Origin of the sequence: Rathayibacter sp. KR2-224 (genome assembly GCF_049446075.1) — a bacterium.
Taxonomy (GTDB): domain Bacteria; phylum Actinomycetota; class Actinomycetes; order Actinomycetales; family Microbacteriaceae; genus Humibacter.
In genome coordinates, this window is record NZ_JBMSEB010000001.1 from 683,456 (window position 1) to 798,798 (window position 115,343).

The window sequence follows — 115,343 nt, forward strand, 5'->3', positions numbered from 1 at the left end:
CGAGTTCGGCGATGCGCGGAACGACGATGAGCGGCTTTGCGGAACCCGCCGCGTAGACGCAGCGCACCAGGCCGAACGGGTCCGTGCGTTCCAGCAGCAACGGTCCGACCTCGAAGACGCCGCGGCCACTGGTGGCGACGGTGTAGCGAACCGTGGCACTGTCGGAGCGGTCGCGACTGGAACGGCTGTGCTCCTCGAGCTGCGGAAGCGGGGCGAGGCCGGATGCCGTGAGCCTGGGCGGGCAGGCATCCCGCCATCGCAGGCTCGGCGTACGGCGGCTCGCTTCGTTGCGCACGGTCACGGCGACGCGTGCCGACTCACCCGCCGTGACGACGTCGGATTCGAAGACCCGGTTGACGCTGATCCATGGTCGGTCGACGGTGACGGCGATCGCGGCCGCGAGAGGGAGAAGCAGGAGAACCAACCCGAGCACGAGGAGATCGACCCTGCCGTACAGGGCGGCTCCCGTCAAAGCGAGCGCGCCGGCCGCAGCCAGGCCGGCACCTCGCCAGGTCGGTCGAGGCCGCTGCGCTGCTGGCCTGCCACGTGTGGCCGTCATGCGGCACAGGCTACTTCGGTTGCCCCGTTGGCACGGGGGTGGCCGCCACGATGCGGGCGACCACGTCGGCCAGCACTGCGGCGCGTTCGTGGTGTTGTCCCATCGCCCGGCTCGTCGGCAACAGCCTGTGCGCCAGAACCGGCACCGCGAGCGCGTCGACGTCGTCGGGAAGCACGAAGTCCCTGCCCTCCAGAGCCGCTCGAGCCTTGGCCGCCCTCACGAGCTGGAGCGTGGCCCGGGGGCTTGCGCCGAGGCGGAGGTCGGCGTCGTCGCGCGTGCCGTGCGCGATCGCAACGGCGTACTGCTTCAAGGCGTCGGAGGCGAAGACGCGTCTGGCCAGCGCCATCATCTCGCGCAGCCGTTCGCTCGTGACGACCGCACCGATGAGCGATAGCGGACTCGAGGTGTCACGGCCGGTCAGCATCTCGATCTCGGCCTGTTCGTCTGGGTACCCCATGGCGATGCGCGCCATGAAGCGGTCGCGCTGCGCCTCTGGCAGTTCGTACGTTCCCTCCATCTCCACCGGGTTCTGCGTCGCGATGACGATGAATGGATCCGGAAGGGGGTAGGTGGAACCGTCGACTGTGACGTGCCGCTCTTCCATGCATTCCAGCAGCGCGGACTGCGTCTTCGGGCTGGCTCGGTTGATCTCGTCGCCGATGACGATGTTGGCGAACACCGCACCCGGCTTGAACTCGAACCGGCGTTCCGGCTGGTTGTAGACGGACACGCCAGTGACGTCGGAGGGAAGGAGGTCGGGCGTGAACTGGATGCGGCTGACGCTGCAGTCCACCGACTTCGCCAGCGCCTTCGCGAGCATCGTCTTGCCGACACCAGGCACGTCCTCGATGAGCAGGTGTCCCTCGGCCAGCAGCACGGTCAGCGCGACCTGCACCGCCTCGTGCTTTCCGTCGATGACCGCTTCGACGTTCGCCGCAATCCGCTCGGCAGCCTCGCGTAGCTCGTCGGGTGTGATGCCTGGCTCCGCTTCGGATGCCTCGGCCGAGGCATCCGTCGGTTGTTTAGTGGGCAGACTGTTCATATCTCCTGCAGGTAGTCGTATACCGCACGGGGCACGTACGGGCTGACGTCGCCGCCCAGCGCGGCGACCTGACGCACCAGCGAACTCGACACATGAGCGTTCGCCGGGTTGGGCAGCATGAAGACGGTCTCGACACCGGCCAGATCGCGGTTCACGATGGCCATCGGCGTCTCATACGCGACATCTACCTGCGAACGGATGCCCTTCACGAGCGCGTGGGCACCCACATCCGTGCAGTAGTCCACGAGCAGGCCGACGCTCCACGCTGCGACCACGATGTTGCCTGGGAGGCGCTCGTCTGCAATGGACCGCTCGAGCAGCGCCACCCGCTGCGCGATCGGAAGCATCGCGCTCTTGTCGGGGTTGTGCACCACCAGCACGTGGATCTCGTCGAACAGGCGCGCCGAACGCGCGATCACATCGAGGTGACCCAATGTGACCGGGTCGAACGAACCAGGGACAACGGCGATCCTGCTCATAGGGCTCCAGAATAGCCGTGCGGGTTTACCTGATCGTTATCGTTCAGCGGATGCTCGGCGTGCCTTCCGGATGCCGTCATGCGCGCGCCAGGAAGTCCCGCGATCGGTCGGTCAACCGGTCGGCGATGGCGGACGCAAGTGCGCGGTGACCCGTGAGCCGCGGGTCGTGCTCGAGCACAGCCGAGGCATCCGCTCGTGCCCTCTCGATGACATCGCCGTCGCGAGCCACGCGTAGGAGGCGCAGTGATGAACGCCCGCCCGACTGGTCGCTGCCCAGCACATCGCCCTCGCGCCGTAGGTCGAGGTCGGCCTCGGCCAGCGCGAATCCGTCGAGGGTCGCAGCCACGGCGTCCACACGCTCGCGGGCGAGGGTGCCGTTCTCGGCCGCTGTCACGAACAGGCAGAGCCCTGGGACGCTGCCGCGACCGACGCGGCCGCGCAGCTGGTGCAGTTGCGAAACGCCGAACCTGTCGGCGTCGAGCACGATCATGGCAGAGGCGTTGGGCACATCCACCCCGACCTCGATCACCGTGGTCGCCACAATGAGGTCGATCGCGCCGGCCGCGAAGGCGCGCATGACGGCATCCTTCTCGTCCGCAGGCATCCGTCCGTGCAGTTCCGCCACCCTGGCTCCGGCCAGCAGCGGGTTGGCGCGAACGTCGGCAATCGTCTGCTCGACGGAGGCGACCGTGTCTGTGCGCGCATCGCCGTCGACGTCCTCTGGTACGGCCAGCTCGGCGTCTTCGACCTCCTTCTGGCTGATGGCCGGACACACCACGAACACCTGATGCCCGGCAGTGATCTCCTCGGATGCCCGTTCCCAGATGCGCTGCTCCCAGCGCGGATGCTCGGCCAACGGTACGACGAAGCTCTCGATCTTCTGCCGACCGGCAGGCAACTGGGCGATGGTGGAGACGTCGAGGTCGCCGAACACCGTCATCGCGACGGTACGCGGGATGGGCGTGGCCGTGAGCACGAGCTGGTGCGGCGGCGACGACGCCTTGCCGCGGAGCGCGTCGCGCTGCTCCACTCCGAATCGGTGCTGCTCGTCGACGACCACGAGACCGAGATCGTAGAACGACACGTTCTCGTTCAGCAGCGCGTGCGTTCCCACCACGATCTGCGCCTGCCCGCTCACGGCGCGCAGCAGAGCCTTCTTGCGCTCGGCCGCCGTGAGGCGCCCTGTCACCAGGGTGGGCATGAGTTCGGCCGAGAGATCGGGCCCGAGCGCGGAGACGATGGAACGCAGGTGTTGTGAGGCGAGAACCTCCGTCGGAGCGAGGAACGCTGACTGCCCGCCGTTGTCGGCCACCTGCAGCATGGCCCGCAGCGCGACCACGGTCTTGCCGCTTCCGACCTCGCCCTGCACGAGGCGGTTCATCGGGACGGGCTCCGCCAGGTCGTGCGCGATCTGCTCGCCGACGGTGCGCTGGTCGTCGGTGAGCTCGAACCGAAGCTGCGCGTCGAAGCGGGCGGCGTATCCGTTCGCCACGGGCATCCGCGCCATTGCTGCGGTCTCGCGGAGCCTGGCGCGTTCCTGCAGCAGGGCCGCCTGCAGCACGAACGCCTCCTGGTAACGAAGGGTGTCTCGCGCGCTGCGCCAGTCCGCGTCGTCCTTCGGCAAGTGGATGCCGCGCAGGGCATCCCCGAACGCCCTCAGTCCGTGGGCGGCGGCGATCTCAGGGGGCACGGGATCGTCGACCTCGGCAAGCACCGGAAGCACGGTCTCCCTGATCACCCGAGCGATTTTCCAGCTGGCGAGCGTGGACGTGGCCGGGTAGATCGGGATCGGGCGCAGCTGCCACGCCTCGGCGACGGCATCGGTGCCCTCGTCGAAGAGCTCGTAGTCGGGATGAGTGAGCTGCGGCGCGCCCTTGTACCTGTTCACCTTGCCCGCGAAGATGCCTCGCCGCCCCGGCACGAGCTCGTTCGCTCGCCATGCCTGGTTGAAGAACGTCAACGACATGCTGCCCGTGCCGTCGGAGATGATGACTTCGAGGATGGACCCGCGTCTCTGCCGCATTGGTCGCGACGTGCAGCGTTGCACCTCGGCGACGATGGTCACGTCTTCGTCGGTCGGAAGATCGGCGAGTTTCGTGAGCTCCCCGCGGTGCGCATACCGGCGCGGGTAGTGCATGAGCAGGTCGCCCACCGTTCGGTGTCCGAAAGCGCGAGCGAACATCGCAGCCTGACGCTGGCCGAGTGCCGCGGCGAGCGACGTGTGCAGGTCGACGGGTCCGCGGTGAGCCGGCTCGACGGGCGGGAGCGCATCGTTCAAGGCCGCGACGGTCTCGTTCGAGGGCTCCGATCGCGACCGCGGCATGTCACAAGGCTAGAACAGGCGCCCGACCAGCCGAGCGACGCCTCGACCGGCAGGGCCGAAAGCCGAAGACTGCGACACCCAATACCCTCGAAGGCATGACGCGCATCGTCTCCGGGTTCGCCGGCTCGTTGAACCTCGCGGTGCCTCGCTCAGGCACGAGACCGACCAGCGATCGGGTGCGAGAGGCGATCTTCTCGTCATTGGAGGCGATGGATGCCATCCGCGGCATGAACGTGCTCGACCTGTATGCCGGTTCTGGCGCGCTCGCGCTCGAAGCGGTCAGCCGGGGAGCGGCGTCCGCCGTGCTGGTCGAGCAGAACTCGCAGGCGGCGGGCGTGTGCCGGGCCAACACCGCTGCGGTGCTGAAGGCGGCCGACCGCGCGCGTGCGGGCATCCGCATACGCGTTGACGTGCGGCAGAGCTCGGTGCGCGCCTTCCTGAGCCAATCGGCTGCCGGTCGATTCGACCTCGTCTTCCTCGACCCCCCTTACGACGTCTCCGACGGAGAGCTTGCGGCCGTGTTGTCTGTACTCGTGCCGCACCTCAGCGAGGATGCCGTGGTCGTGGTCGAGCGCAGCACGCGCTCGCCCGAGCCCGAATGGCCGCACCCGCTCGAACCGCTGCGCTCGAAATCGTACGGAGAGACGGCCGTGTGGTTCGCTCAGCCGGAGGCGCCGTCCCATCCCGAGTAGGGGTCCCAGCCGCTCCCGCGCTGGTACGGCTGGCCGTCCACGCTCACCCGTGAGCCCTCTTCCTCCCTGTCAGGCGAGGCCGGGAGCACGGCGCCGATTGCGCGGAAGTGCTCAGGCAGCAGGGCCTCCGGTGGAAAGCAGGCCAGAAGCGCGTGGTCCTCTCCCCCTGCCAGCGCCCATTCCGGCTCGGACCCGAGGTCGCGCGAGTGCACGTCGATGACCACGCCGGATGCCTCCGCCACCCGCCCGGCATCGAGCGCGAGTCCGTCGCTCACGTCGAGCATCGCGGTCGCTCCCGCCAGCGCCGCTGCCACGCCCGCCGCTATGGGTGGGTTGGGCCGACGCTGAACGGCCACCTCGGGAACGCGAACGGCGACGTCGGCTGCGCGGGCCGCGTCTGGCACGCCGTCGGCGTCCACCGCCTTGGCGAACAAGGCGTTGAGACCCTTCGCCGCAAGCCCCAGGGTGCCTGCCACCGCGACGACATCACCGGGGCGGGCACCGGATCGCAGCACGGGTTCACGGCCCTGCAGGTCGCCGAAAGCCGTCACGGCGACGGTGAAGACGTCAGAGACGGAGAGGTCGCCGCCCACCACACCGCATCCGGGCGCCAGCGCTTCGCAGCCCTGCCGCAGTCCGTCGGCCACCTGCTCGAGCACCGTCACGGGCGTGCCGGGGGGTGCGGCGATCGCAACGACCAAAGCGGTCGGCACCGCGCCCATGGCCGCCACGTCTGCAAGGTTGGTCGCTGCCGCCTTCCACCCGATGTCCGCGGGGCTCGACCAGGCCCAGCGAAAATCGGGTCCCGCGATCATCATGTCCGTCGTTACGACGTACCGGCCGTCGGGTGCCGCCAGCACGGCGGCGTCGTCCCCCGGGCCGATGATCGCGACCGAAGACTGCGGCAGCCGGGGGAAGATGCGGCGCAGGGTGGCGAGCTCGCCTTCGGAGGCCAGAGTTGCGGCATCCGTTGCGCGCCCAGAATCCACCATGCCTCTCACGCTATCGCGGCCGCCGGATCGGCTCGGCCACGGTCCGACTGTCAGGGTCGCTCACGACAAGGCCCGATATCGTGATCGGGATGCCTGCCCGTGCCCGCCGTGTCGCCTCCGTCCTAGCGGTGTGCGCCTGCGCCCTGCTGCTCACGGCGTGCGCCCCGGCCGTCGCGCTGAAGCCCGCTCCTGACGCCAACGATCCACGCTGCGCCGACGTTACCGTGCACCTGCCGGACACCATCGCCGGCAAGGCCAAGCGCGAGACGAACGCGCAGGCGACCGGCGCGTGGGGCAACCCCGCCGCGGTACTGCTGCGGTGCGGCGTCTCCCCCATCGGCCCGACCACCAAGCCGTGCATCACCGTGAACGGCATCGACTGGGTGCTCGAGAACGACCCGGCCGCCTCTGCCCTGCGGTACATCACGTTCGGCCGCGTGCCCGCGACAGAGGTGGTGATCGGGCACGGCAAGAACGGTGTGCCCGACGCCTCGGTGCTTCCTGCCCTCGCGGATGCCATCGGCCAGATCCCGCAGCAGAAGCAGGAGAAGTGCCGCAGCACCTCCGACATCACCTCGCCTTCGGGTACGCCGACGACGACGCCCGAGCCGAGCTCGACCGCCACCCCGGCGGGCTGAACCAGACCGTTACGGTGTAGGCCTACCGCTCGAGCGCCAGCTCGATCAGCTCGTCTACCAGCTTGGGATAGCTGAACCCCGAGGCCTGCCACACCTTCGGGAACATCGAGATGGGTGTGAACCCCGGCATGGTGTTCACCTCGTTGATCACCCACCCGTCATCGGTGAGGAAGAAGTCGACGCGGGCCAGGCCTGCACAGTCGATGGCCCGGAACGCCTGCACCGCGAGCCTCTGCATCTCAGCCAATTGCTCGGCGGTGAGGTCTGCCGGGCAGACGAGGTCGATTCCGGGGGCATCCAGATACTTCGCCTCGAAGTCGTAGAACCCTCGGCCGGTCACCACGATCTCGCCGGCGACGGATGCCCGTGGCGGCTCTCCCGCACGCCCGCCGAGCACGCCGATCTCCACCTCGCGTCCGACGACGGCGGATTCCACGATGGCCTTGTCGTCTTCGGCGAAGGCCACGTCGAGTGCATCCGAGAGACCTTCGGCCGACGCGATCTTGGTCACGCCGACGCTGGACCCCGCACGCGCGGGCTTCACGAACAGGGGCGAGCCGAGCCCACGCACTCGCTCGGCGACGGCATCCTGCGCGCGCTCCCATTCGTTCCTGGTGACCGTGACCCATGGTGCGACGCCGATGCCTTCGGCCTGCAGCACGACCTTCGTGAAGTGCTTGTCCATGCCGAGCGCGCTGCCGAGAACGCCAGACCCGGCGTAGGGGATGCCCGTCAGCTCCAGGAGACCCTGAATGGTGCCGTCCTCGCCCCACAGCCCGTGCAGGATGGGCAGCACGACGTCGACCTCGCCGAGCGAGGTGACGATTCCGTCGCGCTCGACGGTCAGCTCCCTCGACCGGGTAGAGTCCGGCCAACGCACCCGGCTGCCGTCGTCGCGAACGCTGGGCAGGGCATCCGGGTCGAGCGCGAATGCTGCTGGGTCGTCGCGCTCCAAGACGAACGCGCCGTCGCGCGTGATACCGACCGGAATGACGTCGTAACGGTCGCGGTCAAGCGCCCCGAGCACCCCGCCCGCCGTGGCGCAACTGATCGAATGCTCGCTCGAACGCCCGCCGAAAAGAAGCACGAGGACGCGCTTGTGAGTCATCCGTAGTCCTTTCACCCCGCGGGGTGTCGTCGGTGGTGAGGTGGGGGGCCAGATCCTTGGGTTCGAGCGTACCGGCTAGCACCTGACCCACTTGCTCGACGATCGGCATCTCGACCCCCTTCGCCCTAGCCAGAGCCAGGATCGGAGCGACGGATGCCAGTCCCTCCGCGGTCTGATTCATCTGCTTAACGACCTCGGCGAACGCGTACCCCTGGCCGAGCAGGCGGCCGGCCGTGTTGTTGCGCGAGAGCGGCGATTGGCAGGTCGCGATAAGGTCGCCGAGGCCGGCCAGTCCCGCCAGCGTCTCGCGCTCTGCGCCGTGCGCGACGGCGAAGTCCGTCATCTCGACGAGGCCTCGCGTGATGATGGAGGCCTTCGTGTTCTCGCCGTATCCAACGCCGTCGACGATGCCGATCGCCACGGCGATGAGGTTCTTCAGAACGCCGCCGAACTCCGTACCGACGACATCCGTGTTGACGAACGAACGGAAGTAGGGGTTGCGGGCAGCGAGCGCGACCTCGTGCGCCGTCTCCATGCTCGCCGACGACACGACCGCAGCTGTCGGCTGCTTCTTCGCGATCTCCAGCGCCAGGTTCGGGCCGGATGCCACGGCGATGCGCTCCGGCTCGATGCCGAGCACCTCGGCGATGACCTCGCTCATGCGCAGGCCGCTGCCCTTCTCGACGCCCTTCATCAGGCTGACGACAGGGATGTCTGCGGGCAACAGCGGCTCGATGGCCAGCAGGTTCTCGCGAAGGCTCTGGCTTGGCACCGAGACGAACAGCTGGTCAGGCCTGGCCAGCGCCTCGGAGAGGTCGGAGGTCGCCGTGACGTTGCGCGGCAGGTTGATGCCTGGCAGGTACTGGCTGTTGCGTCTCGCCTCGCGAATCTCGCGTGCCGCCTCGGGACGCCGTGCCCACAGGGTCACGTCTGATCCTCCGTCGGCCAGCACCTTGGCGAAGGTGGTTCCCCAGCTGCCGGCGCCAAGCACGGTGACGCGCCTCGCCGGCGCGGGCTTAGCCCTCAAAACGCCCCGTCTCGCTCTGCGCGTGGTCCGCGGGATCCCATCTCGTCGCAGGCGCCTTCTCGCCGCGCAGCTTCTCCAGCTCGTGACTGATCGCCTGCATGATCTTCTCGGTCGCGGCCGTCAGCACACTCGCGGTGCGGGGCGCGTCTCGGAACTCGGAGAGGTCGACTGGGGTTCCGATCGAGAACGTGATGGTCTTGCGCGGGAACAGGCTGACCTTCTTCGAGTACCTGCCCATGAGCTCCTGCGTTCCCCAGTGCGCGACGGGGATCACAGGGATGCCGTAGTCGAGCGCGAGCCGAGCGGCCCCCGTCTTGCCGCGCATGGGCCACAGGTCCGGGTCACGCGTGAGCGTGCCCTCCGGGTAGACGATGACGACGTTGCCGTCGTCGACGATGTGCTGCGCCTGCGCGATCGGAGCACCACGGCCGCCATGGCTGCGACTCACCGGAACCTGGCCGGAGCGCTTCAGGAACCAGCCGACGACCGGGACCGAGAAGAGGCTCTCCTTGGCAAGGAAGTGCGGAGCGCGCCCCGCCCGCCAGATCATCGAGCCGACCACCAGTGGGTCGATCTCGCTGTAGTGGTTCGGCGCGATCACGTACGCACCGGCGAGCGGAAGGTTCTCGCGGCCGTGCACCTTGAAGCGGGCCACCGTGCCGATCAGCGGAACGACAACGCCTGCCATGGCCCAGAAGACGCTGGGACGCATCGTCTCTTTGCGAATGCGGTGCGGCTTCTGCACCTCTGTGGAAGCTTGGGCGTTCCCGCCGAGCACGGGTGAGGCATCCGGTTCTTCGGGTGATGTCGGCACCCGCCCATTATCCGCCATCGCGTATTCCGGGCCACGCCACCGGTTCCCGCAGTGCTTCGTCACTCGAACGCACCCCAACGAGACTTGGCGCACGCGACGAGGCTCGGCGCACAGGCACACGCCTCGTCGTGTACACCAAGCCTCGCTCGGCCGGCGGCCCAGGCCGCCGGCGGCTTACGCCTCGAAGACGAAGTCGGCGCCCAGCTGCTCGAGCTTGCCGATGAAGTTCTCGTACCCGCGGCTGATGATGCCCACGTTGCTCACCGTCGATGTTCCGTTGGCCGTGAGCGCGGCGATCAGGTGGCTGAATCCGCCACGCAGGTCGGGCACCTCGATGTCCGCACCGTGCAGCTCGGTCGGCCCAGAGATCACGGCGGAGTGGTTGAAGTTGCGCTGACCGAAACGGCAAGGATGCCCGCCGAGGCACTCCTTGTGGATCTCGATCGTTGCGCCCATCTCCACCAGGGCGTCCACGAAGCCGAAGCGCTGCTCGTACACCGTCTCGTGCACGATCGAGACGCCCTTCGCCTTGGTGAGCGCGACCACGAGCGGCTGCTGCCAGTCCGTCATGAAGCCGGGGTGGACATCCGTCTCGATGATGACCGGCTTGAGCGGTGCACCCGTGTGGTAGAACCGGATGCCGTCGTCGTGGATGTCGAACGCACCGCCCACCTTGCGAAACACGTTGAGGAACGTGAGCATCTCCGGCTGGCGTGCGCCGCCGACGAAGATGTCACCCTCGGTCGCCAGCGCTGCCGCCGCCCAGCTCGCGGCCTCGTTGCGATCGAACAGGGCTGTGTGGCTGTATCCGGTGAGGCGCGAGACGCCCTCGATGCGGATGACGCGGTCGGTGTCGACCGTGATGATCGCGCCCATCTTCTGCAGGATGTTGACGAGATCCATGATCTCGGGCTCGATCGCCGCTCCGCGCAACTCGGTGATGCCGTCCGCCTTGACAGCCGTGAGCAGCACCTGCTCGGTGGCGCCCACGCTGGGGTACGGCAGCTCGACCTTCGCCCCGTGCAGGCCGTTGGGCGCGGTCATGCGAATGCCGCTCGGCAGCTTCTCGACGACCGCACCGAATCGGCGCAGCACCTCCAGGTGATAGTCGATGGGCCGGTCTCCGATGCGGCACCCGCCGAGGTCGGGGATGAACGCCTCGCCGAGTGCGTGCAGCAGAGGCCCGCAGAACAGGATCGGGATGCGGCTCGACCCGGCATGCGCGTCGATGTCCGCCATGTGCGCACTTTCGACGCCCGTCGGATCGAGAAGCAGCACGCCCTCTTCCGGCCCGTCTGTGACCTTCACTCCATGGATGTCGAGCAGACCACGCACGACGCGTACGTCGCTGATGTCGGGCACGTCCCGCAGTTCGCTCGGACCGTCGGCGAGAAGGGCGGCGACCATCGCCTTCGTGACGAGGTTCTTCGCCCCCTTCAGCTGGATGCGTCCCCTGAGCGGTCGTCCACCGTTGATGGTGATCTTTTCTGCAGCCAATCCCATTCGGGCACCCGCCGCCTGCGCATCCTGAAGAAGTGAGTTCACTAGATTTTCACCGGCAATGTCTTGGGCCGCCACGACTCGCGGCGCGCTTCGAATTCTGTGATCTGCGCCTCATCACGCAAGGTGAGGCCGATGTCGTCCAGCCCCTCGAGCAACCGCCACCTAGTGTAATCGTCGATATCGAAATCGACGGTCAGGCCCGCGATGCTCGCCTTTCGCTCAACCAGGTCGACCGTCGCCTCTATTCCCGGGTTGGCGTCGATGGCGGCCCAGATCTTCTCCAGGTCGTCTTCGCTGATGGTTCCGGTCAGCAGCCCCTGCTTGCCCGAGTTGCCTCGGAAGATGTCGCCGAACCTCGGGCTCAACACGGCCGTGAAACCGTAGTCGCGCAGCGCCCACACGGCGTGTTCCCGGGAGGACCCGGTGCCGAAATCGGGGCCGGCGATCAGGATGCCGCCGTTCCGATATGGCTCCTGGTTGAGCACGAAGTCGGGGTCCTGCCGCCATGCGTAGAACAGGGCATCCTCGAAGCCGGTCTTGGTGACCCGCTTCAGAAACACCGCTGGGATGATCTGGTCGGTGTCGACGTTGGACCGCTTCAGCGGCACCGCGACGCCTGTCAGCGTTGAGATCTTGTCCATGTCAGCGCACCTCCGCCTGAGCCCCGGGTTGAGAAGTAGCCGACGGGTCCGCCTGCGGATCGAGGTCCCACGGGCTGGAGAGCGTGCCGCGGATGGCTGTGGCCGCGGCGACGACGGGCGACACCAGGTGGGTGCGCCCGCCTTTCCCCTGCCTGCCTTCGAAGTTGCGGTTGCTCGTCGACGCGCACCTCTCGCCCGGCGCCAGCTGGTCTGGGTTCATGCCGAGGCACATGGAGCATCCCGCGAAGCGCCATTCGGCGCCGAACTCCTCGACGATCTTGTCGATGCCCTCCGCCTCGGCCTCCAGCCGCACGCGTGCCGAGCCAGGCACGACCATGACGCGCACGCCGTCGGCCTTCTTCTTGCCCTTGATGACGGAAGCGAATGCGCGGAGGTCTTCGATGCGCGAGTTGGTGCACGAGCCCATGAAGACGGCATCTACCTTGATGTCCTTGAGCGGGGTGCCCGCCTTCAGGTCCATGTACTCGAGCGCGCGTTGCGCCGCTGTGCGGGCATTCGGGTCATCGAAGCTCTCCGGAGACGGAATGACGTCGCTCAGCGAGACGCCCTGCCCGGGGTTCGTGCCCCACGTGACGAACGGCTCGAGCGTGTCGGCGTCGATGAAGACCTCGGCGTCGAACACCGCGTCGTCGTCGGTGGTGAGCGTCTTCCAGTACTCGACCGCGGCGTCCCAGTCCTCCCCCTGCGGCGCGTGCGGACGCCCCTTCAGGTAGGCGAACGTGGTCTCGTCCGGTGCCACCATGCCTGCCCGTGCGCCTGCCTCGATGGACATGTTGCAGATGGTCATTCGGCCTTCCATCGACAGTGCCCGGATGGCGCTGCCGCGGTACTCCAGCACGTAGCCCTGCCCGCCGCCCGTGCCGATCTTGGCGATCACGGCCAGGATGATGTCCTTGGCCGTGACGCCGGGACGCAGCGCGCCCTCGACGTTGACGGCCATCGTCTTGAACGGCTTCAGCGGCAGAGTCTGCGTGGCCAGAACGTGCTCGACCTCGCTCGTGCCGATGCCGAACGCCATGGCCCCGAACGCACCATGCGTCGAGGTGTGCGAGTCGCCGCACACGACGGTGATGCCGGGCATCGTCAGTCCCAGCTGCGGTCCGACGACGTGCACGATGCCCTGCTCGACATCGCCAAGCGAGTGCAGTCGGATGCCGAATTCCTCGGCATTCCTGCGCAGCGTCTCGATTTGCGTGCGGCTCGTCAGGTCGGCGATGGGCTTGTCGATGGCGAGCGTCGGAGTGTTGTGGTCTTCCGTGGCGATCGTCAGATCGGGCCTGCGCACGGGGCGGCCCGCCATCCGCAGCCCGTCGAACGCCTGCGGGCTCGTGACCTCGTGCACCAGGTGCAGGTCGATGTAGATGAGGTCGGGACTGCCGTTCTCGCCCTTGACGACGAGGTGGTCGTCCCAGACCTTCTCGGCCAAGGTACGGGCGCGTGCCGTGGGTGGCTCGACGTCGGCTGCTGCCTCGTCAGAGCGCACGGCATCGGATGCTGTGCTCATGCTGTCGAATTCTCCTTGCGTGTTTTCCGGACGAGCGCCCGGGGTTTCAGCCACGAAAGATCTCCGCGACGAGGGAGGCCTGAAAGGAACTAGGACTCGTCGCGGCGGCTAAGGAGGAGGGAGACGACCAGCACGTCTTCAGGTTAGCATCCATGCCGGCCGCGTTCCTGAGTAGCGAGGTGCGTTCACGCCATGATGACCTGCACGCGGTAGCTGCCGAGCAGAAGCGTGCTGCCCGCCGCGAGCTCCGTCGCAGCGCCTGGGACGAGCGGGGTCGCCGCGCCTGAGACATCGAGCACGCTGACGCCGTTCGTGGAGTGCAGGTCGGTGGCGCGGATGCCGTCGCCTGCCACCTCGATCGCGGCGTGCGTCTTCGAGACGCTCCTGGCCGGGTCGTCCACCGGGAGCAGATCTGCGGTGTTCCACGGCTCGAATCGCACGGGGTTGCGCCCGACGAGCAGCGCTCCGTTCACCGGGACCCGTGCGCCGGTGGGAAGCACCACGAGCCACGCCGGTGCGGCGTTCGCCTGCGCATCGCCGGAAGCGGGCCCGGGCGGGTTGAACGCGGGAAGAGACGGACCGGGGCGAGGCATCCGCTCGGTGCGGGTGTCGGTGTCGTGCCTGGGCGGAACAAGCCCGGGCGGCGGCGTGATGAAACCCGGCGTGTCCACGGGCGTCACTATACCGGCGCGCCCGATTTCGACATCGTCGAACGAGGCGACACCCGGGCCCGGGTCCGTCGTCTGGCGAAACGGTACGAGGCGAGACGACGGCGCAGCCATCCTGCGGACTCGGAGACCGTGTTCAGCGTGGCATCCACCTTTTGCCAGAGCCGTGCGCTGCGCTCCTCCGACACGTCCGATCCGTCGAACACCGCGGCATCCGCTTCGGCCGCGAGGTCCGTCAGGCTGCCTGCCTCGACGGGGATGCCCTGCTCGGCCGACTGCGCCTGCAGCGAGGCCGCGGTCTGCTGCCTGGTCGCCACCTCGGGCACGGCGTACCCGAGCTCGCCGAAGCCGTCGACGAGTTCGTCCCATGCTCCTGCCGCGCGCAGATCCCCTGGACCTCGTGCGCGCCGCAGCCTTCGACGCCGCTTGCGGATGGCGACGACGAGCATCGGCAGGAAGAGGGCCAGCGCGACCAGCACGATCGCGCCGAGCACGTAGTACGCCCACACCGGGAGCGCGAAAGCGTGCTGCTCCTTGGGCGGCTTGTTGTCCTTCGTCTTGACGGGCGTCAGCAGATCATCTGCCTTCGGCGGCGAATCCGGCGGCTGCCGCACCTGCGGTTGCGGTTGCAGCTTCGGCTTGACGGTCTGGTCTTTCGGCGCGTCCGTCTTCGTCGGGGTCGGGAAGAACGGCACCCAGCCGACCCCCTGGAATGCGACCTCGTCCCACGCCGTCACGTCGTTGCCGGTGAACGTCACGGTGCCCGTGCCCGTGCCGTGCGCCTTGAAGCCCATCACGATACGAACCGGGTAGCCCAGATGCCTTGCCATGAGTGCGAACGCCGAGGTGTACTGCTCCTGGTCGCCGACCATGGGCGTCTTCTGCAGCAGGTCGTTCATGCGGTCGGCACCCTCGCCCGCCCGCGACGGCACCGGGTCGGATGCGCGACCGTGGCTCAGGTATCCGAGCTTCTTCAGTGACCGCTCGATGTTGCGCAGCTTCTGGATGGCGCTGGCGGAGCCGCCCGCGTACTGCTCGGCCTTCGTTGCGATCACGTCTGGCACGTTGGTCACGCTCGGCATCGCCGTCATGGCGACCGGCACGTTCTTGAGCGCCTTGTCGTTGGGGATCTTCTGTGCTGTGGCCTGCACCGTGTAGGCCATGCCGCGGGAGACGCCGCTGGTGACCGCCGTCGTTCCGGTCGCCGTGTTCACCCGGACCGTGTCGCGCGGGTCGGCGTCGCCGGGATGGGAGCCGAACCGGAGGGCATCCATGTAGCCGAGCGTGGGCAGCCACACGTTGTCGTACCCGAGCACGCTGAACTTCGAGGTGGTCTTCGATCCGGGCGTGAAGAGCGGTGGTGCAGGAATGCTGCTGCCGAGGAGTTCGAAGCTGCCGGATGCCGCGGTCTGCTCCCCCGGGCCGGTCACGCTCCACACGACGCCGTCGTAGCTGTCCATCGTGGCGAGTCGCACGAGCGCACCGTTCGGCAGGTCGCTCGCCGAGAACAGCTTGGTCGTGCGCATGTCGTTCGTGTACTTGCGGAACCCTGCCAAGGGCGCCGGGTAGTCCAGCGGGTTGAACGGGGGCTGCACGGCCTCGCGCACGACGAAGCGCGAGGACGACGAGGGCGACGCGACAGCTCCGAGCACACCACCGGCGACCACGGCGACGAGCACCACAACGGCCGATCCGGCGATCGCACGACGCGTGAGCCCAGGGTCGACGGCGATCGAGCGCTTCGAGGTGCGGATGCGCCAGCCCAGCCAACCGAGCGCGATGGCGACGAACGCGACGCCTCGCACACCCGCGAAGTAGGCATCCTGCGTGCCGAGGAGGATCGCGGTGAGGAACAGCAGCGTGGGCCCGGCGACGAGAAGCGCGGCGCGCAACGTCGCGTGCCTGCCTGCTGAGGGCATCCGCATGGCGAGGGTGACGCAGGCAAGCGAGACGGCGAGGGTTGCGGCATATGGGACGACGGCCAGGTACGGCGGCGCCTCGAGCGGGGCGCGCAGCGTGACGGCATCCGTCCACCCGAAGACGGCGCCCGTCGCGAGGTCGCCGAGCGAGGTGAGCGTGGGCACGACCGCGAGGACTCCCTCGCCGGGCAGCGCCAATGCCGTGCCGAAGACGAAGTACGCGGCGATGCCGACGAGCACGGTCGTCACGACCGGCAGCCGGAAGGCGACGCCGGCAATGGCCACGGCGGAGCCGACCACGAGTCCGCCCACACCTGCGACCAGGTAACCCAGTCGGCCGAACGCCGGTGCGAAGCCGAGCAGAGCGATGATCGCGAGCGTCCCGTACACCGCCACGTCGGCCCACACGGATGCCCGCACGCGCGTCAGCGTCGCGATCCAGCGTTCCGCGGTCGCTTGCTTCTGCGTTCGCCGTCCGGGGATCGGGGGCGCGGCTGCGGTCATCGCCCTGCCCTCTGCAACAGGCCGGCGAGTTCCGGCAGCTTCGTGATCGTCGCGACCATGGCGTTGCCCACTCTGCGCAGGCCCGGGTCGCCGTCGACGGCGGCGCGCACGATGATCACCGGAGTGTCGGCAGGGTAGAGCGTGGAGAGCCCGTGCAGTTCACGGAGCTCGACGTTGCTGCCGACCACTGCGATCACAAGGCTCGGCTCAGGTAAGCGCGCGCCGACCGTGCGGGCGAACTCGCGCAGCGTGGAGTAACGGCTGGCGATCTGCTCTATGCGGCAGGTGTCATCGAGCAGCGTCATGGGCGTTCGCTCGCGCAGTCGCGCGTTCTCCCAGAGCACGTCGAGCTGCGACTCCTCGGAGATGACCTCGACACCGACCGACGCCAGCGCCGAGACCGCGAGCTCGAATTCGTCGTCGGAGGAGTAGAGCCTGCTGTCCGCGCTCATCAGGAGCAGCAGCTGCGACCGTCTGGTCTCCTGGTACTGCCGCACCATCAACTGTCCCGTGCGTGCGGAGCTGCGCCAGTGCACGTTTCGGATGTCGTCGCCCGGCTCGTACGACCGCAGCGCGTGGAAAGCGAGGTCGCTGTCGGTGATGGCCTTCGTGGTCTGGCCCTCGAGGTCTTTCACCAGGCCACGGGCGGTCGCGGCGATGCGGGTGACCTTGGGGTGAACGAACAACTCCACCTGGTCGGTCCACCTGGTCGTGCGCCTCAGCAGACCCAGCTGGTCGCCGCGCACGCTGATAGCCGGGCCCGCCACGATCAGCGCTCGGCGCTCGGTGGGGATCGCGAACAGGCTCTCGTCGTCGGCGCCTGGGGCCAGCCGCGGCACCACGAACTCCGCGAGGCCCTCCCCCACAGGCAGCTCCATACGGGTCGGGAGCGCCGGCCTGCCTCCTGTGTTGATGACCTCCATGCGGCCCATGGCTCGGTCGCCGGCCGTGACGCGACGCGGATTGAGCTCGATGGCGACCCGGTACGTGCCGCGACCGAACAGGTAGCCGCAGGCGGCGAGCATCCCACCGGCGAGGGCGAAGCCGATGTAGCCGAACTCGGTCCACCCGAGCACGAATGCGAGCAGGAACGAGACGACGGCGGCGCACACGACGATCCAGCCGAGCGGAGTCACCGTCCGACCGCCGCGCGCGACCGCCGACAGCGGCGTCTCGATCACGAGCAGCAGGCGACGCCAAAGCGCCGACGATCCGTCACGCAGGGCACGTAAAAGCCCTCGCAGGGCGAAGGATGCCTGCGAGCGCGTTTGCCGCTCTGCCGTCGTCACCGTCTGATCACGCCGCCCGGTACACGGGCGGGTTCACGGTCGCCACCGCGCGGTCGACGATGTCCTCGGCCTTGACCCCGGCGAACTCCGCCTCCGGGTCGACGATCACGCGGTGTGCAAGCACCGGAACGGCGAGCTCACGCACGTCGTCGGGAGTCACGTAGGTGCGGCCCGAGGCGATGGCCCACGTCTTCGCGGCGCGAGCGAGCGCGAGGGCACCGCGGATGCTCACGCCGAGCGCGGCATCCTTGTCGCTGCGGGTAGCGCTCACGAGCTCGCTCAGGTAGCCCATGACAGCACCGTCGGTGTGCACGTCTGCGGCCAACTGTGACATCGTCGTGACCGACTCGGAGGCGATGATCGCCGAGACGGATGCCGCACGCGCCCGATTCGACGACTCCATGAGCAGCTGCACCGTCGTCTCGTGGTCGGGGTAGCCGAGCGACGTCTTGATCAAGAATCGGTCGAGCTGTGCCTCCGGCAGCGTGTACGTTCCGGCCTGCTCGATGGGGTTCTGCGTGGCGATCACCATGAACGGCGTGCCGACGGGATGGCTCACGCCGTCGACCGTGACGATGCCTTCCTCCATCACCTCGAGCAGCGCGGACTGCGTCTTCGGTGATGCACGGTTGATCTCGTCGGCGAGCACAACGGAGGCGAAGATCGGGCCCGGGTGGAACTCGAAGTGCCCGCTGGACTGGTCGTAGATCGTGACGCCGGTCACATCCGAGGGCAGCAGGTCGGGCGTGAACTGGATGCGCGACTGGGTGCCCTGGATGGTGTTCGCGAGTGCTTTGGCCAACACGGTCTTACCCGTGCCCGGCACGTCTTCGAGCAGCACGTGACCGCCGGAGAGCATGGCAGCGACGACCAGCTTGATGGCGTGCTCCTTGCCCAGGATCGCCTTGTCGACGTTGGCCACCAGCTGCCCGAAGGCGCCCGCGAACCAGGTCGCCTGTTCTTGCGTTACTGCCATGGGTGTCTCCTGATCAGTTGCCGAAATCCACGGATGGACTCGAAGTGCCGTTGACGTCGGCGCGAGCGCTGAACCCGCAATACGTCTTGTACTGGGTGTTCTGAGTGTTGATGTGGAGCGATCCGCTTGCGTCGGTCGTGTAATCGTGATGGTTCAGTTCGTTCGGGCAGTACAGCGTCAACGTCACGGTCGTATTGGCCGGGAAGTGCGCTGCATCGACGATGTAGTAATAGCAATTGCCTGAACCGCAGGTGGACGTCGCGCCCGGAATGCGGGCGCCGCGGGACAGTGAAACGGACTTCGCCGGCGGCGGCGGGTTGGGAACGTTGACCGTACTGCTCGGCGCAGACCAGTCGCTCCACTTGCTGCCCAGATTCTCGACGCGTACCTGCACGTAGTAGTTCCCAGTGCTGAGTCCGTTGACCGAATCACTTGTCGACTGCGTCTGGCCGGTCTGCCCATTGCTGAGCTTCCATTCGTAGGTCTTCAAGCCACCCTTGGTGTCCGGCTGGCTCCAGCTGAAACTGACCTTCCCATTGGGGTCGTTGCCGCTCTCTGAGATCGACGGTCTTGCTGGCGTCGCAGGCGTCCCGTACGTCGTCACCGAATTGCTTGCAGGTGAGGACTGACTCGGCCCGTCGTCGTTCTCGGCCACGACCGTGAACGTGTAAGCCTTTCCGTTCGTAACGGGGATGGCATAGGTGCCGAGGCTCATCTCGGTCGCTACCTTGCTGCCGTTCGCGTAGATGACGTAGTCGTTGATCGGCTTGCCGTTATTCGTCGGCTCCCTGCTCAGGGTGACCTTGATGGATCCGTCACCGTTTTCTGCCGCCGTCGGCGCCGAGGGCTGGGCGGGCACGTCGTGGATCGCGACCTGGAGTCGGCCGATCGTGGCATTCGTGCGCGCCGGGTCTTTCGTGGCATCCTCGACGGTGTACTGGACATTCACCGTCCCGATGTCTGCGCCGCTTGCAGCGCTCACGGTGATCGAGTTGTCGGTGAAGGTAATTGTGGCCCCCTTGGGTCCGCTCACCTGCTTGGCACTCCTGATCGTCAACGGGTGCCCAGGGAACGGATTGACCCAGTACGTATCGCTGGTCGCACTGGCGAGGGTCTTGGACTGCCCGCGCTTCATGTCCATGGTCTGCGGAGCGCTTTTCTGCTGCGCAAGCGGCCGCGTCGAGCTCACGACCTTGACGTTGACCGATCCGTCGATCGACGTCGTCGGCGAGTTCACCTTGAAGCGGATGGTCGCCGTCGTGCCGGGCTGCACACCGAACGCCGCCGACACCGCCAGTGTCGAACCGCTCGGGTTCGCGATGATTCCGCCTGATGCACCGGAGAAGTCCGTGTAGGTGAGCTTGTTCAGGATCTCGGGATTCGGGTGGTAGCTCGACGCACGAAGGTCGACGTTCGTGGCGTTCTCGCCCGCCTCGATGGTGATGTTCGGCGGCGTGAAGGTGGGAGGAACATCCGACTGGTCAGGGTTTCCAACCGTGATCGGCAGAACGAGCGAGGTCACGCGGTCACTGGAGGCGCCCGGTTCGCGCCCGTCGTCCACTTTGAAGGTGATCGCCGCCGGACCGCGATAGTCCTTCTGGGCAGTGAACGTCAGCGTCTGATCGTCGACGAATCCGGCCGAGCTCGAGTGCGTGACCGTGACGCCGCCCCGTCCCGTGATCTTGGCCGGGCGGCCGGACGGCACGTCGATGACGTCGGACAGCTTCCAGGTCTTCGTGGCGTTCATCGCCACGATCTGCTGCGGCACCTTGACGGTGGGCGGCGGCGTTCCGTCCGATGCCGGCGGCACGATGATGAAAGCCTCGCCCGCCAGGCCAGTGGCGGGGTCGGTCAGCGTGTAAGCGACGGCCACGCGCTCGTGCTGCGGCTTGACGACCACGTCGCCGTCCGAGCCGACCGAACCGTACTTCGCGTTCGGGCCCGTCAGCCCGATCTTCAGCTTCTCCACGAGGTCGGAGGGGTTCACTGCGCCGTCGAGCACGTTCACCTTCACCGAGCTCTTGCCCACTGCCTGCGCCGGCTCCACGACCTGGTCGATCGCCGTGGGGTACACGGGCTTCGCGTTATCGGTGACGATCACCTGAACGTAAGCGCTGTCCTGGCCGCCCTGGCCGTTGGTGATCGTGTACCTCGCGACGTAGACACCCTCTTTGTCGGGCGCCTGCACGAGCACGATCTTGCCGTGCACGGATGCCTTCAGCGCGGCATCGACGTCCGACAGCTTCTTCTGCACCGAGATGGTGTAACCGTTCGGGTCGGAGTCGTTGGCGAGCACGGGAACGGATGCCGTCTTGCCCGGCTTGACCTCGACGGTGTCGTTCACGGCCACCGGCGGCTGCAGGCTGCTCGGCCGAGGCACCACGCCGACGCGCACGGTTCCGGTTGCGCTCTTGCCGTACGTGTCGGTCACCTTGTACGTGAACGTGTCAGTGCCCCCCGAACCCGGGTACGCCTCATAGGTGAACGAGTCGGATGTCGAGCTGGCGATGCGTCCCAGGCTCGGCTGGCTCACGATGCCGTCGAGGGTGACCGAGTCGCCGTCCGGATCGATTCCGTCGAGCGGAACCGTCACGGGGATACTCGACCCTGCGAAGGCGCGCGCCGTGAGCGTCGACGGAGCGGGCTGCTGGTCCTTGCCGTCTTTGCCGGTCACGATGAACGTCACCGTGGCGACTGCCGCCTGTTGCCACTTGTCGCTGATGCTGTACGTGACGGAGTACTGTCCGGGCTCGGTCGGCGCCTGGTAGCGCACGGTCTTGCCGCTCACGAAGGCCGTAGCGCCCGCTCCCTCGTTGGAGGCATCCTTCAGCTTGGCATCGAGGTTGAACGGCTCGTTGTCTGGCGAGTAGTCGTTGTCGAGCACGTTCACAGTCGTGACATCGCCCACCCGAACGGTGGCCGTGTCGTCAACGGCGACGGGCGGCTGGTGAACGACGAGCGGCGGGATCGGGACGACCGTGATGGTCGAGGTCGCCTCCTTCACGCCGTCGGAGACCACGTAGTTGAGCTGCACCTGCTGTGGCAGCACCGACGGCGACGTGATCTTGACCACCTGGTTGTCGAGCAGCTCGACGTTCAGGTCGGCGGAGGCATCCGTCTTCTGCACGGTGCGCACGGCGAGCACGCGGCCCGACGGCGAGGTGTCGTTCGCGAGCGGATTGACGGTCGTGGTCTCTCCTGGCCGCACGTAGGCGTCGTCTGCCACAGCGATCGGGCCCGCGTCGCCTCCGCCGTCCTCGACATCCACGCGGATGAGTCCGCTCGTCGTCTTGGCCCCGGCGCCCAGCGTGTACTTCAGGTAGAACTCACCGGCCGTCGAGGCGGTGACGGTAACGGTCCCCTTCTGCGGGTCCGTCACGACGGACGGCTCTGAGGGGCCGCTGTCGTTGTTCGCGCCCACCAGAGTGAGTTCATCGCCGGAAGGAGACAGGTCATTCCCGAGCGGGTCGACCTTGATGCCTTCGCCGATCACTCCGGAGGCGAAGTCCGGCGTTGCAACCGGATCGAGCGAGCCCTGCGGCTTCACGGTGACCATCAGCGACCCGGTCGCGGTGGCATGCCCGTCGGTCACTGTGTAGCGAACCTCTTTGACACCCGTCTGGCCGTTCTTGCTCAGGAACGTGATCTTGCCGTCCGGCTGGAACTGCACCTGGTCGTCCGTTGTCGACTGAGCCGACGACAGCGAGATGTCGTCGCCGTCGGGGTCGCTCCAATCGTTCAGCACGTCGTACGTGACGGCCTGACCCACCTCGACGGATGCGTCGCTCTCGCGCTTGGACGCCGGCGCCGCGTTCTGCGTGGCCGGATGCACCGTCGCATTCACTTGGGCGGTGGCAGTGCCGCCCCTGCCGTCGTCGATCGTGTATCTGAACGAGACGCTGCCTGTGACGTCCGGTGGAACCGTCAGTTGCACGGCCCTGCCGCCTTGGATGATGTCGAGGCCCCCCTCCGCAGCAGGAACAGGCGTCACCTGCGTCACGGTCAGCACATCGCCGTCTTGATCCGTGTCGTTGTCGAGCACCGGCAACACGGTGGACCGGCCCGCGCGCACTCCGAAGCCGTCATCCACAGCGGTCGGCGGGTGGTTCACCTGGGTGCGATGGGCGAGCGTGTCCTGGAACGACTGCAGCACGGGCTTCTCCTGCCCGGTGTCGCCATTCACCTGCGAATCGTTGGGCTTCAACGTCGCCCAGTTCTGCACGAGGCGCATATGGTTGGAGACCACCCAGGCGTCGCCGTTGCGCAGGTTGTTGAGCGCGATCACGCTGTGGTTCACCCGGAACTCGAGATCATCGCCACTGACCTGCTGCGCGATGTCGATGCCGACGGATGCCTTGCCATCGCACGCATAGAGGTAACGGCCCGCGCCCGCCCACGCTCCGTACGAGCATCCGTTCAACCAGACGGGTGCCGAGACCTGATCTGCCCTGACGACGGCGTGCCTGATGCCCGCACCCACGACATCGACGTGACCGCCTCCGAGCGGAACCTTCATGAGCGCGCTGCCTGAAGCCAGCAGGACGTAGCCGTTGGCGGCGCCGGGCTGCTGCAGCTGAACAGCCTTGGACGGCAGGTTCACACTCGTACCCGTGCCGATCAGCACCCTGTTGGTCTTCGTGTCGAGCACGACTGGCTGGTCGCCGACCGACGAGAGCTGGAATGCGGACGAGACCGTGAGGTTCGACGACTGCGCTTCGGCACCAGGGTGATCGAACCGCACAAGGACGTGCTTGGCCGGCGAGACGCTGTACGCGATGCCGGTCTTCGTCACGACGGTCTGCGTGCCCGCCCCGAGCTTGGCCGACGGCTTCGTCTTCGACGGATCGAACGCCAGGCGGGAGGATGCGTCGAGCACCCAGACCTTGCCGTCGGGCGACGTGATCGAGACGGTGCTGCCGCCGTACGAGACCTTCGATCCTGCGGGAATGCTCACCCTGTCCACGAGCGAGACGAAGGCGGGGTCGATGCGTTCGAGGGTGCCGTTCTTGGAGTCGGTGAGGAAGTATGCCGAGCCGTCCTGCAGAACGTCGAGGCTGCTCGACGCTGCCGTGACGGCGGCATCGAGCTCGTCGATCTGATGATTGAGTCGGCCGCCCATGAGCTTGTCGCCGTTGGTGACCCAGACGTCCCTGGCGTCCAGGTTCACATCGTCTGTCGGGAAGCCCTTGTGCAGAACGGCGAAGGTGACCGGAACGGAGGCCACGAGCGCTATGGCGATGGCCGACGCGATGGTCTTGTGCGAGCGGATCCAGGTAGCGAGAGACCTGAGCACGATGACGTCGTTCTCCCGGTTCCGTCCTGGCGTTCACGAAGCCCGGGACGCACCGCTCCCCCAAGCCGCGTACAAGCTAGCACACCCCTGTTTACGGGGAGAAACTACTGCTGCAGCGGCTCGGATGCCTGGTCGCGCTCGAGCAGCGAAAGGTCCTCCTGCCCCACCAGATGCGTCGCCACCGCGTACTCCACGAGCCGCGTGCGCCTGCTGGTCGCCAACTTGCCGGCCCCGCCGCGGAGCCCCGCGACACCGAGCTTGTCGAGCTTGTCGCACACGTTGTCGAGCTTGCGGTTGAAGGTGGTGAGCGACCAGCCGAGGCGAGCGGCGGCATCCGCAGAGGTGGGCACCTCGGCTCTGCCCGGGATCTGCTGCCGCAGCACGCCCTCGGCGAGAGCGACGATGAGCTGTCGTTGGCTCGTGGTCAGCGTGACGGGCAGGATGGTCGTCGAGCCGCCCGACTCCTGCAGGACGCGGGAGGTGGTGAAGACGTCGTCCGCGTTGCGCACGGTGAAGTCGTAGGTGGTCGGACCGGCGCTGAACATGACATGCATGGTCTCGAACACGATGGGCAAGCGCGCACCGGGAGAGAGCCACGCCTGCACGGCCCCCGTGCCGTCGGTGACGGTGGCCGTGAGCAACGTTCCGACGTTCGCGAGCCACCACATGCCGTGCTCGTCGAACACACGGAGAAAACGGCGATGAAGGTACGGGTTGTCGTCGAGGGACAGATCCGACTCGCGTCCGATGGAGAAGTCTCCCGGGCTCTCGACGCGGTACTCCTCCCCGCAGAAGTCGATGGTCAGCGGCTTCACGGCGAACACGCCTTCAACGGGTTGGGCGACGTGCGCCCGCCGCGAACGATGGCGACGTCGATGCACACGCTCGAACCCGGAGTGAGACCCGCGACGACCGCTTTCGGCTGATCCGATTGCGTCGGTCCCTGCGTGGTTCCCTCCTGCTGCCACTGGTAGGAGTCGCCCGTCTTAGGCTTGGGGTTCTTCCAGGTGAAGGTCACGGTCGTCCCGTCCGTGCTCCGCACTGCCGACGCTTCCGTGGGATCGGGAACCGAGGAGACGGCGATCTGTCCGTCATCGCTGCCCGGAGCATCCGTCGTCGATGGGGACGCGCCACCGTGCGGGATCAGGAGCGCCGCTGCCGTAATTCCGCCTGCGAGCACGAGCACGCAGGCAGCAGCGACGCCGGCGGCGATGACGCCGCGCCGTCGCGACGCACTGCTCCGCTCGTGGTCGTCGGCCACCTCTCCCGAGTGTCCTCTTACCGCCCGCTGGGCCTCCGGCCGCTCGGCGTCGGCGACAGCGTGCGACTCAGGGGTCTGGTCCTCCGGGCCGGCGGGCGCTTGCCGTATGGGCGCACGACGGATCACGGTGCGATCCCGGCCGAGGATGCTCGCGCTCTCGTCGTCGTGCTTCTCGCCGACTTCGTCGCGCGCGGCCACCCGCTGCGCCTCCACGGCGGGTATGTCGCGCAGGCGCGTGGCGTCTGCGTTCACCGCCGCTGCTTCGGCCTCGGCCTGCGCCGGCTGCTGCCCGGTCGAGGGCGGTGCGGCGTGGGGGCGAGCATCCGGCGGTTGCGCAACGATCGTTGCGACCTGACGCACCCGTGTCTCGTCCTCCGAATCGGCGCCGGGTGCAGAAGCTTGCCGCGAGGATGCGATGGCGAGGTTGGGCACCTCGATGCCGGTGGGGGTGTACCCCAGCTCGAGCTCCACGCGCTGCAGCGCCCGAGCGAAGTCGACGGCCGAGTCGAAGCGGTCTTCGCGACGCGATGCCATTCCCTTGGCGAGCACCGCGACCAGCGTGCGCGGGGCATCCGGCCTGTTCAGCGGGGCAATCGCTCCCCGCTCGATGCGGCCGATGAGATCGAGCGTCCCATTGGGCCTGCCAGGGATCTCGAAGGGCGTGTGCCCGGCCAGGAGCGTGTAGATGGTCGCCGCGAGCGAGAAGACATCGCTGCGCACGTCAGGTTTGGGGTCGTCTTCGAACATCTCGGGCGGCGACCACGGAACCGAGAGCCCGACCGACTGCTTGCTGGTCGTGTCGGCGCTGCCCGCGGAGGGCAGTCTCGACAGCGTGGTCGTCGTGTGAATCGGCAGCTCGTCTTCGAGGGTCGACGAGATGCCGAAGTCGGTCAACGCAGGCCAGCCGAAATCGTTGGTAAGCACGTTCCCGGGCTTGATATCGCGGTGCAGGATGCCTGCTGCGTGCGCCGTTGCGACGGCGCTCGCCACTCGCACGCCGATGCGCAGGGCGTCCGCCACCTCGAAGCGCTCGCGCTTGTACCGTTCGGAGAGCGACGGCCCCGAGCAGTACTCCATGACGAAGTAAGGCCGGTCGTCGGCCGAGACGTCGGCGTGGTAGATCGTGACGATGTACGGATGGGCCGACAACTGCGCCATCACGTTCGCCTCCGACACGAAGTGCGTGCGCGACTGCTGGTCGAGCTGGTCGGTCAGCAGGACCTTCACCGCGACCTTGCGCCGCGGAAGCTTCTGCTCGTAGAGGAACACATCCGAGAAGCCGCCAGAGCCGAGCAGGCGCTCGAACGCGTACCCGGGCAGCTCGGGTGCCTCAGACGGGGCGCGCCTCGTCATGCCTGCGCGACGCCCAGAGTGACTCCGCTGCCGAGGTCGATGACGGTTCCGGCGATCACGGAGGTCGGTTCACCCGCTCGCAGCTTCTGCGGTGACTTTCCGGGAAGCGCGATGAGGGTGCCGTTGCGGGAGTGCAGATCGGTCACCACGACCGTGCCGCCCTCGACGGTCAGCTGCACGTGATTGCGCGAGATGTCGTGCTCGAGGCTGTCGACGGTGACGAGGCGCGGGATGCGCCCTCCTCCCATCTTGCTGACGCTCGGGGCCCGGCCTACGACGACCATGCCGTCGATCGGCTCGGAACGACCGTCCGGGAGCTGCAACGTGAAGCCGGGTTCTTCGTCCGCGCCCACGACGTGTTCTGAGGCTCCAGGGACGTTCTCGACGTTCTCGGATGCCGTCGACTCGCGCAACGCGCGCAGGTCGCCGCTCAGCACGGTGAGTCCATCGTGATCGCCAAGCGACTGCGGGCCGGCGAGCGGCGCTGGCGGGATCGCGATGCCCGCTGACTGGTCTGCCTCGGCGTCCTCCTGCACGGGCCGCGCAGCCGCCTCTTCGACGGGACGCATGAGCGTTGCGCCGAACAAGTGGTCGTAGCCCGTGGTCTCGTGCGGCACGTCCAGATCAGGATCACGGGTAGCGCGGTCGTAGCTGCCCGCTGCGGCTTCTGCCGCTATCGAAGGTGCGTCGTCGGGGGCAAGGCCACCAATGGTGCCCTCAAGGTCGGCGATCGTACGGTCGAAATCGTCGACGATGGGAGCGGCGACCTCGTTCGGCAGGCTGGTGAAGTCACCGGCGGAGGAGCCGAACGAGAGCGCCTCCACCCAGGCGCAGCCTGCAACGAGAGGCAGAGCGGTTCCCCGCGTGCCCGGCCGGCACTCGATGCGGAATCCGAGAACGCCCCCGACCGGACGCTCCACCCAGGTCGACACGCCTCGGGCGGAGAGGTCTTCGCGGCCCGCCTCCGAGTCGATGGCGATGCCCGCCTCGCCGCGGACGATGAATCTGGCGTCGGATGAGCGGCCCTCTGCGTCCCATTCGACAAGCACGAACGCCGGAGTGGCGGCCAGGCCCTTTCCGGCGAGTTGATCGAGCACGCCGCGCAGACCGTCGTCTCCAGCCAGCGCGCCCCACAGCCGGGACGCGAACGCGGCATCCTGCTGAGGCTGTTGTACAACCGCGAGACGCCCGGGGATCACGGCGGCGAGCCAGCCGCCGGGGGCCGTGAGTTCGGCTGTCAGCACGTTGCGCATCCTTCGGTCAGGTTCTGTGACGGGACGTGTGGTCGGGCCCCGAAGTCATACCCGCGGGCGGGTGTCCTCGAGGTATTGCCGGTGTTCGAGTCGATCAACGGTATCCTGCTCGGCTTCCTGCGCCGCGGGCCAGGATGAGACGATCAGGGCAGTCACGTTGTCTCGACCGCCGGCGGCGATGGCCGCGTCCGCGAGCACGTCGGCGAGGCGCTCGTCGTTGGGGTGCTCGCGCAGGATGGCCGCGATCTGGTCATCAGCGAGTTCCTTGCTGAGCCCGTCTGAGCAGATCAGGAAGGTCTGCTCTCCCCCGGCAGGGAGCATCCACACGTCGACATCGACGTCGTCGGATGCCCCGAGCGCGCGGGTGATGACGTTTCGCTCCGGGTGCAGTCCGGCCTCGGCCGGGCTGATGGCCCCGGCGTCGAGAAGCTCCTGAACCGCGGAGTGGTCGACGCTGAGCTGGGTCAGTCTCGCGCCATCCCAGCTGTACACGCGAGAGTCTCCGATGTTGACGATCATCCAGTAGCGAGCGCCGCCTCCGCTCCCCTTCACGGCGACGACACCCGCGAGCGTCGTCCCGGCGACGGACACACCGGAGTCCTCCGCACTGGACAGCGCCCGGACCGCCTCGTTCGCTGCGGCGATCGCGTCGAGCACGTCGCTCGGCGTGACCTCGGCGCCGGCGGGGATGCGCTCGGCCATCACACGCACAGCCGACGTGCTGGCGAGGTCGCCCCGAGCGTGGCCGCCCATGCCGTCGGCCACCACGAACAGTGGGTCTCGCGCGAGCACGGCATCCTCGTTGACCGCGCGCACCGCACCGGCGTCAGTGCGGGCGCTCACCGCCAGCGTCAGCTTCACCGATCGGGTTCTCCTGCCCAGTTCTCCTGTTGACCGTCGCGGCATCGTCTCCGTCCGCGACGACGGGGTAGCTCGTGTCGGACGTCACGCGTGCGCCCGACCGATCTTCTGGGGAAGTCACAAGGGGCACGGGCGCGTCGGCTAGGCGTCCGCTTCTGTGGTCCACCCACATTCTGATCAGACTTGCCATGGTAGCGACAACCATCGCGAGTGCGATGAATGCCAGGGACGTCCACGTGCCGATCTCCGGTGCCCACTCCACGTGGTGGCCTCCGTTGATGAACGGCACCTCGTTCTCGTGCAGGGCGTGCAGCACGAGCTTGACGCCGATGAAGACGAGGATGGCCGCGATTCCGTACTTGAGGTACACGAGCCGTTCGACGAGGTGACCGAGCAGGAAATAGAGCTGGCGCAGGCCCATCAGAGCAAAGATGTTCGCAGCGAACACCAGGAACGGGCTCGTCGTGATGCCGAAGATCGCGGGAATGGAATCGAGGGCGAACAGCAGGTCCGTCGTGCCCAGGGCCAGGAACACGAGGATCATGGGCGTGAACATCCGCTTGCCGCGCACCGTCGTGCGCACCTTGGCACCGTCGAACGCGTCGTGAACGCGCAGGTGCTTGCGCGCGAACCGCACGAAGCGGGTATCGGTTCCGTCCTCTTGTTCGGGGTGCCCGAATGCCTGGGTGTACGCGGTGTAGAGCAGGAACGCACCGAAGAGGTAGAAGATCCAGCTGAAGCTGTCGATGAGACCGGCGCCGACCAGGATGAAGACGCCGCGCAGAACCAGGGCGATCAGGATGCCCACCATCAGCGCTTCCTGCTGGTAGCGCTGAGGGACGGCGAACCGACCCATGATCACGATGAACACGAAGAGGTTGTCGATGCTCAGGCTGTACTCCGTGAGCCAGCCCGCCAGGAACTGGCCGCCGTGCTCGGCGTCGCCCATCCAGAACAGCAGCAGGGCGAACAGCACAGCGAGCATCGAGTAGAAGGCGATCCAGATGCCCGCCTCGGCGGGCTTGGGAACGTGTGGCCGCTTCACGGCGAGCAGAAGGTCGGCGGCGAGGATCAGGCAGAGCACGACTATGGACGTGATCTCGAACCAGGTCGGAAGAGCGGTCATGAATCGCTTTCGGAGGTCTCGTCACGAAGCGGGTACGCCTCGCGACGAGAGTCTCTCCCGCGCATGTTGCGCTGCACGACCGGAGCCTTCGATGATGCTGGATGCTCGTGATGACGACCGTGCGCACGACCGCTCGGCGGCCGCTGGGATACTCCCCCTCGCACCGTCAAGCCTAGCCGACGAAGGGTGGGGCGAGGCGAAGGAAGCCCGCTTTGTGCAACCCGTAGCGCGTTTCCGGAGGCGGCATAACGTAGTCGCGTATGGGTTGGTTCGACGCCACGGAGTATGAGTGCGCGCGGCAGGTGCTCGAACGGGGCATCGCCGCCGTCTACCTGGTCGCGTTCCTGTCGACCATGGCACAGTTCCCCGTGCTCCTGGGCGAACACGGTCTTCAGCCGGCACCCACGTTCATCCGCCGGATGGGCGACCGGCTTTCGCCCACGCTGTTCCGTCGGCGGTATTCGGATCGCCTGCTGCTTACGGTGGCGGGTGCAGGCGCGCTCCTGTCGGCATCCCTCGTCGCCGGTCTGCCCCAGCTGGCTCCCTCATGGGCCACCATGATCGCGTTCCTGCTCTGCTGGCCGGCGTATCTCTCCATCGTCGACATCGGACAGACGTTCTACTCGTTCGGGTGGGAGAGCCTTCTGCTCGAGTCCGGATTCGCGGCCGCGTTCCTCGGTTCGAACGACCAGGCGCCGCCCGTCGTGATGATCGTGTTCTTCCGCTGGCTCGTGTTCCGGCTCGAGTTCGGCGCAGGCATGATCAAGCTCCGCGGCGACAGGTCGTGGCGCGACCTCACTGCGCTGTTCTACCACCACGAGACGCAGCCCATGCCTGGGCCCCTCAGCTGGTTCTTCCACCATCTGCCGCGCTGGGCGCATCGCGTCGAGGTGCTCGGCAACCACTTCGCACAGCTCGTCGTGCCGTTCTTCCTGTTCGCGCCTCAGCCCGTGGCGAGCATCGCGGCGGCGATCGTGATTCTCACGCAGCTGTGGCTCGTGGCATCCGGCAACTTCGCCTGGCTCAACGTGCTGACCGTGGTCCTGGCGTTCGCGGCCGTCTCGGACCCCGTCGCACACTTCGTTATTCCCGCGATGCCGGCGCACACCGATCACCTTGTGACGCCGATCTGGTTCTTCGTCGTCATCTGCGTTGTGGGCCTGCTGCTCCTCGCGCTCAGCTGGCAACCGCTGAGGAATCTGTTCTCGCGGCATCAGCTCATGAACGCGAGCTTCAACAGATGGCACCTCGTGAACGCGTACGGTGCGTTCGGCTCCGTGACCACGGAGCGCTACGAGGTCGTCATCGAGGCGACCGATTCCACGGATGCCTCCACGGCGGTCTGGCGCGAGTACGAGTTCAAAGGCAAGCCCGGCGACCCGCATCGCTGGCCGCGGCAGTTCGCGCCATATCATCTGCGGCTCGATTGGCTGATGTGGTTCCTCGCTCTCGGAGCTCGCGGCGAGAGCTGGTTCTATCCGCTGCTGCAGAAGCTGCTCGAGGCCGACCCGGCAACACTGCGGATGCTTCGCAGCGCTCCGTTCGGAAAAGAGCGGCCGGCGATGGTGCGAGCCACGATGTACCTCTACCGCTTCTCCACCTGGAGCGAGCTCCGACGCGACCACGTGTGGTGGGTGCGCGAACGCGTCGCCGAACTCGTACCGCCCGTCACGCTGACCGGCCCGAAACGCTGAGGAGAGGGGCGCTGGCTCAGGCGTCCACGTCGTTCGGCGGCTCGGTGAGCTCGGTCTCGTGGGCCGGAGCGCCCTCGATATCGCCGTGCTCGTCGACCGCCGCCGGCGCGCTACGAGAGTGCAGCATGGCGGTGATCATCGCGTTGGCCACGGCGAGGAACGGAACGGCGAACAACGCCCCCGGAACGCCCGCCAGACCTGTTCCCGCGGCCACGCCCACCACCACGGCGAGCGGATGCACCTTCACCGCGCCTCCCACCAAGAGGGGCTGCATGACGTGCGCCTCGAGCAGATGAACGCCGAGCACGCCGGCCAGCATGACGATCGCCTGCAGCGGGCCGGCGAAGATCAGGGCGATCGCCACGGCGACGATTCCCGAGACGATGGCACCGATCACCGGGATGAAGGATGCCAGCAGCACGATCACCGCGATCGGCACGGCGAGCGGCAACCCGAGGAAGAACGCGACGAGTCCGATCCCGATGCCGTTCACGAGCGCGACCAGGATCTGCACGCGCACGAAGCTGGTCAGGGTGCGCCACCCGGCAGTGGCCGCCGCGTCGAGCCCGGGCGCCGCAGGCTTAGGGAAGAGGCGCACGATCCAGCGCCAGATGCCGCCGCCGTCGATGAGCATGAAGATCGTTGCGAACAGCGCGATCAGGGTGCCGGTGAGCACATGACCGGTTGCCGTGCCCACCTTCAGAGCGCCGCCGAGAATAGTCGCCGAGTCCTTCTGGAGCAGAGCTCCGAGCTGGGAGACGTAGCCGGCCAGCTGGTGGTCGCTGATGCTGAACGGCGGCTGGCGGAGGGCATCCCTGACCCTGTCGTACGCCGAGGTCCACTCCCTCTCCAGCTGCGGCAGCCCGACACGAACCTGCCACACAACCAGCAGAACAAGGCCCCCGACGACGGCCGCGAGCACCACAAGGCACACCACGATGGCCAGCCACTTCGGCCAATGGTGCTTACGCAGGTTCCCGACGGTGGGAGCCACGAGGGCGGTCACGAGGATGGCCACCAGCAGAGGCACGACGATGTCTTGGAACACGCCGACGAGGTAGACACCGACGCCGGCGAGCGCAACGATCGCGAGCAGTCGCCACGCCCACTCCGAGGCCACGCGAACGCCCCGTGGCAGCGCCGAGGCGACGCGGGTCTCCGGCCGCTCGCCCACCGTCTTGTCGTCCACCGCGTTCTCCCCTCGGTCGCCGTGTTCGGCGACTGCACGTGCTGCAGGCTACGTGGATTTCGTCGTCAGCGGCGGGCATGCCGCGCGCGCACCACGGCAAATGCAGGAAGCCCGGTCCTCTTGCATGAAGAGACCGGGCTTCCGATGTGACCCCAGCGGGATTTGAACCCGCGTTACCGCCGTGAGAGGGCGACGTCCTAGGCCGCTAAACGATGGGGCCATCGGTGCCGAAAAGCACCTCATCGAGTATGCCACAGGGCTGATCCCTCGCCCAAATCGCTCGAGGCCCCCGCAGCTTGAATTCGCCGCTCCGCCGCGACCGGCAAAACCACGAGACCAGAATGGAGCCATGAAACTCACCAAGCTCGAGCATGCGGCACTGGTTCTCGAAGACGACGGCTCCAGGCTGTTCATCGACCCCGGATCGTTCACCACGCCGATCACGGAGGCGACGCGAACCGTCGTGATCGTCATCACGCACGAGCACGCCGACCATTGGACTCCCGAGCAGTTGAAGCGCATCCTCGATCAGAGCCCTGAGGCGGTCATCCTCGGTCCGGAAGGCGTTGCGAAGGCCGCGTCCGATTTCGCGGTCCGGGTCGTTCGGCCCGGCGAAACGGTGGAGATAGCGCCGTTCACGCTGCGCTTCTTCGGCGGCAAGCACGCACAGATCCACTCCTCCATTCCCATCGTCGACAACGTCGGTGTCATCGTCGACGACGTGCTGGTCTACCCGGGAGACTCGTTCGAGGCGCCCGATCTGCCCGAGATCGAGGTGCTCGCGGTGCCGTCGTCTGCGCCGTGGCTGAAGGCATCCGAGTTCATCGACTACGTGCTCAGGCTGAAGCCGAAGCGCTCGTTCTCCACTCACGAGATGGTCAACTCCGTCATCGGCAAGCAGATGTCGGATGCCCGCATCAAGTGGGCGACGGAACAAGGCGGCGGCCGTTTCCTCGACCTGCAGCCGGGCGACACGTACGACATCTGAGTCGCAATACCACGCTTCCGTCCCGTCTGCACAGGATTGCGGCCACGCCTGAAAGGCGTTCAATGGCGAACATCCAACAAGTGATCGGACGGGACGGAGATGCAACTCGAAAGCAAGGTCGCCATCGTCACGGGTGGCAACAGCGGAATCGGCGAGGCCATCGTCAAGCGCCTCGCACAAGAGGGCGCAAGCGTGGTCATCGACTATGTGGCGCACCCAGACGATGCGGCCGACCTGGTCAAAGACATCACGTCGGCCGGTGGCAAGGCCATCGGAGTCGAAGCCGATGTGTCGAAACCGAGCGACATCCAGATGCTGATCGACTCTGCGGTGCGCGAGTTCGGGCGGCTGGACATCATGGTCAACAACGCCGGCATCGAGAAGCGGAACAGTCTGCTCGAGGCCGACGAGGAGAGCTTCGACGCCGTGGTCGCCATCGATCTGAAGAGCGCGTTCTTCGGCACGCAGCTCGCGGCCAAACGCTTCGTCGAACAAGGCGGTGGTGGCGTCATCGTCAACGTGTCGTCGGTTCACGAGGACTGGCCGATGCCGGGAAACATCTCGTACTGCGTCGCGAAGGGCGGCATGCGGATGCTCACGCGCACCGCAGGCGTGGAGCTCGGCCCCCAGAACATCCGCGTCGTGAACGTCGCACCCGGTGCGGTGGCGACCCCGATCAACACGGAGACGCTCGAGGATCCGGAACAGAAGAAGAAGCTCGAGCAAGCCATCCCGCTCGGAAAGGTTGCCGAGCCTGCGGAGATCGGCGATGCCGTGCTCTTCCTCGCATCGGATGCCGCGAGGTACGTGACGGCGACGACGGTCTTCGTCGACGGCGGAATCATGCAGTCGAGCGTGGGTCTGTGACCGTGCCGGCCATCGAGGACTATGCGATCGTCGGTGACCTGCACACCGCAGCCCTCGTGAGCGTCGACGGTTCGATCGACTGGCTCTGCCTGCCGCGATTCGACTCGCCCGCATGCTTCGCGAAGCTGCTCGGCACCGAAGACAACGGCATGTGGCGCATCTCCCCGACGGGTGCGACGCGGTGCACCAGCAGGAGGTATCGGCCAGACACGTTGATCCTCGAAACCGAGTGGGACACCGACACGGGCAGGGTCCGGGTGACCGACTTCATGCCGGTGCGTGACGAGGCGGCCGATCTGGTGCGCATCGTCGAGGGTCTGAGCGGCACGGTTCGCATGGAGTCAAACCTTGCCCTGCGGTTCGACTACGGCCACGTCATGCCGTGGGTCACCCGCAACGAGCGAGGCATCCGCGCGATCGGGGGGCCGGACGCCGTGCTCGTGAGCAGCCCGGCCCCGCTGGCCGGTCGCGACATGCGCACCGTGAGCGAGTTCACGATCGACGAGGGTGAACGCATCCCGTTCGTCATGACGTGGTACCCGAGCCACATGCCGGCGCCGACGCCTGCCGACGCCATCGACACCCTGGACTCGACGGAGGCGTTCTGGAAGAAGTGGTCGCGCTCGAGCAGGGCACATGGGCCGCACCGCGACGCGATTCAGCGGTCGCTGATCACGTTGAAGGCCCTCACCTACGTTCCGACCGGCGGAATCGTGGCGGCTGCCACGACGTCGCTGCCCGAACAGCTCGGGGGACCGCGCAACTGGGATTACCGGTACTGCTGGCTTCGCGACGCCACGCTCGCCCTGCAGTCTCTTCTGACCGCGGGCTACACCAGCGAAGCGACTGCGTGGCGAGACTGGCTCGTGCGGGCCGTCGCAGGCGATCCGTCGAAACTGCAGATCATGTACGGCTTGAACGGGCGCCGAAGGCTTCCCGAAGACACCCTTGACTGGCTGCCCGGCTACGCCGACTCGAAACCGGTTCGCGTTGGCAATGCAGCGGCCGATCAGCTGCAACTGGACGTCTGGGGCGAGGTGCTCGACGGCCTCGCTCTCACGCGCGCCGCGCTGCACAACGGCAAGGACGCATCCTGGAGTCTGCAGTGCGCGCTCATCGCCCATGCCGCCAAGATCTGGAAGGAACCCGACAACGGACTCTGGGAGATGAGGGGCCCAAGAAGGCACTTCACGCATTCGAAGCTCATGGTGTGGGTGGCGGCGGACCGCATGGTGCGTGCCGCTGAACGCTACGGCTTCAACGGTCCTGTCGACAGCTGGAAGCAGTTGCGCGAGCAGGTGCGGGCCGACATCCTCAAACACGGCTACGACGCGCAGCGGAACACGTTCGTGCAGTCGTACGGAAGCACGGAATTGGATGCCGCGCTGCTGCAGATTCCGCGCGTCGGCTTCCTCCCGGGCGACGACCCCAGGGTGATCGGAACGATCGAGGCGATCCAGCGCGAGCTCACGGAAGACGGCTTCGTGCTCCGGTACCGCCCCCAGGCTGCCGATGACGGCCTTCCAGGAGGTGAGGGCGTCTTTCTGGCCTGCTCGTTCTGGATGGTCGACGCACTCATCAGCGCCGGACGCCGCGACGAGGCCGGGCAGCTGTTCGAACGACTCCTCACGCTGCGCAACGACGTCGGCCTGCTCAGCGAGGAATGGGACACGAAACACAATCGGCAGCTAGGCAACACGCCGCAGGCGTTCAGTCACTTCGCGCTCGTGCGCAGCGGCTTCCACCTGCTCGCCGAAGAAGCTGCGACGAGCGATGCCCCCATGTCGATCGCCTCGTCGTCGAACTCCACCGAACCGATGTCGACCGACACCGTCCCCGTCCGTTAGGTGTCCCCATTCGCTAGGTACGAATGGGATCGAGGTTCATCCGTCAGAAGGAGGCCGGAACCATGACCAGTCAGGAGCACATCCTCATCCTTGGCGGCGGCTACGCGGGCTTCAATCTCGCCCGCGGGCTCCGCGGCGGCGTCAAAGCAGGGCGCGTACGCGTCACCCTCGTCGAGCCGCTCCCCTACCTCACATACAAACCCCTGCTGCCCGAGGTCGCCGGCGGAGAGACGCAGCCGCGCGACGCGACCGTGACGCTTCAGGACTCCCTTAAGCACGTCAGGATCATCCCTGGCGATGCGCTGGCGGTCGATCTCGATGCGCACACGGCCGTAGTGCGTGCCGAAGACGGCGTGGAGCGACCGCTGTCGTACGACCATGTCGTCTTCGCTCTCGGCTCCATCACGAAGGCCCTCCCCATTCCCGGGTTGGAGGACAACGCGGTGGGGTTCGGCACGCTCGAGGAAGCCGTGTTCCTGCGCAACCACGTGCTCGATCGCATCCGGTACGCGGCAGCCACGAGGGATGCCGCCGAACGAGAACGCGCACTCACCTTCGTCTTCATCGGCGGCGGCTACACGGGCGTGGAGGCGATCGCCGAACTGTATGAACTGGCACGCCACGAGTTCGCCGCCTTCCCCTCGTTACGCGGCAGGCACATGACCTGGCTCCTCGTGGAGGTCGCGGATCGCATCGCCGTCGAGGTCGGCCCGGAGCTCTCGCAGTGGACGCTGAAGACGCTCAGGCAGCGCGGCATCCGCGTGCTGCTGAAGACCGAGCTGCAATCGTGCGAAGACGGCATAGTGCAACTCAGCGACGGCAGCAGGCATCCTGCCGACACGATCGTGTGGTCGGCGGGCGTCACACCGAACCCGCTGCTGGGTCGGCTCGGCGTTCCCACCGGCCCGAAGGGCCACGTGCTGGCCAACGAGTGCCTCCAGGTCACGCGCGACGACGGCACGGTCGTGAAAGGAGCGTGGGCGCTCGGCGACAACGCGCAGGTGCCACAGCCCAATTCCGGTTCAAAGCCCAGCTATTACCCGCCCAATGCGCAGAACGCGCTGCGGCAGGCGAAGCTCCTCGCGCAGAACCTGCTCGGGGCGCAGCTGAACGAGCCTGCCTTGCCGTACCGGCACCAATCCCTCGGCACGCTGGCGAGCTACGGGCGTCACCAGGGCGCCGCCGTGATCAAAGGGATCAAGCTCAGGGGCTGGCCGGCGTGGGTCGTCGACAAGGCATACCACGCCATGGCCATTCCGAGCATGAGCAGGCGAATTCGTCTGGCGACAGGATGGTTGGCGAACGCACTGGCTCGCAGGGATCTCACCTCGACGTCGGCAGCCATGTCACCCCGCAGGCCGTTCCATGAGGCGATAGCGGCCGCGAAGGAGCATCAGTCGCAAGCCAAGCACTGACGGCTCAGTAGCGGAGTCCATGGCCGAACCGGAACACCGGGTCTTCGGTGTCGAACGCGACGTCCGAACGGCTGGCGATCACGGCATCCATCGATCTGGGCAGGTCGAAGGGCAACGAACCCTGCGGGGAGCGCTCGCCGAACAGCACGGGCAGCACGGCGGCATCCGATGCCCCGTAGTCGGCCACGATCGCTCGTGCCGCAGTCTCGAGTCCGCCGAGCACCGCCGGCCGGTCCAGGTAGATGTCGATGACCGTCGGGACGGCGCGGGCGATCACCGTGAGGCGTTCCAACTCGTCGGCGGGGAACTCGAGCGATCCGGAGTGGAAGAGCGCAGCGAATCCGCCACGGCCCGTCTCGTAGGGCGCTTTGACCCGTAGGATCGCGGCGTCCGCGTCATCGGGCGACGCGACCACCGTTGCGTACTCGGCCAGTTCGCCGGCCTGCACTCCCTCCGCGTAGACCTTGATGCCCCTGGTGAGCGGCAACATCGAGTCGCTGTTGGTGAGCAGTGTGAGCGAGTCGCCTTGCGCGGCGAGGCCCTCAGCGACGAAGTCCGCCCTGCCGACCACGGCCTCTGCGTGGTCCTCGTCCGCGTAGGGCGAGTCGAAGAGTCCGAGGCGGAACTTCTCGCGCAGCAGGCGCCGCACCGAGACGTCCATCCGTTCCTCGGTGACGCTCCCCTCCGCCACCAGGTCGAGCAGAACGTCCGTGCACAGCTCACCGCCGAACTGGTCGATCCCGGCGTCCAGAGCTTTCACCATGCGCTCGGGCCTGCTCAGCTGCTCGACGCCCCACGCGCGTGCCGGCATGTCCGCGCCCATGATCGAGACGTCGGTGAGCAGACCCCAGTCCGTGCAGACGATGCCGTCGAAGCCGAGCTTCTCACGCAGCAGCTCGGTGATGACGCTCTTGTTGAAGCCGAAGCCGACCTCCTCCCATTGGGTGCCGACCGGCATCCCGTAGTAGGGCATGATCTGGCTTGCGCCGGCTGCGATGGCCGCGAGGAAGGGCTTGAGGTGGTAGTCCTGTGCGCCACCTGGATAGATCTGTTCGCGACCCCATTCGAAGTGTGGATCTTCGCCATCCTTCTGGGGGCCGCCGCCCGGGAAGTGCTTCACCATGGTGGCCACGGAGTCGGATCCAAGCGCGTCGCCCTGGAAGCCGCGGATGTACCCGACGACGAGACGCGATGTCAGGTCGGCGTCTTCTCCGAAGGTTCCGCTGACGCGTGGCCAGCGCGGCTCGGTCGCGAGATCGATCTGAGGATGCAGCGCAACCCGCAGGCCCACTGCCAGATACTCCTGCCTGGCGATGTCGGCGAACCGCTCCAGGCGATCGGGCGAACCGATCGCCGCGAAGCCGAGGGTCTCTGGCCACTGCGAGAACGGACCGGCCAGCATCGAGGTGAGCGGATTGTCGTTGAACGCGTGGCGGGGATCCGTGGAGAAGGTGATCGGGATGCCGAGCGGGGCTTCGAGCGCGAGCCTCTGCATCGCGTTGTGCCACGCAGCGAATTCCCGTCCGCCTGGCGCGGCGCCGAGCAGGTTGAAGTGGTTCATCCGCCGGTTGCGCACCATCGCCACCGCGGACGGCAGCCCGAAAGTGGGGTTGGCGGCCGCGGGATCGCCGAACGAGACCATCGTGTGGAACAGCATGCCTGCCTTGTCGGCGAGCTCCATGCGGGCCAGCAGGTCTTCGACCCGCTGGTCGATCGACAGTGCCTGGTCCTGGTAGGGGAACCGCGCCTCGACGCGAGTTTCGGTGTCGGTCACATCACTCCTTGATTCGTGCCTGGAACTGCTTGTGCTCGAGCTGCTTCGTCATTTGCTGGACTTGATGAACCAGACGCACACTGCCCCGAGGATGCTCAGAACGATGCCGACCGGGAACAGCGCGGCATATCCGTGGAACGCGAGCACGATGGCTCCGGCAACGCCAGGGGCCAGCGTCTGGGGCAGGGTGGCGGCGATGTTGACCACCCCGAGGTCCTTCGCAAACGACTTCGCCGAGGGGAGCACCTGGCTCATCAGAGCCGTGTCGACGGCCTGGAACGCGCCGAAGCCGAAGCCCATGATGAACGTCATGACCAGCCATGCGGTGAACGACGGCCAGACCCAGGGCAGCACGAGCGCGATGGCGACGAGGACCGAGGAGCCGAACACGAACGGCTTCCGCCTGCCGAGCCGGTCGGAAAGGGGGCCGGCCACCACCGTCATGATCACCGTGCCGAGGATGCTCACGATGCCCAGCAGCGGAATGACGTTCTGCGGCGCCTTCACGTGCAGGTAGTCGGTGAGGATGAACAGCTGGAAGCCGGTGATCCCGAAGTATCCCGTGTAGAGCAGCAACCGACCGGTGAAGGCCCAGAAGAAGTCCGGGTACTTGACCGGATTCACCCAGAACGTGCGCAGGAAGTCGGCCAGCTTGAACGGCTCCAGCGGCGCCTTCTCACTCGGGTAGTCGGGGTTGAAGACGCAGAACAGCGTGAGCACGACGAGGGCGAAGACGGCGAAGACCACGTAGCCGACCGCGATGCTGTTGAAGAACAACGCGCCGATGATCTGCCCGCCGAGCGCACCGACCATCAGTCCGATGCCGGACAGCGCAGAGAACGTTCCGCGACGCTTGAGGGGCACCCGGTCGGGTAGCACCGCACTGAGCGGTCCCTGGGCGAAGTTGTACGTGATCTGCACGAGCAGCCAGGCGATCAGGATGCCCCAGAACGAGCCGGCGAAAGCCAGGCCGACGAGAGACAGCCCACCTGCAAGGGCACCGAGCACGATCCAGGGAGCGCGGCGTCCGAACCTCGAGCGTGTGCGGTCCGATATCTGACCGGCGATCGGCTGCGCGATCATCGCGGCGAACGCGCCGATCGTCGCGACGAGCGCAAGGTTGCCGACCTTCGCCGCCGGATCGAGCACGGTGATCTGCTGTGGCAGAAGGATGCCTGGCACCGCACCCCAGATGAGGAAGATCGCGAAGTTCGCTGGGATTATCCAGCCCAGCAGCCGGCCCACGCCCTTGATGGGAGCGGGCGGATCGTCACTCCCGTCCGCAACCGCGATGAACGTTCCCTCGGTCATGGGAGGTGCTGGGTCGATCGATTTCTCGGACGTCATTGTCAATCAGATCCTTGGTATCGGGTTCGCCGGCCGTCGTCATCGAGCGAGCCGGAACGACGGGAGTGCTCCGCCGATCACACGCACGCTAGCACGAGAAACCGGCATGTCTGCCGGTTTTATGAACAAATTCTGCAAATGTGCCGGTTTTGTACCGAATGGACGCCGGCCCGCCGCGATGCGAGGGCAGAATGATGGGGATGCCATCCGTTGAACAGGGTTACGCCAGCGGCCGTGCGCGCCGCGAGAAGATCATCGCCGTCGCCACGTCGCTCTTCGGACGCGTCGGCTTTCACGGCGCGACCATGCTCGAGATCGCGGCCGAATGCGACATCTCACGCGCGGGCCTCTCACACCATTTCCCAACGAAGGAGTCACTGCTGGAGGCGGTGCTCGAAACCCGTGACCGGGAAGACCTCGAGCGATTCAGACGTAACGGATCGGCGGGAACCGACGGTTTGGGCATCCTTCGCGGCATGGTCGATCTGGCCACGCACAACACCGCCGTACCTGGCATCATCGGGCTCTACGCGGTTCTGTCCGCCGAGGCCGGCGCCCCGACGCACCCGGCGCACGAGTACTTCGTCGCTCGATACGAGCGCATCCGCAAGGGAACGGCGACGGCCCTTGGCCGCGCCAGAGACGCCGGATATCTCGCCGACGGCGTCGACGTCGACGACACCGCCATCGAACTGACCGCCCTGATGGACGGCCTTCAGGTGCAGTGGCTGCTCGACCCGGACTCCGTCGATATGCCGGCCGTCGTACGACGACGCATCGAGCAGGTGCTCACCGTGCCGCTGTTCGACGCCGAGGACGATCGAGCGGTCAGTTGACGAGCGTCCACCGCGACCGGCATCTCAGACCGATCAGCTGAAATCCGTGCGAGGATCGGGCGGGCAGTTCCAGCGCAGAACGGCCTGTCGCTCATGCTCGTAGCCGAGCTCGCAGACGCTTCCCGTGTCGAGCCGGATGACCGCTCCTGCCTCCACGGGCAGACCGGCCCACGTCACCGCGAGCATGCGCAGAAAGTGGCCGTGCGAGACAAGCAGCACATCCTCGCCGCTCTGCAGGCATTCGATGCATTTGTCGATGACCCGCTGTGCTCGCGTCTGCACCTGCTCGGCGGTCTCGCCGGGTGTTTCACCCGGGATCACGCCGTCGTGCCAGAGATCCCACGGCTTACCACCGCGTGAGGCCACGATCTGCGGGGTCGTGATGCCCTCGTACCCGCCGTAGTCCCATTCGACGAGGTCGTCGTCGAGCGTTGGATGCGCATACCCGGCGAGTGCAGACGTGCGTCTTGACCGAGCGCGTGGGCTGCACAGCACCATGGCGAACCGGTGCCCTCTCAGCATGGATCCCTGGTCGCGCGCCTGCTGCTCTCCGCGCTCAGTGAGGGTGAGGTCGGTAACGCCGGTGTGCCTGCCGACGCGGCTCCATGGCGTCTCGCCGTGCCGGATGAGCACCAGCCGTCCGTTCCGATCGGTTTCGCCGTCAGACATCCACACTCCCGCGCTCGAGGCTCTCACTCAGCTTGTCAGATGTGGCACGAGCAGACCACGGGTCGGCTGGATGCCCGTCCACCACGGCTACCCAGGATCGTGCCTCCGCCGTGGCCAGCTATTCTCGTTCTCGTCCGGTTCACGGCGAGCACTTCGCCCTAGGCAACCGGTGCTCGAAAAAGGGGCACGCAGCCGCCGCACCGATGGTGGGCGAGACACACACGGAAGTTCAGCATCCGTTCCGTCTCGAAAGGCTTCGCCATGCCATCCGTCTCAGCCCATGTCGCTATCACGCTTGCCTCGCACCTCGACAACGTCTTCGGTGTCATGGGCAACGGCAACGCCTACTTTCTCGACGCACTCGAGCGGGAGACCCTCGCGCGCTACACGCCGATGCGACACGAGGCTGGCGCCGTTGTGGCGGCGGATGCCCACTTCCGCGCTTCCGGCCGCATCGCGGCCGCGACTGCAACATACGGCGCCGGATTCACGAACACGGTCACCGCACTCGCCGAGGCGGTGCAGGCGCATGTGCCGCTCATCCTCGTGGTGGGAGACGAGCCGACATCGGGTCCGCGCCCATGGGGCGTGGATCAGATCGGGATGGCGGCAGCCGTGGGAGCGCGCACGTACACGGTCGGCAGGGCGGATGCCGCGGCTACGACGGCTATCGCGGTCGAGCATGCGCTTGCCTACAACGTGCCAACGGTGCTCGCCATCCCGTACGACGTCGCCCGCCTGGACGCCGGCCCGGTTCCCCAGGCTCCTCGGCCCCAGCTGCCACCGCCTCTCGCACCGCGCGACGACTTCTCGCGCGGTCAGATCGCCCGACTCGCCCGCACGTTGGCGGCCTCCGAGCGCCCCTTCCTGCTCGCGGGCCGCGGCGCCTGGCTCGCCTCTGCGGCCGAGGCTCTCGGGCGACTGGCAGAGGCGACCGGCGCGGTCACGGCCTCCACTGCTCTGGGACGCGGGATCTTCGCCGATAGTCGATACGACCTGGGCGTGACCGGCGGATTCGGTGCCGACGGAGCCATGGAGCTCGTCAGGCAGGCCGACGTCGCCGTCGTGTTCGGGGCATCCCTCAATCAGTTCACCATGCGCTTCGGCCAGCTCTTCGCGCCGGGCACGCAGGTGGTACAGGTCGACACTGCCGAGGCGGCGACGCATCCGCACGTTGGAGGATTCATCAGGGGCGACGCTCGCATCGTGGCCGGCGAACTCGTCGTTGCGCTGAAGCAGCTGGGCGCGGCCCCGAGCCGATGGCGAGAGTCCATCGATGCGGCGGCGCTGACCACGAGGCCCGAGGGCGACGCCCTCGCCGCAGACGGCCGCCTCGATCCCCGAAGCGTTGCAAAGCGCATCGGCGAGCTGCTGCCGCCAGACCGCGTCGTCGTCTCCGACGGCGGTCATTTCATCGGATGGGCGAACATGTACTGGCCCGTGGCATCGCCCGACCGCATGATCATGGTCGGCACGGCCTTCCAGGCGATCGGACTGGGGATGCCGTCTGTCGCCGGCGCCGCTCTTGCCAGGCCGCACTCCACCGTCGTGCTCACCACGGGTGACGGCGGCGGGCTGATGGCCCTTGCCGACCTGGAGACGGCCGTGCGCGTCGCGGCAGGACGCGGTATGGCGGTGGTCTGGAACGATGCGGCCTACGGCGCCGAGGTGAACCTCTACGGGCTCATGGGTCTGGCGCGGGGGCCGATGCTCATCCCCGAGGTGGACTTCGCCGCCTTGGCGCGTGCGGTCGGCGCCGAGGGCGTGGTTGTGCGCACGATCGACGACCTTGAACGGCTGAGAACCTGGGCGGCCGCACCGCCGCACGAGCGACCATTCCTGCTGCTGGACTGCCGCATCAGCCGTGATGTGATCTCGCCGTACCAGCAGGAGGTCATCCGCGTGAACTCGTAGCCGGGCGAGGGCGAGAAGCGCCGGGACCGTCCCACTCTGCCGACATGAGGGCCGGCCTTTGTCACGTCAGGCGCCACATCGCCACCCGTTGTCTCGAAATGGTGCCAGGTGTAACTCTCGGGGGTGCACCGCATCGCGCCCAACGAGCGCTGGTCAACGGGTGCACGGACGAGGAGGACACGATGGGGATTCTCGAGCAGAACCCGACGCTGATGAGGTCGGCCGCAGCCGCCACCTCGAACGCGGCACAGCAACCGTGGAGCGGACACGACACCCTGGTGATCGTCGTAGCGGCGATCGGAATCGCGATCGTCGTCGTGCTCATCGTCTTGGCGAAGTTCCACGCCTTCCTCGCCTTGACCATCGCAGCTCTGTTCGTCGGGCTGGCATCCGGCATACCGATCGCGAAGGTGACTACTTCGTACGAGACCGGCGTCGGGGGCGTGCTCGGCTACGTCGGGGTGCTGATAGCGCTGGGTGCCATGCTCGGCAAGCTCCTTGCTGACTCCGGCGGCGCCGATCGTGTGGTCGACACCTTGCTTCGCGGTCGTCCGGCCACGCTGCCGTGGAAGATGGCACTCATCGCGGGGATCATCGGCATTCCGATGTTCTTCGAGATCGGCCTTGTGCTGCTCATTCCCGTCGTCATGCTCGCCGTGCGGCGGGCCAGGAGCAAGGCGATGCTTCTGGGCATCCCGGCTCTGGCCGGGCTCTCCGTGCTGCACGGGTTCATCCCTCCGCACCCCGGCCCCCTCGCCGCGATCGCGGTGCTTCGCGCCAACGTCGGCGTCACGTTGGCGTTCGGCCTGCTGATCGCGATACCCGTCGTCGTCATTGCAGGTCCTCTGTTCGGCCGCCTTGCTGCACGCTGGGTGCCGGTGGAGGCTGCGGGTGCAGCGCTCGCCGTCACGGCCGGCGTGCGCGGCGAAGCCGTCGGCCGTCGCGAGGGCACGGAGAACGCCGGCGGAACAACATCACTGCCAGGGCGCGCCCGCGTCGTCGATGCCGACACCGGCACCCGTGCCAGCGACACCGGTGGCGAGCGCCGTGCTCAGGATCCGGACGCCACCCGCACGCCGAGCTTCGCCTGGACGCTGGTCACGATCCTTTCGCCTGTTGTGCTGATGCTGGCGAAGGCCGCCTCGGACATCTGGCTTCCTGCCGGCTCCCCGACGCGCAACGTGCTCGACTTCATCGGCGACCCTGTCACGGCCTTGCTGATCGCGGTCCTGCTGGCCATGGTCACCTTCGGCACGACCGTGGGATTCTCCCTGCCCACCCTGACAAAGAAGATCGGCGCCAGCCTGCTGCCGATCGTCGGCGTGATGCTCATCGTGGGCGCGGGCGGCGGATTCAAGCAGGTTCTGGTCGACGGCGGAACGGGAACCGCGATCGCCAAGATCGCCGTCGCAACGAACCTCTCGATCATCGTGCTCGCCTGGATGGTCGCGGTGCTCATCCGGCTGGCAACCGGTTCGGCGACCGTCGCGACGGTCACCGCCGCCGGCATCGTGGCGCCGCTGGCCACACACCTCTCCCCCGCTCAACTCGCGCTCGTGGTACTCGCGATCGGGGCTGGCTCCCTGTTCTTCTCACACGTGAACGACGCCGGCTTCTGGCTCGTGAAGGAGTACTTCGGACTCACCGTGGGGCAGACCATCAAGACCTGGTCGGTGATGGAGACCATCATCTCCGTCCTCGGTCTCATCTTCGTTCTGCTGCTCTGGGTCGTCGTGTGATGGGGAGGATTCTGCGCGCCGACTCCGTCGCACTCCTCACGCACGGCTACGACTTCGGCGCCCACATCTGGCGCCGAGCTCGTGCGGGAGCGCGTTCCGTGCCCATGCGACTTCTGGGCGACGACGCCCTGCTCGTTCGCGGCACGGAGGGAGTATCCCTCTTCTACGACGAAGGCCACATCGCCCGTCACGGCGCGATGCCCGCCATTGTGCAGAAGACGCTCTTCGGCACAGGCTCGGTGCACAGCCTCGACGGCGCGGAGCACCGTCACCGCAAAGCCACCTTCGTCGAGGTCGCATACGAGGGTGCACAGGTCGAGAGGATGGCCCCGCTGCTCGAGCAGGAATGGCGGCGCGAACTCGATGCGTGGCTGGCCGGCGGGCGGCGCTCGGCCTACGATGCCGCCGTGGGCGCGTTCGGCCGTGCGAGCATGAGCTGGGCCGGACTGCCAGGAACGCGGAGCGCGAAGACGCGATGGGCGCGGCGGCTCGCGCAGATCGTCGATGGCTTCGGCGTCCCCTACTCACCGGAGTATCTCCTGGCCTCCGCGAACCGTCTGTGGTCGGACCGTCATGCGCAGCGCCTCGTCGAGGCAGTGCGCGCCGGAACTCTCACAGGAGACGAGGGCACGGCGCTGGCCGCGTGGGCTTGGCACCGCGATAGAAGAGGCGACCTGCTGCCTGCACGACTCGCGGGAGTCGAGCTGCAGAACAGCATCCGTCCGATGATCGCCGTCGCTCGCTTCGTCGCTTTCGCAGCCAAAGAGCTGCACGACGGACCGGGATGGCGTGCTCGCATCGCAGCGGAGACGGTCGAGCGCGGGCGACTGACCGGTGGTCCGCTGGCTACAGCGTTCGCCCAGGAGATCCGGCGAACTGCGCCTTTCGTGCCCATGCTGCCCGGCTGGGCAGTCGCGGACGTCGAGCTCGACGGACAGAAGCTGGCAGCGGGCGGCCGCGTCGTGCTCGACATCCTCGGAACGAACACCGACGAACGTTCATGGGAGCGTCCGGAAGAGTTCGACCCGGAGCGATTCGTCGGTGTCGAGGACTACGAAGACCTTCGGGCGTTCATACCGCACGGCGGCGCAAGCGTGGCGGATGGCCACCGCTGCCCCGGTGAGAAGCTCGCAATCGCCGGGCTGGCCTCGGCCATCGCGACGCTCAGCGATCCACGCCTGACCATCGTGGAGAAGGGTCTCAAGGTGAACCGTCGGCGGCTGCCAACCAAACCCGCCTCTGGTGGGCGAGTGTGTGCGGCCGGAGCGGCATCCCGCTGCCCGTTCCACTGACATCGCGTCACGGGAGCCGGGACCCGGCGGCCCCGAACGGTTATGCTCCGCGGGTGGATGCCGACGCAATGCCCGCTGCAGATGCCTCGAGCCTGCGCCGCGCCGGCCTCGCTCTCGAGGCGGTGACCCTCGCCTGGAACGTGGTGGGCGTCGTGCTGCTCGCGTTTTTGGCCGCCGCAAGCTCGTCGGTTGCCCTGCTCGGCTTCGGTCTGGACTCGGTGATCGAGATCGGCGCGAGCATCGTCGTCATCTGGGAACTCACGGGAACCGGCGAAGAGCGACAGCGCCTGGGACTTCGGCTCATCGGCTGGGCATTCGTCGCGCTTGCCGCATACCTGCTCGTCCAGTCGGCGACGGCACTGATCTCCGGCCACCACGCGACCCCTTTGCTCGGCGGCATCGGATGGACGGCGCTGACCGCCGTCGCCATGTTCGCGCTTGCGTTTGGAAAGACGCGAGTCGGGCGCAAGCTGATCAACCCGGTGCTGGTCACCGAGGGCAAGGTCACCATGATCGACGGCATCCTCGCGACGAGCGTGCTCGTCGGCATTCTGCTGGACTACCTTCTCGGGTGGTGGTGGGCAGATCCCCTCGCCGGGCTCGTGATCGTGTTCTACGCCGCGCGAGAGGCACTCGCGGTCTTCCGCGGTTGAGACGAGTTCTCGTGTCCGGAACGACCGGCCGAGAGACCCGTTTCGACTCGCGCCGCCCGTCGCGCAGTGAAAGATCGCGTTCCTCGTCCGCCTTCTGATCCCGCAATAAACTCGATCCACATCGACTCCCCGGCGCCCTCGTGCCAGACCGCAGGAGTGTTTCGCGGATTCGGTCGGGTAAGGGCCGCCAATGCACGCATCACCGAGCTTCGGCGCCGTCCAAGAGCGTCTCCCCGTGCCGCATGCTTGATGGTGGGAAGGATGGTCATGGCGACGGTCATCGCGCAGCTGGTGTCGATCGCCCTCGCTGTGGCTTTGAGTTCCGTTCCGATCTTGACGGTTCTTGTCATAATCCTCGAAGCTCCGCGAGCCGTCGTCCCCGCACTTTTCGTGTCTGGGTATGTCACGGGGCTGCTCGTCATAACAGCGCTCTTCGCGCTGGGCGCGCAGGCGATGCCGGACAGGACCCTCCAGTCGAATCCGCTGGTCGCAATGCTCCAGGTCACTGTCGGTATCGCCCTTGTCGTGTATGCGGCAGTGGTCGGCACGACGCGCAGACGACGAACCGCTCCACGTGAGGAGTTGCCTAGTTGGATGCGTGGGCTCGGCAGGTTGAAGCCGCTTCCGGCGTTCGGACTCGGGCTCGCGCTCAACGCGAGACCGAAGTCGATCCTCCTGGCCGCGGCAGCCGGTCTCGCGATCAGCACACTGCAATTGACTCCCTCGACTGGCGTCGTTGTCATCGCCATCTACCTGATCATCGGCGCAAGCACAGTGGCGGGGCCGGCAATCTTCGCCGTTCTACGGCCAGTGAAAGCGCGCTTCCAGCTTGAATCCGCCGAGAAATGGTTGCTGCGTCACAGTCGTGCTGTCGCGGTCATCGTTGCGATTGCAATCGGCGCAGTAATCACCGGAAACGGCCTTACACGTCTTTGAGCCATGCCGACCCGGCAGGTGTGCCGTCTGATCAAACCGTCAGATGCCCGAAATGCACAGTGGAGCGGCTTTCATGCGACGAAAGTGCGCTCGCTAATGTCGCCGGCATTTCCCGAAACAGGCGATGGCCAGCGGTATTCGTCAGTACCCGACCCTTATCCAGACGACAAGGTTTGCTAGACACTGTGCGCCAGGTGGACGTACGCTCCAATCGTCCAAGCCTCATCGACGAGGCGGGACAAAGGGGGTCCACCATGGACTGGAGCAACTTCTGGAGCGTGATCTGGCTCTTCTTCTGGAGTTTTGCGCTGATCTCGTATCTGTTCGCCTTGTTCGCGATCATCGGAGACCTGTTCCGCGATGGCAAGTTGAACGGCTGGTGGAAGGCACTATGGGTCATCTTCCTTGTCTTCGTGCCATTTCTCACCGCCCTCGTCTACCTGATCGCACGAGGGCCCGGAATGGCTGAGCGAAGCCAGAAGGAGGCGAGGCAGGTTCAGCGGGCCACCGACTCGTACATTCGCGAGGTCGCGTCCTCGAGTCCGACCGACGAGATCGCCAAGGCCAAAGCACTGCTCGATGCCGGCGCCATAACGCCCGAGGAGTTCGCGCACCTGAAGAGTGTTGCTCTCGGCCACCAGGCGGCGAACGGAGCGCACGTGGCACCGGCAGCACCCGCGGCATGACGGCGCGGGTTCGGTGACGCCCGTGGCCGACCTCAGCGGCTGGTGGCCATTCCGGCGGCGACGCCCGGAGCCGACACCGCCCGCCGAGCCCGATCAGAGTCAGGAAAGCCGAGTGGCCGCCGGTCGTGGCGTGCGCATCCTGCTCGGTCTTGCGAGCGCCGTGCTGATCGCGTTCGGAATGCATGCCATCGGCAACATCCTCGCGCCGACGCTGCTCGCGCTCGTGCTCACGATCTGCGCGCAACCCGTTCGAGTCTGGCTGATCCGGCACCGCGTGCCGGATGGAGTGGCGACCGGCGCCGTCGCCATCACGACCTTCGCTCTTCTCGCAGGCTTCGTGGGCCTCCTCATCGTGGCGTCGGCCCAGTTCGTCTCGATGCTGCCCCACTACGAGGCGCAGTTCGAACAGCTGCGGGCGAACCTCGCCTCGTGGCTGGAAAGTGTCGGCATCGGGCCCGATCAGGTCAAGGCTGCGGCAGCCACCTTCGACCCTACGAAGTTCATCGGCTTCTTCACCGGGCTGCTCGGCGGCGCCTTCGGACTCGTTGCCCTAGGCGTAGTCGTTCTGACGATGCTCATCCTGATGCCAGCCGATGCTGCTTACACACCCACGCTGCTACGGCAGCTCGAGCCGACGAAGCCGAATCTCGTGTATGCGGTCTCGGCATTCGCACGCAGCGTTCGCCGTTACATGGTCGTCACCACGGGTCTCGGCATCGTGCAGGGGGTCCTGAACGGCGTCGCCTTGGCGCTCCTGGGCGTCCCGGCCGCGCTGCTGTGGGCCATCCTCTCGTTCTTGTGCAGCTTCATCCCGAATGTCGGCTACTTCATCGCCATCGTGCCTCCGCTGGTCTTCGGCTACCTCACCGGCGGCTGGGGCACCGTCGTCGCGATCATCGTCATCTATGGACTCGTCAATGCAGTGGTGCAATCGATCGTGCAGCCGAAGGTCGTCGGCAACGCCGTGGCGCTGAGCCAGACCCTCACCTTCTTCTCCGTGCTGTTCTGGGCGGTCGTGCTCGGTCCGATCGGCGCGATTCTCGCGGTCCCGCTCACCCTCCTCGCCAGGGCGGTCCTCGTCGATGCGGATCCTCAGGCTCGCGTTTGGCGCGCGGCCCTCGGCGATCTGCGGGAAACGAAACTCCTGATGCGAGCAGAGGCTGACCTCCGCAAGTCGGTTAGCAAGGAACGCCGCACTCACGGCCGGTTCGCACAACCCGAGGAGAAGTGAACATGGGTTCGGCAATCGGCGACACGCTCCCGTTGGCGCTCGGGATCGCCGTCAGCCCCATCCCGATCATCGCGACGATCCTGATGCTCCTGTCGCCTAAGGCGAAGGCTGCGAGCGTCGCATTCCTACTGGGCTGGCTCCTGGGAATCGTGGTGGCGGTCGTCGTCTTCACCGTGCTCGCCGGGCTGCTTCCGCATGGCGATCCGGATCAGCCGAAGCCGGTCGTCGGCACGATCAAGATCGTTCTTGCTCTGCTCCTTCTACTGCTCGCCGTGATGCAGTGGCGCAGGCGCCCGAACGCGGGCGAATCCCAAGCTCTCCCCAAGTGGATGAGCGCTATTGATTCGATGACGGCGGGGCGAGGCTTCGGGTTGGGATTCGTTCTCGCCGCCGTCAACCCGAAGAATCTCTTACTCGCAGCAGCGGCGGGCGTCTCCTTCGGGCTGGCTGGACTGCCGTTTGGTCAACTCGTGGTCGTCGTTGCGATCTTCGTGATCGTCGCCTCGCTCTCCATCGCGATTCCCGTCGTTGCGTACCTCATCGCGGCAGAGAGGATCCGCGGCGCACTCGATTCCCTTCGCACGTGGTTGGTGCACAACAATGCGGCAGTGATGGCCGTTCTCCTGCTTGTGATCGGTGTCGCGCTTCTCGGCAATGGCATCGCCAGCTTCTGAACGGCTCTACCCATGTTGCCCGCAGTACCAAGCCGGGTGGAGAAAGTCGGTCTAGCTGAATCCCTCGACTGCGCGTAACGTCACGCTCGTATGCCGACAGCAACGATGCGGGGGCTCTTGTGGCTGATTTCGAGTACGGACCGGCGGAACTGATCGTCGCCCAATTCGAAAACGACAGACCGTCGCCAGGTGTTGTGCAGGCCATCCTCGACCTCGTCGAAGGCGGTACCGTACGTCTGCTCGACTTGCTGTTCGTGGAGCGGCACGAAGATGGCAGCGTCGAAATCATCGAGCTCGAGCAGATCGGCGACGAGATCGGGATGAGCGACGTCGAGCTCGAAGCGAGTGGTCTGGCAGGCGACGAGGATGTTCAGGAAGTCGCGGAACTCCTCGCCCCGGGCTCGTCGGGCGCGGTCCTGGTGATCGAACACGTCTGGGCGAAAGACCTCGCCAGCAAGTTCTTCCAGGCCGGCGGCTTGGTCGTGCACAGCGAGCGCATCCCAGCACCTGTCGTCAACTCGGTGATCGCCGGCGACGTGCAGTCGAACGCCGGTCCGGCCGGCGAATAGCAATTCTTCAGTCGAGTTCTTAGGAGGAGCGATGCCCTTACGACGAGTGGGACGCCCTGGATTGATCGGAATGGCGGCTCGAACCGCCGTCGTAGCCGGCACGGCTACTGCCGTCTCCGGCAACGTCGCGCGCAATCAGCAGCAGCGGGCCCAGGCCGAATACGAGCAGCAACAACAAGCACAGCAGCAACCGGAGCCGACGGTCCAGCAACAGGCTCCGCAACCCGCGGCGCCCGCCGCAGGGAACGACATGATGGCCCAACTGCAACAGTTGGCGACCATGCATACTCAGGGCATCCTCACCGACGACGAGTTCGCCGCCGCAAAGGCCAAATTGCTCGCCTGAACGTCAACCGCTACCTCGGCCGCCGGCCGCTTTGTGCCCATTCAACGACGACTCAGAGGACAGCGCGGGACAGGGCTGCGACGACCGCTTTGCCGCGATCCCAGTCCCCCAGCTGATTGGTGACGTACGCGAACCCGATGCCCGTGTACGGGTCGGCGAAGGCCACCTGGCCGCCCGCCCCGTCGTGCCCGAGCGAGGTCTCGCTGAGGTACCACTGCCAGTGTGACGGGACCATCACTCCCGCTCCCCAGGACTGATACGGAGGCGGCCCCGCGAAGACGCTCGGGCCAGCGCTCCGCGGCCGGCGCAGGTCGCACACCGCCTCGTCGGACAAAAGCCGTATGCCGCGGGTGGGAACCACGACTGACGACCAGATCGTGGCCAGGGCAGCCGCGGATGCGATGCCGTTCACCCCCGGAAGCTCGGCACGTCGACCGCCCTCGCTGGAAAGCAGAGAGACCAGGTCCAGACCCGCCCCGAGGTCCATCGCACGATCGACCCAAAAGCCTGGACTGCCGAACTCGGGTGGTTGCGAGGGTTGGCCTTCCGTGCCCGAATCAGGATCGCGGATCAGCGCTGCAACCCTCTCGTCCCGCTCGGAGGGCAGACCGATCCAGGCGTCGACGGCAAGCGGTCCGGTCACCTCCTCGGCAAACAGCGCACCGAGCGTGCGCCCGGTTGCCATCTGTGCGAGCTTCGAGGTCAACGCTCCATGCGTGAACGCGTGGTACTGGTGCCCGGTTCCCGGCGCCCACAGCGGCTCTTGCGCCGCCAGCACGTCCGCGGTCGCCAACGAGTCGAGGTAGACATCCTTCGACAGCGCCTCACGAGGCGCCGATACACCGGCACGATGAGCAAGCAGGTCTCCCATCGTGATCTTGCCCTTACCGTGGGCCGCGAACTCGGGCCAGACATCCTCGATCTTCGTGTCGTAGGAGGGGAGCCTGCCGGACTCGACCAGACGCGCGATCACCACCGATGCCAGACCCTTCGTCACCGACGCGACGGGCACCAGCGTGCCCGTCGTGAACGGGGCACCGGTGACGGGGTCTGCGGTGCCGGCCGCCAACGACACCACCAGCCGGCCATTCATGAGCACGCACACCGCCGCGCCTGCCGTGCCGCCGTCGGCGATCGTGGCATAGAACGCACTCGCGACCGGTTCGTATCCTCGTTCCACAACGCCGGTTTCAAAGCCCATCTTTCACCTCGATTCGAAGCATTGACGTTTGGACTGTCACCGGTGGACGACCACTCGGACCCGGTCGATGTTCTGTACCAGGCCGAAGGGCGTCGCCGGGTCGGCCTCCCGTTGTTCCGTCACACGCACCCCCACGATGTAGGTGCCCGGGCTGGCGAACCGGTGGGTGGCACCCGTGACCACGAACGGTCTGATCGGTGCGGGCGTGGCAGCAAAGTCTCCCGTACCGGCAAAGTCCCACTCGATCTTGGTGATCGCGCCCATGCCATGGGGCACCTGTGCCTTGACCTGGAAGTGCACCGGCTGGCCGACGCGCACGTCCACGCGATCGCCGCCTGCGACCGAGAGGTCGACGGTGGGCTGAATGCCACCACGCGTTGGGCTGTCCCCGACCGAGATCTGCGAATCCTGGGTGACGGCGTACTTCGTGGATGCCGCTGGCGCCACTCCCCCTTCGACCCACGCGCTCAGATCGCGGAGTGCCTGCTGCACGAAGCCGTTGTACGAGACGTTGCGGCTTGGATCCGCCCCCACGTGGTCTGCACTTTGGAAGTACCACAGACGGACGGTCGCATCATACGAAGCGCCGAGCGCCTGTTTCGCACGCTCGCTGTACCACGAGGCATCCCAGGGGTAGGCATCGACATCGTTCAGGTCGTCTACGAGGATCACCTTGCCCTTGACCTTGCCTGAGTACGCTGCGTTTCCCGAAACGCTGCCGGCAACGGCGGCCCCAATGTTGATGGCGCGAACCGGGTAGATCGGGCTGCCGTCCGGATTGCGGAACTGGTCCGAGGCGTGGAAGTCGAGCGCCGTCGGCGTTTGGTAGCGGTGATACACGAGCAAAGCGAGGTACCACGAGTCGTCCACGTGCAGCGTCGCTCCCGGCTGGAGCAATGCCGCCGTGGCCGAGTCGATCGCACCCGGTGTGAACACTCCCGTCGTCCCATCCAGCATCCCCGCCACCGGCATGTGGCTTCCCTGGCCACTCGCAATCGTGACGTCGAATTGCACGCCCGCCGCAGCGGCCGGGACACCCGAAAGGGCGAGAGAGCTCACGGTGCCGCCCGCAGCTTTGGTGACCTTTGTAATGGTCGCGTCGGTCACGACGCGTGAAGCGCGGAACAGATTCCCGAGCGCGGACTGCTCGGTTCCGAGATAGCCCGGCTTGCTCCAGAAGTCCTGGGCATAGTTCGGATCGAGGGCACGGACAGTGCCGGCGAATCCGAGCAGACCGCCCGGCTGATCCAGCCCCAGCAGGTATGTCGGATCTTCCCAACCGCTCAGCGGCACTCCGAGCCGCGTCACCTCTTGCAGCACGGATGCCTGCACGCTCGTCAGCCCCAAGTACGGATCACCTGAGCCGCCCGGCCGCACCGCACCTGCGATCTGCTGCGCCTTGTCTTGGAGGACGAAACGGGCGTACTCACGAATGAAGAAGTTGTTCGGGATGGAGGTCGGGGTCCCCATGACGATCGGCACGGCCCCATCCCACACACCCGTGGTGTTCTCCATCGCGCCGATGGTCGGATATGAACCGCCGCTCGCGCCATACAGATACCCGTAGATGCGCCCCGAGTAGTGGTAATAGCTCGCCGCAACCGTCTTCGCGAATTTCGCTACCGCGGCTTCGAGCCGGTATCCACCGCTGCCCGCAACATTGACCGTGTACCCGCCACTCGCCGAACCGAACGATACGACATCGGAGGGCGCATCCGCCGACTGCAGGGGGTACGTCTGCTGGAAGAACCTTCCTTTCCACTGGGCGGGAGGCGGCAGGTAGATGTTGAAGGCGGAGTTGCCGAACTTTCCGCTGATCTCGTGGTACGGCACCGGCGAGGTTGCGTCCGACTCGCCCGTGATCACCGGGTTCGTGTAGTTCGGATCCGTACAGGATGCGGTGATCTGCCACGCACCGTTGAGAGAAATGCAGGTGTCGGCGGCAGCAGCGGAGGTAGCCGGAACGACCGCCGCGATGATGGCCGCGGCGGCAGGTAGGCCGAGCCAGCGATACCAACTGCGAGTACGACTGCGTCGTTGGAGATGCCAAGTGTGGAACTGGGGCGTGTACATCGCGCTCGCTTTCAACATCGTCGTTGAGGCTTGTTTTTCAGCAGCTGGAAGATAGATCCAGTAATCGACGTCACCGTATCGTCGCTTCTCTCGTCATGTAAAGCCGGCGACCACGTTCCGGGCCCGTCTTGCGCAATACAGGCGACGGCGATTGCCTGCTCGCGAACGACTCCCTATCGTCACGGCTCAGCGACCGTGTTCGTCGCCATCAGCGAGATGAGGAAGCGCAAATGCCAGTAGTTGCAGCCGGAGAAGGCGACGGCTTCGGGCGAGCGGCAGCGTGACCGACTCGAGCACCGGTGCGGGCGCAATTGCGCTGGGCGCCCTCCAGAGCGCCCTTGCACGCGGGGCCACCGAACCAATCATCCCGGGGTTCTTCCCGGATCCCACGATCTGTCGTGTCGGCAACAAGTTCTACCTGGCGACCTCCTCGTTCGAGTACTTCCCCGGCGCACCTCTTTTCCACAGCACCGATCTGCTCTCGTGGACCCAACTGGGGCACATCCTCGACAGGCGTAGTCAGTTCCGGCCCGGTAGCGGCGGGGATTCCGCGGGAATCTACGGCTCGACCTTGCGATTCCACGATGGGCGGTTCTGGTTCATCACCACGAATCTGAACGAGTTCGAACGTGGACAGCTCATCGTGACGGCGACCGATCCGGCCGGCACGTGGAGCGAACCCGTCTATGTTCCTGAAGCCTTGGGAATCGACGCGGATCTGGCGTGGGATGACGACGGCACGTGCTATCTGACGTGGAACGCACTCAGCTTCGTGGATGTCGGCCGCGGCATCCGTCAAGCGGTTCTCGACCCCGCTACCGGCCGTTTGCTCTGCGAGGACTATCCCGTCTGGCAAGGCAGCGGAATGCTCGCACCCGAGGGGCTCCACCTTTATCGCATCGGCGAATATTGGTACCTGCTCCTCGCCGAGGGTGGAACGGAACGGGGACACGCGGTGACAGCTGCTCGGGCGCCGACACCCTCTGGCCCGTTCGAGCCGTGTCCGTGGAATCCTGTCTTCACGCACAGGAGCAGCGCTCACCCGGTACAGAATGCCGGCCACGCCGACCTTTTACAGCTGCCTGGAGGCGAGTGGGCCGCTGTCTACCTGGGAGCAAGGCCGAGGGGCTCCACCCCTGGATTCCACGTATTAGGACGAGAGACGTTCCTGGCCGGCGTCAGCTGGCTAGACGGGTGGCCGGTGTGCGACGAGGAACGATTCGATCCGCCGCCTGTGGACACGGCGTTCGTCGACTCCTTTGCGGGAAGCGCGCTGAACCACCGGTGGGTCGTTCCGTGCGGAACCCCCGAGGAAGTGGCAACGCCGCTGCCGGACGGCGGTGTGGCCCTGGCCGCTGACGGGCTGCTGTGCTTTCGCGTGCGCGACCACACCTGGTCCGCCTCTGCGGTCGTGGAGAAGAGCGGCGCGATCGTTCTCCGACTGGACAGCAGGCACTGGTGCCGGGTCGATTACGAGGGCGACATGGTGCGAGCCATCGTCTGCATCGGCGGCATCCGGCACGAGGTCGGCGTCGGCGCGGTGAGAGGAGGCAGGGCCACCATCGCTCTGCGCAGCGCCCCACCCGCGTCACCTCCTGTGCCCGTGGGCCACGGCGGTCCCGACGACCTCATCATGTATGTCGACACCGTCGACGGCCAGGTCGAGCTCGCCCGGATCGACGGCCGCTACTTCTCCACCGAGGTGGCGGCCGGCTTCACCGGGCGCATGCTCGGCGTCTCGGCGTCCGGCGCCCGCTCGATCGTGCGACGAGTGAAGTACGCCCCAGCACCTAGTCCGCGCGCTCTGTGAGCGGGAGCGTCGAAGACCGGACCACGAGCCGAGACGGCAGCTCCACGCGTTCGAACGTTTCCCGCGGCTTCAGACGCAAATCGCGAACGGTCAGGACCGCGCGAGCAGCCATGGCCTCCAACGGCTGCCTCACGCTCGTGAGGGGTGGCGCGGCCGACGCGGCACGCGGCTCGTCGTTGAAGCCGATGACGCTGACATCCTCCGGTATCCGCAGTCCCAATTCCTCGGCTGCACGGTATACGGCAAGCGCCATCTCGTCATTGCAACCGAACACCCCGATGGGAGCGGGGCTGCGCTTGATCGCTCCGGCGAACTCCTTGGTGACATCGGCGTTCGACCACCCGGAGTCGATCCGTTGGACCGGTGCATCACCGAGCTCATCTGCGATCGCAGCGCGGAATCCCTCCTCCCGAGCCTTGCCGAACCGGTAGTGCGGCACGCCGGTGATGATGACGAATCGCCGCAGTCCGGCCCGGGCCAGATGGCTGCCGGCGTCGTAGCCGCCCTGCCAATCCGTCGTTCCGATGCTCGCCAGCTCCCCGTGCGGATCGGAACGCGGATCGACGAGGACGATGGGGATGCGTGCAGCCGTGAGATCGTGCAGTTGCTTCCTAGTGGGTCTGATGATGCCGAGGATGACACCGGATGGCCTGCGCCGGGCCACGCGCGCGGGCCAATCGTCAGCCGGTTCATCCCGTTCCAGCGTGAGAACCAGGTCGTATCCGTTGGCGAACGCCGCCTTACGGGCACCCGAGACGATTGCTGCGGTCCACGAGTCGTCGAACGTCCCAAGGACAAGCTCGATCAGTCGCAGATCGAGAGCGGCCGGGCGCCCACGCGCTTTCCCCGACGGGTCATAGCCCAGTTCGGCTGCGACGCGGAGCACCTCGTTCCTCGTCTCCGACTTCAGGTCGCCTCGGCCGGCGAGGGCCCGGGATGCCGTCGAGATCGAGACGCGGGCAGCATCCGCCACGTCTTGCAACGTCACCATCGACGCTGACAGAGCCATGCTTCCCTCCACGTCGGTTGGCGCCTGCAGTGGGACGCGCTCACCGTTTCAGCAGGATACGGCCGGGGCGTCCGCGATTCCCAGCCGTGAATCTCACTATCCTCTTTCCATCTTTCGGAAACTTCATCTGCATATCGAAACCTCTGGCTAGCATAGCGACGACCGAACGAATTCAACCAACAGCGCGGGCCGCAGTTGTCTGAGTTGCGCAAAAGTGCGCAAGCGAGTGCTGGAGCGGCAAACCGCACGGCAAGCTGACTGGGTGAGGAGAGGGAATCGCTGTGAAACTACTACGGATCGGAGACATCGGGGCTGAGAGGCCGGCTGTCCTGGTGGATGCCGACACGGTTGTCGACGTCTCCGACGTCGTGGCCGATTTCGATGAAGCCTTTTTCGGTGGGGATGGGATCGAAAGCCTCCGCCCTCTCGTCGCCGAACGGGTCAAGCAGAGGCAGCTCACAGCGATCGGCACCACTCGCGTCGGCGCCCCCATCGCGCGTCCGCACCAGGTCATTTGCGTCGGCCTGAACTTCTCGGACCACGCGGCCGAGACTGGTCAGACGGTGCCAGACGAGCCCATACTCTTCACCAAGTCACCGAATACGCTCGTCGGCCCAAATGACGACGTTCGCATGCCGCGAGGAGCCACCAAACTTGACTGGGAGGTTGAGCTTGGCGTTGTGATCGGCAGGCGCACGAGCTACCTCGACTCGGTCGACGATGCCCGCGATCACATCGCCGGCTGGACCCTCGTGAACGACATCAGCGAGCGGTCCTTCCAGCTGGAGCGGAATGGCCAGTGGCTCAAAGGCAAGTCAGCGGAGACGTTCAATCCTGCCGGGCCATGGCTCGTCACGCCGGATGAGGTCCCCGACGTGCGGCAGCTATCTATGTGGCTCGACGTGAACGGTGTTCGTCGACAGAACGGTTCGACGACCACGATGGTCTTCGATCCGTACTTCATCGTGCATTACGTCAGCCAATTCCTCGTGCTCGAGCCCGGCGACCTCATCAACACGGGAACGCCACCGGGAGTGGGGATGGGTTTCACACCTCCCATCTGGTTGAACGTCGGCGACGCGATGGAGCTCGGAATCGACGGGTTGGGCATTCAGCGCCAGCTGGTGATCGGACCGAGATGAGAGCCTTCGTCGTACGCACGGCAGGACGGGCCGGCGTCGAGACCGTCCCCGACCCCGTTCCGAGTTCCGACGAAGTGCTCATCGAAGTGCGCAGGGCGGGTGTCTGCGGCACCGACGTCGAGTTCTACACAGGCGAGATGCAATACCTCAGGGATGGTCAGTCGCGGTACCCGATCCGGCTCGGACACGAGTGGATGGGCGTCGTCGAGGCCATCGGCGACCGGGTCGACCCCGCCTGGCTCGGTCGGCGCGTGACCGGGGACACGATGATCGGCTGCGGGGACTGCGCCAGGTGTGCCGATGGGCGTCATCATGTCTGCGCCGATCGCTTCGAAGTGGGCATCCGCGGCGGGATGCCGGGCGCACTCGCAGAACGGCTCGTTTTTCCGGCTGCATATCTCCACGCCCTTCCCGATTCGGTCGATGACGCCTCCGGTGCGCTCGTCGAACCTGCGGGAAACGCCCTGCGCTCGGTCCGTGCCGCCGGCCTCGTCCGGGGCGAACGAGTCTTGATCCTGGGCACAGGCACGATCGGTCTGCTCGCGGCTATGTTCGCTCGAGCGGACGGCGACGAGGTGCATCTCCTTGGCCGCAGCGCGCGCTCGCTCGCGTTCGCACGTTCGCTCGGGTTCGACCATGTGTGGACCGAAGACACGCTTCCTCGCCTCGCGTGGCCCGCTGTGATCGACGCGTCCAATGCATCGCCGCTTCCAGCGGAAGCCGTGCGTTTGGTCGAACCCGGAAAGCGGGTGGTCTATGTAGGCCTGGCCGGTTCGCCGAGCATGCTCGACACCCGGGCACTCGCCCTCGCAGACGTGACCGCCGTGGGCATCCTCGGAGGCAGCCAGGGGCTCGATGGTGCTATCGAGGCATTCGCGACCGGCTCCGTCGACGCGCGTCCGCTCGTAGCGGCGGTCGTTGCCCTCGAAGACCTCGCCTCCGTGTTGGCCGGGCGACGCCCCGCCGGCGCAGGTGCCGGACCGAAGACCCAGATCGTCCCGACGAAGGGCAAACACTCATGAGGACAGCTGTCGTGACAGGGGGCGCCAGAGGACTCGGCGCCGCAACGGCAACCCGGCTGAGGTGCGACGGCGTGCGGGTAGTGACCGTCGACATCGCCGGCGATGCCGATGTTCTTGCCGACGTTACTGACGACGGCCAGCTCGCGGCCGCGAGCGAGTCCATCGGGCCGGTGGACATCCTCGTCAACTCGGCCGGGATCGTCGGCCCGAACAAGCCACTGCTTGAGACCACCAGCGGTGAGTGGCGGCAGGTCTTGGAGGTCAATGTTCTGGGCATCGGAGCGTCGATGCGCACATTCGTTCCAGGGATGGTCGAACGCGGCTGGGGCCGCGTCGTCAACTTCGCCAGCATGGCCGGAAAAGACGGCAACCCGAACCTTTCCGCCTACTCGGCGTCCAAGGCCGCCGTCATCGCTCTGACGAAGTCGGCGGGCAAGGAGTTGGCGACGACTGGCGTTCTCGTGAACGCCATCGCCCCAGCGGTGTTCGCGACGCCGATGAACGACGAGACGACTCCCGATGTGCTGGCGCACATCACCAGCCTCATTCCGATGCGCCGGGTAGGACGGCCTGAAGAGGTCGCATCACTCGTCTCGTGGCTCTGCTCGGATGCAGTGAGCTTCTCAACCGGTGCCGTCTACGACATCAGCGGTGGTCGAGCGACGTATTGAGGCCTCGAGGATTCGCTCGCCAGTCTCGGGATGCTCGGCTTCTCGCAAACGCCCTAAGCCGTCCGGACACCGGAAGGCGGGGGGCCGCTTGCGCAGCACCCCCAACCTCTAGGTGAAACCTACTTCGTGATTGCCGCCTGCATCTTCTCGGCGACGCTCTTCGGTGTGTCGTTGCCCAGGAGCATCGACTGGACTCCCTGGTTGAGGGCAGACTGCACCTGAGACTGAAGGCTCTCCAGCGGTGCGAACTTCTTGTCGGCGACAAGCGCCGCGAAGTCCTTCAGCGACTCCGGTGCCGTGTACTGATTGTTGGAGATGACGGGCACCGAAGCGTAGCCGTTCGCGTACGTGTCGGCTTGCTCCGGCGTCCCCATGAACTCGAGGAAAGCCTGCGCAGTCGCGGCATTCTTCGCCTTCGCGTTGATGGTCGTCACGTATCCCGGCAGCGCCGTGATGTAGGACTTGCCGTCGTTCGTCGCCGGAATGGAAGCGATCACGAACGATGACTTCGGGGCGGCCGTCTGAAGCGATGCGAGCACCGCGCCCACATCCACTATCCCGAGTGCTTGGCCTGCGGCCACGGCGGTAGAACCTTGCTCACGGGTTCGCCCAAGAGCACCGTCGCCGAAGCATCCGAGGTTGAACATCTTCTGGTAGATGCCGAACTGCTTGACCCAGGGCGAATCGGGGTACGTCGCCTTGCCGGATGCGATCTGGTCGCCGAAGCCCGGGTTGGGTCCGTCTATGAGCGTCGCGTTCTGCCCGAAGGAGAGCATCTGCGGCCCGGCGGCCGCGTCTCCGAGGCCCTGTGCGAAGGCATAGACGCCTTTGGACTTGGCATCGGTGCACAGCTTGTAGACCTCGTCGAGCGTCGTCGGGACCTTCAAGCCCATTTCGTCGAGCTTGGTCTTGTTGTAGATGGCGGCGAGCGGCTGCAGCGCTCCGGGATAAGCGTAGGTCTTGCCCTTGTAATTGAAGGAGCTCTTCCACACCTCGGGGATCTTGGCGGCCCAGCTGGCGGTCAACGGCAGAATTCGCTTCTGCGCGGCCAGCGGCTGAACGTTGTCCGCATTGTCTGTGGCGACTCCCCCGGGAAACGAGGTCAGGACGTCGGGAGCGGTACCGGCCTGCAGTTGCGTCATGACCAGCTGGTTCATGTCGCCGCCTTGGTAGTTGAATTTCAGGTGCACGCTCGGGTACTTCTTCTCGAAGGCCGCCCCGATCTTGTCGTACGTGCTCTTGAACTGGCTCGGAAGGAGCGCCGTCAGGGTTCCTCCTACCTTGCCGGCGGCATTCGCATTCGAAGCGCCGCCCCCCGAACATGCGGTGAGGGAGATGGCGGCAACAGCGATGACCGCTGTCGCCACGACTCGATGTCTGATCTTCATCGATCTTGTCCTTGTCTGTGTCAAGTGGTGCTGTGAGGGGAGGCCCGGCCAAGAGGGGCGCCGGACGATGTTCCGCGGTCAGCCCTTGAGTCCGCCCGCGAAGCCTTGGATCACGTATCTCTGGAAGATCAGGTACAGCGCTAACACCGGCACCATCGAGATGATCAGCGACGCGAAGATCAGGGGCCAGTTGCTGACGTACTGTCCGACGAACTGGTAGATGGCCATCGGGATGGTCTGCTGGTCGCTTCCCGCCAAATAGATCAACGGCGTGAAGAAGTCGTTCCAGATGCCAACAGCGTTGAGGATCAAGCAGGTACCGAGCACGGGGCGAAGCAGCGGAACGACGACGTAGAGGAAGGTGCGGAACGGGCTCGCGCCGTCAATCTGCGCGGCCTCCTCGAACTCCACCGGAACGCTCGACCTTACGAACGTGGTGATCAAGAAGATCGAGAACGGCATCTGCGCGCCGGCGTAGACAATGATGAGGGCCCAGATGGTGCCCAGCAATCCCAGGTCCTTCATCTGCACGTACAGCGGGATGAGCGCCAACTGGAACGGCAGGAGCAGTCCGATCAGGAATCCGTAGAAGGCCGCGTTCGAGAGCCGGGAAGTGGAGCGCGCGAGGGGGTACGCCGCCATGGTGGCGAGGGCGAGCACAACGACGCACGACAGGCTCGTCACCAGGAGACTGGTGATGATGGAGCCCGGAAGAGGAGAACTCGTCCAGGCAGTCGCGAAGTTGTCGAAGGTCGGACGCGTCGTCGGGAAGATCGCGGGTGTGAGGTCGTCCGGGCGTTTGATGGCCAGGTTGACCAGGATGTACACGGGAATCAGGAAGACGAGCGTCACACCGTATGCGAGAACGTGCGACCCGATGCGGTTGCCGAGGTGGGCTTTCATGACTTGCGCTCCTGCCGGCGGAGAACGGTGAACTGGATGAACGAGAGCACGCCGACCGCCACAGCCAGGACGAGCGCGAACGCGGCGGACTCGCCCCATTCGCCGAACTGGGAGAAGATCTGATAGATCTCGGTGGAGATGGTCTGGGTCTGCCCGCCCGGCCCACCCCCGGTGATTGCGAAGATCTGGTCGAAGATCTTCAGACCGCCGATCAGTCCGATCATCAGGTTGATCGTGAAAGCGGGAGCTAGCAGGGGTCGCGTGACATACCAGAAGCGCTTCCAATACCCGGCTCCGTCGAGGGATGCCGCCTCGATCAATTCGCCTGGCACTCCCTGTAGTCCCGCCAGGTAGATGATCATGGTCGAGCCGGTGAACTGCCAGATCACTGTCACGATGATGATCCAGATGGCCGATGTGGGGTTACCGAGGAAGTCGACCTGCGGCAGCCCGAACGCATGCAGGGCAACGTTCATGCCGCCCGTTCCAGGGGGCCCGAAGATGTATTTGAAGAGGTAGCCGACCACCAGCGCCGAGACAACCATCGGCGCGAAGATGATCGTTCTCAGAACGTTCCTTCCCACGATCCTGGCGCTCAGAAGCAGCGCCAGCCCGAGACCGAGGATGTTCTGAGCAACGACCGTGACCAGCGCGATGAAGAGGGTGCGGAGAGCGGCCGGTCCGGCCTCCCCGCCGAAGATCTTCACGAAGTTCTGGAACCCTGTGAAGTCTGCGGCGGGCTTGGAGAAGGACCAGTCGGTGAAGGCGGACCCGATGCCCTGCACGGTGGGAACCAGGATCACGTACGTGTAGATCGCTGCCGCGGGAAGCACCAGCCACCAGAGCTTCGTGCCGACGCTGCCGCGCAGCCTTCGGCGTCGACGTTCTTGCGGTGCTGGCGAAGCCGCGGCTGGTCGACCGCGCTCTCCGTCGTCGCCCGTCCGCGCGCCCCTTGGGATCTCACGGTGGGTGGCTGTTGTCATCTTCGACTTCTCTCCGGTCAAAACGCTGAGGCCGGTATTCCAGATACTGGAATGCAATTCGACTCCGTGGTGCTCCGCCGAGTCTAACTCAAGCTTCAAGCGCGATACGGATGCGCACTAGAAGACGGTCGGCTTTTGCGCAAAACGGATGCCGGCGTGCAGAGAACGCCGAGTGTTCACGAGGACTAGTCGGGAGAGCCGAGGGTGATCCAGGAACGTGGGCCCGCGAATGGGCGGCTTGCGGGCTGTGGACGAGCCGTCAGGATGCGGGAAGACGCTCCCCGACCGGAGTTGCTGCGCCCCGACCGTCGACGATCCGTCGGATTTCGTCGACGTGGTCCACCAGGGAAGTCAGCGGAAGGCGGAAGGCGATGGCGCTGATGCTCACCGCTCCGACAGGAGGCAGACCGGGATCGAGCCGGACCGGCACCGCGACGCAATTCACGCCGACCTCGTTCTCCTGGTCGTCGATGGCGTAATCACGCTCACGTGTGCGCTGCAGCTCCTGCCATAGGGCGGGCGTCGACACGATGGAGTTCGGCGTGCGCGAGGGGATGCTCTCGCTGCCCACCCATTCCTCCAGCTCGCGCTCGCTCGAAACGGCGTAGCTGAGCAGTAGCTTCCCGACGGCGGTGAACTGCGCTGGGTTGCGACCGCCGATAACCGAAGTGAGGCGGAAGGCTCCCTGCGGCGGGTCGAGCTTCGCGCGATACACGATGTCGCGTCCGTCGAGCACGCCGTAGTGCGCCGTCTCCCCGAATCGGTCTACGAGGGCCTCGAGGACGGGCATCATCAGGGGCCCGTCCGGGCGAGCTGCGTAGTTGAGGAACGCTAGTCGGAAGAACTCGTCGCCGAGCACGTACGTGCCGCGCTGCACCTGCGTGGCAAGACCAGCGCGACGAAGCGTGGCAAGGGCACGGTGGATCGTAGGCTTCGACCCGCCGAGGCGGTTGGCCATGTCATCCAAGGTGACTCCGCCCGGCTCTTGGGCCAGCTCGATGAGCACGGCGAGAACGCGGTCGGCCCCGACCAGGCGTTCCTCCGCTCCCGATGCACTCACTGCACGGCCCCTTCGAACGTGACGTCCGCTCCATCATCTCATCTCGGCACGAGCGCCCCTCATCCGGTGATCCTGTGGATGCAGCTGTCTGATCATGGGAGGGCTTCTGGCACGCCGGGCCAGCCGGTCACGCGCTGCGACTCAACGTATGGACTGCGAAGCCGGACAGCGAGAGCACAGTGAGGTTTTGCGCAAGCCCCATCGTCAGCGCAGCAGCGCCGTCATTGGCGGCGCAGCCGCGTCCTGCCCGGTCAGCGGGGCAAGTCCCAACTGGTCCTCGATGGTGCGCAGAAGCGAGTAGTGCGTGAACGCGCTCGTCGAGACGGCGTGCGGGCGGGCGGCCGGCCCGGCGAATATGCACGGGATCACGTTGTCCGAGGCATCCCCTTCGTCGAAGGTGACGATGAGAAGCGAGCGCTGCTTCGTGAACGCGGGCGATGCGAGGATGCGCGGCACGGCTGCTGCCAGCCACGCGTCGCCGGTGGCGATGGAGCAGTCGTGCATGTCGTTGCAGAGGTTCGGGCTGATGAACGAATACGTGGGAAGTGTCGCCTCGGACGCCAGGTCTGCCGCGAACTGTGTGTATGGCACGTCGTGGGACGAGCAGTAGCGCGCATCGCCGGTCACGCTCGGAAAGTAGAGGAACGGGTTGTGCTTGACGGCGTAGAGGGAGGTGTTCGCCGTGGTGCACGGTGCCGGCATGCTCTCCGCGTACATCTTCCACGTAAGACCGGCGTGGTCGATGGCCTGGGCGATGTTCGGTCCGGTGACGAGGCAGGAACCACCCGGCGGATTGCAGTCGCTCGTGATTCCCGCCGTCGTCCCGCTGGTGAGCGCCAGGTAGTTCGGAAGGCTTGGATGCGTGATCGCTGAGTACTGCCTAGCCAGCGCGTAGGCGTGCGCGAGGCTGTTGAGATAGGGCGCGGCCGAGTTGCCGACCACCGACGTCGCGGGCTTGTTCTCGTCCACGATGACGACGACGTGCTGCAGCCGATCGGAGGCAGAGGGTGCCGAGGGTGCCGTACTCGCGGTACCGGGCCGGGCAGCCGAGCCCGACGAAGGGGCTGTTTCGGCCGTGTGGTGGCCACCGGTGCATCCTGCGAGCATGACGGCGAGAAGTATGGCCAGCGCGGCCGCACCTGTTCGGCGGCTCATACGCGCAACCTACCCCTCGGCCCTCGGCACCTCTATCGCTGCTCAGTGCAGGAGTGGGGTGAGAGTCTCTCCGAGCGCGGCCACTATGCCGGGGATGTGTCCGTTGCGCGGAGCGTTGATGATGACGCCATCGACGCCTGCATCGAGGATCTGGGTCTGGATGCGTTCGGCGAGCACCTCGGCCGTGCCGACGAAGGCACGGTTGCGGCGCTCCTCTGGAATGCTCTGCAGGATCGTGTCGACCTCTGCCTGGCTCTCCACCAGCGCGACGCTGGCAAGGTAGCTCGTCTTCAGCGTCGCCGGGTCGCGGTCGATTTCCTCGGCCCGCTGCTTTACGACCTGCACCTTGTGCGGAAGGTCTTCGATCGCGCAGATGATGTTCATGTGGTCGGCGTAACGCGCCGCGAGCCGGAACGTCTTCCTCTCACCCTGGCCCCCGAGCATGATCGGGATGCTCTCTCGGAACCGTGGCACGTTCATCGCGCCGTGCGCTCGATACCACGTGCCCACGAATTCGGGCCGCTCGTCTCTGAGCATCGGATGGATGATCTGCAACGCCTCGTCGAGCTTCTCGAACCGCTCGGTGAAGGTGTCGAAATCGAAGCCGAGCTGCTCATGCTCGAGTTCGAACCAACCCGCGCCGATGCCGAGGATCGCGCGGCCGTGACTGATCACATCCAGAGTCGTGACCGTCTTGGCCAGCAGGGTCGGGTTGCGATACGTGTTGCCCGTCACGAGCGCCGAGAGTTGAACGGTGCTTGTCGAGGCAGCGAGCGCCGCGAGGGTGGAGTATGCCTCCATCATCGGCTGGTCGGGCGTGCCGATGCCGGGCAGCTGGTAGAAGTGGTCCATCACGAGCACGGTGTCGAAGCCGCTGCCCTCGGCTTCGCTTGCCTGCGCCACGACGGTGTCGAACAGCGTCTCAGCGCCGCCCGGGTAGGTGAAGTTCGGTATCTGGTATCCGAGGGAAATCGTCACAAGTCACGACGCTACGGCAAACGGCACCCGGGCGGGGTCACCGATCGGTGCCCACTCGGGCGGCCGTCGCGAGCGCCGCGATGGCCAGTGCCGTTCCGAGCAGGAAGCACGCCGTGAACGGCCATGAACCGCCGGCCCCCGCGAGCGACGCGAACACGAGGCCGGCGATTGCCACTCCGGATGCGCCACCCACGGCATCCGCGATCGCCTGCGCCGAACTGTTGAAACCCTGGTCGGTGGGCGTCGAGTAGGCGATCATCACCACGGACAGCCGCGGGGTTGCGATGCCCATGCCGAGGCCGGCGAAGATCCACACGCCGAACACGACGAACGGCGAGAGACCCAGTGCCGAGATCACGGTTGTCCCGACCAGCCCGAGCGCGATGGAGCAGACGCCGAGCACGATCCAGCCGCGGTTCGACATGCGCGGGCCGAGCCTGCCCTGCAGCCAAGAGCCTCCCGACCATGCGATCGCACCGCCCGTCAGCGCGAGCCCGGCAATCGCAGGGCTCATGCCGTAACGACTGATCAGCAGGTAGGGAACGTAGACCTCGCACGCTAGCTCCGCACCGGTGATGAAGATGCGGGTGCTCATCACCGAGGGCAGACCGCGGCGCAACCGCAGCGTTCCGCGGGGCAACAGAGGCCGCACGGCCACGGCAAGCACGGCGACGGCCAGGGCGAACACGGTCCACCGCCAGAACACGTCGAGCTCGGTTGCGGTGCCGAGTGCGAGCACGGCGAGGGCCGCGACGATCGACCACCCGATGCGGGCCGGCCGCCATGACGCGGCGTCGTCCTCGACATTGCCGGATGCGCCCAGCACGCGCCGGATCATCACGAGACCTACGACTGCGACCGCGATCACGCCGAGGAAGATCCAGCGCCAGCCCACCGTCTCGGCGAGAAGTCCGGCCAGAAAGGGTCCGATCAGCGAAGGCACGACCCAGGCCGTTGAGAAGCCCACGAAGATGTGAGGCTGCAGCCGCGGAGGATACTGCCGCGCCACGACGACGTACACCGCAACGGTCAGGGCGCCGCCGCCGAGCCCCTGCACCAGGCGTCCGAGCACGAAGACGACCATGTTCGGCGCGAGGCCGGCGATCGCGAGTCCGATCACGAAGAGCACCACGGCGAGCACCAGCGGCGCGGATGGTCCGCGCCGATCGCACCACGCGCCGGCCACGACCATGCCGACCACGCTGATGGCGGTCGACCCGGAGAACGCCAGTGTGTAGAGCGATGTCCCGTGCAAGTCGCGTGCGATCACCGGCATCACGGTCGTGACGGCCATCGCCTCGAACGCCACGAACAGCACGAGTGCGCACATGCCGATGGTGATCCAGCGGAAGTGCGGGCCGAGCACGCCGTCGAGTGGCTCGGTAGACGCCGGAGGCGCGGTGTCTGGGGCGGTGTCCGTGTCGTCCGTCATGATCCTCAACCCTAAAACCTCAACTAAAGTTGAGGTCAATTGCGCGATCGGCGCGCGATGGCGGACGCATCCGAGGAGACCTAGTGCCCCAGCTGAACGGCGGCGCGCGCCGCATGCTCACCGTCGGCGAGGTGGCCGAGCGCAGCGGGCTCGCCGTCTCCGCGCTGCGCTTCTATGAACGCAAAGGGCTGCTGGCGAGCGAACGAACGACGGGCAATCAGCGTCGGTATCGCCGAGACGTGCTGCGTAGGGTGGCGTTCATCAGGGTCTCGCAACGCGTAGGCATACCGCTGGCAGACATCCGAGCCGCCCTGGAGTCGCTTCCCGAGGGCCGCACCCCCACCAAGCGCGACTGGGCCCGCCTGTCGTCGGTATGGCGGAAGGCTCTCGACGTCCGCATCACGGCGCTCGAGCACCTGCGCAACGATCTGACAGGCTGCATCGGTTGCGGATGCCTGAGCCTGCGCACCTGCAGCCTGCAAAACCCAGACGACACCCTCGGCGACACCGGCGACGGCACGGGACCGCGTCGCTGGGATGCTTGACGGGGATGCAGTTCCGTCACCGACAGCAGCAGATCGACGCCGAGGGGTGACATCAGGGTCCACCCGGGGACGAGCAGGTCGCGCCGATATGCTCAGAGCACATTCGCGAGCATCCGCAAGGACGAGTGGACGAGCAAGGAGCGCGCGTGGCGAAGCCGGTCACACTGAGCGACGTCGCAGCTGCGGCAAAGGTCGACCTGTCGACGGCGTCGCGAGTGCTTCGAGGCGGTGGGCGGGTCTCGGCGGAAACCCGGAAGCGCATCCTGCAGGCGGCGGAAAGCCTCGACTTCCGTCCGAACGCGCAGGCGCAGTTTCTCGCACAGGGGATCAGCAAGACGGTCGGGGTGCTCACCGTGAACGCGCCCGCCGTTTTCGCCATGCCAGTGCTGACAGGCGTGACGAGCACGCTCGGCAAGATGGACGTGGCAACGCTCCTGTACGACGCGCGTGCCGAAGAATCCGTCGTCAAAGAAAGCGTGCGCAAGCTCCACGCCCGTCGCATCGACGGGCTGCTGGTGCTCGGCGACGGTCAGCTCGGCTCGCCGCTGCGGTCCATCAGCGAGGGCTTCGATGTGCCGGTCGCCTACGCCTACGCGGTCTCAGACAACCCGGCCGACGCCTGGTTCATGCCCGACAACAAGATGGCGGGCCGCATCGCGACCGAGCACCTGGTCGAGATCGGGCGCACGAAAATCGCGCACATCAGCTCGAAGCACGACATCGGCGCGGAGGACCGCGCTCGCGGGTACCGCGAGGTGCTCGACGCGGCTGCTCTCCCCGTCGCGCTCGGTGAGCCTATGGTGGGCAACTGGACAAGGCGCTGGGGAGCGGAAGCGGCGACCCACATGCTGGAACGCGCCGGTGAGTTCGACGCCATCTTCTGCGGCAACGACCAGATCGCGCTGGGCGCATATGGCGTGCTCCGCGCCGCCGGGCTACGCGTACCAGATGACGTGGCCCTCGTGGGGGTCGACAACTGGGAGGGGCTCGTGGGCAATCACGACAATCTGCTCACGACGGTCGAGCTGAACCTCAATGCGGTCGGTAGCAGGGCTGCCGAGTTCCTGCTCAGCGCGAGTGATGGCTCCTACGAGTCCGGCGGTCACTATGAGCCGGTCTCGCTCGTGGTCGGCGAGACAACAGTTGCACTCGGCGAGCGCACGGCGACGGACCGAGAGGGTCGCATCTGACCCAACCGCGAACGCGGTGGCGGCCCTCTCTGTCTCGGAATGCCGTGGACAAGCGCTTGCTCAGGGTGTCACAATGGCTCCGACATCCGCCCCGGGGCGCCCCGCTGCCTATCCGGTTCACACCGAGCGCGCCGACTTCATCGCCGAGAATCGAGAGCAGCACATGCAGACAGAGACGTCGTCTAACGGGCGAGCGCCCAGCCACGAGCAGGGCCTGAGCGTCGCCGTCGTGGGCCTGGAGTTCGGAAAGGAATTCGTACCGATCTACCGGGACCACCCTTCGGTTTCGCACGTCGCGATCGCCGATCTGCGGCCGTCATTGCGCGAGGCCGCGGCAGAACGGTTCGGCATCGACTCCGTTCACGAGAGCCTCGATGCGGTTCTCGGCGATCCGACCATCGACGCCGTCCACATCCTGAGCGGGCTTGCCGACCACGCCGAGCACGTCATCACAGCGTTGGATGCCGGAAAGCACGTCGCCTGTACGGTTCCGATGGCGCTGACCTTCGACGACATCCAACGCATCATCGACGCGCAGGCACGCTCCGGCAAGGTCTACATGATGATGGAGACGGCCGTTTACACCAGGGAGTACCTGTTCGCGGAGGAACTGCTTCGGTCGGGATCGATGGGCGAGATCGGCTACGCCAGGGGGACGCACTTTCAAGACATGACCGACTGGCCGCCATACTGGACCGGCCTGCCGCCCATGTTCTACGCGACCCACGCTGTGTCACCGATCCTGCGAGTGCTCGACGCCCGCGCTTCCACCGTGCAAGCGATCGGCGGCGGCCGGCTCCGGCCCGAGAATCGGGGCGAATACGGGAATCCGTTCGCCGTCGAGTCCGCGCTGGTTCAGCTCGAGGGGCGCGACACCGTCGTGGAGATCACCCGCTCGCTGTTCCAACTCGCCCGCTCGTATACCGAGTCGTTCTCGATCTACGGCGACCGGCAGGGCTTCGAGTGGCCGCAGGACGAGTCAGAGTCCCCGTTGCTGTACACGATGGGAGCCGAGACCACGGGGCGGGGCCGCACGATCACGGCCGAACGGATCGAGGCACCCGATCGCGCTGACCTTCTGCCCGAGCCGATCCGACGCTACACGCGCCAGTTCACCGACAGTAGCCATCGTTCCTTCGTCCAGGGTGGCGGCCACGGTGGTTCGCACCCGCACCTCGTCAACGAGTTCGTCTCGAGCATCGTCGAAGGGCGAGCGCCGGCAATCGATCAGGTGCGCGCGGCCAACTGGACAGCGACCGGCATCGCGGCGCATGAGTCGGCGCTGGCCGGCGGCGCTCTCGTGGAGGTACCAAGATTCTGACCCACCGACCTGGATGCTCGCCGCCCGATCCCATCAGCGGGAACTCGGCGTTGCACGGCCCTAGGTCGAGAGTCGAACCGGATCGCACGACAGATCTCGGTTCAGTGCGGCGGCTTGTCAACCTCGTCGCGACCGGTTGCCACGTGCGGAGCGGGCGCGTATTCCTGGGTGAATGGCGTTGGGGATCGAAGACTACGGACTGATCAGTGACTGCTACTCGGCGGCACTCGTGGGTCGCGACGGAAGTATCGACTGGCTGTGCCTGCCGCATTACGACTCGCCGTCGATGTTCGGCGCCCTGCTGGGCACGGAGGAGCATGGCCGCTGGCTATTGGCCCCCGCCGAGCCGCGCGCCACGTCGGCGAGACGTTACGAGGGCGAGACACTGGTCCTGATCACGCGCTGGCTCACCAGCGACGGTGAGGTCGAGGTCACCGACTTCATGCCTGCCGCGGACGACCGGTCCACCATCATCCGACGTGTTCGCGGCATTTCGGGCACGGTCGACATGCACGCTGAGATCCGCATCCGGTTCGGTTACGCGGATGCGCTGCCGTGGGTGCGCATGGAGAAGGAGGGCTCTCGTAAGGCACTGTTGGCGGTGGCCGGCGGTGATTCCGCGATCGTTCGCGGGCCAGAGCTCGCGGTACAGGGGAACTCGCACGTCGCCGACTTCTCGGTCTCCGAGGGTGAGGTGGTGGACCTGAGCCTGTCGTGGTTCGCCTCCCACACCTCGCCTCCGGCACCTCCGAAGGTGGATCCCCTGCTCAAGGGAACGAAGACCTGGTGGACTGAATGGTCCGAACGGTGCGAGTACAAGGGGCCGTACCGGGAAGCGGTCGTGCGGTCCCTGATCATGCTCCGGGCATTGACCTTCACCGAGACGGGCGGCATCGTCGCCGCGGCCACGACGAGCCTGCCGGAGGAGTTCGGAGGCGAACGCAACTGGGACTACCGGTTCGTGTGGCTTCGCGATGCGTCCATGACGATCTCCGTGCTGATCCGGCATGGCTACAAGGGGGCCGTGGTTCACTGGCGCGACTGGCTGCTACGTGCCATCGCCGGAGACCCAGCGGACGTGCAGATCATGTACGGGCTGAAGGGCGAACGCTACCTGGCCGAGCGGGAGCTGACGAGCCTGCCCGGATATCAGGGCTCTGCACCGGTGCGCGTCGGCAACGCCGCCTACAAGCAATTCCAGGCCGGTGTGGTCGGGCAGGTCATGCTCGCCCTTCAGGAGGCGAGGCAGGCCGGCATCAAGGAGACGGAGTTCTCCTGGGAGCTGCAGAAGGCCCTCGTGACGTTCCTGGAGAAGCACGGCGACCGGCCCGACAAGGGAATCTGGGAGATCCGCGGCAACCCACGTTATTTCACGCAATCGCGCGCCATGGTCTGGGCCGCGTACGAGTGCGCGGTGCGCGGGGCGCGCGACTTCGGTCTGGACGGTCCCGTGGAGCATTGGGAGGAGTTGCGCGATCAGACGCGGCAAGAGATCGAGACCAAGGGGTACGACGGCAAGAAGAAGTCGTACACCCAGTACTTCGGCACGAGTGAGGTGGATTCCGCTCTGCTCCAGTTGCCTCAGGTGGGCTACTGCGCCCCCGACGACCCGAAGATGCTCGGAACGGTTGCGGCCATCGAGAAGGACCTGATGCACAACGGTCTGCCGCTGCGTTACCGGACGCGGAAGAGTGTCGACGGTCTGCCGCCGGGTGAGCATCCGTTCCTGGCCTGCTCATTCTGGCTCGTTGAGCAGTACGCGCGCTCCGGACGGCTCGTTGATGCCCACGAGTTGATGAGCCGCCTGCTCGGATACGCGAACGACCTCGGACTCCTCAGTGAGGAATACGATCCGGTAGTGCACCGGCAAGTGGGCAACACTCCGCAGGCGCTGACCCATCTGACCCTTGTGCGCGCCGCTGAGGCCATCGCGAAGGCGACTGAGCCGGCAGCCCCATCGCCACAGCGCGTCGGCAAACCGAAGTCCACGTCCAAGACGCGAGCCCGGACGCGGGGCAAGGACACAACGAAAGGCAAGAGCACCTCCGGAGGAAAGCCCGAGCACAGGTCGAAGTGACCGTGCGCTGAGGACGAGATCCACAACTAGTCATCGGCGCAGGCTTCGGGATCGTCTGTCTCATCGGCTGGGTGTACGAGTACTACCGCGGGTACTTCGCACGATGACGCATTCGTCGCGGTCGGGGGTCGGCAGCGGCCGCCGGCGAGGTACCGATTCGCGCGTTGGTGTCAGTATCGATATGTGGGATTTCTCGTGTACAACAACGCGGCGCAGTACTCCTTCGACGACCGAACTCTCGCGCACCTGAAGATCGCAATCACGTCGAAACTGCGTCTACAGGAGGGCTTTCTCCTCAGCTGGAGGGTGCCGTTAGATCAGGGCAGCGGCCGGGTCAGCATCTGGCTCAGCCCAGCCATTCCCATCCAGTTCCTGTTTCAGCAGCCGGAGCCACGAGCGCTGAACCGCAAGTGGCTGGAAGCGTTGGCTCGCTACTCACACGGATCACGCGGAATGATCGTGATGAGCGAAGACGAAGCCGAGGCGATCGCCACAGATGACCCGATGGACGCCCGCGCTTACGCAGAGGTTCAGAAAGCTTTCGATGCAGTCACGGCCCGGCTGCCTCAGGGAAGAGGCTAGGGCGCAACTCGGCGGAACAACCCGATCGCCCGCACGGCGGAAGTTCCTGTCTATCTTTACAGGATTGTCTACTGCGCGTAGCCTGCGACTGTTGCCCTAGATCCAGGTGACGGACTATCCGCACAGAGCATCGGGGCTCCAGTGTCTTCAGCACAGTTCACTCATACCGCACGTACGTCGACTGCTGAATTCCGCCCCAGGCGACTGGTTCTACCCGCCACGGTGGCTGTGGGGATCACGGCGCTCATCATCCTCGGGGCGGCGGGTCCCGCCTACGCCGCCGGGTCAGTCCAGGCGACCGTCCGACTGGGGACAGCAGACAGCTACGAGGTCCTCGCCGGGACCACCGTCACCAACACGGGCGCTACCACGGTCACCAACGGTGACGTCGGCCTCAGCCCGGGGATTGCCGTCACTGGCTTTCCGCCTGGCGTCATCTCCAATGGCGTGATCCACGCCACGGACGCACAAGCTCAAAAGGCGCAGGCCGACCTCACCACCGCCTACGATGACACGGCAGGCCGTCCGCCCGACGCGTCGGGCATCACGGACCTCGCCAGCCAAACCCTCGTACCCGGCGTGTACTCGAGTAACGCATTGGCCCTCAATGGAACAGTGACCCTGAACGGCTCTGCCAGCTCGGTCTTCATCTTCCAGTCAGCCAGCACCCTGATCACCAGCTCCGCCAGTACGGTCGCCTTCACCGGGGGCGCGAACTCCTGCAACGTGTTCTGGCAGATCGGATCCTCCGCCACGCTCGGCACCGGCTCAACGTTCGCGGGAACCGTCATGGCCCTAACGTCGATCACCGCCGACACCGGCGCTACCATCTCGGGTCGGCTCCTGGCACGCAACGGCGCCGTGACCCTCGACTCCGACGTGATCAACCGCCCGACCGACTGCGCCACGCGATCGGCGATCGGCGCCAGCACACCCACTCCCGAGCAGATCGCAGCGGCACAAGCTGCGCAAGCAGCAGCCGCGGCGCAGGCGGCCGCCCAAGCCGCAGCGGCGCAGGCAGCCGCACAAGCTGCAGCCGCGTCGCAAACGGGCTCTGGAGCATTGGCCGAGAGCGGCTCCAACGCACTGCCGTGGGCGTTCGCAGCACTACTTCTCCTCGGCGCAGGCGCACTCATCTGCCTCCGGTCGCGAATCGCCGGATCCACGTCCTTCGCCAGGCTCACTCGCCGGCGATAGCAAGGCACGCGTCGGACTGCCGCTTCGGGTGCGGCAGTCCCCCACGTGTCCGGGCCACAGACTCGGCTTTGACTTCGCCCGGGCCGTGGACCACCCGCAAGGCAGCCTTGACAAGCGAAAAGCCCCGGAAAACCCGGGGCTTGAAAGCTGGGGTACCTGGACTCGAACCAAGAACAACTGAACCAGAATCAGCCGTGTTGCCAATTACACCATACCCCACCGGTCTACCCCTGAGGGCGGAACCGAGTGCCGGGAATAAGAGCCCGGAACGCGCCGCCCGAAAGCGGCACGAATGATCACTTTACCGGACGTGGGCCGCGGCGGCCAAAACGGCGGCGTGCTCGCGATTCGAGACGCGCAAGGGGTGCTACGCGCCCCTGTCGCAACGGCTCCCGCATGGCCGCGTCGAGGCGAGCGCCTTGAGGGCACGAGCCGCGGCAGCTACGGTGAGCGCGTGACGAAGCCGGATGCCTCAGCCGACGACCACGCTGTCGCACGGTTCGATGACCTCGTCGCGTTGTTCCTCGATCGGGAAGGCGTGGTGCCTCCTGGGGCGACAGCCGGGTTCGGATCCAGCGCTCTGCGCGTGAACGGACGCATCTTTGCGATGCTCGTTCGCGGACGGCTGGTCGTCAAGTTGCCGTCCGCGCGCGTGACGTCTCTCGTGGAGTCGGGCGCGGGCATCCGATTCGACGCGAACAAGGGCACCCCGATGAAGGAGTGGTTCTCGCTCGATCCAGTCTCGAATCTCGAGTGGGAGCGGCTGGCAGACGAGGCCGACGCCTTTGTCTCGGCCGCCGGCTGAGGCTCAGTCCGCCGCACTCACGTGCTCGAGCAGGCGCTGCAGCCTCGCGAGGGTCTCCACTTTGCCGAGAATCTCCATCGACTCGAACAGCGGCGGCGAGACACGGCGTCCGCTCACCGCCACTCGGAGCGGGCCGAACGCTACGCGCGGCTTCAGGCCGAGCACCTCGATGAGAGCAGCACGCAACGTGACCTCGATGCCGTCGTGCGTCCATAGATGCTCGCCCAAACGGTCGAGCGCCGCGATGGAGTCGCGCAGCACCTCGTCGACGTTGGCCGGCAGCGTAGCCAGCGCGTCGTCGTCGTGATGGAGTGCGGCGGCATCTGTGAACAAGAAGCCGAGCATCCCCGGGGTCTCCCCCAGCAGTTGCACGCGCTCCTGCACGAGCGGTGCCGCGGCATCCAGCACTGCCTTCTGCCTGTCGGTCAGCGGTTCGGTCAGGATGCCTGCTTCGACCAGGTAGGGAATCGTGCGCTTCGTGAAGTCGGCGACGTCGAGCATGCGGATGTGGTCGGCATTGATGGCCTCCGCCTTCTTGAGGTCGAACCTCGCCGGGTTGGGATTGACGTCTTCGACGTCGAACTTCTCCACCATCTCGTCCAGGGTGAAGACGTCGCGGTCGTGGGAGTATCCCCAGCCCAGCAGCGCCAGGTAGTTGTCGAGACCCTCCGGGATGAACCCGCGCTCCCGGTGATGGAAGAGGTTGGATTCGGGGTCACGCTTGGACAGCTTCTTGTTGCTCTCGCCCAGCACCGACGGCAGATGGCCGAACTGCGGGATGAATTCGGCGAGTCCCACGTCGATCAGTGCCCGGTAGAGCGCGATCTGGCGCGGAGTCGACGGCAGCAGGTCCTCGCCGCGCAGCACGTGGGTCACGCGCATGAGCGCATCGTCGACCGGATTCACGAACGTGTACAGCGGCTGGCCGTTCGGCCGCACCACGACGAAGTCGCTGAACGAACCGGCGGGGAAGGTGATGGCGCCGCGCACCAGGTCATCGAATCCGAGATCGGTGTCGGGAACCCGCAACCTCAGGGCCGGCTGACGGCCCTCTGCGCGGAACGCTGCACGCTGTTCCTCGGTGAGGTCTCGGTCGCCGTTGTCGTAGCCGTGCTGCTTGGGGCGCCCGGCTTCGATGTTGCGCTGCTCGATCTCCTCGGGAGTGGAGTAGCTCTCGTAGACGTGACCCGAATCGATCAGCCGATCGAGCACTGCCGCGTAGACCTCGCTGCGCTGGGACTGCCGGTACGGGCCGTCCGGGCCGCCCTTCACGACGCCCTCGTCCCAGTCGATGTTGAGCCAGGTGAGCGCGTCGAGGAGCTGCTCGTAGCTCTCCTCGGAGTCGCGCGCGGCATCCGTGTCTTCGATGCGGAAGATGAGCTTTCCACCGGTGTGCCTGGCGTACGCCCAGTTGAACAGCGCCGTGCGGATCAGCCCCACGTGCGGAGTGCCGGTGGGCGATGGGCAGAAGCGCACGCGCACGTCACGACCCGTGGCGGTGCTGAACGAATACGCGGCCGGCGAAGAGGTCTCAGACATCGCCACCAAGTCTACGGGCGGCCAGGGCGGGCTTCGTCGGGAGCGGAGGTTTCGACACGCCCGCTAGGCGGGCTGCTCAACCAGCGGAGGGACGCCCGCTAGGCGGGCTGCTCAACCAGCGGAGGCGACGGGCGCGAGCGACCAGGCCTTGGCATCCAGTTCGAGGATGGCCGTTGCCGTTGCCGCGATCGCTGGCACCTGATCGCTTCCCCTGGCTGCCACTAGGTGGAGGGTGCGATAGTCGTGATTCGCCGTCGGGCGCACCACGACGTCGGCGGGCAGCGCGGACACGGCCAGCGCAAGGGACGGGATGAGGGCGACGCCGAGGCCGGCGGAGACCATTCCGAGCATCGCGGTGAAGTTGTCGGTCTCGTACGCGATATCAGGCCGGAAGCCGGAGCCGTCGGCAAGCTCGAGAAGGTGTGTCCGGCACCTGGGGCATCCCGCAATCCAGCTGTCGCGACTCAGCCCGGCAAGGTCGACCGAATCGGATGCCGCCCCAGCATGTCCGGCAGGAACCGCCACCATCATCTCGTCTCGCCACAGCGGCACGACGGCCAGTCCCCGGGCGCCGTCTGCGTGCGGATCGACCCGGTCGCCTGGATAGCTGAACGTGATGGCGAGGTCCGCCCGCTGAGTTCGCACGGCCTCCACCGCCTCGGGCGGCTCGGCCTCCAGGTAGCCGACCCCGATCCCTGGATGCGCCGCCTGCAGCCTACGCAGCACTTGCGGCACGAGCGTGGACGATGCGGTGGGGAACGCAGCGAGCCGAACGCGTCCCGACCGCAGCCCGGAGAGCTCCGCGAGCTCGCCTGCCGCGGCATCCAATGCCGTCGTGATCGTGCGGGCATGCCTGGCCAGCACGCGACCGGCCTCGGTGAGTCGAACGCCGCGCCCTGATCTGGCGACCAACGGCATCCCGATGCGCAGCTCCGCTCTGCGCAGGTGCTGGCTCACGGCCGGTTGACTGAACCCGAGGGATGCCGCCGCAGCCGTGATCGACCCGTGTTCGGCGACGGCCCTGATGATGCGGAGTGTGTGCGCATCGAGTTCGAGCGGGGGCCGGTCCTGCTGCAGAGTCATGCGCGAAGCATAACTTGCCGTTATGGCTGTGATCGAACACCTGCGATTGTGCAATGGAAAGCCGAGGCGCACGCTCGAAACATGAGCATCGGACTGGCACCCCTCCGCGAAGAGTTCGCGGGCACGGGCGCCTGCTATCTCGCCGCATGCACCGGCGGCCTGCCGCCCGCGTCAGCTGCGGATGCCATGCGCCGCGACCTCGACCTCTGGCGGTCGGGCGGCACCAGCCCTGCATACTACGACGAGGCGGTCTCGCGGTCGCGAGAAGCGTTCGCTCGGCTCGCCGGCGTCGAGACGGACCGCGTCGCGATCGGCTCGCAGAGCTCCGTCTTCGCCGGCATGATCGCGGCATCCGTTCCAGACGGCGCGGAGGTGATCTGCGTCGACGGCGACTTCAGCTCCGTGGTCTTCCCGTTCCTGCAACACGAACGCAGGGGCGTGCGGGTGCGGCACGTTCCGCTGCGTGGTCTTGCCGATGCGGTGAACGATGCCACCTGGCTCGTCGTCTACTCGCTCGTGCAGTCCGCGACGGGCGAGGTGGCGGATGCCGCAGGCATCCGTGCCGCTGCCGCCCGCGTAGGCGCGCGGGTGCTGTGCGATGCCACGCAGGCGGCCGGATGGATGCCGCTTCGTCCCGAGCTCGCGGATGCCTTCGTCTGCCACGCATACAAGTGGCTGTGCTCGCCGCGCGGCGTCTGTTTCCTCACCGTCACGCCGGACTTCGCGGCGGAGCTGACGCCGATCAATGCCGGTTGGTATGCGGGCGAGGACCCGTGGGTGTCGTGCTACGGCCCGTCCGCTCCCCTGGCATCGTCCGCCAGACGGTTTGATGTGTCGCCCGCATGGCAGGCAGCGGCCGGCGCTGCTCCCGCGCTCGAGCTGTTCGCATCGGCCGACATCGCGTCGGTGCAGCAGCACGATGTCGGGCTCGCCGACGCGCTGGCCGAGGCACTCGGGCTGCCGACGAGGGGCAGCGCGATCGTCACGTGGCCGGATGCGCGCGGCGACGACCTGCGCGCGCTGAGCGCAGCAGGGATCGTCGCGTCCGGCCGGGCAGGGCGCGCCCGTGTCGCCTTCCACGTGTGGAACGACGCGGGGGACGTCGAGAACGCGCTCCGCGTCCTCGGTCGCTCAAGCGAGCGGCTCAGCCCGACGGTCAGCGCTGGATCTCGACGAGGAGCACCCACACGTTGAGCATGGCCGTCGGTAGAACAGCCACGATCGCGGCGGCCAGAAATGCCATGCCGGCAGACGCACCGACCATGATCAGGATGCCCCCGACCAGGGCGAGCGCCACCGGCACGACCCCGATCAGGCCGATCAACGTCCGCGACAACGCCGACCGCTGATACGACGAGTCGCGGGCCATGCGACGAACCATGACCGCCGGTGGGACGAGGCCCACCGCGCTGGCGAGCACGACCTCCGTGCCGAAGGCAAGGTCCGGCTGGTGCGGGATCAGCGCAAGCACCGAGACCACGAGGATCAGCACCATGGAGCTCACGGTCGATGCCGCTCGTGACGGAAGGGCGGGCGAGGCGAGGATCTGTTTGATCGTCACGCTCATCGCCACGATGATCAGGCCGGCCAGCGCAGCAGCCGCGCCGGCCACGGCGACGAAGAACTCTCCCCAGCCATCCGTCATGCCCGAAGTCTATTGACGCCTGCCGCCCGGCCGACCGTACGCGTGCCGCAGTCCCGGTCTCAGCCCTTGGCGCGCACCGGGTTGGAGAGCGTTCCGATACCGCTCACGGTGACGTCGACCCGGTCGCCCGGAGCGAGCGGCCCGACTCCTGCTGGCGTCCCCGTCATGATGACGTCACCAGGCAGCAGCGTCCAAGCGCTGGATGCGTAGGAGACGAGCTCGGGGATCCCATGGATCAGATCCGCCACGTGCCCGGACTGCCGCACCTCCCCGTTCACCCGGGTCTCGATGCTCGCGGATGCCGCGTCGAACTCGGTCTCGATCACCGGTCCGAGCGGGCAGAACGTGTCGAATCCCTTGGCACGCGCCCACTGCCCGTCAGAGCGCTGCAGGTCGCGAGCCGTCACGTCATTGCCGACCGTGTACCCGAACACGTAGTCGAGTGCGTTCTCGGCCGTCACGTCCTTGGCGATCCTGCCGATCACGACGACGAGTTCGCCCTCGTGCTCGACCCGCTGCGACTGGCGCGGCAAGACGATCGCGTCATCCGGGCCGATCACAGCCGTATTCGGCTTGAGGAACATGAGGGGTTCGGCAGGTGCCTCCGAGCCCATCTCCTCGGCGTGCTCCCGGTAGTTGCGGCCTATGCCGATCACCTTGGAACGCGGAAGAACGGGAGCCAGGAGCGTGGCATCCGTGAGCTTCACACGTTCGCCTGTCGTCTCGTATCCGGAGTACATGGGGTCGCCGCTGAGCACGACCCACTCTCGTTCTTCCTCGTCGAGGACGCCGAACGCGAGCGCGCCCTCGCGACTGAAGCGTGCGATCTTCATGCGGCCTCAGGCATCCATGCGCGTGAGCCAGCTGTGCCGGTCCTCGATGCGCCCGTACTGGATGTCGGTGAGCTCTTGACGCAACGACGTCGTCAGCTCGCCTGCGGGGGCGTCGGCCGAGCCGATCGTGAAGTCGCGGGACTTCAGCTGCGCGATGGGCGTGATGACGGCGGCCGTTCCGCACGCGAATACCTCGACGATGTCGCCGGATGCCTCGCCCGCGCGCCACTCGTCGATGGAGACGGGTCGCTGTTCGATTCGGTGCCCCCGATCGCGCGCCAGCTGCAGGATCGACTCGAGCGTGATGCCCTCGAGGATGGAGTCCGACGCCGGAGTCACGAGCGTGCCGTCGCGGTAGACGAGCACGACGTTCATGCCGCCGAGTTCTTCGATGAACTTGCCCTCGACGGAATCGAGGAACAGCACCTGGGCGCAGCCGTGCTCGTACGCCTCCGCCTGGGGAAGCAGGCTTGCGGCGTAGTTGCCGCCGGTCTTCGCAGCGCCGGTGCCTCCGACTCCGGCCCGGGAGTACTCCTCGGACAGCCAGATCGACACGGGCGCCACGCCCCCCTTGAAGTACGCGCCCGCGGGGCTGGCGATCACATAGAACGCGACCTTGTTCGCGGGCCGCACCCCGAGGAACGCCTCCTTGGCGAACATGAACGGGCGGATGTAGAGGCTCGTCTCTGGCGCAGACGGCACCCAGTCGCCGTCGACGGCGATCAGCCGGCGGATCGCCTCGACGAAGTACTCGCTTGGGAGCTCGGGCAGGGCGAGCCGATGCGCCGACCGCTGCATGCGCCGTGCGTTCGCCTCGGGCCGGAACGCCCAGATGGAGCCGTCCTGGTGACGGTATGCCTTGAGCCCTTCGAAGACCTCTTGCGCGTAGTGCAGCACGGCGGCAGACGGCTCGAGCTGAATGGGGCCGTATGGGCTCACCCGCGGTCGGTGCCACCCGCCCTTCGCCGACCAGCAGATGTCGACCATATGGTCGGTGAAGTGCTGCCCGAAGCCCGGGTCGGCCAGAATCTGCTCCCGCTCCGCCGGGCTGAGCGGCGCCGGGTTCGGCGTCACCTGCCACGTGAGCGGCGTGATGTCAGTGAGCGGAATGGTCATCGGTGATCCCCTTTGAGGTCGGACGACGCGCCGAGCTCGGCAGCGCGTCGAGAACAGATTACGTCAGCCGCCTGAGGCGCCGAGGGGCGCGGTCAGCCGGCCAGCCGAGCGGCGATCGCGTCGCCGATCTCGGATGTGCTCCGCTGGGTCGAACGCTCGGCGAGGTCGGAGGTGACGGCTGCGCGAACGCGGCCGGCGGCATCCTCGAGGCCGAGGTGGTCGAGCAGCAGAGCGACGGAGAGGATGGCGGCGGTGGGGTCTGCCTTTTCCTCTCCGGCGATGTCGGGTGCCGAACCGTGGACCGGCTCGAACATGCTCGGGAACGCGCCGTCCGGGTTGATGTTGCCGGATGCCGCGAGACCGATGCCGCCGCTGATCGCGGCCGCGAGATCGGTCAGGATGTCGCCGAAGAGGTTATCCGTGACGATGACATCGAATCTAGCAGGATCCGTGACGAGGAAGATGGTCACCGCGTCGACGTGCAGGTAGTCGACCGTGACATCCGGATGCTCCGCCGCCACCGCATCGACGATGCGCTTCCACAGACCCCCGGCGTGCACCAGAACGTTGGTCTTGTGCACGAGCGTGAGCCTCTTGCGGCGACGCTGCGCCTGGCCGAACGCATAGCGCACCACGCGCTCGACTCCGAACGCCGTGTTCACCGAGACCTCGTTCGCGATCTCGTGCGGTGTTCCGACGCGGATGGCACCGCCGTTGCCCACGTACGGACCTTCCGTGCCCTCGCGCACCACCACGAAGTCGACCTCGCCCGGGTCGCTCAGCGGGCTGGTGACACCCGGCAGAATGGCCGTCGGGCGCAGGTTCACGTAGTGGTCCAGCGCGAAGCGCAGCTTCAGCAGGAGCCCGCGCTCGATGTTCGCGCCGGCGAGCCTCGGGTCACCCGGCTTGCCGCCGACGGCTCCGAGCAGGATCGCATCGTGGCTCGCTATGGCCTGCAGGTCGTCGTCGGTCAGCACATCGCCGGTGGCCAGGTAGCGCGCTGCGCCCAGCTCGAAGTAGGTCTTCTCGAACGCGACCTCAGCAGGATCGACGACGGCGTCGAGCACCTTCACCGCCTCGGCGACGACCTCGGGACCGATGCCATCACCTGGGATGACGGCGAGCCTGACGTGGCGGGACATTGGACTCCTTCGCGGTGCTCTGGCGTGGGATACCAGGCTATCGGTAGCCCCCGCGCGCCCGCCTACACCAACTGCGAGCATCGGTCGAGCCCTGCTGCTCGGCCGCCGGAAGCGCCTAGCCTTCCACTGTTGCGACCCGTGGCCGGATCATCCGGTCACGACCGGCGCGACGCATCGCCCGAGCGAAGGAGGAGCACATGAGCCTCGGAGGCGGAATCTTCCTGATCGTGGTGGGAGCCATCCTGGCCTTCGCCCTGAACATCAACCTGGGCTGGATCGACCTGCACATGGTCGGCTACATCTGCCTGATCGCAGGCATAGTGGTCACGATCATCGGCATCGTGCTGCTCACGCGCAAGCGCACATCGCGTATCACGCGAAGCACCACGGTCGATCCGAACACCGGACAGCAGGTCGACAGCACGCGACGGGACGACCCGGGCGCGTACTGAGTTCGAGCGCTGCTGTTCGAAAGCTACTGTTCGAACGCTCTGAGTTGCGTCGCGAGAGCGGCGCAACTCAGAGGTTGACCGCGCCCCCAATCACGGTCGAGGTGTTCCCGCCGATCCAGAATCGGCCGGACTCGCGCTGCACGTGGATGCGGCCGGCGCGCCCGAGGGCTGTTCCCTGGGCGGCGACGTAGCTCTGCGGCGCCCGCCCGGTTCCGATGAGCCAGACCGCGAGGCCGGCGTTGAGGCTTCCGGTGACCGGGTCCTCGGGAATGCCGAGCGTTGGCACGAATGCGCGCACCTCGAAATGCGCGGGCGCATCGTCGTCGTGAGGAGCGACCACTCCCACCTTCAGGTCACCCATGACGGCGAAGTCGGGGTGCAGGTCGAGCACGTCGCGAGCCGAGTGAAGCAGCACGGCCAGCCATCCTGGTCCGTTGTCCACCCATTCGGCCGACACGACCTCGTCACGCGTGATGCCGAGCGACGCCACGACCTGGTTCAGTGTCGGGTCATCGACCGTGCCTTCCCGCACGAGAGGCGGCGCTGCGAAGGCCAGCCGGTCGCCGTCGCGGCGCAGTTCGACGAGGCCGACACCGCACTCCTGCACGACGGATCCCCGCTGCTTCGGCTCACCGCCGACCTCGAGCCAGGCATGCGCGCTGCCCAGCGTGGGATGCCCGGCGAACGGGAGCTCGCCGCCGGGCGTGAAGATGCGCAGACGATAGTCGGCAGCAGGATCGGTCGGCGGGAGAAGGAACGTTGTCTCGGAGAGATTCGTCCACTTGGCGAACGACGCCATCGCGTCGTCGGTGAGCCCGTCGGCATCAATGACGACGGCGACCGGATTTCCGAGCAGCGGCGCTGCGCCGAACACGTCGACCTGTGCGAACCGCCGCTCAACGATGTCCGTCACGGGTGCTTTCCCTACGACTCGGTGATGTCGATCGCCTGCAGCACGTCAGCGTCGATCGCCCCACGCACCGACTCCAGGATGCCCTCTGGCACCGGCGAGTCGACCGTGAGCACGCTGAGGGCCTTGCCGCCGGCCGTCGTTCGCGCGATCTGCATGCCTGCGATGTTGATGCCCGCTTCGCCGAACTCGCGACCGTAGACGGCGACGATGCCAGGGCGGTCGTCGTACACCATGACGATGAGGTGCTGGGCGAGCGGAACCTCGACGTCGTAGCCGTCGATGCCGACGATCTTCTCGATCTGCTTAGGTCCCGTGAGGGTTCCCGACACCGAGACCTGGGAGCCGTCGGCGAGGGCGCCGCGCAGGGTCAGGACATTGCGGTAGTCCTCGCTCGCCGCATCCGTCAGCAGCCGAACCTCGATGCCGCGCTGCTCGGCGAGAAGGGGCGCGTTCACGTACGAGACGTTCTCGCTCACGATGTTGGTGAAGATGCCCTTGAGCGCGGCCAGCTTGAGCACGCTGACGTCGTACTCCACGAGTTCTCCGCGGATCTCGACGTCGACGCTCGTGATCGGGCTGTTCTTCGCCAGTCCGCTGAAGACCTGACCGAGCTTCTCGAGCAGTGGGATGCCGGGGCGCACGTAGGGGTCGATGACTCCGCCCGCCACGTTCACCGCGTCGGGCACGAGCTCGCCGGACAGTGCTAGGCGCACCGAACGCGCCACCGAGACGCCGGCCTTCTCCTGCGCCTCCGCCGTCGACGCGCCGAGGTGCGGGGTGACCACGACGTTGTCGAGCTTCAGGAGCGGGGACTCGAGCGGCGGTTCCGTGCTGAACACGTCGAGGCCGGCTCCGGCGATCGTGCCGCTTGCCAGGGCGCGGTAGAGGGCATCCTCATCGATCAGTCCGCCGCGGGCGACGTTGACGATGTATGCCGTGTTCTTCATCAGCGCCAACTGGTCGTCGCTGATCATCCCGATCGTCTCTGGCGTCTTCGGCATGTGGATGGTGATGAAGTCGGAGCGCTGCAGCAGCTCGTCGAGGCTCACAAGCTGAACGCCCAGCTGCTGCGCCCTCGCCGAGGTGACGTACGGGTCATAGGCGACGATGGTGGTGCCGAACGCCTGAAGCCGCGCCGTGATCAGTGCACCGATACGGCCGAGCCCTATGATGCCGATGGTCTTCTCGTACAGCTCGGTGCCCGTGTACTTCGAGCGCTTCCACTCTCCAGCGGCCAGCGACGCGTGGCCTGCCGGGATGTGACGGGCGAGCGACAGGATGTGCCCGATGGTCAGCTCAGCTGCCGAGATGATGTTCGACGTCGGTGCATTGACCACCATGACCCCGGCCGCGGTGGATGCCTTGATGTCGACGTTGTCGAGACCGACACCCGCACGGGCCACGACCTTCAACTTCGGCGCTGCCGCGACCGCCTCCGAGTCGATCTTGGTCGCGGAGCGGACGAGCACGGCGTCGGCGTCGGAAAGAGCCTCGAGCAGTGCCGGACGGTCGGTGCCGTCGACGTTGCGGATCTCGAAGTCTGGGCCGAGAGCCTCGACGGTGGCGGGCGAGAGTTCTTCGGCGATCAGAACGACCGGTTTCGGCACAGAAGTGACCCTTCGACGAGAGTGATCGGTGGGAGGCGTGGGCAGAGGCGCCCGCATGCCACGGCCATCGGGGCGCGGTCATCTCAACCTTAGTAGGCCGAAAAGCCGCCTCCGCGCACATGAGCAGGCAGCCCGGAGGCGCCCTCGCGTGTGAATGGCAAGCGGCCCGCCGAGCCGTGGCCGGATTGGCCCGGTGCCGCTGCGTACCCGCTCCGTATCCTGGCGCCGAACATGACGAATTGTGAAAGGAACGGCATGCGCATCCTCCTCGCCGGTGCAACCGGCGCAATCGGACGACAGCTCACCCCCGCCCTCGTCGCAGCGGGTCACGAGGTCTGGGGAACGACTCGATCCGCGGCGAAAGCGCACGTGATCGAGACGGAAGGCGGGCATCCGGTCGTGATGGATGCCTACGATCCTCGATCCGTCGAGGCAGCGTTCGAGACGTCGGGCCCTGACGCCGTGATCCATCAGCTGACCGACCTCGCCGAGTACGACCTGGCCGCGAACGCCCGAATTCGAATCGAAGGAACACGCACACTCGTCGACGCGGCTGTTCGTCACGGTGTCGAGCGCATGCTCGCACAGAGCATCAGTTGGGTCGTGCCAGACGGGGATTCGCTTGCGACCGAGGACGAGCCATACCGAAGCGGCGTGACGCCCGGCGTACCCGAACTCGAGCAGGCGGTGCTGGAACTTCCGCTCGGGGTCGTGCTGCGCTACGGGCAGTTCTACGGACCGGGAACCTGGCGCAGCTCGAGTGCCGCCGAATCCCAGTCAGCTCTCGAGCGGGCGCTCACGCCCATGTCCGAAGTGGGCAGCTTCGTGCACGTGGCCGACGCGGCATGGGCCGCCGTCCTTGCCTTGGACTGGCCGAGCGGGGTGGTGCAGATCGTCGACGACGAGCCGGCCGCCGTCGCAGAATGGATGCCAGTGCTCGCCGCCGCTCTCGGCACACGTGCGACGGCACTCCCCTCGGGCCTGCCACTCGGCCGCCCGATCTCGAACGCCTTGGCACGTAGCCGCGGATGGAACCCGCGCTTCGCCTCCTGGCGTAGGGGGTTCGTCGATCCGGAGGGCGGCGTTGCCCTCGCAGCCGAGGCGACCGACGCGGTCTCCGCATCGAAGGGAGCAGAAGCATGACCGAATGGACCGTGCGAAGTGTGGAGCCCGGGGATCGCGAACGATGGAAGCAGCTGTTCGCGTCGTACCGCGCCTTCTACGAACTCGAACCGGACGACCACGTGCTCGACACCGTGTGGACGTGGCTCATGGATGCCTCGCACGAGGTACGCGGTCTTGTCGCGGAGAACCCGGCCGACGGCATCCTTTACGGAATCGCGCATTACCGCACGTTCGCGCGGCCGAGCTCCGCGGCGACAGGCGTCTTTCTGGACGACCTGTTCACGGATTCGGAGGTGCGTGGCGGGGGCGCGGGACGGGCGCTGATCGAGGGTGTCGCCGCTGTCGCCGCTCGTGAGGGCTCGACGAAGGTGCGGTGGATCACCGCACCGGGCAACGCCAGGGCCCGCGCGCTCTACGACAGCGTCGCAAGTGTGCAGTGGGTGGTCTACGACCTCGACCCGGTAGGCAGGTAGCAATCCATGGGTGCCGGCGTGCTCGAGAGGTCCGAGGCACGCCGCACCGCACAGCATCAGAAGACGGGCGTGCCGCCCCGCACGAGGCGCCAGTTCTCCACGTGGAACTGGGCAGGGTCGATCGTGCCCTGGGCCGTCGCGTATGCGACGATGGCCTCGCGGATCGCGACCTGGGCGTTGTAGACCACCGGTGCAGCCGCGATGTGGGGGAAACCGCCTCCGCCGGACTGGCGGTAGTTGTTCACCGCGACGACGAACTGCTGGTCGTCGGCGACGGGAGTTCCGTCGTAGGTGAGAGCACCGATGCGCGACCCCTCCGGTTGCGAGATGTCGATCTCGTATTCGACGCCGGAGAACTGGTCGTAGTTGTAGTCGGGGAGGTTGTGGTTGTTGGTCCACGACGCGGGATCGACCGGAGCGCCTGCGGCCACCTGGTTGTAGTAGCGGGCGGAGTATTCGAGGTAGTCCTTGATCTGGGCACCCGTGAGCACGGATCCGAGCAGCGTGTTGTCGTAGATGTAGAGCCCGGCGACGTCCTTGATCGTGACCGAGCCTGCAGGGAACGTCGCCGCCCGGTTGAACGGTGCAGCGATCGACACGACGGGAAGCGACGCGTACGACGTTCCGGCGATCGCCTCCGTCACCTTGGCCGTCTGCACCACATTGATGTAGTCCAGGATCGCGGTGTCCTTCCAGCATGCCTCTGCCGCGGACATCGCTTCGGTCGAGGTGGCCACTGGGGTATTGACATAGGCCACGACCGCGTCGTGCTGCGGCTTGACCAGGGCCACGAGCTTCGGGTCGTCCTCCACGGTGTTCGTGTTCACCGTCACAGCAGAACTCGAGTCCACCTTCCACTGCCCTCGCACGAACGACAACGAGAGGTCGAACACGCTGAGGCGCTCACCCCAGCACTTGGGTTCGCTCATCACGACCTGCTTGCCGGTCGCTTTGTTGGTGACGAATCGCTGCGGCACGTCGATGTGCGCGTGACCGAACAGGATCGCATCGATGCCGGGCACCTGCTCCGCGAGCATCGCTGCCGCGTTCTCCACCGGGATGTCTCCGCTGTACGACGACAGCCCGCTGTCGCCCGCGTGCACGCTCACGACCACGACATCGACGCCGTCCCTGCGCATGCGCGGCACCCAGCTCTGCGCGGTCTCGACGACGTCGAGAACGTCGAGCTTGCCGCTGACGTTCGCCTTGTCCCAGATGACGACGCCCGGGTTGGTGAGTCCGAGCACGCCGACACGGAGGGGCGGCATGCCCTTGAACTTCATGGTCTTGACGACATACGGCTTGTACTTGGGCACCTTCGTTCCCGGATGCACCGCGTTCGCGGCGAGCACGGGCGCCTGCATCTGAGAGATCCAGTGATCGAGGAAGTCGAGGCCGTAGTTGAACTCGTGGTTACCCAGAACAACCGCGTCGTAGTCGAGCGCGTTCATCTGCAGGGCCATGGGATGCACCGCGCCGGTCTTCGTGGTCGGCTCGACGGTTGCGTAGTAGAACCCCAGCGGCGTGCCCTGGATGGTGTCGCCTGCGTCGAAGAGGAGGGTGTTGTCGCGGCCTCGGTCGGCCCTGATCTGGTTCACGACGCTCGACACGCGCGCGAGTCCCACCACGTCGCCGGCGGCATCCGTGAACGGCGCGTCTTTGTAGTAGTCCCAGTTGACGGCGTTGCTGTGGATGTCCGACGTGCCCATGATCGTAATGGTCACGTTCTTGCCGCTGCGGCCCTTGCCGTCGGCATCCGCTGCCATTGCGGCGCCGGGCCATCCTGCGGCCGCGAGCACGCTCGCTGCTGAGACACCGGCGATCACACCTCGACGGCTGATCCCCTGCTTCGATGCCACCTCGTCGGGGACTGCGCAAGAACACCAGCGCGGGCTGGGCTCGTGGAAATGGGCTTCGTCGTGTCGGTTCGTGGATTCGCTCATGGCACCCTATGCGACCACAGCGGTGCCCCCCGGACAAGGGACCATTCGGTGAACTTCTGGTACTTGCTCGTCTGCGCGAAATGCGGATGTCGCCGCCCTGGGACACAGCGAGCCAGACGCAGAAACCGCCCCCTGAGCGAGCGAAGCGAGTCGAAGGGCCATCCAAACCGACCCTTCGACTCGCCCTCGGCTCGCTCAGGGAGCGGTAGGCGGTACAACGACGCCCACGAGCGTCAGCGAGCTACTTCGCCGTCGACGTAGTCGTCATCGTCGGAGGAGTTCCACGCGAAGAGCTTGCGGAGCTCGCGGCCCGTCGACTCGATCGGGTGGTCCTCCCCCTCCTTGCGGAGCTTGAGGAACTCGGGGGCTCCTGCGTCCTGATCACCGATGAAGCGCTCGGCGAATGCACCGGTCTGGATGTCGGAGAGAATGGCCTTCATCGACTCCTTGGTGCGGTCGTCGATGACGCGAGGCCCCGAGACGTAGTCGCCGTACTCGGCCGTGTCTGAGACGCTCCAGCGCATCTTGGAGATGCCGCCCTCCCAGATGAGGTCGACGATGAGCTTCATCTCGTGCAGCACCTCGAAGTAGGCGATCTCCGGCTGGTAGCCCGCAGCCGTGAGCGTCTCGAAGCCGGCCTGGATGAGGTGCGACACGCCGCCGCACAGCACCGCCTGCTCACCGAACAGGTCGGTCTCGGTCTCCTCGGTGAAGGTGGTCTTGATGCCGCCTGCACGCAGACCGCCGATGCCCTTGGCGTAGCTGAGCGCGAGCTGCCAGGCGTTGCCCGTGGCGTCGTTCTCCACGGCCACGATCACAGGCACGCCGCGGCCGGCGACGTATTCGCGACGCACGGTGTGTCCCGGTCCCTTGGGAGCGATCATGACGACGTCGACGCCCTCAGGGGCCTTGATGTAGCCGAAGCGGATGTTGAACCCGTGACCGAACACGAGCGCCTTGCCATCGCTGATGTTCGGGGCGATGTCGTTGGCGTACAGGTGACGCTGCACCTGGTCGGGCGCGAGGATGACGATGACGTCGGCCCACGAGGTGCCCTCGGCCGGGGTTACGACCTGGAAGCCGGCCTCCTGCGCGCGCTGCGTTGACTTCGAACCCTCCTGGAGGCCGATGCGCACCTCCACGCCCGAGTCGCGCAGGTTCTGCGCGTGCGCGTGGCCCTGCGAGCCGTAGCCGACGACGAGCACCTTCTTGCCCTGGATGATCGTGAGGTCGGCGTCGTTGTCGTAGTAGATCTCAGCCATTGCTTTGCTTTCTCCTTCGGGACCGTCCCGGAACATGTCGCGAGCTCGGTTCGTGGTTCTTCGCCGCCGCTTGGCGCGGTCAGGCGAGCGGTTTGTCAGTTCTTGAAGACCCGGTCGGTGATCGACTTGGAGCCGCGCCCGATGGCGAGCAGACCGGACTGCGCCATCTCTTTGATGCCGTACGGCTCCAACACCCGCAGCAGCGCCTCCGTCTTGCCCGTGTCACCGGTGACCTCGATCACCAGAGCGTCGGTGGCGACGTCGACGACCCGAGCACGGAAAAGGTTCACGGCCTCCAGCACCTGCGACCGAGTGGTGTTGTCGACGCGCACCTTGATGAGCAGGTGCTCGCGCTGCACGGACTGGTCGGGGTCGAGCTCGACGATCTTGATCACATTGATCAGCTTGTTGAGCTGCTTGGTGACCTGCTCGAGCGGTGCATCCTCGACGTCGACCACCACGGTGATGCGGGAGAGGCCGGGGACCTCGCTCACACCCACCGCCAGCGAGGAGATGTTGAACCCGCGGCGGGAGAACAGGCCGGCGACCCGGGTGAGCAGACCCGCCTTGTCTTCGACGAGCAGCGACAGAACGTGTGTCGACATGGCTTACTCCTCCCCCCAGGTCGGCGCATGATCCTTCGCGTACTGCACGTTCGAGTTGCTCACACCTTGCGGCACCATCGGCCACACCATAGCGTCGCGGCTGACGATGAAGTCGATGACGACGGGACGATCGTTCGTCTCGAGCGCAAGCTTGATCGCGTCGTCGATCTCGTCTTCCTTCGTCACGCGGATGCCGAGGGCTCCGTATGCCTCGGCGAGCTTGAGGAAGTCCGGGATCATGCGCGTCTCGTGCCCGGTGTCGAGATCGGTGAAGGAGTGCCGGCCCTCGTAGAACAGTGTCTGCCACTGGCGCACCATGCCGAGGGAGGAGTTGTTGATGATCGCGACCTTGATCGGGATGTCGTTGATCGTGCAGGTGGCGAGCTCCTGATTGGTCATCTGGAAGCATCCGTCGCCGTCGATCGCCCACACCGCGCGGTCGGGCTGAGCGACCTTCGCGCCCATGGCAGCCGGCACGGCGAAGCCCATGGTGCCCGCGCCGCCCGAGTTGATGAATGCGTTGGGACGCTCGTACTTGATGAACTGCGCGGTCCACATCTGGTGCTGTCCGACGCCGGCGACGTACACGCCCTCTGGGCCGGTCAGATCGCCGATGCGCTGGATGACCGCCTGCGGCGCGAGCAGACCGTCACTGGTCGGCGTGAACCCCAGCGGGAACTCCGTGCGCAGCCCATCGAGCTTGGCCCACCAGTCGCTGATGTCCGGCTTGCCTGCGCCTGCGACCTCGTGCTCGTAGGCAGATGTCAGATCGGCGATGACGTCCTTGGCATCGCCGACGATGGGGACGTCGGCATGCCGGATCTTCGAGATCTCGGCCGGGTCGACGTCGACGTGAACGACCTTCGCGTGGGGAGCGAACTCAGACACCTTCCCTGTGACGCGGTCATCGAACCGCGCCCCGAGCGAGACGATGAGGTCGGCGTCCTGCAGTGCGAGCACGGCGGCAACCGTGCCGTGCATACCGGGCATGCCAAGGTGCTGTTTGTTCGAGTCCGGGAATGCCCCGCGGGCCATCAGGGTGGTGACCACCGGAGCACCGGTCGCCTCGGCAAGCCTCAGCAGCTCTTCGGATGCCTGGCCGCGCACGACCCCGCCGCCCACGTACAGCACGGGCCTGCTGGCCTCCGCGAACAACCGCGCCGCTGCGTGCACCTGCTTGCCGTGCGCCTTCGTCACGGGACGGTATCCGGGCAGGTCGACGACGGGCGGCCAGGAGAACTCCATCAGGTTCTGCTGCGCGTCCTTGGTGATGTCCACGAGAACCGGTCCGGGGCGGCCGGTCGAGGCGATGTGGTACGCGGCGGCGATGGTGGAAGGGATCTCCTCCGGCGTCGTCACAAGGAAAGAGTGCTTGGTGATCGGCATGGTGATGCCGACGATGTCCGCCTCCTGGAAGGCATCCGTTCCCATCAGGTTGGAGAAGACCTGACCGGTGATGAAGAGCGTCGGCACCGAGTCCATGTGCGCGTCTGCGATGGCCGTCACCAGGTTGGTTGCCCCGGGGCCCGACGTCGCGATGGCGACTCCGACGCCGCGGCCGGCCGTTGCGTAGCCCTCGGCCGCGTGGCCGGCGCCCTGCTCGTGTCGGACGAGGATGTGCCTGATGGCGTCCTGTGCCATCAGCTCGTCGTAGAACGGGATGACCGCGCCGCCGGGGATGCCGAAGACATCCTTGACGCCGAGGTGGGCAAGCGACCGCAGGATCGCGGCCGATCCGGTGATGAGGTCTCGTCTCTCAGTTGTGCCGCCGGCAGCGCGCGCTGCCGAGCCCGGCACGGCTCGAGGTTCCGTAGTCATGGGGGGAGGGATTTCCTTCGATGCGTCGAGGAGGATGCTAACGAACGCGAGAGTTACCCAGTGACCGCGCCCTCGGCAGCCGAGTGCACGAGCTTGGAGTACTTCGCGAGAACGCCACGGGTATAGCGCGGGGGAAGCGGCTCCCAGCCTTCCCGGCGGGAGACCAGCTCGGACTCGTCGACAAGTAGGTCGAGGGAGCGAGCGGCGATATCGACCCGTATCAGATCACCATCGCGCACGAAGGCAATAGGACCACCGTCCACTGCTTCGGGTGCTATGTGGCCGATGCACAGTCCGGTTGTGCCGCCTGAGAATCGACCGTCTGTCAATAGTAGTACATCCTTGCCGAGCCCTGCGCCCTTGATGGCGGCGGTGATGGCGAGCATCTCGCGCATTCCAGGGCCGCCCTTCGGCCCCTCGTAACGGATCACCACGACGTCTCCGTGGTCGATCGCGCCGTTGGTGAGGGCATCCATGGCCTCACGCTCGCGCTCGAAGACGCGCGCCGGGCCTTCGAACACGGCGGCGTCGAATCCCGCCGTCTTCACCACAGCACCGTCCGGCGCCAGCGTGCCCTTGAGGATGGTGAGCCCACCGGTCGGGTGCAGCGGGTCGTCGAGCGTGTGCAGCACCTCGCCGTCGAGTGGCGCCGGGTTGATCTCGGCGAGGTTCTCGGCGATGGTCTTGCCCGTGACCGTGATGCAGTCGCCGTGCAGCAGGCCGGCGTCGAGCAGCGCCTTCATGAGCACCGGGATGCCGCCGTGCCGGTCGACGTCGTTCATCACGTACTTGCCGAACGGCTTCATGTCGGCGATGTGGGGAACCTTGTCGCCGATGCGGTTGAAGTCGTCGAGCGTGAGGTCTACCTCGGCCTCGCGAGCGATGGCGAGCAGATGCAGCACCACGTTGGTCGAGCCGCCCAGTGCCATCGCGACCGTGATCGCGTTCTCGAACGCCTCCTTGGTGAGGATGTCCCGCGACGTGAGGCCCAGCCGCAGCATGTTGACGACCGCCTCGCCCGACCGGTGCGCGTAGTAGTCGCGGCGGCGGTCGGCCGAAGGAGGGGCCGCGGATCCCGGGTAGCTCATCCCCAGCGCCTCGGCCACCGACGCCATGGTGTTCGCGGTGTACATACCGCCGCACGCGCCCTCGCCCGGGGCGATCGCGCACTCGATGCGCTTGAGGTCTTCGAGGCTCATGGTGCCCGCCTTGCAGGCGCCGACGGCCTCGAAGGAGTCGATGATGGTGACATCCTTCTCGGTCCCGTCGCTGAGCTTCACCCAGCCGGGGGCGATGGAGCCGGCATAGAGGAAGACGGATGCCAGGTTCAGGCGAGCGGCGGCCATGAGCATGCCAGGGATGGACTTGTCGCATCCGGCGAGCAGCACCGAGCCGTCGAGACGCTCGGCCATCATCACGGTCTCTACCGAGTCGCAGATGACCTCACGCGACACGAGCGAGAAGTGCATGCCCTCGTGCCCCATGGAAATGCCGTCGGAGACCGAGACGGTGCCGAACTGGAGCGGGTAGCCGCCCCCGGAGTGCACACCCTCTTTCGCCCCCTGCGCGAGCCTGTCGAGGGAGAGGTTGCAGGGCGTGATCTCGTTCCATGAGCTCGCGATTCCGATCTGAGGCTTGTCCCAGTCCGCGTCTCCCATACCGACCGCCCGAAGCATCCCGCGGCTCGTCGTGGCTTCGATTCCGTCGGTGACCACGCGGCTGCGCGGCTTGATGTCGATCTCTGGCATGACCTCGAGTCTAGAGCCGTGCAGACAGCGCCCCAGGCCGTCTGCCTGGTGCCCGTACTACCGGCCACACCGCCGATCCGCGATCGGATCTCGGGTCGGATGAGCTCAGTTGTGAGCCCTCGCAGCGGCCAATCGCGCGAGCACGGCCGCAACGGCGTCCGGGTCGGAGACACGATACGACGCCCTCGTCTCCCCCGGCCCGACCTTCAGGCCCACGTCGCCCTCGTGCAGCACCGCGAATGCGTCTTCGTCGGTCACGTCGTCGCCTGCATACAGCACACCCGTGGCGTGCACGTGCTCCCGCAAGCGCTCGATGCTGTCACCCTTGGTCGCGTCTCGGACGGCGAACTCGAGGATGTCTTTGCCCGCCCTCTCCAGGAATCCCCCACCGAGGGCCGCCGCCGCATTCCGTGCCGCGTCGTCCGCCTCACGTGCCGCAGCCTTGGGCACACCGCGGGTGTGCAGGCCGAGGCCGACGGGCTTGCGCTCGAGGTGGGATCCGGGCGTGGCCGCCACGATGCGCTCCAGCTCGGATGCCAGGGCGTTCAGGCGTGAGCTCTCCTCATCGGTGAGTCCGACGTCTACCGATCCCCCGGTCAGCCGCACCTCGACGCCGTGGGAGGCGATGAGCATGGCGTGCTCGTCCGCCTCGGTCACCCGCGCGAGGCCGTCGAGCGGGCGACCGGAGACGAAGGCGACCCACGTGTTCGGCATAGTGTCGAACTCCGTGAGTGCTGCGCGCGCTCCAGGCAGCACCCGTGACTCCGACGGGTTGTCAACGAGTGGGCTCACGGTGCCGTCGAAGTCGAGCGCGACGAGGAGGCGCGGCGTCTGCGCCAGCCGGTCGAGCGCCTCGGCGAGCGCCTGATGGATGCCCGTCTCCTGCGCATTGACGTCTTCGTTGTGGTTCTGGCTCACGACTCGGACGGCTCCACAGATCCGGGGACCGACGAAGCGGTCTGGGCATCCTCGTGGCGGCCATAGTCGTCTTGGGCCGTCACGTGCTTGAGCGCGTCGAAGAAGGTCGCGGACCAGCGTCTGACGTCGTAGGTCAGCACCCGCTTGCGCAGCGCTCGCATGCGGCGTGCCCGCTCGCGCTTCGGCATGTCGATGGCGCGGATCATGGCATCCTTCAGGCCCTCGATGTCGTGCGGGTTCACCAGCAGCGCCTGTTTCAACTCGTCGGAGGCGCCCGTGAACTCGCTCAGCACCAGCACGCCGTCGTTGTCGATGCGGCTTGCGACGTATTCCTTGGCGACGAGGTTCATGCCGTCCCGAAGCGCGGTCACGAGCATCACGTCTGCTGCCAGGTAGAGCGCGACCATCTCCTCGCGCGGATACCCCTGGTGCAGATAGCTGATCGCCGTGTGGCTGATGGTGGAGAAATCGCCGTTGATGCGACTGACCGTGAGCTCGACCTCGTCGCGCAACAGCTTGTAGGTCTCGACACGTTCGCGCGACGGACTGGCGACCTGGACGAGAGTGATGTCGTCGATGTCGACGGAGTGGTCGAGCAACAGCTCACCGTAGGCCTTGAGCCGGTGTCCGATGCCCTTCGTATAGTCCAGCCGGTCCACACCCAGCATGATCGTCTTCGGGCTGCCCAGCTCCTCACGGATCTGGCGCGCTCTTGCCTGGATCTCCGGCCGGGAGGCCAGTTCCTCGTATCGCTCGGCGTCGATCGAGATCGGGAACTGCTTGGCGAGCACGGTTCGCACGCGGGCACCGCGCCGATTGGTCTTCACGTGACGGTGACCGACAGCCTCGCCATCGCTGAGCGGTACGTCGATGACAGACCCGCGCGTCTCGTATCCGAGAAGCCGTCGCGCGGCCCTCGCGAAGTTGCCTGCGTCGGCAAGCCGCTGGAATCCGATCACGTCGGCGCCCAGCAGCCCCTCGATGACCTGTTTGCGCCACGGCAGTTGCGCGTAGATGCCGTATGCCGGGAACGGGATGTGATCGAAGAAGCCGATCACGAGATCGGGCCGTGCATCCCGCAGCATCTTCGGCACGAGCTGCAGCTGGTAGTCGTGCACCCACACGATGGCGCCCGGCGCGGCCGCCTCGAGCGCTGCATCCGCGAATCGGCGGTTGACCTGAACGTATGCATCCCACCACTCGCGGTGGTAGCTGGGCTGGGCGATCACGTCGTGATACAGCGGCCAGAGCGTGTCGTTCGAGAAGCCCTCGTAGTAGTACTCGACGTCCTGGGCGCTCAGCGCGACCGGCTTGATGTCGATTCCGTCGGCCTCGAACGGCTCGAACTCGACGTCGGGGATGCCCACCCAACCGATCCAGACACCGTCTTCGCTCTTCATCATCGGCTCGAGCGCAGCCACAAGGCCGCCTGGTGATGGACGCCAGACGGCGTCAGCGCCTTCGCCCGAGACATGGTCGACCGGAAGACGGTTCGACACGATCACGAGATCGAAGGTTCGAGAACCGATGGACGAGGAGCGTTCGGCTCCCGAGGTCGTCTGCGCGGCTCCCCCGCCGGATTCTGCACCGTCGTGTGCGGACTTCGGAAGAATGAGCGCCTCCTTGCCTGAATGCCTGGTCGGCGTCAAGAACGTTACCAGGAGGGGTCAGGCGCGCCGAAGAGCGCGGTGCCGGTTGACACCGGCAATGATGCTCGACTACCGGCGCGCCGTCGTGCAACCCCCTTGCTCCACGAGCCGCCGCGAGTAGCGTGACCGTGGACATGGCGAGAGGGGCGCGATGCGCAAGTACCTTTTGAACTGGGGCGTGGTGAGCACCGCGCTCGGCGTGGTGTCGGTGATCCAGACCACCCGCAACGGACCGCGTGACTGGCGCCTACTGCTGGCCTGGGCAAGCTGGGCCCTGTCGCTGGTCGTCGTGATCACCGCCGTGCGCGACCATTCGAAGGACCTCGAGCGGCACTCCTGACGACACAACGGGCGTAACACCCGCCGTGAAGACCCGCAATGGGCGGGGCGCCCGGCGGCGTGTCCCAGCCTGCCCATCGCGGGTATCCGTCAGACTGAGAAAGCGGTTCGCCGCCACTCACAAAGGAGATACCCGTGATGTTCGGTCGTCGGAGGCATGCCGCCGTACCGGTGGCCCCCATCGCCGCGGTCGCTCCGGCCGCGGCCCCACTCCCCCGCCTCGCGGAGGAACAGATCTTCGAGCTCGTGCACACGCGCATCGCAGCTGCCATCGGCGAGGGCGGCGAATGGGTCGTTCGACGACGCACTCCTGAAGACACCGACGAGCTGTTCCGCACCGTGCTGGCTCACCAGGTCGCCCTCGACGTGACCAACGCCCTGCGCAATGCACAGTCTCAGCTCGAAGCCGGTGAACAGCTGACGGTGGCCACTCGCGCGGGCACCGTCCCGCTCGCGTCGGGAGCGGGCGGGGAGGCATCCGATGCACTCGCTGCCGCCGGCGATGCTGCCGAGCAGCCCGAGATCTCGGCGAACGTCGGCGAGGGCATGGTCATCGGATCCTCGGCCGAGGGTGCGGCCGAGGACGACTCCGAGCAGGGACCGGCGCACCGACAACACGAGCCGCAGGGCGACGACGCCGCCGAGCTCGACGAAGACGCCATCGCATTGCAGTGGGAGCCAGCGCCGATCACGGTGTGGACCGACCTGAAGAGGCCCGTCACGGGGCCCGTGGCCACTCAGCAGACTGCAGCGGACGCGGTCGCAGCCGTCGGCTGACCAGCCAGTAGCCGTTGCTTCACCGAGCCGCGCATTGATGTGCAGCTGGGCGAGTGTCGCAGAGCGGGCGACGATCCTCCCTGCATAGGGATTTCTTGGAGGCTGGCGACCCGGCGGTGAAGCATCACGCGGACGCGGCGGTAGTGGATCGATCAGGGGAATCTCCGTCCTCGTCCGTCGTCGCTGATGCCCGGGATTCCGTACTAGTCCACAAACCGAATTCGGCGATCGGCGGTTCCCATAGGACGGGGAACCGCTGACTCGGCGTTTCAGCGGCCGGGTGCGGCCAGTCGTCGTGCTGCCTCGACGGTGAACTGCCGACGTCGAGCACGTTCGACCCCGTCCTCGGGACCTGCGCCGGTGATCATCTCGGCCAGCTGCGGGACCGTCTGCCACCACGCGGCCAGCGCGATCAGCGCGAACACCAGGTGAGCCGGGTCCAAACTGGGATCGAGTACCCCCTGTCGTTGCGCGTCAGCGAACCGCTCCACTTTCTCCCGATAGTGAGCGGTCCGCTCGTCGACGTTCGCGGGCGGACCCGGCTGCAGGCCCTCCCACTGCAGCAAACGACCCAGCTCGGGATGCGCGGCGTGGTAGTCAAACGTTGCTCCGGCAAACTCGCCGATCTCGTCCAGGCCTGCACCGGTGAGCTGTACAGCCGCCGCCAGCCTTTCCAGTTCCGATGAGAGCACGAAGTCCCAGAGCGCCTCTTTGTCGCCGTAATAGGAGTACAAGCGTTCGCGGTTGACGCCGGCGCGGTCGGCGATCGCCGCGACACTCGTTCCGTCCAAACCATGGGCGGCGAACTCGACGAGGGCGGCGTCGCGCAATCGCCGACGCGTCGCATCCGTATCCCAGGCCATCCGGCAACGTTACCCGTCCAGCGACCGGGAACATGGGCGAGGGCTCATCTCCCGCGTCCCCTGTAAGGCGATCTCAACGTCAATTGCCAACACTACTGTTGGAGATCGTTTAAGCTGGATGTGTGCGAGCAATCTTGATTTCATCCCCCGGCGATCACAACGTCCTCGAGGTCGGCGAGCGGCCACGGCCAGCCGCGGCAGAAGGCGACGTGGTGATCCGTATGCGGGCCGCAACGGTGAACCCCACAGACCTCCTGTTCCGTGCGCGGGGCACAGCCGACTACCCGCCGCCGTGGACCCCCGGCACCGAAATCGCCGGCACCGTCGAATCAGCCGGAACCCGTACCTCGTTCCGGACCGGGGAGCGCGTCTTCGCGATCGTCAACCCGTGGCGCCCGGAGGGCGGGGCACAAGCTGAGCTGGTAGTCGTCCCTGCCGCGTCGGTCGCTCGGACCCCCGAGAACGTCACCGACGTGGAGGCCGCGACTGTACCCATGAACGGCTTGACTGTCTCGCAGGCGCTACGTCGCCTAAACCTGCCCGGCGGCGCCACGCTCGGGGTGATTGGCGCCGCCGGCGCGGTCGGCCAGTATGCGGTCCAGCTCGGCGTCGCTGCCGGCCTCCGAGTGATCGCGGATGCGAAGCCGGAGGACGAAGACCTCGTGCGCGGGTTCGGTGCCCACGAGGTCGTCCCGCGCTCCGACAATCCGGCAGCCGCATTCCGGGCAATGGCTCCGGGAGGAGTCGACGGCCTCGTCGACGCGGCCGTGATCGACGAGGCCGCGCTCGGCGCTATCCGGGACGGAGGCGCGCTGGCCACCGTTCGACTGTGGGACGGTCCCACCGACCGCGACATTCGGATCGAACCGGTCTGGGTGCAATCCGACAACCGCAACACGCAAGCGCTCGAGGAGCTGGCCGAACACCTTCGAACCGGACGCCTGACCACCCGCGTCGGCGCCACCTTCCCTCTCGACAAAGTTCAAGAGGCGCACCGCCGGTTGGATGCCGGCGGTGTCCGGGGCCGCATCGTTCTCACAGCGTGACCAGCGAGGAATAATCGCGGCATTCCCCAACACCTGGACGTTGATCGCCTGGCTGTCCTCGTCGGTGGCACGAACCGAACCGCTACCAGGGCACGGTCCCTGTGGCATCGACGAACGATCCGGTCGGACCGTCGGGCCCGATCTGCGCCATTCGCACGAGGATGTCCGCACCCTCCTGCACCGAGTGGCCGCTCGCCACGGCCGGAGCGAACTCCGTCGCGGTCGGCCCCGGCGTGACTGAGTTGACCCGCCACCTCGGGTACGCGCGCGCGTATTGAACAGTCAGCATGTTCAGCGCCGCCTTGGACATCGGGTAGGCCAGCATCGACCACGGCGAGTCCGGCGCAGCGTTGAGGGTGAGCGACCCCACGGCGCTGCTCACGTTCACAACAACGGGCGCATCAGAGGCATCCAGAAGGGGCGCGAAACGAGACAGCACGCGAGTCGCACCGATCACGTTGGTCTCCAGCACCGTGCGCAATCCATCGATCGTTGCATCGCGAGGCGATTCCTGCCGTCCGGCGATCCCGGCATTGTTGACCAGGACGTCAAGCCGGCCGACTTCTTCACGGATCCGCTGCACCGCGGCGCGCACCGTCGCATCGTCCGTGACGTCCAGTGCGATCGCGGTGGCCCCGATTGCAGTGGCTGCCGTGCTGCCTCGTACCAGATCGCGCGCGCCGGCGAACACCGTGTGGCCGGCCTCAACTAGTCTGCGGGCTGTCTCGTGGCCCAGTCCGCGGGTGGCTCCCGTGATCAATGTCGTCGTCATAGGTCAAGGCTGGATTACAGACGTTCGGGTACCCAGGGCACGGGTTGTCCTGGGAAAAGGCATACCAGGCATCGGTGCGCAGACGGGAACAGGGAAAGGGAGAATACCAACATGAACGAGCTAGGTCGTTCGCTGCGGGAATGGCGCGATCGCCTCTCGGCCACCGACGCTGGGCTACCCGTCGCCACGCGGCGGCGGGCGGCGGGTCTGCGCCGGGAGGAGCTTGCCCAACTCGCCGGGATATCGGTGGACTACGTCATCCGCCTCGAACAGGGTCGCACGGGTACACCGTCGGCACAGGTGCTGGAGTCGCTTTCCAGGGCGCTTCGGCTCTCACCGGAAGAGCACGACCACCTGTTCATGCTGGGCGGCATGGCACCGCGTCGGAGCAGGATGCGCACCGACCTCACGCCGAGCGTGACCAGGTTGATGAGCCAGTTGCAGACGCCGGTGATCGTCTACGACGCGCTGTGGAACCAGCTCGCCTGGAATCGCGCTTACGCCGTGCTGTTCGGTGATCCGGCCGAGTGGCGTGGTGTCGAAACCAATCTGGTCTGGCGCTACCTCACCGGTGCACCGACGCGGGTCGTGCGCGAGGCAGGAGATCAGAGCGCCTACGTCAAGGCATACGTGTCCGACCTGCGGGGTGCTGTCGCCCGGTTCCCGGAGGACCCGAGGGTGCGACGACTGATCATCGCGCTCCGCGCCACCGGTCCACGATTCGATGAGCTCTGGAACACCGACGTCGTCGGCGTCGTGCACGAGACCCGCAAGACGATCGCACATCCGGAACTCGGACGATTCGACCTCGACTGCGATGTGCTGTCAGTCGAGGGGTCAGATCTGAAAGTCGTGGTGTTCACCGCCGCGCCGGGCACGCCCACCGCCGACTCCCTGGCCCTGCTGTCTTCTCTCGAAGTACGACGGACCTAGGGTGGATGCTCACTCGGCACGTGTCACGGCGAACACGATCCGGACCGGTAGCCAGCGTCGGAAGATGAGGTCGAACACCCACAGTTCCAGCACGGGCAAGGCGATGAAGATCACAAAGCTGACTTGCCCACGGCGTGATCGTCGAAGAATGGATCTGCCCTGACATGGCATCCCTCCTCCGACAACTCAGCTGGTACCGGTCCGCAACTCGCTCCGTGCCGCTCCGCCCGGCTTGCGGGCTGCCGAAGACGGGGCGCTGGGCCAGATACTGCAGCGCCAAAGTTCGATTCCTGCCCCTCCCTTCTGTGCTTTGTCGAGTGTCGGCGCTACTGCCATGTGGTGCTCAAGCTCACTCGACGCACGCGGCCTGGCGGAGGTCGCCTGGCACGACCCCCAGGCCGGCTACGGGGCCCTGCGGGGTTCACCGACGAGCAGCGCGTGATCCAGCAAGGGAACGGACGCACGATGGCCATCATCGCAGGGACGGGCATGAGCGATCCCACCCTGCTGGGTCGCCTCGACGCCGTGAATATCCCCGCCTTGATGGTCTGGGGCGCCAGCGACGGTGTCGTCACCTGGCGCACGGGCGGCCTGTTGCGGAGGCCGTGCCCGGCGCGGAGTTCGCGGAGATCACGGCCGCCGGCCACCACACGCACCTCGAAGCCCCCAAGGCCACCTGGGCGGCGATCGACCCGTTCCTGGCCCGGATCTAGAAGGTACGGCCTGCCCCTCACGCGTCGTTGTCGGGCCGGTAGGAGCTGACGTCGCAGGTGTGGACGGCTGAAGTATCCATCACGGTACGGAGGTTGTACGCCGCGGTGTCCTCGAACGTGGCCATGCTGATCTTCTTCTGCGACCTCTGGAGGATGCCTTTGGAGGGCCCGTTTCCGGCGATGGCCGCACGGTGGACCACCCACTCGACGTCGCCGGCCTCGTCGGTCAGGTATCGCATGACCGCCTCGTTGTCCTGGTGCTGTCCGAGATGCCTGCGGGCGATCGTCGAGCGGGCCACCCGGAGCCCGGCAGGAAGTGACCGACCCGGCGCTGCGCTCAGCCCGCCCGCCTGATAGAGGAAGCGCGTCACGCCGTTCCGACGCATGGCTGGGATCAGCTGCCGCGTGAACTCCGTATTGATGCACCGTTCGCGTTGGGCCGCGGCGTCGCCGAGCATCGCGACAACGAAGTCCGCCCCGGGGAGAAGCGCGTCCAGAGGCGGGTCATCAGTGATCGAGGCACGGATCACCTGCAGGTCAGGATGGGTGGTCGCGAGTTTCTGGGGGCTCCGAGCCAGTACTCGCACGCGGTGGCCCTGCTCGAGCGCGAGGCGGACGAAGTGCTGACCGGTCTGCCCGGTGCCGCCGAACACAAGAAGGGTCTTCTGCAGATTCATGGCTTTAATCTAGACAGTGCCTAGTAACTAGTCAATGCCTAGTAGTTGGCTAGGATGGCGCCATGACGACGCAGCCCTTCCATCATGGGACCCTGCGGACCGTGCTCCTCGAAGAGGCCGAGGCGATGTTGCGAGACGGTGGGGTCGATGGTCTCTCCCTGCGCGAACTGGCGCGCCGCGCCGGGGTGAGCCACGGGGCTCCCAGGAGTCACTTCATCGACCGTCAGGCGCTCCTCGACGCCGTTGCTGAACGCGGCTTCGCCCGGCTGACCGAGGTAGTGCGGCGTGCCCTGGAGGGGCCGGGCTCCTTCCGCGATCGATTTGGACGCGTCGGGCAGGCCTACGTCGACTTCGCTGTCGACGACGCGGCCCTGATGGAGCTGATGTTCACTGCCAAGGGCACTGCTCAGGCCGGCCCGGTCCACGACGCGGCCATGCGCATGTTCCGCGTGCTCGACGAGGCGATGGGCGCGCCGTCGCGTGCGAACTCCGGGGACGGCTCACGCGAGCGCTTCAAGCTTCTGTTCGCCGCCACGATGCAGGGGATCGCTGCGCTCATGGCTTCGCAGCGCATCACGCGGGAGCAGGGGAACGCACTGGTGCAGGAGGCGATGGATGCGCTGCTGGAGTCCCGCCTCGGCACGCGAGTCGTGAAGCAGCGCTGAGGCGATCAGCCTCAGCGGGGCTCTCCTCGGATTCGAGGTCCTCGTCCGCGTCGAACCGTCGGTTTCGAGCAGCTCGGCATGCTCCGTCGATCACCGGCGCGGAGCCAGGCGGGCGCCGATTACGCATACTCCGGCTTGGCTCGACCGCCACCACATCCAACCCAACCGGCTCATAGGAGCCGGCGCCAGCCCCACGAGCAATCCAGGCAATCGCGAACGTATCGGACATGAGCTGAGCATGGAGCTGCTCGAGAACGCTGACCGCAATCCCCGCGCTTAGACGTGCTCGAGGGTGGCCAGGATGTCTCCGGCTGCGTTGCCGACGATTCCTGGCAAGGTCACCTGCCACATCTTGAGAACCCAATCGGTGAGGGCTTCGCCGTATCCCAGCGTGGTGGCGATCTCTTGGGTACCGAAGAATGCGGCGACCAGGACTCGTGCGGCTGAGGTCACGTCGAGATCGGGCACGAGTTGTCCCTTGCGTTGGGCGTCAACGAGCGCGGTCTCGGTCAGTGCCAGCCAGCTCACGTACGGGATAGGCAGCGGTGCTTCGACCATGTCGGCATCGCGTTGCAGCCGCACCGCTGCCCTCACCATGACGTCGTCGCGGAAACGCCCCGCCACGTTCAGCGACAGCTGCACCAGGGCGCGCACATCCATACCGTCGTCCCCGGTCGACGCTTGAACGTAGAAGCGTTCCACGATCGCAGCCGCGATGGACGCCTTGCTCTGGAAGTGGTACCCCAGAGCACCCTTGGACTGGCCGATCCGGTCAGCGATCCCCCGCATACTCCCGCCGGCATACCCGTGCTCATCGAACTCATGGGCCGCCGCCAGAAGAATCCTCTCCCTTGTCGCCGCCGCTTTACGGTGCACCGCTGCCCCCTGACTCCTCTTACGCCTCGTGCGTTATCCAGTGCTTGATCCTCGCGGCCGCTCGACGGCGCTAGATCCTCCCCCGCGTTGGGGACTTTGCACCACTCCAGACGCCCGTCTAGATTGTACCGATCGGAGTCGAGGGGGGAAGCGATTGCTTGGGCACGCAGACGTGGCCGCTACTGGGACCAACCCCCGGAATCGGGAGCTTCGGACTCCACGCGCCCACCGGTACCAGGTGAGCCCGGGTATGGGCCGGAGTGCGGTCGTGATCGAAGATCACGACGACCTCCGCACCCTCATCCACGCCGTACTCGAACGGGCCGGTCTCTCTGTCCTGACGGCAGCCAACGGCCTCGACGGTCTCGCCGCGGTGCGCTCCGCAGACCCGGCTGTCGTCACCGTCGACCTGCGGATGCCCGGCATCGGCGGGCTCGAGACCATCAAACGCATTCGAGCGATCAGTGACGCGCTGATCGTGGTGCTCTCCGCGGTCACAGCACAGCACGAAGAAGACGCCAGCCTGCACGCCGGCGCCGACCTCTACATCGTCAAACCGTTCCGTCCCCGGCATCTCCAGCGCCATGTCGACAAACGACTCCGCGACCTCGACTCTGCCTCGAGCGAGAACCGGTCGAGGCCTTAGCTGTCAGGACACGTGTCGCAGCTCCACATATGCGGCAAAGGTTTCACGTACGATGTCGGACTCGATGAGGGCACGCTGTGCGTCGGCGCCTACCTCGGCGCCACGTCGGATGCTGCCCGGCTGCAAAGTCAGCTCTCCGCGCTCGGCACGAGGTGCAAGCTCGTCGTACTTGTCTGTGGTCATCGGCCGTCTCGCACTGCTCAGGAGCGCAACAGCGACCTGAGCGTCTGAATGGTGTCCGCCTCCTGCGGCACCTTGTCGTCGCGATAGCGTTTGACCCGCGCGAACCGCAGCGCGATGCCGCCCGGATACCGGGAGGATGCCTGCACGCCGTCGATCGCGATCTCCACGACCGTGACGGGTGCGACCCACACCGTGCCCGCCGTTCTGCGTACCTCGATCTGCTGGAATCGCTCGGTCTGCCAGCGCAGCAGTTGGTCGGTGAGTCCCTTGAACGTCTTGCCGACCATCACGAACCCGCCCGGCTCGCCGTACTCGCCGAGGGGGTCGTATGCGCCGAGATGGAGATTGGACAGCCAGCCGTGCCTTCGCCCCGAACCCCATTCGCAAGCGAGCACGACCAGATCGTAGGTGTGGACGGGCTTCACCTTGACCCAGCCGGATCCTCGCCTGCCCGCCGTGTAGGCGGAATCCACAGCCTTGACCACGACGCCCTCGTGCCCCTTGCCGAGCGCTTCCTCGGAGAACGCCTCCGCGACTTCCGGGTCGGACGTCGTCACGCCGGGAATGACCAGGTGCGGTGCCACCTCGCGCAGCGCGGCACGACGCGCCGACAACGGCTCGTCGATGAGGTCCCGCCCGTTCAGGTGCAGCACGTCGAAGAACCATGGGCTGAGAAGCGCCTCGCGCGACGCATCCGCTCCGAACCTCGACATGGTCTGCTGGAACGGCCGGGGCGCGCCCTCCTCATCGAGAGTGAGCGTCTCGCCGTCGAAGATGGCGTCGGTGATGGGCAGCCGCAACACGGACTCGACCACCTCGGGCAGTCGATGCGTGACCTCCGCGAGGCTTCTGGTGAAAACCCGCACCTCGTCGCCCTTTCGATGCACCTGGATGCGCGCCCCGTCGAGCTTGTACTCGACGGATGCCTCACCTGTCGCCTCCAGCGCCTCGGCCACCGTCGACGCGGAGGCAGCCAACATGGGTCGCAGCGGCCGGCCAACCGCGAGCGTGACACCGGCGAGCGCTTCCTCGCCTCCCGATAACGCCAGCAGCGCCGTTTCACCCAGGCTTCCCGAGAGCATCACCGCCCGTCGCACCACCTCGCCGGGGGCATCGGCGGCTCTGGCTATTGCGTCGACGAGAACACCCTCCAGGGCGCCCGTGCGCATCTCACCGAGCAGCGCCCTCACGAGGAAATCCTGCTCGGATGCCGTGGCCCGCCCCATCAACTCGGCGAGTACCTGGGCGCGCCCTGCGCTCGATCCGGCGCCTTCGCTGGCGGCCAGCCGATCGAGCAGCTCATCGACCTCGGCGACGGTCAACGTCGGCGTAGTCGCCGGCTCCCTGTTCAGGCCCGTGACGGAGCGCCACCCGACGCCCAGCCTCCCCTGTACGGGCGAGCCGATCAGAAGCCCGATGGCGGCAGCGGTCTCGTCTGGTTTCAGTCTCCTCAGCAGCGCAGCGAGGGCATCCACCTTGGCCAGGCGCGACCTGGTCGCCCCGACAGCGGCCGTCGTGGAGACGAGTTCGTTCAGCAGCACGGGTTCAGTCTCTACGCGACGACCGACATGGAGGCACGGTTTCTCGCCGCTACTCGCAGCCGCGAGGGCTCACGGGATGGCGGGCCACGACTCGGGACCGTCCGAACCCGCCGCGTAGTCGTCAAGCGGCACCTCTCCGTCGCCCCACGCCTTCACCACAGGCGCCATGATGCGCCAGCACTCCTCCGCCGTATCGCCCCGCACCGAAAGCGCGGGATCGCCGTCGAACAGATCAGCCAGCACCTCGCCGTATGCCAGCAGGCTTCCCGGGCCGAACTCGGCCTCCAGCACCGAGCGACTCAGATACTTCGGGTCGCCGGGGCCGTTGGTGTTGAGCTCGAGCCGCATCTGGTCCGGACCGAGCCGGATGCGCAGCCTGGTCGGAAGTGCGGCACCGCGCAGGCCCTTCGGCACGCGTGGCGCGTCGCGGAACGTCAACACAATCTCGTGACGCTGATTTCCGATGGCCTTCCCGGACCGCAGCGTGAACGGCACGCCGGCCCACCGCCAGGTGTCGATCGCGAAGACCACCTGAGCGAGAGTCTCGGTCTTCAGCTTCGGATCCACACCCTTCTCGTCGATGTACGACGGAAGCTCCCGACCCTGGATGCGCCCCTTCGTGTAGCGACCCCGGTGGCTGTTCGCCACAGCGTCGTCGTCCCACACGTGAGTCGCGCGCAAGACGATGCCCTTGGCATCCCTGATGTCCGCGGCGCTCATGGTCGAAGGCGGCTCCATAGCTGTGACGGCGAGCACCTGGAGAAGGTGGCTCTGCAGCATGTCGACGAGCGCACCGGCGTGGTCGTAGTACCCGGCCCTGCCCTCGAGCCCGAGGGTCTCGTCGAACACGATGTCAACCCGGGCGACATGCCGGCCGTTCCAGAGCGGTTCGAAGATGCGGTTGGCGAACCTCAGGCCGAACAGGTTCTGCACCGTCGAATTGCCCAGGAAGTGGTCGATGCGGTGCACCTGGTCCTCGGGCACCAGGCTCGTCAGGCGACGGTTGAGGGCGGCCGCGCTGCGTTTGTCGGTGCCGAAGGGCTTCTCGAGCGCCAGGCGTAGCCCGTCGGGCAGGTCGAGCTCGCCGAGGGCCGAGCACACCTCTTTCGTCACAGCGGGTGGAAGCGCGAAGTACAGCGCTGGCGTGCCATCGGCTCGCTCGAACAGCGAGGCGAGCACATCTGTCTTCGTCACGTCGGCGCTGAAGAACTCGGTGCTCTTCAGCACGGCGTCGACGGCCGGACCCTTGGCGCCCACGGTTGCGAAGGATGCCTCGACGACCCCGCGCCAGTGCTCGGTGTCCCACTCGTGCATGCCAGCGCCGAGGAGTGTGACGCGACGCTTCTCATCCCGCGTGAGCAACTGGCCGAGCGCCGGGAGCAGCAACCGGGACGCCAAGTCGCCGTCTGCGCCCAAGATGATGAGAGTACGTGCCGCCTCAGCCATGTGCTCACGCTACCTGCGAGGATGTGCAAATGGCGCTCGGTATCGAAGACTACGCACTGATCAGCGATTGCCACACCGGCGCCATGGTGGGCACAGACGGCAGCATCGACTGGCTCTGCCTGCCGAGGTACGACTCGGCATCCGTCTTCGGTGCGCTGCTCGGCACACAGGATCATGGCCGCTGGCTGGTCGCGCCGACCGATGCTGAGGCGACCATGGAGCGGCACTATCGCGGGGCATCCTTCGTGTTGGTCACGACCTGGACCACGGCCACGGGCGTCGTCGAGGTGATCGACGCCATGCCGAAGACCGAGGACAGCACGAACGTGGTGCGATGCATCCGTGGCATCTCAGGCGAGGTCGAGATGCAGGTCGATCTGCGCATGCGCTTCGGGTACGCCTCGAGCGTTCCCTGGGTGCGGCAGCTGCGCGACGACGCACATACGCTGCTCGCCGTCGCCGGCCCGGACGCGCTCGTGGTCACCGGCGTGGAGCTGCACGCGGCCGACCATTCGCACGAGGGAACCTTCACGGTTGGCGAAGGCGAAGTGATCGAGCACGTGCTCGCCTGGTATCCGTCGCACAAACCGCAGCCGGGCGCGATCGACGCGGTCGAGCGCATCCGCGAGACCGAGAAGTGGTGGAACGACTGGGCCGCGACCTTCGTGCACCGCGGTGCATACGCCGATGAGGTGCTGAGGTCGCTGCTGGTGCTGCGGGCGCTCACCCACTCCGACACCGGCGGTGTGGCGGCGGCGGCAACGACCTCGCTGCCCGAGGCGTTCGGCGGAACGCGGAACTGGGACTACAGGTACGTCTGGCTGCGGGATGCCTCGCAGACGCTGAGCGCCCTGCTCGGCCACGGATACAGAGACGAGGTCGATCACTGGAGGTGGTGGCTCCTGCGGTCGATCGCCGGCGATCCGGCAGACGTGCAGATCATGTACGGACTGGGCGGCGAGCGCTTCCTTCCCGAGTACGAGATCGACTCGCTACCCGGTTACCACGGCGCATCCCCCGTTCGCATCGGGAATGCAGCCGCGAAGCAGTTCCAGGCGGACGTGATCGGCGAGGTCATGATCGCGCTGCACGACGCACGACTTGCGGGGATCACCGAGACCGACTTCTCGTGGTCTCTCCAGCAAGCGCTGATCGGCAGGCTCAACGAGGTGGAGCACCGGCCGGACCAGGGCATCTGGGAGATCCGTGGCCCCGCCCGGCACTTCACGCACTCCCGGGTGATGGTGTGGGCGGCCTACGATCGGGCCATCCGTGCCGCAGAGGAGTTCGGGCTGGAGGGCGACCTGCAGGACTGGAGACGCCGCAGGGCGACGGTGCGCAACGAGATCGAGCACAAGGGCTTCGATCGGCGTCGCAACACCTTCACCCAGCACTTCGAGACAGCAGAGGTGGATGCCTCCCTGTTGCAGCTCTCGCAGGTGGGCTTCATCGCGCCGGACGACCCACGGATGCTCGGCACGGTCGAGGCGATCGAGAGCGATCTGATGCATCGCGGATTCCTGCTGCGCTACCGTTCGCGAACCGATCTGGACGGCCTGCCACAAGGCGAGTATCCGTTCCTGGCGTGCTCGTTCTGGCTCGTCGAGCAGTACGCACGCTCCGGTCGGCTCGACGCAGCGCATGAGCTCATGCAGCGGGTGTGCGGAGTCGCAGGCGATGTCGGCCTGCTGAGCGAGGAGTACTCGACGGCATCCGGCCGGCAAGCGGGCAACACCCCGCAGGCTCTATCGCACCTGGCTCTGGTGCGTGCGGCGGATGCCATCGCGCGCGCCGAGGGACACGGCGACAGCCTGGTGGGCGGCGGAAGCCCGTCACGGGCGCTCGACACATCGGACGACTAAGGTATTGCGGTGCCCGATCCGCTGATCCCGCCCTTCCGCAACCCGCACGACTACGACCATCGCCACTCCGATGTCTCGGGCGGTTGGCTGCGTGCCGCCGTCTTCGGCGCCATGGACGGTCTCGTGACGAACATCGCGCTCATCGCGGGAATCGCGGCGGCCCAGGCATCCCGCGGAACGATCATCCTCACGGGTCTCGCCGGCCTCGTCGCCGGTGCCTTCTCCATGGCGTTGGGCGAGTACACGTCGGTCACCACTCAGAACGAGCAGGTGGACAAGGAAGCTGCCGTCGAGCGCAAAGCCCTGGATCGCAATCCGGAGGGCGAGATGTACGAGCTATCCGGCACGTTCCAGGAGATGGGGATGTCTGCGGACACCGCACACCGCGCTGCCGCCGAGGTGCACGACAACCCAGACAGGGCATTGCGCGTGCACGTGACGCAGGAGCTCGGCGTCGACCCGGAGGCCAAACCGTCCCCGTGGATCGCTGCGGTCTCATCGTTCGTCATGTTCTCGGTCGGGGCCGTCATCCCGCTGCTGTCGTTCCTGTTCGGTTCGGACGAGCTCGCGCTGGGTCTGGCGATCGGCGGAGTCGGACTTCTGATCGCCGGCGGACTGGCCGCGTACTTCACGGGAAAGGCCTGGTGGCGCGGCGCCGCAAGGCAGCTTCTGTTCGGCGCGATCGCAGTGGCAGCGACCTACGTGGTCGGTCGCCTGCTGGGTGTGCAGGCCGGCTGAGTCCTGCTAGCGTCGGAACATGCTTCGCTCGGGTCTCCTTCTTCTTCACCGCCACGGCGGGGCCTGATCGACGACCGGCCTCCCGTCGTGGAGGTCGGTGCGTGCCGGTCGATCAGACCATGAAGAAGAAGGATGATCATGTCCGGCACCGCTTTTCCCACCATCTCCACTCCGGCAGGCGACGTCCCAACTGACGCCCCGACGTGGAACCGCCAGCGGCATTCGCAGATGCCGTCGCACCGCTACACGGATGTCTACAGCCGCGTTCCGGTGCCGCTCACCGACCGTGCGTGGCCGTCCCGCCGCATCGCACAGGCGCCGCTCTGGGTGCCCGTGGACCTGCGGGACGGCAACCAGGCGCTCGCCGAGCCCATGGATCCGTCGCGCAAGCGCAGGTTCTTCGAACTGCTTGTTGCCATGGGATACAAGGAGATCGAGGTCGGGTACCCGTCCGCCTCGCAGACCGACTTCGATTTCGTCCGCCTCATCGCCGATACCGCCAATGCCGGAGAGCCGATAGCGCTAGATGATGTCACGATCGTGGTGTTCACCCCGGCCAGACGCGAACTGATTGAGCGCACGGTCGAGTCCGTGCGGGGCATCCGCAATCCGGTCGTCATCCACATGTACGCCGCCACCGCGCCCACCTGGCGCGACGTCGTGCTCGGACACGACCGCGCGGCGCTGAAGCGGATCATCCTCGGGGGTGCCGCGGACATCCTGCGGCTCACAGGCGACGGCGCGGGCGTGCGGTACGAGTTCTCCCCCGAGGTGTTCAACCTGACAGAACCGGACTACGCGCTCGAGGTGTGCGACGAGGTGACGCAGTTCTGGGATGCCTCCCCCGAGCGCCCGGTCATCCTGAACCTGCCCGCCACCGTCGAGGTGGCCACGCCGAATGTGTACGCCGACCAGATCGAGTACATGCACCGCAACCTGGCGAGACGCGACGCGGTCATCTTGTCGGTGCATCCGCACAACGACAGAGGAACGGGGATCGCCTGCGCCGAGCTCGCGGTACTGGCCGGGGCGCAGCGAGTCGAGGGCTGCGTCTTCGGCAACGGCGAACGAACGGGCAACGTCGACCTGGCAACCCTTGCACTCAATCTGCACGCGCAGGGAGTCGACCCGATGGTCGACTTCAGCGACATCGACGAGATCAGACGCACCGTCGAGTACTGCACGAGGATGCCCGTGCACGATCGCCACCCCTACGTCGGCGACCTCGTGCACACCGCGTTCAGCGGCACGCACCAGGACGCGATACGCAAGGGCTTCGCCGAGCACAAGGCCCGGGCGGAGGCGAGCGGGCTCTCCGAGCGCGACGTGGAATGGCGCGTGCCGTACCTGCCCATCGACCCCGCCGACATCGGACGCAGTTACGACGCGGTCGTTCGGGTGAATTCGCAGTCGGGCAAGGGCGGGATCGCCTATCTGCTGGAGACGGAGTACGGCCTCTCCCTTCCGCGCCGGCTGCAGATCGACTTCGCGCGCCACGTGCAGCGGCACACTGACGCGACCGGCGACGAGGTCACGGCGCAGCAGCTCTGGCGACTGTTCGAGGATGCCTACCTGCAGGCCACCGGCGGGGCCAGCGGCATCGAGCTGGTCTCGTTCGACGTCAGCGAAGGCGAAGACGGCGACGGTGGACAACGAGAACGCACGCGCATCCGCTTGCGAGTCGACGGCGCGGAACGCGACAGCGAACACGCGGGCGTCGGGCCGGTCGAGGCTCTCGCTCAGGCGCTGGCAGAGCACGGCGTGCACGTCGAGGTGCTCTCGCTGACCCAGGCATCGATGACCGAGGGTGCGTCCAGCGACGCTGTGACGATGCTGGAGTTCCGTGGCGGAGACGGCACGCGCTGGGTCGCCGGGCGTGACAGGTCGGTGCTCAAAGCGACCGCCGCGGCAGTGCTCGCGGCGGCGCGAACCGTGGAGGCGGCGCCAGCGATGGCGTAGCCGCTGCGTGCCGGCTGCGGTCGGCCGGCCGCCCGGACGGGTCCTCGATCGAAGGCCGTCCGGGTGCCGCGCCGATTCGCCCCCGGTGCGCGACGGATGCTATCGTTGTGCTTCGGTTCGGCAGTTTCGATGCAGTCGCACCATGCACCTCTAGCTCAATCGGCAGAGCAACTGACTCTTAATCAGTGGGTTCAGGGTTCAAGTCCCTGGGGGTGCACTCTTTTGTGCCCGACGTCGGCAAGGCGAAGATCCTTGATATTCCGCGGAAGTCGGGCTGTTCACTAGGGTTCGGGAACCTCGCCGGAACGGCGGTTTGCCCGTTACGTTGTTCGTGCTCCTTGGGGCAGGCTCTGAGGGGTAGTGGCCTGTCGCGTCCGGCA

At 66.6% G+C, this 115,343-nt stretch carries 99 protein-coding genes and 3 tRNA genes (1 of these 102 cut by a window edge); 43 read left to right on the forward strand and 59 right to left on the reverse strand.

Annotation, left to right across the window (positions count from 1 at the left end):
• From ACO2Q7_RS03240 to ACO2Q7_RS03255, 4 genes are all read right to left on the reverse strand, one after another.
• On the reverse strand, window positions 1-559 hold the 5' portion of the coding sequence (locus tag ACO2Q7_RS03240; RefSeq protein ID WP_423354192.1) for a DUF58 domain-containing protein. 788 nt of this gene lie to the left of the window's left edge; 559 of the gene's 1,347 nt are visible here — the first part of the coding sequence; it begins with the start codon at window positions 557-559; the stop codon falls past the left edge of the window.
• 10 nt (window positions 560-569) lie between these two features.
• Window positions 570-1,601: an AAA family ATPase gene (locus tag ACO2Q7_RS03245; RefSeq protein WP_423354193.1), complete on the reverse strand. Its 1,032-nt coding sequence runs from the start codon at window positions 1,599-1,601 to the stop codon at window positions 570-572.
• Window positions 1,598-2,080, reverse strand: coding sequence for a pantetheine-phosphate adenylyltransferase (gene coaD / locus ACO2Q7_RS03250; RefSeq protein ID WP_423354194.1), 483 nt, complete (start codon window positions 2,078-2,080; stop codon window positions 1,598-1,600). The genes ACO2Q7_RS03245 and coaD overlap by 4 nt, the downstream gene beginning before the upstream one ends.
• A 76-nt stretch (window positions 2,081-2,156) precedes the next feature.
• Window positions 2,157-4,403 carry an ATP-dependent DNA helicase RecG gene (locus ACO2Q7_RS03255; RefSeq protein WP_423354195.1) on the reverse strand — a complete coding sequence of 749 codons (2,247 nt, stop codon included), beginning with the start codon at window positions 4,401-4,403 and terminating at the stop codon, window positions 2,157-2,159.
• 95 nt (window positions 4,404-4,498) lie between these two features.
• On the opposite strand from ACO2Q7_RS03255, the gene rsmD reads away from it, so the two are divergent.
• Window positions 4,499-5,095, forward strand: a complete 597-nt coding sequence (gene rsmD / locus ACO2Q7_RS03260; protein WP_423354196.1) for a 16S rRNA (guanine(966)-N(2))-methyltransferase RsmD — start codon at window positions 4,499-4,501, stop codon at window positions 5,093-5,095.
• Here the strand turns inward: rsmD and thiL are convergent.
• Window positions 5,065-6,087: a thiamine-phosphate kinase gene (gene thiL, locus ACO2Q7_RS03265; RefSeq protein WP_423354197.1), complete on the reverse strand. Its 1,023-nt coding sequence runs from the start codon at window positions 6,085-6,087 to the stop codon at window positions 5,065-5,067. The genes rsmD and thiL overlap by 31 nt on opposite strands.
• Before the next feature lie 89 nt (window positions 6,088-6,176).
• Here thiL and ACO2Q7_RS03270 point away from each other — a divergent pair, with 89 nt between their 5' ends.
• Window positions 6,177-6,725 (forward strand): DUF3515 family protein, encoded by a 549-nt coding sequence (locus ACO2Q7_RS03270; RefSeq protein WP_423354198.1) that lies wholly within the window; start codon window positions 6,177-6,179, stop codon window positions 6,723-6,725.
• Between the two features lie 22 nt (window positions 6,726-6,747).
• On the opposite strand, the gene ACO2Q7_RS03275 is transcribed toward ACO2Q7_RS03270, so the two are convergent.
• The 16 genes from ACO2Q7_RS03275 to ACO2Q7_RS03350 form a co-directional block, all read right to left on the reverse strand.
• Entirely contained in the window at window positions 6,748-7,833 is a 1,086-nt protein-coding gene (locus ACO2Q7_RS03275) for a D-alanine--D-alanine ligase family protein (RefSeq protein WP_423354199.1), read from the reverse strand.
• Window positions 7,736-8,824 carry an NAD(P)H-dependent glycerol-3-phosphate dehydrogenase gene (locus ACO2Q7_RS03280; protein WP_423354200.1) on the reverse strand — a complete coding sequence of 363 codons (1,089 nt, stop codon included), beginning with the start codon at window positions 8,822-8,824 and terminating at the stop codon, window positions 7,736-7,738. Before ACO2Q7_RS03280 ends, ACO2Q7_RS03275 begins: the two co-directional genes overlap by 98 nt.
• Before the next feature lie 25 nt (window positions 8,825-8,849).
• Window positions 8,850-9,674, reverse strand: a complete 825-nt coding sequence (locus ACO2Q7_RS03285; RefSeq protein ID WP_423354201.1) for a lysophospholipid acyltransferase family protein — start codon at window positions 9,672-9,674, stop codon at window positions 8,850-8,852.
• A 174-nt stretch (window positions 9,675-9,848) separates the two neighbouring features.
• On the reverse strand, window positions 9,849-11,219 hold the full coding sequence (gene murA / locus ACO2Q7_RS03290; protein WP_423354202.1) for a UDP-N-acetylglucosamine 1-carboxyvinyltransferase: 1,371 nt from the start codon (window positions 11,217-11,219) through the stop codon (window positions 9,849-9,851).
• Window positions 11,219-11,818, reverse strand: coding sequence for a 3-isopropylmalate dehydratase small subunit (gene leuD / locus ACO2Q7_RS03295; RefSeq protein WP_423354203.1), 600 nt, complete (start codon window positions 11,816-11,818; stop codon window positions 11,219-11,221). Before leuD ends, murA begins: the two co-directional genes overlap by 1 nt.
• 1 nt (window position 11,819) lies before the next feature.
• Window positions 11,820-13,343, reverse strand: coding sequence for a 3-isopropylmalate dehydratase large subunit (gene leuC, locus ACO2Q7_RS03300; RefSeq protein ID WP_423354204.1), 1,524 nt, complete (start codon window positions 13,341-13,343; stop codon window positions 11,820-11,822).
• A gap of 185 nt (window positions 13,344-13,528) precedes the next feature.
• On the reverse strand, window positions 13,529-14,014 hold the full coding sequence (locus ACO2Q7_RS03305) for an FHA domain-containing protein (RefSeq protein WP_423354205.1): 486 nt from the start codon (window positions 14,012-14,014) through the stop codon (window positions 13,529-13,531).
• An 8-nt stretch (window positions 14,015-14,022) separates the two neighbouring features.
• Window positions 14,023-16,434 carry a transglutaminase-like domain-containing protein gene (locus ACO2Q7_RS03310; RefSeq protein ID WP_423354206.1) on the reverse strand — a complete coding sequence of 804 codons (2,412 nt, stop codon included), beginning with the start codon at window positions 16,432-16,434 and terminating at the stop codon, window positions 14,023-14,025.
• Window positions 16,431-17,723, reverse strand: a complete 1,293-nt coding sequence (locus tag ACO2Q7_RS03315) for a DUF58 domain-containing protein (protein WP_423354207.1) — start codon at window positions 17,721-17,723, stop codon at window positions 16,431-16,433. Before ACO2Q7_RS03315 ends, ACO2Q7_RS03310 begins: the two co-directional genes overlap by 4 nt.
• Before the next feature lie 7 nt (window positions 17,724-17,730).
• Complete coding sequence (locus ACO2Q7_RS03320) at window positions 17,731-18,699, reverse strand: AAA family ATPase (protein WP_423354208.1); 969 nt, start codon at window positions 18,697-18,699, stop codon at window positions 17,731-17,733.
• Window positions 18,700-18,712: 13 nt separating this feature from the next.
• Window positions 18,713-23,992, reverse strand: coding sequence for an Ig-like domain-containing protein (locus ACO2Q7_RS03325; protein ID WP_423354209.1), 5,280 nt, complete (start codon window positions 23,990-23,992; stop codon window positions 18,713-18,715).
• 104 nt (window positions 23,993-24,096) lie between these two features.
• Window positions 24,097-24,807 (reverse strand): hypothetical protein, encoded by a 711-nt coding sequence (locus ACO2Q7_RS03330; RefSeq protein WP_423354210.1) that lies wholly within the window; start codon window positions 24,805-24,807, stop codon window positions 24,097-24,099.
• A complete protein-coding gene (locus tag ACO2Q7_RS03335; protein ID WP_423354211.1) occupies window positions 24,804-26,606 on the reverse strand; it encodes a protein kinase domain-containing protein in 1,803 nt (600 codons plus the stop codon). Before ACO2Q7_RS03335 ends, ACO2Q7_RS03330 begins: the two co-directional genes overlap by 4 nt.
• The gene (locus tag ACO2Q7_RS03340) at window positions 26,603-27,850 is read right to left on the reverse strand and encodes an FHA domain-containing protein (protein WP_423354212.1); all 1,248 of its coding nucleotides are present in this window, start codon (window positions 27,848-27,850) and stop codon (window positions 26,603-26,605) included. Before ACO2Q7_RS03340 ends, ACO2Q7_RS03335 begins: the two co-directional genes overlap by 4 nt.
• A 54-nt stretch (window positions 27,851-27,904) precedes the next feature.
• Window positions 27,905-28,720, reverse strand: a complete 816-nt coding sequence (locus ACO2Q7_RS03345; protein ID WP_423354213.1) for a PP2C family protein-serine/threonine phosphatase — start codon at window positions 28,718-28,720, stop codon at window positions 27,905-27,907.
• Entirely contained in the window at window positions 28,686-29,846 is a 1,161-nt protein-coding gene (locus tag ACO2Q7_RS03350; protein WP_423354214.1) for a TerC/Alx family metal homeostasis membrane protein, read from the reverse strand. Before ACO2Q7_RS03350 ends, ACO2Q7_RS03345 begins: the two co-directional genes overlap by 35 nt.
• 260 nt (window positions 29,847-30,106) lie before the next feature.
• On the opposite strand from ACO2Q7_RS03350, the gene ACO2Q7_RS03355 reads away from it, so the two are divergent.
• Window positions 30,107-31,540 (forward strand): lipase maturation factor family protein, encoded by a 1,434-nt coding sequence (locus ACO2Q7_RS03355; RefSeq protein ID WP_423354215.1) that lies wholly within the window; start codon window positions 30,107-30,109, stop codon window positions 31,538-31,540.
• Between the two features lie 16 nt (window positions 31,541-31,556).
• Here ACO2Q7_RS03355 and ACO2Q7_RS03360 read toward each other — a convergent pair whose 3' ends face one another.
• Both ACO2Q7_RS03360 and ACO2Q7_RS03365 read right to left on the reverse strand, forming a co-directional pair.
• Window positions 31,557-32,729: an AI-2E family transporter gene (locus ACO2Q7_RS03360; protein WP_423354216.1), complete on the reverse strand. Its 1,173-nt coding sequence runs from the start codon at window positions 32,727-32,729 to the stop codon at window positions 31,557-31,559.
• 147 nt (window positions 32,730-32,876) lie between these two features.
• A tRNA-Glu gene (locus tag ACO2Q7_RS03365) sits at window positions 32,877-32,949 on the reverse strand.
• A gap of 129 nt (window positions 32,950-33,078) precedes the next feature.
• Between ACO2Q7_RS03365 and ACO2Q7_RS03370 the strand changes: the two genes are divergently transcribed.
• The 4 genes from ACO2Q7_RS03370 (at window position 33,079) to ACO2Q7_RS03385 (ending at window position 37,846) form a co-directional block, all read left to right on the forward strand.
• Entirely contained in the window at window positions 33,079-33,717 is a 639-nt protein-coding gene (locus ACO2Q7_RS03370; protein ID WP_423354217.1) for an MBL fold metallo-hydrolase, read from the forward strand.
• Between the two features lie 99 nt (window positions 33,718-33,816).
• Window positions 33,817-34,584: a glucose 1-dehydrogenase gene (locus ACO2Q7_RS03375; RefSeq protein WP_423354218.1), complete on the forward strand. Its 768-nt coding sequence runs from the start codon at window positions 33,817-33,819 to the stop codon at window positions 34,582-34,584.
• 2 nt (window positions 34,585-34,586) lie between these two features.
• Window positions 34,587-36,431 carry a glycoside hydrolase family 15 protein gene (locus tag ACO2Q7_RS03380; RefSeq protein WP_423355950.1) on the forward strand — a complete coding sequence of 615 codons (1,845 nt, stop codon included), beginning with the start codon at window positions 34,587-34,589 and terminating at the stop codon, window positions 36,429-36,431.
• Between the two features lie 62 nt (window positions 36,432-36,493).
• Window positions 36,494-37,846 carry an NAD(P)/FAD-dependent oxidoreductase gene (locus ACO2Q7_RS03385; RefSeq protein WP_423354219.1) on the forward strand — a complete coding sequence of 451 codons (1,353 nt, stop codon included), beginning with the start codon at window positions 36,494-36,496 and terminating at the stop codon, window positions 37,844-37,846.
• Window positions 37,847-37,850: 4 nt separating this feature from the next.
• Here the strand turns inward: ACO2Q7_RS03385 and ACO2Q7_RS03390 are convergent, their stop codons facing one another.
• Window positions 37,851-39,620 carry a glycoside hydrolase family 3 protein gene (locus tag ACO2Q7_RS03390; protein WP_423354220.1) on the reverse strand — a complete coding sequence of 590 codons (1,770 nt, stop codon included), beginning with the start codon at window positions 39,618-39,620 and terminating at the stop codon, window positions 37,851-37,853.
• A 48-nt stretch (window positions 39,621-39,668) separates the two neighbouring features.
• Window positions 39,669-40,967, reverse strand: coding sequence for an MFS transporter (locus ACO2Q7_RS03395; RefSeq protein ID WP_423354221.1), 1,299 nt, complete (start codon window positions 40,965-40,967; stop codon window positions 39,669-39,671).
• A gap of 200 nt (window positions 40,968-41,167) precedes the next feature.
• On the opposite strand from ACO2Q7_RS03395, the gene ACO2Q7_RS03400 reads away from it, so the two are divergent.
• Window positions 41,168-41,803, forward strand: a complete 636-nt coding sequence (locus ACO2Q7_RS03400) for a TetR/AcrR family transcriptional regulator (RefSeq protein WP_423354222.1) — start codon at window positions 41,168-41,170, stop codon at window positions 41,801-41,803.
• Between the two features lie 33 nt (window positions 41,804-41,836).
• Here ACO2Q7_RS03400 and ACO2Q7_RS03405 read toward each other — a convergent pair whose 3' ends face one another.
• Window positions 41,837-42,472 (reverse strand): histidine phosphatase family protein, encoded by a 636-nt coding sequence (locus ACO2Q7_RS03405; protein WP_423354223.1) that lies wholly within the window; start codon window positions 42,470-42,472, stop codon window positions 41,837-41,839.
• 261 nt (window positions 42,473-42,733) lie between these two features.
• Here ACO2Q7_RS03405 and ACO2Q7_RS03410 point away from each other — a divergent pair, with 261 nt between their 5' ends.
• The 10 genes from ACO2Q7_RS03410 (at window position 42,734) to ACO2Q7_RS03455 (ending at window position 52,512) form a co-directional block, all read left to right on the forward strand.
• Entirely contained in the window at window positions 42,734-44,386 is a 1,653-nt protein-coding gene (locus ACO2Q7_RS03410) for a thiamine pyrophosphate-binding protein (RefSeq protein ID WP_423354224.1), read from the forward strand.
• Between the two features lie 182 nt (window positions 44,387-44,568).
• Complete coding sequence (locus ACO2Q7_RS03415) at window positions 44,569-46,125, forward strand: SLC13 family permease (RefSeq protein ID WP_423354225.1); 1,557 nt, start codon at window positions 44,569-44,571, stop codon at window positions 46,123-46,125.
• Window positions 46,125-47,417, forward strand: coding sequence for a cytochrome P450 (locus ACO2Q7_RS03420; protein ID WP_423354226.1), 1,293 nt, complete (start codon window positions 46,125-46,127; stop codon window positions 47,415-47,417). The genes ACO2Q7_RS03415 and ACO2Q7_RS03420 overlap by 1 nt, the downstream gene beginning before the upstream one ends.
• 53 nt (window positions 47,418-47,470) lie before the next feature.
• Window positions 47,471-48,070, forward strand: coding sequence for a cation transporter (locus tag ACO2Q7_RS03425; RefSeq protein WP_423354227.1), 600 nt, complete (start codon window positions 47,471-47,473; stop codon window positions 48,068-48,070).
• A 267-nt stretch (window positions 48,071-48,337) separates the two neighbouring features.
• Entirely contained in the window at window positions 48,338-49,006 is a 669-nt protein-coding gene (locus tag ACO2Q7_RS03430) for a GAP family protein (RefSeq protein WP_423354228.1), read from the forward strand.
• A gap of 254 nt (window positions 49,007-49,260) precedes the next feature.
• Complete coding sequence (locus ACO2Q7_RS03435; protein ID WP_423354229.1) at window positions 49,261-49,692, forward strand: SHOCT domain-containing protein; 432 nt, start codon at window positions 49,261-49,263, stop codon at window positions 49,690-49,692.
• A 112-nt stretch (window positions 49,693-49,804) separates the two neighbouring features.
• Window positions 49,805-50,923, forward strand: a complete 1,119-nt coding sequence (locus tag ACO2Q7_RS03440) for an AI-2E family transporter (RefSeq protein WP_423354230.1) — start codon at window positions 49,805-49,807, stop codon at window positions 50,921-50,923.
• A gap of 2 nt (window positions 50,924-50,925) precedes the next feature.
• Window positions 50,926-51,597 (forward strand): GAP family protein, encoded by a 672-nt coding sequence (locus ACO2Q7_RS03445; RefSeq protein WP_423354231.1) that lies wholly within the window; start codon window positions 50,926-50,928, stop codon window positions 51,595-51,597.
• 119 nt (window positions 51,598-51,716) lie between these two features.
• Entirely contained in the window at window positions 51,717-52,166 is a 450-nt protein-coding gene (locus ACO2Q7_RS03450; RefSeq protein ID WP_423354232.1) for a DUF6325 family protein, read from the forward strand.
• A 70-nt stretch (window positions 52,167-52,236) separates the two neighbouring features.
• The gene (locus tag ACO2Q7_RS03455) at window positions 52,237-52,512 is read left to right on the forward strand and encodes an SHOCT domain-containing protein (RefSeq protein ID WP_423354233.1); all 276 of its coding nucleotides are present in this window, start codon (window positions 52,237-52,239) and stop codon (window positions 52,510-52,512) included.
• A 52-nt stretch (window positions 52,513-52,564) separates the two neighbouring features.
• Here ACO2Q7_RS03455 and ACO2Q7_RS03460 read toward each other — a convergent pair whose 3' ends face one another.
• Complete coding sequence (locus tag ACO2Q7_RS03460) at window positions 52,565-53,713, reverse strand: serine hydrolase domain-containing protein (protein ID WP_423354234.1); 1,149 nt, start codon at window positions 53,711-53,713, stop codon at window positions 52,565-52,567.
• A gap of 36 nt (window positions 53,714-53,749) precedes the next feature.
• Complete coding sequence (locus ACO2Q7_RS03465; protein WP_423354235.1) at window positions 53,750-55,804, reverse strand: PKD domain-containing protein; 2,055 nt, start codon at window positions 55,802-55,804, stop codon at window positions 53,750-53,752.
• 262 nt (window positions 55,805-56,066) lie between these two features.
• Between ACO2Q7_RS03465 and ACO2Q7_RS03470 the strand changes: the two genes are divergently transcribed.
• Entirely contained in the window at window positions 56,067-57,596 is a 1,530-nt protein-coding gene (locus ACO2Q7_RS03470; RefSeq protein ID WP_423354236.1) for a glycoside hydrolase family 43 protein, read from the forward strand.
• On the opposite strand, the gene ACO2Q7_RS03475 is transcribed toward ACO2Q7_RS03470, so the two are convergent.
• Window positions 57,577-58,605: a LacI family DNA-binding transcriptional regulator gene (locus ACO2Q7_RS03475; RefSeq protein WP_423354237.1), complete on the reverse strand. Its 1,029-nt coding sequence runs from the start codon at window positions 58,603-58,605 to the stop codon at window positions 57,577-57,579. The two genes, ACO2Q7_RS03470 and ACO2Q7_RS03475, sit on opposite strands and share 20 nt — an antisense overlap.
• Before the next feature lie 281 nt (window positions 58,606-58,886).
• Here ACO2Q7_RS03475 and ACO2Q7_RS03480 point away from each other — a divergent pair, with 281 nt between their 5' ends.
• The 3 genes from ACO2Q7_RS03480 to ACO2Q7_RS03490 are packed head-to-tail and all read left to right on the forward strand — an operon-like array spanning window position 58,887 to window position 61,440.
• Complete coding sequence (locus ACO2Q7_RS03480; protein ID WP_423354238.1) at window positions 58,887-59,747, forward strand: fumarylacetoacetate hydrolase family protein; 861 nt, start codon at window positions 58,887-58,889, stop codon at window positions 59,745-59,747.
• Window positions 59,744-60,769 carry a zinc-dependent alcohol dehydrogenase gene (locus tag ACO2Q7_RS03485; protein ID WP_423354239.1) on the forward strand — a complete coding sequence of 342 codons (1,026 nt, stop codon included), beginning with the start codon at window positions 59,744-59,746 and terminating at the stop codon, window positions 60,767-60,769. Before ACO2Q7_RS03480 ends, ACO2Q7_RS03485 begins: the two co-directional genes overlap by 4 nt.
• The gene (locus ACO2Q7_RS03490; protein WP_423354240.1) at window positions 60,766-61,440 is read left to right on the forward strand and encodes an SDR family NAD(P)-dependent oxidoreductase; all 675 of its coding nucleotides are present in this window, start codon (window positions 60,766-60,768) and stop codon (window positions 61,438-61,440) included. The genes ACO2Q7_RS03485 and ACO2Q7_RS03490 overlap by 4 nt, the downstream gene beginning before the upstream one ends.
• 119 nt (window positions 61,441-61,559) lie before the next feature.
• Here ACO2Q7_RS03490 and ACO2Q7_RS03495 read toward each other — a convergent pair whose 3' ends face one another.
• The 7 genes from ACO2Q7_RS03495 to ACO2Q7_RS03525 form a co-directional block, all read right to left on the reverse strand.
• Window positions 61,560-62,828: an ABC transporter substrate-binding protein gene (locus ACO2Q7_RS03495; RefSeq protein ID WP_423354241.1), complete on the reverse strand. Its 1,269-nt coding sequence runs from the start codon at window positions 62,826-62,828 to the stop codon at window positions 61,560-61,562.
• A gap of 78 nt (window positions 62,829-62,906) precedes the next feature.
• Window positions 62,907-63,731, reverse strand: coding sequence for a carbohydrate ABC transporter permease (locus tag ACO2Q7_RS03500; RefSeq protein ID WP_423354242.1), 825 nt, complete (start codon window positions 63,729-63,731; stop codon window positions 62,907-62,909).
• Complete coding sequence (locus ACO2Q7_RS03505; protein ID WP_423354243.1) at window positions 63,728-64,714, reverse strand: carbohydrate ABC transporter permease; 987 nt, start codon at window positions 64,712-64,714, stop codon at window positions 63,728-63,730. Before ACO2Q7_RS03505 ends, ACO2Q7_RS03500 begins: the two co-directional genes overlap by 4 nt.
• A gap of 259 nt (window positions 64,715-64,973) precedes the next feature.
• The gene (locus ACO2Q7_RS03510; protein ID WP_423354244.1) at window positions 64,974-65,774 is read right to left on the reverse strand and encodes an IclR family transcriptional regulator; all 801 of its coding nucleotides are present in this window, start codon (window positions 65,772-65,774) and stop codon (window positions 64,974-64,976) included.
• 204 nt (window positions 65,775-65,978) lie between these two features.
• The gene (locus tag ACO2Q7_RS03515; protein WP_423354245.1) at window positions 65,979-66,929 is read right to left on the reverse strand and encodes an alkaline phosphatase family protein; all 951 of its coding nucleotides are present in this window, start codon (window positions 66,927-66,929) and stop codon (window positions 65,979-65,981) included.
• Between the two features lie 42 nt (window positions 66,930-66,971).
• Window positions 66,972-67,907 (reverse strand): LLM class F420-dependent oxidoreductase, encoded by a 936-nt coding sequence (locus ACO2Q7_RS03520; protein WP_423354246.1) that lies wholly within the window; start codon window positions 67,905-67,907, stop codon window positions 66,972-66,974.
• Between the two features lie 37 nt (window positions 67,908-67,944).
• Complete coding sequence (locus ACO2Q7_RS03525; protein ID WP_423354247.1) at window positions 67,945-69,339, reverse strand: MFS transporter; 1,395 nt, start codon at window positions 69,337-69,339, stop codon at window positions 67,945-67,947.
• Window positions 69,340-69,452: 113 nt separating this feature from the next.
• On the opposite strand from ACO2Q7_RS03525, the gene soxR reads away from it, so the two are divergent.
• From soxR to ACO2Q7_RS03555, 6 genes are all read left to right on the forward strand, one after another.
• Window positions 69,453-69,884: a redox-sensitive transcriptional activator SoxR gene (gene soxR, locus ACO2Q7_RS03530; RefSeq protein ID WP_423355951.1), complete on the forward strand. Its 432-nt coding sequence runs from the start codon at window positions 69,453-69,455 to the stop codon at window positions 69,882-69,884.
• Between the two features lie 146 nt (window positions 69,885-70,030).
• Window positions 70,031-71,074, forward strand: coding sequence for a LacI family DNA-binding transcriptional regulator (locus tag ACO2Q7_RS03535; RefSeq protein WP_423354248.1), 1,044 nt, complete (start codon window positions 70,031-70,033; stop codon window positions 71,072-71,074).
• A gap of 73 nt (window positions 71,075-71,147) precedes the next feature.
• Window positions 71,148-72,395 (forward strand): Gfo/Idh/MocA family protein, encoded by a 1,248-nt coding sequence (locus ACO2Q7_RS03540; protein WP_423354249.1) that lies wholly within the window; start codon window positions 71,148-71,150, stop codon window positions 72,393-72,395.
• Window positions 72,396-72,567: 172 nt separating this feature from the next.
• Complete coding sequence (locus ACO2Q7_RS03545) at window positions 72,568-74,472, forward strand: glycoside hydrolase family 15 protein (RefSeq protein ID WP_423354250.1); 1,905 nt, start codon at window positions 72,568-72,570, stop codon at window positions 74,470-74,472.
• A 195-nt stretch (window positions 74,473-74,667) separates the two neighbouring features.
• A complete protein-coding gene (locus ACO2Q7_RS03550) occupies window positions 74,668-75,054 on the forward strand; it encodes a hypothetical protein (RefSeq protein WP_423354251.1) in 387 nt (128 codons plus the stop codon).
• A 222-nt stretch (window positions 75,055-75,276) separates the two neighbouring features.
• Complete coding sequence (locus tag ACO2Q7_RS03555; protein WP_423354252.1) at window positions 75,277-76,251, forward strand: ice-binding family protein; 975 nt, start codon at window positions 75,277-75,279, stop codon at window positions 76,249-76,251.
• Window positions 76,252-76,398: 147 nt separating this feature from the next.
• On the opposite strand, the gene ACO2Q7_RS03560 is transcribed toward ACO2Q7_RS03555, so the two are convergent.
• Window positions 76,399-76,470, reverse strand: a tRNA-Gln gene (locus ACO2Q7_RS03560).
• Window positions 76,471-76,705: 235 nt separating this feature from the next.
• Here ACO2Q7_RS03560 and ACO2Q7_RS03565 point away from each other — a divergent pair.
• Entirely contained in the window at window positions 76,706-77,056 is a 351-nt protein-coding gene (locus ACO2Q7_RS03565) for a hypothetical protein (protein ID WP_423354253.1), read from the forward strand.
• Between the two features lie 3 nt (window positions 77,057-77,059).
• Here the strand turns inward: ACO2Q7_RS03565 and gltX are convergent, their stop codons facing one another.
• Both gltX and ACO2Q7_RS03575 read right to left on the reverse strand, forming a co-directional pair.
• On the reverse strand, window positions 77,060-78,595 hold the full coding sequence (gltX, locus tag ACO2Q7_RS03570) for a glutamate--tRNA ligase (protein WP_423354254.1): 1,536 nt from the start codon (window positions 78,593-78,595) through the stop codon (window positions 77,060-77,062).
• 111 nt (window positions 78,596-78,706) lie between these two features.
• Entirely contained in the window at window positions 78,707-79,678 is a 972-nt protein-coding gene (locus tag ACO2Q7_RS03575; protein ID WP_423354255.1) for a LysR family transcriptional regulator, read from the reverse strand.
• Between the two features lie 81 nt (window positions 79,679-79,759).
• Here ACO2Q7_RS03575 and ACO2Q7_RS03580 point away from each other — a divergent pair, with 81 nt between their 5' ends.
• A complete protein-coding gene (locus ACO2Q7_RS03580) occupies window positions 79,760-80,872 on the forward strand; it encodes an aminotransferase class V-fold PLP-dependent enzyme (protein ID WP_423354256.1) in 1,113 nt (370 codons plus the stop codon).
• Here the strand turns inward: ACO2Q7_RS03580 and ACO2Q7_RS03585 are convergent.
• The 4 genes from ACO2Q7_RS03585 to ACO2Q7_RS03600 all read right to left on the reverse strand — a co-directional run bounded on the left by ACO2Q7_RS03585 (window position 80,835) and on the right by ACO2Q7_RS03600 (window position 84,414).
• Complete coding sequence (locus ACO2Q7_RS03585; RefSeq protein WP_423354257.1) at window positions 80,835-81,323, reverse strand: hypothetical protein; 489 nt, start codon at window positions 81,321-81,323, stop codon at window positions 80,835-80,837. The genes ACO2Q7_RS03580 and ACO2Q7_RS03585 overlap by 38 nt on opposite strands.
• A gap of 59 nt (window positions 81,324-81,382) precedes the next feature.
• Window positions 81,383-82,156 (reverse strand): fumarylacetoacetate hydrolase family protein, encoded by a 774-nt coding sequence (locus tag ACO2Q7_RS03590; protein WP_423354258.1) that lies wholly within the window; start codon window positions 82,154-82,156, stop codon window positions 81,383-81,385.
• A gap of 6 nt (window positions 82,157-82,162) precedes the next feature.
• A complete protein-coding gene (locus tag ACO2Q7_RS03595; protein WP_423354259.1) occupies window positions 82,163-83,272 on the reverse strand; it encodes a branched-chain amino acid aminotransferase in 1,110 nt (369 codons plus the stop codon).
• Between the two features lie 92 nt (window positions 83,273-83,364).
• Window positions 83,365-84,414 (reverse strand): 3-isopropylmalate dehydrogenase, encoded by a 1,050-nt coding sequence (locus ACO2Q7_RS03600; protein WP_423354260.1) that lies wholly within the window; start codon window positions 84,412-84,414, stop codon window positions 83,365-83,367.
• Between the two features lie 197 nt (window positions 84,415-84,611).
• On the opposite strand from ACO2Q7_RS03600, the gene ACO2Q7_RS03605 reads away from it, so the two are divergent.
• Window positions 84,612-84,866 carry a DUF6458 family protein gene (locus ACO2Q7_RS03605; RefSeq protein ID WP_423354261.1) on the forward strand — a complete coding sequence of 85 codons (255 nt, stop codon included), beginning with the start codon at window positions 84,612-84,614 and terminating at the stop codon, window positions 84,864-84,866.
• 67 nt (window positions 84,867-84,933) lie between these two features.
• Here ACO2Q7_RS03605 and ACO2Q7_RS03610 read toward each other — a convergent pair whose 3' ends face one another.
• Both ACO2Q7_RS03610 and serA read right to left on the reverse strand, forming a co-directional pair.
• Window positions 84,934-85,779, reverse strand: a complete 846-nt coding sequence (locus ACO2Q7_RS03610) for a PhzF family phenazine biosynthesis protein (protein ID WP_423354262.1) — start codon at window positions 85,777-85,779, stop codon at window positions 84,934-84,936.
• An 11-nt stretch (window positions 85,780-85,790) separates the two neighbouring features.
• Window positions 85,791-87,386 carry a phosphoglycerate dehydrogenase gene (gene serA, locus ACO2Q7_RS03615; protein ID WP_423354263.1) on the reverse strand — a complete coding sequence of 532 codons (1,596 nt, stop codon included), beginning with the start codon at window positions 87,384-87,386 and terminating at the stop codon, window positions 85,791-85,793.
• 255 nt (window positions 87,387-87,641) lie between these two features.
• Here serA and ACO2Q7_RS03620 point away from each other — a divergent pair, with 255 nt between their 5' ends.
• Together ACO2Q7_RS03620 and ACO2Q7_RS03625 are read left to right on the forward strand one after the other, a co-directional pair.
• The gene (locus ACO2Q7_RS03620; RefSeq protein WP_423354264.1) at window positions 87,642-88,529 is read left to right on the forward strand and encodes an NAD-dependent epimerase/dehydratase family protein; all 888 of its coding nucleotides are present in this window, start codon (window positions 87,642-87,644) and stop codon (window positions 88,527-88,529) included.
• Window positions 88,526-88,984, forward strand: a complete 459-nt coding sequence (locus tag ACO2Q7_RS03625; RefSeq protein ID WP_423354265.1) for a GNAT family N-acetyltransferase — start codon at window positions 88,526-88,528, stop codon at window positions 88,982-88,984. The genes ACO2Q7_RS03620 and ACO2Q7_RS03625 overlap by 4 nt, the downstream gene beginning before the upstream one ends.
• A 56-nt stretch (window positions 88,985-89,040) precedes the next feature.
• Here the strand turns inward: ACO2Q7_RS03625 and ACO2Q7_RS03630 are convergent, their stop codons facing one another.
• The 7 genes from ACO2Q7_RS03630 to ACO2Q7_RS03660 all read right to left on the reverse strand — a co-directional run bounded on the left by ACO2Q7_RS03630 (window position 89,041) and on the right by ACO2Q7_RS03660 (window position 98,777).
• A complete protein-coding gene (locus tag ACO2Q7_RS03630; protein WP_423354266.1) occupies window positions 89,041-90,927 on the reverse strand; it encodes a 5'-nucleotidase C-terminal domain-containing protein in 1,887 nt (628 codons plus the stop codon).
• Window positions 90,928-91,160: 233 nt separating this feature from the next.
• Window positions 91,161-92,225 (reverse strand): ketol-acid reductoisomerase, encoded by a 1,065-nt coding sequence (ilvC, locus tag ACO2Q7_RS03635; protein ID WP_423354267.1) that lies wholly within the window; start codon window positions 92,223-92,225, stop codon window positions 91,161-91,163.
• A gap of 59 nt (window positions 92,226-92,284) precedes the next feature.
• Window positions 92,285-92,794, reverse strand: coding sequence for an acetolactate synthase small subunit (gene ilvN / locus ACO2Q7_RS03640; protein WP_423354268.1), 510 nt, complete (start codon window positions 92,792-92,794; stop codon window positions 92,285-92,287).
• Window positions 92,795-92,797: 3 nt separating this feature from the next.
• Entirely contained in the window at window positions 92,798-94,612 is a 1,815-nt protein-coding gene (locus ACO2Q7_RS03645) for an acetolactate synthase large subunit (protein ID WP_423354269.1), read from the reverse strand.
• A gap of 53 nt (window positions 94,613-94,665) precedes the next feature.
• Complete coding sequence (ilvD, locus tag ACO2Q7_RS03650) at window positions 94,666-96,360, reverse strand: dihydroxy-acid dehydratase (protein WP_423354270.1); 1,695 nt, start codon at window positions 96,358-96,360, stop codon at window positions 94,666-94,668.
• 105 nt (window positions 96,361-96,465) lie between these two features.
• Window positions 96,466-97,278 carry a trehalose-phosphatase gene (gene otsB, locus ACO2Q7_RS03655; protein WP_423354271.1) on the reverse strand — a complete coding sequence of 271 codons (813 nt, stop codon included), beginning with the start codon at window positions 97,276-97,278 and terminating at the stop codon, window positions 96,466-96,468.
• Window positions 97,275-98,777, reverse strand: coding sequence for an alpha,alpha-trehalose-phosphate synthase (UDP-forming) (locus ACO2Q7_RS03660; RefSeq protein ID WP_423355952.1), 1,503 nt, complete (start codon window positions 98,775-98,777; stop codon window positions 97,275-97,277). Before ACO2Q7_RS03660 ends, otsB begins: the two co-directional genes overlap by 4 nt.
• Window positions 98,778-99,078: 301 nt before the next feature.
• Between ACO2Q7_RS03660 and ACO2Q7_RS03665 the strand changes: the two genes are divergently transcribed.
• Window positions 99,079-99,267 (forward strand): hypothetical protein, encoded by a 189-nt coding sequence (locus ACO2Q7_RS03665; protein ID WP_423354272.1) that lies wholly within the window; start codon window positions 99,079-99,081, stop codon window positions 99,265-99,267.
• A 137-nt stretch (window positions 99,268-99,404) separates the two neighbouring features.
• Window positions 99,405-100,043 carry a hypothetical protein gene (locus tag ACO2Q7_RS03670; RefSeq protein ID WP_423354273.1) on the forward strand — a complete coding sequence of 213 codons (639 nt, stop codon included), beginning with the start codon at window positions 99,405-99,407 and terminating at the stop codon, window positions 100,041-100,043.
• 269 nt (window positions 100,044-100,312) lie between these two features.
• On the opposite strand, the gene ACO2Q7_RS03675 is transcribed toward ACO2Q7_RS03670, so the two are convergent.
• The gene (locus tag ACO2Q7_RS03675; protein WP_423354274.1) at window positions 100,313-100,906 is read right to left on the reverse strand and encodes a TetR family transcriptional regulator; all 594 of its coding nucleotides are present in this window, start codon (window positions 100,904-100,906) and stop codon (window positions 100,313-100,315) included.
• A 134-nt stretch (window positions 100,907-101,040) separates the two neighbouring features.
• Here ACO2Q7_RS03675 and ACO2Q7_RS03680 point away from each other — a divergent pair, with 134 nt between their 5' ends.
• Complete coding sequence (locus ACO2Q7_RS03680) at window positions 101,041-101,952, forward strand: NADP-dependent oxidoreductase (protein WP_423354275.1); 912 nt, start codon at window positions 101,041-101,043, stop codon at window positions 101,950-101,952.
• An 82-nt stretch (window positions 101,953-102,034) separates the two neighbouring features.
• On the opposite strand, the gene ACO2Q7_RS03685 is transcribed toward ACO2Q7_RS03680, so the two are convergent.
• A complete protein-coding gene (locus ACO2Q7_RS03685) occupies window positions 102,035-102,724 on the reverse strand; it encodes an SDR family NAD(P)-dependent oxidoreductase (protein ID WP_423354276.1) in 690 nt (229 codons plus the stop codon).
• Window positions 102,725-102,835: 111 nt separating this feature from the next.
• Between ACO2Q7_RS03685 and ACO2Q7_RS03690 the strand changes: the two genes are divergently transcribed.
• On the forward strand, window positions 102,836-103,657 hold the full coding sequence (locus ACO2Q7_RS03690; RefSeq protein ID WP_423354277.1) for a helix-turn-helix transcriptional regulator: 822 nt from the start codon (window positions 102,836-102,838) through the stop codon (window positions 103,655-103,657).
• Between the two features lie 730 nt (window positions 103,658-104,387).
• On the opposite strand, the gene ACO2Q7_RS03695 is transcribed toward ACO2Q7_RS03690, so the two are convergent.
• Window positions 104,388-105,047, reverse strand: a complete 660-nt coding sequence (locus ACO2Q7_RS03695; RefSeq protein WP_423354278.1) for an NAD(P)-dependent oxidoreductase — start codon at window positions 105,045-105,047, stop codon at window positions 104,388-104,390.
• Window positions 105,048-105,109: 62 nt separating this feature from the next.
• On the opposite strand from ACO2Q7_RS03695, the gene ACO2Q7_RS03700 reads away from it, so the two are divergent.
• A complete protein-coding gene (locus ACO2Q7_RS03700; protein ID WP_423354279.1) occupies window positions 105,110-105,712 on the forward strand; it encodes a TetR/AcrR family transcriptional regulator in 603 nt (200 codons plus the stop codon).
• 276 nt (window positions 105,713-105,988) lie between these two features.
• Here ACO2Q7_RS03700 and ACO2Q7_RS03705 read toward each other — a convergent pair whose 3' ends face one another.
• Window positions 105,989-106,588, reverse strand: coding sequence for a ScbR family autoregulator-binding transcription factor (locus ACO2Q7_RS03705; RefSeq protein ID WP_423354280.1), 600 nt, complete (start codon window positions 106,586-106,588; stop codon window positions 105,989-105,991).
• Between the two features lie 268 nt (window positions 106,589-106,856).
• Here ACO2Q7_RS03705 and ACO2Q7_RS03710 point away from each other — a divergent pair, with 268 nt between their 5' ends.
• The gene (locus tag ACO2Q7_RS03710; RefSeq protein ID WP_423354281.1) at window positions 106,857-107,234 is read left to right on the forward strand and encodes a response regulator transcription factor; all 378 of its coding nucleotides are present in this window, start codon (window positions 106,857-106,859) and stop codon (window positions 107,232-107,234) included.
• Between the two features lie 3 nt (window positions 107,235-107,237).
• Here the strand turns inward: ACO2Q7_RS03710 and ACO2Q7_RS03715 are convergent, their stop codons facing one another.
• The 3 genes from ACO2Q7_RS03715 to ACO2Q7_RS03725 form a co-directional block, all read right to left on the reverse strand.
• Window positions 107,238-107,417: a hypothetical protein gene (locus ACO2Q7_RS03715; RefSeq protein ID WP_423354282.1), complete on the reverse strand. Its 180-nt coding sequence runs from the start codon at window positions 107,415-107,417 to the stop codon at window positions 107,238-107,240.
• 17 nt (window positions 107,418-107,434) lie between these two features.
• On the reverse strand, window positions 107,435-108,958 hold the full coding sequence (locus tag ACO2Q7_RS03720) for an ATP-dependent DNA ligase (RefSeq protein WP_423354283.1): 1,524 nt from the start codon (window positions 108,956-108,958) through the stop codon (window positions 107,435-107,437).
• A 69-nt stretch (window positions 108,959-109,027) separates the two neighbouring features.
• Entirely contained in the window at window positions 109,028-110,404 is a 1,377-nt protein-coding gene (locus ACO2Q7_RS03725; protein WP_423354284.1) for a glucose-6-phosphate dehydrogenase, read from the reverse strand.
• A gap of 29 nt (window positions 110,405-110,433) precedes the next feature.
• On the opposite strand from ACO2Q7_RS03725, the gene ACO2Q7_RS03730 reads away from it, so the two are divergent.
• From ACO2Q7_RS03730 to ACO2Q7_RS03745, 4 genes are all read left to right on the forward strand, one after another.
• Window positions 110,434-112,266, forward strand: coding sequence for a glycoside hydrolase family 15 protein (locus tag ACO2Q7_RS03730; RefSeq protein ID WP_423354285.1), 1,833 nt, complete (start codon window positions 110,434-110,436; stop codon window positions 112,264-112,266).
• A gap of 9 nt (window positions 112,267-112,275) precedes the next feature.
• On the forward strand, window positions 112,276-113,004 hold the full coding sequence (locus ACO2Q7_RS03735; RefSeq protein ID WP_423354286.1) for a VIT1/CCC1 transporter family protein: 729 nt from the start codon (window positions 112,276-112,278) through the stop codon (window positions 113,002-113,004).
• Between the two features lie 138 nt (window positions 113,005-113,142).
• Window positions 113,143-114,963, forward strand: coding sequence for a 2-isopropylmalate synthase (locus ACO2Q7_RS03740; RefSeq protein WP_423354287.1), 1,821 nt, complete (start codon window positions 113,143-113,145; stop codon window positions 114,961-114,963).
• Window positions 114,964-115,107: 144 nt separating this feature from the next.
• A tRNA-Lys gene (locus ACO2Q7_RS03745) sits at window positions 115,108-115,180 on the forward strand.
• Window positions 115,181-115,343 lie beyond the last annotated feature (163 nt).

What these genes read in the sequence shown, in the direction of transcription:
- ACO2Q7_RS03715 (WP_423354282.1), bottom strand. Translation starts at nt 107,417, where the DNA reads ATGACCACAGACAAGTACGACGAGCTTGCACCTCGTGCCGAGCGCGGA.
- rsmD (WP_423354196.1), top strand. Translation starts at nt 4,499, where the DNA reads ATGACGCGCATCGTCTCCGGGTTCGCCGGCTCGTTGAACCTCGCGGTG.
- ACO2Q7_RS03400 (WP_423354222.1), top strand. Translation starts at nt 41,168, where the DNA reads ATGCCATCCGTTGAACAGGGTTACGCCAGCGGCCGTGCGCGCCGCGAG.
- ACO2Q7_RS03545 (WP_423354250.1), top strand. Translation starts at nt 72,568, where the DNA reads ATGGCGTTGGGGATCGAAGACTACGGACTGATCAGTGACTGCTACTCG.
- ACO2Q7_RS03600 (WP_423354260.1), bottom strand. Translation starts at nt 84,414, where the DNA reads ATGTCCCGCCACGTCAGGCTCGCCGTCATCCCAGGTGATGGCATCGGT.
- ACO2Q7_RS03670 (WP_423354273.1), top strand. Translation starts at nt 99,405, where the DNA reads ATGTTCGGTCGTCGGAGGCATGCCGCCGTACCGGTGGCCCCCATCGCC.
- coaD (WP_423354194.1), bottom strand. Translation starts at nt 2,080, where the DNA reads ATGAGCAGGATCGCCGTTGTCCCTGGTTCGTTCGACCCGGTCACATTG.
- ACO2Q7_RS03385 (WP_423354219.1), top strand. Translation starts at nt 36,494, where the DNA reads ATGACCAGTCAGGAGCACATCCTCATCCTTGGCGGCGGCTACGCGGGC.
- ACO2Q7_RS03730 (WP_423354285.1), top strand. Translation starts at nt 110,434, where the DNA reads ATGGCGCTCGGTATCGAAGACTACGCACTGATCAGCGATTGCCACACC.
- gltX (WP_423354254.1), bottom strand. Translation starts at nt 78,595, where the DNA reads ATGTCTGAGACCTCTTCGCCGGCCGCGTATTCGTTCAGCACCGCCACG.
- ACO2Q7_RS03580 (WP_423354256.1), top strand. Translation starts at nt 79,760, where the DNA reads ATGAGCATCGGACTGGCACCCCTCCGCGAAGAGTTCGCGGGCACGGGC.
- ACO2Q7_RS03630 (WP_423354266.1), bottom strand. Translation starts at nt 90,927, where the DNA reads ATGAGCGAATCCACGAACCGACACGACGAAGCCCATTTCCACGAGCCC.
- ACO2Q7_RS03435 (WP_423354229.1), top strand. Translation starts at nt 49,261, where the DNA reads ATGGACTGGAGCAACTTCTGGAGCGTGATCTGGCTCTTCTTCTGGAGT.
- ACO2Q7_RS03620 (WP_423354264.1), top strand. Translation starts at nt 87,642, where the DNA reads ATGCGCATCCTCCTCGCCGGTGCAACCGGCGCAATCGGACGACAGCTC.
- ACO2Q7_RS03370 (WP_423354217.1), top strand. Translation starts at nt 33,079, where the DNA reads ATGAAACTCACCAAGCTCGAGCATGCGGCACTGGTTCTCGAAGACGAC.
- ACO2Q7_RS03310 (WP_423354206.1), bottom strand. Translation starts at nt 16,434, where the DNA reads ATGACCGCAGCCGCGCCCCCGATCCCCGGACGGCGAACGCAGAAGCAA.
- ACO2Q7_RS03585 (WP_423354257.1), bottom strand. Translation starts at nt 81,323, where the DNA reads ATGACGGATGGCTGGGGAGAGTTCTTCGTCGCCGTGGCCGGCGCGGCT.
- ACO2Q7_RS03490 (WP_423354240.1), top strand. Translation starts at nt 60,766, where the DNA reads ATGAGGACAGCTGTCGTGACAGGGGGCGCCAGAGGACTCGGCGCCGCA.
- ACO2Q7_RS03690 (WP_423354277.1), top strand. Translation starts at nt 102,836, where the DNA reads ATGAACGAGCTAGGTCGTTCGCTGCGGGAATGGCGCGATCGCCTCTCG.
- ACO2Q7_RS03405 (WP_423354223.1), bottom strand. Translation starts at nt 42,472, where the DNA reads ATGTCTGACGGCGAAACCGATCGGAACGGACGGCTGGTGCTCATCCGG.
- ACO2Q7_RS03465 (WP_423354235.1), bottom strand. Translation starts at nt 55,804, where the DNA reads ATGTTGAAAGCGAGCGCGATGTACACGCCCCAGTTCCACACTTGGCAT.
- ACO2Q7_RS03675 (WP_423354274.1), bottom strand. Translation starts at nt 100,906, where the DNA reads ATGGCCTGGGATACGGATGCGACGCGTCGGCGATTGCGCGACGCCGCC.
- soxR (WP_423355951.1), top strand. Translation starts at nt 69,453, where the DNA reads ATGCTCACCGTCGGCGAGGTGGCCGAGCGCAGCGGGCTCGCCGTCTCC.
- ACO2Q7_RS03495 (WP_423354241.1), bottom strand. Translation starts at nt 62,828, where the DNA reads ATGAAGATCAGACATCGAGTCGTGGCGACAGCGGTCATCGCTGTTGCC.
- thiL (WP_423354197.1), bottom strand. Translation starts at nt 6,087, where the DNA reads ATGGTGGATTCTGGGCGCGCAACGGATGCCGCAACTCTGGCCTCCGAA.
- ACO2Q7_RS03595 (WP_423354259.1), bottom strand. Translation starts at nt 83,272, where the DNA reads ATGACCATTCCGCTCACTGACATCACGCCGCTCACGTGGCAGGTGACG.
- ACO2Q7_RS03500 (WP_423354242.1), bottom strand. Translation starts at nt 63,731, where the DNA reads ATGAAAGCCCACCTCGGCAACCGCATCGGGTCGCACGTTCTCGCATAC.
- ACO2Q7_RS03725 (WP_423354284.1), bottom strand. Translation starts at nt 110,404, where the DNA reads ATGGCTGAGGCGGCACGTACTCTCATCATCTTGGGCGCAGACGGCGAC.
- leuC (WP_423354204.1), bottom strand. Translation starts at nt 13,343, where the DNA reads ATGAGCACAGCATCCGATGCCGTGCGCTCTGACGAGGCAGCAGCCGAC.
- ACO2Q7_RS03410 (WP_423354224.1), top strand. Translation starts at nt 42,734, where the DNA reads ATGCCATCCGTCTCAGCCCATGTCGCTATCACGCTTGCCTCGCACCTC.
- ACO2Q7_RS03415 (WP_423354225.1), top strand. Translation starts at nt 44,569, where the DNA reads ATGGGGATTCTCGAGCAGAACCCGACGCTGATGAGGTCGGCCGCAGCC.
- ACO2Q7_RS03540 (WP_423354249.1), top strand. Translation starts at nt 71,148, where the DNA reads ATGGCTCCGACATCCGCCCCGGGGCGCCCCGCTGCCTATCCGGTTCAC.
- leuD (WP_423354203.1), bottom strand. Translation starts at nt 11,818, where the DNA reads ATGGACAAGATCTCAACGCTGACAGGCGTCGCGGTGCCGCTGAAGCGG.
- ACO2Q7_RS03335 (WP_423354211.1), bottom strand. Translation starts at nt 26,606, where the DNA reads ATGACGAGGCGCGCCCCGTCTGAGGCACCCGAGCTGCCCGGGTACGCG.
- ACO2Q7_RS03320 (WP_423354208.1), bottom strand. Translation starts at nt 18,699, where the DNA reads ATGGCAGTAACGCAAGAACAGGCGACCTGGTTCGCGGGCGCCTTCGGG.
- ACO2Q7_RS03515 (WP_423354245.1), bottom strand. Translation starts at nt 66,929, where the DNA reads ATGAGCCGCCGAACAGGTGCGGCCGCGCTGGCCATACTTCTCGCCGTC.
- ACO2Q7_RS03420 (WP_423354226.1), top strand. Translation starts at nt 46,125, where the DNA reads ATGGGGAGGATTCTGCGCGCCGACTCCGTCGCACTCCTCACGCACGGC.
- ACO2Q7_RS03445 (WP_423354231.1), top strand. Translation starts at nt 50,926, where the DNA reads ATGGGTTCGGCAATCGGCGACACGCTCCCGTTGGCGCTCGGGATCGCC.
- ACO2Q7_RS03525 (WP_423354247.1), bottom strand. Translation starts at nt 69,339, where the DNA reads ATGACGGACGACACGGACACCGCCCCAGACACCGCGCCTCCGGCGTCT.
- ACO2Q7_RS03605 (WP_423354261.1), top strand. Translation starts at nt 84,612, where the DNA reads ATGAGCCTCGGAGGCGGAATCTTCCTGATCGTGGTGGGAGCCATCCTG.
- ACO2Q7_RS03740 (WP_423354287.1), top strand. Translation starts at nt 113,143, where the DNA reads ATGTCCGGCACCGCTTTTCCCACCATCTCCACTCCGGCAGGCGACGTC.
- ACO2Q7_RS03590 (WP_423354258.1), bottom strand. Translation starts at nt 82,156, where the DNA reads ATGAAGATCGCACGCTTCAGTCGCGAGGGCGCGCTCGCGTTCGGCGTC.
- ACO2Q7_RS03355 (WP_423354215.1), top strand. Translation starts at nt 30,107, where the DNA reads ATGGGTTGGTTCGACGCCACGGAGTATGAGTGCGCGCGGCAGGTGCTC.
- ACO2Q7_RS03685 (WP_423354276.1), bottom strand. Translation starts at nt 102,724, where the DNA reads ATGACGACGACATTGATCACGGGAGCCACCCGCGGACTGGGCCACGAG.
- ACO2Q7_RS03245 (WP_423354193.1), bottom strand. Translation starts at nt 1,601, where the DNA reads ATGAACAGTCTGCCCACTAAACAACCGACGGATGCCTCGGCCGAGGCA.
- ACO2Q7_RS03275 (WP_423354199.1), bottom strand. Translation starts at nt 7,833, where the DNA reads ATGACTCACAAGCGCGTCCTCGTGCTTCTTTTCGGCGGGCGTTCGAGC.
- ACO2Q7_RS03625 (WP_423354265.1), top strand. Translation starts at nt 88,526, where the DNA reads ATGACCGAATGGACCGTGCGAAGTGTGGAGCCCGGGGATCGCGAACGA.
- ACO2Q7_RS03700 (WP_423354279.1), top strand. Translation starts at nt 105,110, where the DNA reads ATGACGACGCAGCCCTTCCATCATGGGACCCTGCGGACCGTGCTCCTC.
- ACO2Q7_RS03460 (WP_423354234.1), bottom strand. Translation starts at nt 53,713, where the DNA reads ATGGGCTTTGAAACCGGCGTTGTGGAACGAGGATACGAACCGGTCGCG.
- ACO2Q7_RS03255 (WP_423354195.1), bottom strand. Translation starts at nt 4,403, where the DNA reads ATGCCGCGGTCGCGATCGGAGCCCTCGAACGAGACCGTCGCGGCCTTG.
- ilvC (WP_423354267.1), bottom strand. Translation starts at nt 92,225, where the DNA reads ATGTTCCGGGACGGTCCCGAAGGAGAAAGCAAAGCAATGGCTGAGATC.
- ACO2Q7_RS03270 (WP_423354198.1), top strand. Translation starts at nt 6,177, where the DNA reads ATGCCTGCCCGTGCCCGCCGTGTCGCCTCCGTCCTAGCGGTGTGCGCC.
- ilvD (WP_423354270.1), bottom strand. Translation starts at nt 96,360, where the DNA reads ATGCCAGAGATCGACATCAAGCCGCGCAGCCGCGTGGTCACCGACGGA.
- ACO2Q7_RS03375 (WP_423354218.1), top strand. Translation starts at nt 33,817, where the DNA reads ATGCAACTCGAAAGCAAGGTCGCCATCGTCACGGGTGGCAACAGCGGA.
- ACO2Q7_RS03695 (WP_423354278.1), bottom strand. Translation starts at nt 105,047, where the DNA reads ATGAATCTGCAGAAGACCCTTCTTGTGTTCGGCGGCACCGGGCAGACC.
- ACO2Q7_RS03575 (WP_423354255.1), bottom strand. Translation starts at nt 79,678, where the DNA reads ATGACTCTGCAGCAGGACCGGCCCCCGCTCGAACTCGATGCGCACACA.
- ACO2Q7_RS03505 (WP_423354243.1), bottom strand. Translation starts at nt 64,714, where the DNA reads ATGACAACAGCCACCCACCGTGAGATCCCAAGGGGCGCGCGGACGGGC.
- ACO2Q7_RS03395 (WP_423354221.1), bottom strand. Translation starts at nt 40,967, where the DNA reads ATGACGTCCGAGAAATCGATCGACCCAGCACCTCCCATGACCGAGGGA.
- ACO2Q7_RS03665 (WP_423354272.1), top strand. Translation starts at nt 99,079, where the DNA reads ATGCGCAAGTACCTTTTGAACTGGGGCGTGGTGAGCACCGCGCTCGGC.
- ACO2Q7_RS03485 (WP_423354239.1), top strand. Translation starts at nt 59,744, where the DNA reads ATGAGAGCCTTCGTCGTACGCACGGCAGGACGGGCCGGCGTCGAGACC.
- ACO2Q7_RS03430 (WP_423354228.1), top strand. Translation starts at nt 48,338, where the DNA reads ATGGCGACGGTCATCGCGCAGCTGGTGTCGATCGCCCTCGCTGTGGCT.
- ACO2Q7_RS03455 (WP_423354233.1), top strand. Translation starts at nt 52,237, where the DNA reads ATGGCGGCTCGAACCGCCGTCGTAGCCGGCACGGCTACTGCCGTCTCC.
- ACO2Q7_RS03645 (WP_423354269.1), bottom strand. Translation starts at nt 94,612, where the DNA reads ATGACTACGGAACCTCGAGCCGTGCCGGGCTCGGCAGCGCGCGCTGCC.
- ACO2Q7_RS03350 (WP_423354214.1), bottom strand. Translation starts at nt 29,846, where the DNA reads ATGACCGCTCTTCCGACCTGGTTCGAGATCACGTCCATAGTCGTGCTC.
- ACO2Q7_RS03475 (WP_423354237.1), bottom strand. Translation starts at nt 58,605, where the DNA reads ATGGCTCTGTCAGCGTCGATGGTGACGTTGCAAGACGTGGCGGATGCT.
- ilvN (WP_423354268.1), bottom strand. Translation starts at nt 92,794, where the DNA reads ATGTCGACACACGTTCTGTCGCTGCTCGTCGAAGACAAGGCGGGTCTG.